Source organism: Enterococcus sp. C53, from assembly GCF_040887425.1.
GTDB classification, from domain to species: domain Bacteria; phylum Bacillota; class Bacilli; order Lactobacillales; family Enterococcaceae; genus Enterococcus_B; species Enterococcus_B hirae.
In genome coordinates this window covers 1-115,343 of sequence record NZ_JBFOFT010000001.1, presented here as the reverse complement: position 1 = coordinate 115,343, position 115,343 = coordinate 1, and the positions used below count along the sequence as shown (strand labels likewise).

Here is a 115,343-nt window from a genome sequence, read left to right as displayed (position 1 = left end):
GTCTTGATCTGTATTTTCTAAATTTCCTGCTAAAACAACAAGTGGTCGGCAAAACGAAACGGATAATAAATGAATGATCAAAAATATGCGTACAATTAACTGGTATTTTTTCATCGAAATTCTCCTGTTTTTTGATAATAAACCTGCTTATCTACAAAAGTTCTCTCATAAACATAGAATTACTACTGACACTAAAAATCAAAATATTCGCTACTGAATCAAGCGAATCACATATTCATTTTTAGTGCGGTCATACCTTAAAACGCCACTTTTTTGTATCTGATTGATCAATTTTGCTTTGTCTCCATTTGTCCATCCATCTTGATGAACAAGTTGTTCATATTCACGCAAAGTAATCTGTTTTCTTTTACTACTACGCATAAAAGTTAATAATCGCTGGAGTTCTGTCATCAAGTTGTCACTCCTTAAAAATTTTAAGGCCACACCATTTTTAGGATAAATGGAAACCTGACTTTTTTAGGAAAAAGCCAACCCATATCCTCACGGTCCTCGGAAAAAACATTACGTAAGAAATTTTTCTTCAAACCATTAATCACAGTTATCGGTTCCGTCCTCCGTGAGAGATTCTAGTCATACTTTTGCTGTTAGCATGCCAACACTAACAGGACTGTCATTTAGTTGAGCATCGATAAAGATTGACAGCAAATCATCGTTATCAGTTAGATTGCTAACCAGTAATGATGCTCACATATAACGTTTTCAACGAACAAATATGTTTTTTTGCAACGACTAAACTTGCCAAGCTTTTACTTTCATTGGTCGTTCCACGTACTGTAAGTTTTGTTTTGTGTTCCTTCGTTTAGCAAAGATAAGACCGCCAGAAGAAACGGCTGTTTTTATTTGTGGATAAATCTTGTAGTCAGGTAATTCTTTTTTTGTCTCTTGATTGATAAACTGTCCATTCCCTAAATTAGCCCACGTAGAACCATCAAATAATCGAATCGTTAGTGCTTTACTTCGAATTGCTTTTTTTGAACAGATTCGTAACACGTAAACCCCTCCTCACTCTATAATTACGATTTATTTGCGATTCTTCCAAAAAAAATAAAAGACATTGATCAACTTAAGTCAATCAATGTCTTTCAGTTCAGCTTATTTTGTTTTGGGGAAGAGTTAGATCATTACAGTGATCGTAGCAGCAGCTAAAATCAAGACTAGTCCAATAACTGTAACAGTCATTTCTTTCTTGGTTTTCTTTTGTCCTAGGAACCAAATACCAGTCAGTGTCGCTAATACTACGGATGTTTGAGAAAGAATAAACCCTGTTGCTAACCCATTCATATCTGGTTGAGCTGAAATTAAATAAGTTAAAGCAGCGAAGGCAAAGAAAAATCCTGAAAAAATATGTTTATAAGAGACCACTTCGACAAACGCTGATTTTTCTTTAAAACTTAAAACAGCTGAATAAACAACAGCAACGATTACCATACCAATTGCTTGAGGTAAAAAGGCATGCATTCCATCAATTGAAGTTGCTTGAGGAGCTGCGGAATAAGCCCAGTAGCCGATTTCACCTACTGCTAACAAAAGGACCGCTTTTTTCAATAAGTTACTGCCTTCTGTATTTTTCTTTTCAGTCCAAACAGTCATCCAAGCACCTAAAATAATCAAAACTAAAGCAAAGGCACCCAAGACTTTCGCAGTAGCGCCTGGCCAATTTCCTAAAGCAAACACGCCCCACAATGAAGCCCCTAATAATTGAAAAGCAGTAGTAATAGGCATTGCACGAGAAGAACCAATCAAGGTAAAGGATTGGAATGTAATGATTTGGGCGATTGCCCAACCAACACCAGATAAGATTGAAAAAGTCAGGTCAGATCCTGTTGGTAACTCCATTCCTTTATATAAAGCAAAAACAATTGCAAAAATCAATGTTCCTAATGTTGAACCTAAAATTTGATTGACCGGACGTCCCCCGATCTTAGATGCGATCGTAGGATATAACCCCCAACCAAGTAGTGGGCCTAAGCCAATTAAAAGCGCGGTAGTATTCATGGTAGACTATTCCTCCTTCTTTTTTAAAAAACGACGCCGCTTTCTAAAATAATATTAGCATAAGGTGTCATTTCCCCTGTGCGAATAAACGCATGACACTGATTCAAATCAGCTTTCATTTTACTATGAGGGATAAAAGTAATAGGTGTTTCAGGTAGCCGTTGTTGAATTTCCGATAATACTTTAGGGTTTTCTGACTTGATTTCTTCAGCTAAATAAATACGTTGAACTTCTAACTCTTCAAGCACATTGTTCAAGACTTCCATAAAGCTTGGAATACCATTATCCACAGCCAAATCGATTTTTTCAGTTGTCATCGGCACGGGCATACCTGCATCACCGATACTTAATGTGTCAAAATGTCCCATTTGTGCGATTACACGAGAGATATCTGAATTGATTACTTTTGATTTTTTCATAATAAAAACGTCCTTTCTTAATTCAATTCTTGTTTATATGGAATAGAAGGTTGTGCGCCAAAACGTTGAACAGTCAAAGAAGAAGCTTTATTTCCATAGGTAATTGCTTCCTCTAAATTACTAAAATCAGTTGCTAACATGCTACTCATCGCACCAATGAATGTATCACCTGCAGCTGTCGTATCGACTGCATTCACTTTGAACGCTGGCACGATCCCATTTTTGCTGTTTTTAATCGAGTAAAATGCGCCTTTACTTCCGATCGTGATGATTACAACTTCGATTCCTAATTGATGTAAGTGAGCTGCAGCCTGTTTTAAGCTTTCTTCGTCCGTAATCGAAATCCCTGTTAAAATTTCTGTTTCTGTTTCATTAGGAATAATCATATCTGTTACTTTCAATAACTCTTCAGGCACATTTTCTAATGCTGGGGCAGGATTCAAAATTGTTTTTACTCCAACCTCTTTTGCTAGGTTAAAAGCTTCAATCGTACTTTCTACAGCGCTTTCAAACTGTGCAATGATAAAATCACTTTTTTCGATGATCGCTTTGTTTTGTCTAACTTGTTCTGGTGTAAACGCATTGTTCGCTCCGGCATGGATCATAATACTATTTTCCCCAGCATCATCAACAATGATGTAAGCTTGACCAGTCGCTTGGTTTTCAAGAGTTGCTACACCTTGTAAATTGATTTCTTCTTGTTCTAAAAGCTCAGCCATTGTTTTGCCAGCTTCATCGGTACCAATCGCTCCAATAAAATGAGTAGTAGCTTCTGAACGTCTTGCAGCAACTGCTTGGTTTGCTCCTTTTCCTCCGCCAGCTGAAAATGTTTCTTTCGTGTGGATCGTTTCTCCTGGCTTAGGCATATGTTTGACTCGGATGGTCCGATCTAAATTAATGCTACCGATAACTGTTACAGTGTTCATTCCTTCATCACTCCATATTACATATTAATTGAATCAAACGCCATTCATCAATAATTAAAACGTTTTAACTCTACACCGAAAATATACCACAGATTGAAAGCTATTTCAAGAACCTATTTTTCCTAATTTTTTATTAGCAATCAGCAGCTTCATTTTTACCAGCATTCTAAAACAAAAAAGCTGAACACTTGTGCTGACTTGCTTCAGTTAGATCTTGGTCTAACTTAAGACATTCACAACACAAGGCTCAGTTTTTTTTATTTCACAACACTAATCAGAAAAAATAACCATCTGCAAAGTTAACTAATAAATCACTGATTCTTTATTTCGATGCTTTACCTGGTTCAGAGGCAATGATTGATAACTCTCCTTGAACCGTCCATTCTGTCACATCATTTGGTAAAATAAAACTTGCCCCTTTAGTTAATGGGTAAATTTTTTCATTAACAACTAACTCTCCTGCTCCATCGATTACTGTCGCTAATGTATAAGGTGCTTGTTTTTTAAATGATGTGATTCCTTTGATATCCCATTCATAAACATTAAAAAACTCGGTCTCTAAATACGTAACGATCGAAGAATTCCCTTTACGTACTTCTTTCATTTGAATCTGTGGCGTAATAGCTGGAACAGTTGTCACATCAATTGATTGTTGGATATGCAATTCACGCGTATTGCCATTTGCATCTTTACGGTCATAATCATATACACGATAAGTCGTGTCCGAGCTTTGTTGCGTTTCTAAAATCATGATCCCTTTACCAATTGCATGGATCGTTCCACTAGGGACATAGAAAAAGTCGCCTTTTTTAACTGGGACTTTTTTCAATAAGTCATCCCAACGACCCTCTTGGATCATCTCAGCAAGTTCTTCTCTTGTTTTTGCATGATGGCCATAAATGATTTCTGCTCCAGGTTCAGCATCAATGATATACCAACATTCTGTTTTTCCTAACTCACCTTCGTGCTTCATTCCATAAGCATCATCTGGATGGACTTGTACTGATAATTCATCTTCTGCATCTAAGATTTTAATTAATAATGGAAAGACAGGCTCAGTTGGGTTGCCAAACAATTCCTTGTGGTTTTGCCATAACTCGTCTAATTTTTGTCCTTGGTATTCACCGTTTTCAACGACACTTACACCATGTGGATGTGCGCTGATCGCCCAATCTTCACCGATTTTATCATTAGGTATATCAAATCCAAATACTGATCTTAAACGGCTGCCTCCCCAAATCTTTTCTTGAAAAACTGGTTTTAAAAACATAGGTTCTTGCATAGTTCAAACTCCTCTCAATGTTCATAGTTATTATAGCATCATTTTTTTAATAACGCTTTCTCTTTCAAAAATTTTTCAACAATTTCATCACGACAACGAATATAAGCTTCACGATGATCCGTTGGATGGATACGGTTTGATAAGAAAATAAATGCTTCTTGTTCAATAATGTCAATTAGTAAGAACGTGCCCGTATAACCAGTATGAAAAAGAATTGGTTGCTGTTGTTCTAATCCTTTTTTTAAATCCCATCCTAAGGAACGATTGCCTTTTTTCGTTGGCGTATGATCTTGTAAAAGCGAGCGAATCGTTTGTTCTTCTAAAAAACGCCCATTTTCAGCTTTCCCTAAATTCAAATACATTTTTACAAAGGTAATACTGTCCTCTAAATCAAGAAACAACCCAGCATTTCCTGCATGCTCAGCGAGTACTCTCGCTTTAGGATCATGTGTAACTCCCCGCAAAACCTCACCTGAAGCGAGTTGTTGTGTGGGAACAATTCTTTTAGAAGGATAAGGTAAAAACGTACTGTGCATCATCCCTAAAGGCGCTAATACTTGTTCTTCAAATAATTCTGTGGCTGGCTCTTGGAAAATCTCTTCAAGCATCAATCCTAATAAAATCGTGCCTGCATCTGTATATTTCACTAATTTCCCTAACTGATCACCAGGTTGAAGCTTTAAATAGGCTTCGATCAGCTGTTCTTGAGAGAGTTGATCTCGATTAGGAATCCAAGTTTCAATATTTGATGTATGAGTCAGTAAATGTCGTATCGTGATTGTTTCATTTTCAAAAGCCGGTAAATAATGGTGTAACGGTTTGTCTAAGTCGACTTTACCATCTTCCCACAAGCGTAACACTAGACTGGTGGTAGCGATCACTTTTGTTAAAGAAGCCACATCAAATAATAGATCTGCTGTCATTGGTTGGGTTTCAGGTACGATCTGTGCATGACCTGCTGAAAAAGTTTCAACATGCTTATGCTTAATAAACGCACCAACAACACCAGGATAATGACCTTCTTCAAGTTTATTTAAAATCAACTGTTTCGTTTCTGGGTACATTTTATTCTCCTTCTCTGTCGAAGAAATCAATTTTTGTTCATCATGCTAAGTCAAATCATATAGCTTTCTCCAAGAGGATGCAAGTAGATAAAGGTCGTGAAAACATCGGGTAGCTCCGATGACAATAAAAAAATTTTTTAAATCAACTTTTCTTCCATCATCTTATATCTTAGAGAAACTTCTTTAGTTGAAGAGTTGTTTCTGGTATCTCTTTATATATTGAACAAAAAATCAGCTTTCGATTTCCGTTGTTGCTTGTGATGCGCTTTGCCAACAATGAACAAAAGCAAAAGCCCCTAAACATCAAATCGTTAGGAGCTATTTCTACCTATTCAATTATTTGTCTTCGCTTTATTTTTTGGCTTTTTTTGTATCGATCACAAACCACCATTCGATACCAATCGCATCATAAATTGCTAACACAGTATGTCTTTGATCGATAAAGAAGTCAACTGCAGTTTCATTTAAATGCTGAATCAACTGTTCCATGCTTTCTTGATCAATCACGAATTTCAAGAAATCTAAACCTAATACTTCATGAGTCGGCAATGCTAATGCCTCACTATTTGCTTCTGAGATTCCTACATGGAAGTTCCCTTCATTTAAAACATGTAATCCGTTCTTTTCTTCCCGAACTTTTAGTCCCAGTAAATCACTTAAAAAACGGCGTTCTTCTTCGCTATCAAAAACGTTTAAATGGATTTTTTCAAAGTAAGAATTAGCGGATAATTTTTTGTAACGCTCTTCTGACTTACGTAATAATGACTCTTGATCCATTGCTTCTGGTTGACTTCGTTCTTGAACATTGTCCTCTTCGTGATAAATTTCTAATTCGTTACCTTCTGGATCCTTAAGTAAGATCCCCATGCGCCCTTGATCTTCTAACGCATCTTCAATTGGATAGTTTGTTTTACGGATACGGGAAAGGATATCAGCCATTTCTGCTACCGTTGGAATAATCAATGAAAAACGTTTCAGTTTTTTGATTTCCCCAATGTAATCATGCGCTCTAGGACTTTCTTCTAGCAATAGCATCTCACTATTTTGCTCTTGTGTCCCTAAAATAGCTAATTCATTTTCTTCCCGTTTCAAATCAAAACCGATCGTATTTTTGTAAAAATCAATCATTTTATCTCTATCTTTAACCCGGATTGCTACACTTTTTAGGTAAGTAGTAGACCCCAATTTAAATTCTTTCATTTTTCTTGCTCCCCTCTACGTCCAGCTTTATTTTAACGATGCTTCACATTTCTTTCAAGCAATAAATGGGTTTTTATTAAAAAAAATGTGAGAATTTTCGCATTTTCCACGCAATACTGCAATTATTTTTAAATAACATTCATTATAATAAATAAAACGCATGGAACGCTTCAGATGCTCTTTCCATGCGTTTTACTATTAATGAATTGTTAAGAAACAGCTTCTTCGGAAAACTGGCTATTATATAAATCAGCATAAAATCCATCTTTTTCCATCAATTGATCATGATTTCCCGTTTCAACAATTGAACCATGGTTCATGACAATAATGTTATCAGCATCTCGAATGGTTGACAGACGGTGAGCTACTACAAAGCTTGTTCGATTTTCTAATAAACGATTCATCGCTTTTTGGATCAAAATCTCTGTCCGAGTATCCACACTAGAAGTTGCTTCATCAAGTATCAATACATCCGGATTAGCTAAAAATGCCCGAGCAATCGTGATTAACTGTCGTTGCCCTTGGGAGATGTTGCTGGCATCTTCATTTAATACCGTTTGATAACCTTCAGGCAGTTTGCGAACAAAGTCATCAACATGGGCAGCTTTGGCTGCTTCAATCACTTGTTCGTCAGTTGCATCATCGTTTCCGTATTTGATATTGTCGTAGATGCTACCTGTAAATAGCCATGTATCTTGCAGAACCATTGAAAATTGAGCACGTAAGTTATCTCGAGATAAATCTCTCGTATCTACCCCGTCATAACGGATACTTCCGCCAGAAACATCATAGAAACGTTCTAACAAGTTGATCAAGGTCGTTTTACCAGCACCAGTTGGACCAACAATTGCCACCATTTCTCCAGGTTTCACATCCAGATTAAAATCTGTCATCAATAGTTGATCTTTGGTATAACCGAATTGAACATTTTCAAAACGAACTTTATATGGTGTGTTCTCTTCAACAGGTAACCCAGATTTTTTATCAGACATTTCCTCTTCATCCAGCACTTCAAAAACCCGTTCCGCAGATGCAACAGTTGACTGGATCGTATTCATTAAACTTGCAAGTTGAGTAATCGGCTGTGAGAATTGTGTCGTATATTGTAAGAACGCTTGAACGTCCCCAAGTGTCATATTCCCATTTGCAACTTTGACCCCACCTAATACAGCAACAAATACATAGCCAAGATTTTTAACGAAGTTCATCAAAGGCATAATGATGGCAGAGATAAACTGCGCTTTCCACCCAGCAGCATATAACTTGTCGTTTTCTTCTTCAAAAACTTCTTGGTCTTTGGCTGTATGATTGAAAGTTTTGACGATCGTATGACCACCATAGGTTTCTTCTACTTGGTTGTTTAAGAGACCTAAACTTTTTTGTTGATCTGCAAAAAAGACTTGGGATTTTGGTGCAATGATCATCACGACGATCAAACTCAATGGAATCATCAGTAAAGCCACTAACGTCAATTGCCAACTAATAGAAAGCATCATAACGATGACACCGATCAAAGTAACTGCACTTGTTACAAACTGTGTTAAGTTTTGTTGAAGGGTACTGGCAATATTATCCATATCATTGATTGCACGAGACATGATGTCTCCATTTGTATGTGTATCATAATAAGAAATCGGTACTCGATTCATTTTTGCTTCTAGATCATGACGTAACTCATAAACTGTTCGTTGTGATACTCGTGTCATAATAAATTGTTGCAAGAAATTGAATACTGCAGAAATCAAATACATCACAATAACCGTGGCGATGATTTGAGCAATTTTATCAAAATCAATTGGGAATTTAGAAATTTGTTGCCCCGCTTGCATTTGTTTTGCACCAGCCATCACCCCATTAAAAATCTCAGTAGTTGCTCTCCCTAATACTTTTGGTGTTTGGATCTGGAAAATGACTGCTGCGATCGCTAATACAAATACAGCAATGATCGCAACCGAGCGTTTTGACATATAGCCAAATAAACGTTTCACTGTGCCCCAAAAATTCTTTGGTTTTTCTCCTTTTGCCCCAATGTTTCGACCGGGTCCGTGACCGCCGCCAGGCATTGGTCGTTGAGAAGGTTTGGTCGTTCCTTTACTCATGCTAGATCCTCCTCTCTTAATTGTGAATGAACGATTTCCTGATAGGTTTCATTCGTTTTAAGAAGTTCATCGTGTGTGCCTTTGCCAACTAGTTTTCCTTTATCAAGGACTAAGATCATATCCGCATCCATTACTGTACTTACCCGTTGTGCAACTAAAACCGTAATACTTTCTTTCATATTTTGTTTTAAAGCTTGACGTAATTTTGCATCTGTTTTAAAGTCCAAAGCCGAGAAAGAATCATCAAATACATAAATGTCAGCTGGTTTGACTAATGCTCGAGCAATCGCCAAACGTTGTCTTTGCCCACCAGAAAAATTTCCTCCGCTTTGTTCAACATGACTGTCTAAGCCCTCTTCCATTTCTGAAACGAAGTCTTTGGCTTGGGCGATTTCTAACGCTTTCCAAATCATTTCATCAGTAGCATCTGCTTTGCCGTACTGCATGTTTTCTCTGATCGTGCCAGAGAACAACATGGCTTTTTGTGGAACAAAGCCCATCAATTCACGCAAATTATACTGAGTCATATCGGTAATACTTACACCATCAATCTTGATTGTTCCTGATTCGACATCGTATAGTCGTGGGATAAGATTGACTAAAGTAGATTTACCCGAACCAGTTCCACCAATAATCGCAACAGTTTCGCCTGATTTTGCTGAAAAGTCAATATCTTCTAACGCCAGTTTCTCAGCTCCATGGTACCGGTAGTTGACATGTTCAAATGAGATTGTGGCAGCTTTACCTGCAGGAGTCACCTCAGTTGGGTTCTCAGGATCTGAGATACCTACTTTTTCATCTAATACTTCATTGATCCGATCAGCAGAAGCTTGCGCTCGAGGGACCATGATAAAAATAGCTGAAAGCATCATAAAGCTAATTAAAATTTGCATAGCATACGTCATAAATGCAATTAGGTTTCCGACTTCTAACGTCATATCTGCTATGTAGTGTCCACCAAACCAAGTAATTGCTACGTTTGTTCCACTCATAATCAAAGTCATCATCGGCATCATCAATGCAACGATCGTGTTGACTTTAATTGCTGTATTTGTATAATCTTTGTTTGCTAAATCAAATCGATTTTCTTCAAAACGTGTCTTATCAAACGCTCGGATTACCCTTACCCCTGTTAATCCTTCACGAAACACTAGGTTCAAACGGTCTGTCTTCTTTTGCATGCTCTTGAATAGTGGTACCGCAAAAAACATGATTCCGCCGATCACCACTAGCATGATTGGAATAACTACTAAAAAAATTTTGGTTAATTGATGATCTTTTTGATAAGCAAGAAAACTTGCGCCAACCAATGTGATCGGTGCATTGATCATCATTCTTAAAAACATTTGCGTAACCATCTGGATTTGTGTCACGTCATTAGTTGTGCGGGTAATCAAGGATGCTGTACCATATTTGTCAAATGCATCTTTTGTTAAACTTTCAGATTTTTTATAAACATCGGTACGTAATTGCTTTCCTAATTTTTGTGACTCACGTGTAGCAAAAAAGGTATTTGCGATCGCTGCGATGATACTAATCAAAGAAAAACCAATCATAACAAAACCTGTTTGCCAAATATAATCAACATCACCTCGTGCTACACCTTTATCAATGATATTTGATGTGAGCGTCGGCAAATAAAGATCTGATAAAACTTGGATAACCATGAACAACGTGGCTGCAATAGCTGAAGTCAGTGAAATCCGTTTGACGATTTTTAGCATGTAATTCCCCTCTTTCTATTGATATACGCCGTCTTTCAACCATGATAGTTTTAATTTAAATTCTTTAATGGCATGATCCACGGAGTAATTTTCGTTTTTTGAAAATGATTTATAGGCATGAGCAATCGTAGTAAAGACGATATTCATGATCAATTGGATCAGTAGTTCCAGTTCATGATCATCGTTTACTTTCAGTGTCGTTCGATCAATCAATCCAATTAATTCTTTCGCCTCTTTTTGATGCTTTTCATGTGAATGACGCTGATCATCTTTTGTATGTGGCACGACTTTACGAGAAGCACGATAGTCCAAGTTCATGAAAAGATTACGATAAAAAGAAGCATTTTCCCCGACTAAAATCTCCCGAATGATTTTAGTAAAATAAAGCTCGAATCCTTCGAATAAATCCCCATCGACATCTTTTATCAGTTGGAACATATCTTTTGAACTATCACGTCGAACAGTTTCAAAATAATAATAGTAAAGATCCTCTTTGTCTTCAAAATACTGATAAAAACTACCTCTAGGGATTTCTGCGATTTTCACGATATTTGCGATGGAAGCATCTTTTAATGGTACTCTGGAAAATTCAATCCTAGCTGCTTCTAATAAACGTTTCTGCTTTTCCTCTGGTAGATGAAAAAAAGTTTTCGTAGGCATCTTTTTCCTCCTTCCTAAAATGACACACTGTCACATGACACTGTGTCATTATAACACCAAGAAGATGTTTTGCAATGCTTTTCCATATTTTTTTCATGAAAAGACTAAAAAAATTCATAATTAAAAATCGAACCTTAAAAAAACTTGATAGCCTTTTCGCTTTCAAGTAAACTAGCTATGTTAGTCAGATAACAAGTCAGCTTAAAGGAGAGAATATTATGGCATCAGTTTTAGTAGTAAAAGGGCACCCATTAACTGCACAGGAATCACGTTCAGTTAAAGCATTAACAACTTTTTTAACTAGTTACAAAGAAAATCATCCGGAAGATGAAGTGACTGTTTTAGAGCTTTATCGTGATGATATCCCAGAAATCGATGAAGAATTACTTTCAGGATGGGAAGCACTTCGGGCAGGTGCTGAGTTCTCTACTTTGTCTGAAAGTCAACAACAAAAAATTGCTCGTTTCAATGAATTGACCGACCAATTTCTTGCTGCAGACAAGATCGTTATTGCAAATGCTTTATGGAACTTGAATATCCCAACAAAATTAAAAGCTTGGTTTGACACCGTCAATGTCGCTGGCAAGACATTCCGTTATACTGAAAACGGACCAGAAGGATTAGTTTCTGGTAAAAAAGCTTTGCACATCCAATCCAACGGAGGCATTTATAACGGTCAAGACTTCGCTTCTCAATATGTCAAAGGCATCTTGAACTTTGTCGGTATCGATCAAGTGGATCAATTATTTATTGAAGGTATCGACTATACCCCTGACCGTGCAGAAGAATTGATGCAATCAGCTTTAGATAAAGCTGCAGCATTTGGTCAAACGTTCTAATAAAAGCTACTTGCAGGTTTACTATAAAGTTAGTCCCTTACTAACTTTGATTGTTGCATAGCGAGTACCTAAAAATTTATTAAAAAAAATTAAAAAAAACGAAGAATCTCGAAAATATTTAAACTATTTTCGCTTTCTTCGTTTTTTAGTCATGTGTTTTTAGTGCACAGTTGATTAGTCACTTTGTTTTTCTTCATATAAACTAGAGATAGTTGTATACCATTCAAAAACATGTGAGATAACCACTTTTGCTGCAGCATATACTGGAATACCTAAAATCACACCGACGATTCCAAACAGCTTCCCAGAAGTTAATAAAACTAATAAGATCGTGACCGGATGGATCGCCAATTGATTCCCTAAGACTAATGGAGAAATCAATCGTCCTTCAATCGTTTGTTCTAAAGCAAATACGATCAATACTTTGATCAACATGATCGGTCCCGCCACGATTCCTAAGAATACGGCCGGAATCATTGCTAAAAATGAGCCTAGATAGGGAATCAAATTTAAAAAACCGGCAATGATCCCTAAGGTGACTGCATAATCGAGTCCAATGATCGCAAATCCAATCATAAACATGATCGCTACTGCAAAAGCCACCGTCAATTGTCCACGGATATAAGAAGAAACTTGATCGTTCATTTCACTTAATACTTTCAAAGTTGGTTTTCGCATACGTGTTGGTAGGAAATTCACAAAATAAGGGGCAAGTTGCTTGCCATCTTTCAATAAATAGAAAAGGATAAAAGGCATAGTTAGCAAAGCAACAATAATCGTAGCAACTGCTCCCACAAAACTTCCTAAACTTTGAACCGTACTTTTTGAAATATCTTGGAGCATATCACCTGCTGAACTCATGAACTTATTGCCAGTAGCTTCCAATTGTTCCCTAAATTGGTTGAATAGAGGATCTCTTAGTATTTCTGTCAATTTATTATCGATCGTATCCACATATTGAGGAAAATGATTGATAAAACTCACGGTTTGCTCTTGGATTTTAGGAATGATTACCACTGTTCCCCAAGCAATCAGTGCCACGACTAATACAAATAACCCGATGATGCTATAGAGCCTTGGAACTTGGCGCTTTTCCAAATAGTCAACAACTGGATTCATCAAATAATACAAAATTGCCGCTAAAATAATGGGTAAGCCAACGATCGCCAGGAATTGCCAGATCGGGGCAAATAGATAGGACACCTTAGTAAATAAAAAAACGATCAATAAGATCAAAAGTACTACTAATAACGCAGTAACGACTTGATTATTTAAAAACCATCGCCAAAACCAAGAGACTGGTTTTGATCGCTTGTTTTTTCCTTCCATAATCTCACCTACTTGTATTTGATTTGTGTACCGACATGAATCTCAGGTAACTGATGTGGTGTTAAGTAAAGACCGTTCACAATACTATTTTCCTCAGAATAATAATCAAAAATCAGCGTAACATGTCCTACTGTGTTTAAATTTTCATTTGCCAATCTTCCCACATGTTCAATCTGATATTCTTGTTGATCAAAAAAAAGTGAATCCCCTTTTTTTAATGAAAATTTTTCGGTAGAAGTAATCTTTTGGATCACTGAATAGTTACGTAGTGTAGTTGTTGCTGTTCGATCAAATAAAATCAAGATCGGTTCTTGTTCACTTACTGCATTTTCTCCGATTTCTTTGATGGTTGCATGAATCATTTTATTCTCTCCTTTGTTACAAATTCTGTCGCTCACTCTATATTCAGTATAACATATTCTCATTGTTTAACTCTCCTGTTTGAAATGTGCTAAAATAAACAAGGAACCTATTTCATACATTCTAGGAGGGATAAAATGAAAGAAAAAATCATTTTAGGGACGTACACAAGACGTGTGAGTGAAGGAATTTATACCATTGAATTAGATACAGAAAAAGCAGAAGTCTCAGGATTGAAGCTAGCTGTAAAAGAAAATAGTCCAACTTACTTAGCAAAAAGTGAAGCTGGTAATCTTTATAACGTCACAAGTCTGGACGGTTTAGGTGGGATCGGGGCTTACGATCAAGAATTCCATTTTTTGAATGCGGTAACAGAATCAGGCGCTCCTTTATGTTACGTTGCAGTTGATGAATCTCGTCAATTAGTATATGGTGCTAATTATCATAAAGGTGAAGTCAATGTTTATCGTATTCTAGACGATGGAGGTCTCGAAGCAACTGATGCCGTTTTTCATCAAGAAGCAACTGGTCCTCATAAAAATCAAGACCATGCACATGTCCATTATACTGATTTAACTCCAGACAACCGCTTAGTGGTTTGTGACCTAGGAACGGATCGGGTCTATACGTACGATGTATCTGATCAAGGAAAATTAACTATAGTTTCTGAATTTGTGGCAGAACCTGGAACTGGTCCCCGCCACCTTGTCTTCCATCCTGCAAATGAAACCATTGCTTACCTATTTGGTGAACTTGATAGTACTGTTCGTGTGCTTTCGTATAATAAATCCCAAGGCAGCTTTGAAGAAAAACAAAAAATTAGTACACTACCAGATGATTTTCAAGGAGAAAATGGTGGTGCTGCAATTCGTATTTCAGATGATGGTCGATTTGTATATGCTTCCAATCGTGGCCATAACTCAATTGCAGTCTTTGCAGTTTCTGAAAAGGATCAACTGTTGGAATGTATCCAAATTATTTCTACTGAAGGCGATTTCCCTAGAGATTTCGCTTTAGATCCTACGAACGACTATGTCTTATCTGCCAATCAAAATACCGATAATCTTACGCTTTTCGCGCGAAATAAAGAGACTGGTTTACTAGAATTACGCCAAAAAGACATCTATGCACCAGAATGTGTCTGTGTTTATTTTGAAAAGGAGCAGTAACATGAACAAAGATGAAGTATTGGATCGATTACGGGAAGAGTTAGAAATCCCTTTTTTCCAAGGAAAGTTAGAAGAAAAAGAATATAGTGAAGCAGATTATCAAAAATTAAAACAAGATTTACTTCAATATTTTGATGATTATGTCAGAAATGTTGAAAATTAAATAAATGATCGGAAAAGTACTACTTGATTTGATCATGAAGAAAAAACTCGAAACAACTTTTTCACGTTTCGAGTTTTTTGGCTTAGTGTTGAAACTCCGCTGGGTATATTATTTGTTCATCTGAACTACATTGTTTTCGGTGAACGATTTGTTGAGAGCATCCTCTATAAGTTGAATTTGAATATGGAGGGATTGAGTTGAACTGAGACAAACGATCGGTAAATAGCAAAAACCGTCAAGTTGGTTAGGCTTGACGGTAAAAGTGAATTATTCGATCGAGTAATTCAAAATTGTTGTTGGTATAGGTTACTTTCATATAATAAGTGATTGACTAATTTTTATCATAAAAAACATATGATAATTAAATTAAAACACTCTATTTTTCAACGAAACTTTATACTGTTTTATTTTTTCAACAATAAATTTGTCATTTTTTGGATGGCTGAAGAAATATTTTCTGTCGCTTGATCCTGTTTTTCTTCAGAAGCATCAAATAAATCATGGTCAACTCCAGACTCTGGTTGGATACTTTGAGTCATTTCTTCACAACCAGCCACGTAGGAAGTATAGGCTTTTTCAAAACTTTTATGGATACCCATTACTTTTGCTGGTGGTCGCAACTGACTGATTTTTTTCAATATCACACGATATTTTTTTGTTCCTTCTTCAAACAAATGAACGATTTCAGCTAACTCTTCTGGAGACAAGTCTTCTGTTTTTTTCTGATCAATCGCTTCTCTGATCACTTGATATTTTGGATGCATCTGTTCACCGATCTCTTCCGTCTCTTTGACCATTCGATCGACTGATTGTACATAATAACCAATATTTGGTAACATTCTTTCTCCTACTTTCGATTTTATTTCTCTTTTATTTTACCTTTTTTTAGCACAATTGAATAGGCTTTCTACCCAGAGTAATAAAGTCATATGTTATTTTTCAAAAAAATTTGTTTGTAAACTGTATTTTTCTCCAGAAACAATATCATATTGAATCATCTCATAAGCTTGATAAAGTTCTGCTTGTTTTTTGTTTAATTGTGCTTCTCGCTGCCATTGCCCCTCTTGGTAGTATAGTTCTCGCTCAAACGCTGGTAATTCATTTTGAAGTGCCAACAATAATTGATAAAAACCAGTTGTCTGTTGATTAGTCTGATTCATCAAGTCAGCAGCAAAATAAAAGGGACTTGTAACAGGAGCTTCGGTTTTTTCTAATTCTCCTTGACTATCAAACATCAAAAACTGTGTTTCGTGTAAGGTGTGTTTCTCATTACTATTTTGAATGGTGTCAGAATAGATCCCTGGTAAATGATCTCCCCAGAAAACAACTAGAGTTCTTCTTGATAACTTCTTCAGTTCTTCCGTGAACGCTTTTAAGGATTGGCTACTATACGAAATATCTTGAAGATAATTTTCTAAACTACTTATCCCACTATTATCCTCGGTTTTGGCTGTATATTCGAGCTGCTGATATTTTCCATCATAAGGCATATGGGTTTGCATCGTCACAAGATGGATAAATTGGGGTGTATCGTCCTCTTTTAAAAGATCCATCACTTCTTGATAAGCAGAAGCATCAGAAATGTAGGGATTATCTTCAATGGTGTCTGTATACGTCATCGTATTTTCACTAATAAATTCATCAAAACCTAAAACCTCATAAACATCTTTTCTTTTGTACATCGAGGTGTTATAAGGATGGATCGCAGTCGTATGGTAATTTTGATCTTTCAATGTTGAAACGATCGAAGGTAATTGATTCATTTTGGGTACTAACATTGTGTAGGGTGTTGTTAATTGGGCATTGAATAGTCCCATTGAAAAACCAGTTAATGCTTCAAATTCGATATTGGCTGTTCCCCCACCATAATTTTGAGAAAGCATCTGACCACTATAAGTCTGATCAGCCACCGCATAATAATCTGCCAAAGGATCACCGGTAATTTCCACCCCATTCAAACGACTAGGATCTGAAAAACTTTCGCTCATCACATAAATGATATTCGGTTGTTCTTCTGAGGCAGTTTTATTTTTTTCATCTGCCAGCTTTTGATAGTGTGATGTAATTTCCTTGATTTTTTCTTCAGAGTACCCTTTTGGCTTTTCCATTGGATCGATTTTTAAATTGTATAAGAAACCACCAATAAAACCAGTATTATAATAATTCATCTTTTGACTATAAGGAATCCACAAAGCCGTTTTGTTATATGCTTTACGTAATAAATTATTTGGGTTATTGAAATGACTAATATAAATAAGCGCAAAGATCGTAGTAAATAATGTGATCACTCGGATGGCTTGAAATTTCTTGTCTTTCTTAAAACTCCGATAGATAGCCCAGCAACCACCTGCTACCACCAATAGGATCATTCCTGCTAATAGATAAAACGAGGTTGTGCCTGTCATATCTTTTAATAAACCAAACTCTTTGATCATCTTTAGGTCGTCGGGATAAATCGGTTCTTGTCGATAGGTCATTTTTAAATAGTTTGCGTAACCTAATATTCCAATGCCAACAAGATAAAAGAATGTTCCAAAGAGAAAAGAACCTAATACTGCCACTAAAAAAAGGAAGATCATTAATAACACTAAACAAGCTAATAAAAATTTTTCCGTATGCCACGAGAAAGCAAATTTTACAGCTAGATCAAAAGAAAGATCGTTTTGACACCATTGTAAATACAAATTGCTTAGTCCAACGACAAAAACGATACTTATCGCCACTAATGTATATTTTAACCAATTTTTCTGTTTGACAGACAATTGATTGAGACTATCTTTTATATGTCTTTTCAAATGGATACTCCTTTAATTCATTTATTATTCGATACCGCTTTCCTTATTTTAATGATTTCCAGATAACAAGTAAAGAACTGTCTGCAAACCCTTATCTTTTTTTATTCGTTGTCCGATTTGATTGCTCACAAATTGTCGACTGCTCAATATCGTATTGTAAAAGCATAACAATAGTATGCAAGTAGCGACTTATAAAAAAGGCGTTAAAAAATCCTCCATGCGTTTATAATCTTAATTAATAGTACTTCATTGACGTACTACTACAGAATAGAACTGAAACCCAATGAATAGCTATTTTTAATCTTTTGTCTTAAATCTTGAAAAAGAACATGCGGTTCATATTCTCTTGATAATAGAAATAACCCGCTATATCCAGAAAATGCGAGAAGCTGTTTTCGGATATAGCAGGTTATTTTTCCATCTGAACTTTACTATGACAACCTTATTTTTTACTAAATGACGAGTTCATTAAAAACAAGCAATGCTACTTCATTCATTGGTGTGATCTTCAACAAAGTTTTTAGGCTTATTTCCAAAAATCATCTAACACTGAGATAGGTAAGTGTCGTTTATGCTGCGTTTTGTTCCACCAAGCTTCAATTTTTTGTTTGGCATCTGTTGGAACTTCTTTACCTTCTAAATAATCATCAATCTCAGTGTAAGTAACACCTAAAGCAACCTCATCGGCGATCAACGGCTTGCCATCTTCCAAATCAGCTGTTGGGATTTTGGTATAAAGTTTCTCAGGTGCCCCTAGTTCTTGTAATAATTGTTTTCCTTGACGTTTGTCCAAGCGGAATAATGGTAATAAATCGGCGCCACCGTCGCCATACTTTGTAAAGAAACCAGTAATGTTTTCAGCTGCATGATCCGTTCCCAGGACTGCTCCTGCATGCCCACCTGCAATTGCATACTGTGTAATCATCCGTTGACGAGCTTTGATATTTCCTTTATTGAAGTCACTGACTTCGATCCCTGCAGCGACTAATTCAGCAACTTGCGCATCGACAGCAGGTTTGATATTCACTCGTAGGCGAACGTCAGGCTGGATAAATTCAACTGCAGCTTTCGCATCCTCTTCGTCTACTTGTTCGCCATAAGGTAAGCGTACAGCGATAAATTGATAACGATCGTCTTGTGTTTCTTCACGCATTTCTTCCATTGCTAATTGAGCCAAACGTCCCGCTAACGTAGAATCTTGTCCCCCACTGATTCCTAAAACAAAAGTTTTTAAGAAAGGATATTTCTTCAAATAAGCTTTCATGAAATCAATACTAGTTCGAATCTCACCTTGTGGATCAATGGTTGGTTTGACACCTAATTCTTGGATAATCTCTTCTTGTAAGCTCATTCTTTTTCCTCCTTAATATTCATTGTATAAAGTAGCTACGTTTTTCTTCATCCGTTCCATCGTAGCCATTTTATGATTCCAACAATCTGTTGATAAATCAACTGGGTATTTTTGTGGATTAAGGTCACGTTTGTACTCTTCCCACAGTGAATCAAGGTTATCACGTGTATATGCTTTGATTTCATCTAAAGTTGGTAATTCATAGACCCGTTCGCCCTTCACGAAAATATCTTGTAAGATAGGTCGAGCTGTAAAGTCACGCACCGTTTTATTGATAAAGGTATGCACAGGATGAAACATAAAAATCTCTGCTTCCTCTCTAGGATCTTCATCCCAAAGCGTAACGTAGTCTCCTTCTGATTTGCCATCAAAATTGCGAGTGATTCGCCACACTTGTTTCTTGCCAGGAGTTGTTACTTTTTCTGCATTGCTGGAAAGCTTGATTGTATCGATCATTTTGCCCTCTTTATCTTCAATTGAAACTAATTTGAAGACTGCACCAAGCGCAGGTTGGTCATAGGCTGTAATCAATTTCGTTCCTACACCCCAAACGTCGATTTTAGCTTTTTGCATTTTTAAATTTAAAATCGTTGCTTCATCTAAATCATTTGAAGCATAAATTTTAGCCTCAGTGAAACCAGCAGCATCTAATTGTTCACGAACACGCTTCGAAATATACGCCATGTCGCCACTATCGATACGAACCCCAAGGAAATTGATTTTATTGCCTAATTCTTTTGCTACACGGATCGCACTAGGCACACCAGATTTCAAGGTATCGTAAGTATCAACTAAGAACACGCAGTCTTTATGAGTTTTCGCATAAGCCATAAACGCTTCATAATCATTTCCATAAGATTGAACAAGTGCATGCGCATGCGTCCCACTTGCAGGAATCCCAAAGATTTTCCCAGCTCTGACATTACTGGTAGCATCTGCTCCACCGATGTAAGCAGCTCGAGTCCCCCAAACAGCAGCATCCAATTCTTGCGCTCTTCTAGTACCAAATTCTAACAATGGATCATCGCCGATCACTGATTTGATTCTTGCTGCCTTCGTAGCGATCAACGTTTGAAAGTTCACCATATTCAGTAGGGCTGTTTCAATCAATTGACAATGTGCTAACGGACCTTCCACTTGGATCAATGGTTCATTGGCAAACACTAATTCACCTTCACGCGCCGAGCGGACAGTAGCTTTAAATTTAAATTCTTTTAAATATGTTAAAAAACCTTCTGGGTAGATGTCCATTTTGCGTAAGTATTCGATGTCTGACTCACTAAACGTCAAATTTTCTAAGTATTCAACAAGACGTTCTAATCCTGCAAACACGGCATACCCATGGTTAAATGGCATATCACGGAAATAGCATTCAAAAACAGCGTGGAGATCCGCACGACCTAATTCCCAGTACGTTTGCATCATGTTGATTTGGTATAAATCAGTATGCAACGTCAAACTGTCATCTGGGTAAATTTTATTCATCTTTATATTACTCCTCTTGGCAAGTTTTCATTTCTTATCCATTATAACAAAAAAACGCTGGAGTAGAAGAAATCTTGATTATTTTCTGAAAAAGGACAAATGAAAATAAATTTATAACCCAGAACAATAATGAACCTACCTCAAAAAATTTAGACTAAAAAGTGACCTTTTTTGGGGTCGACTTTTTTATGGTTACAGACAATTTTGAAGTGAAATTAAAAGTTGTCCAATCTTCCATGATTTTTCCGAAAAAACTGAATTTAATCACCGCTTCTCTCATAAAAGACTACAGACATTAGGCTGTTCGCCCTCCGTACAGTGCAGAGGACAAACAGCCTATGTCAATTTTTTTACTTCCCACTTTTAGGTGTCGTGCCTATAGGAATATTTAAAGAAGTGAAAGGTTATAAATTTTCTATTTTTTATAAATGAACAGATAGTGCTAATAAACTTTCCGCCTTCTTGCATAAATTACTTAAATGAACGATGTCGCATTTTCCTACAGCCTTAAGAATCAGCGTTCTAGCTTCTTTGATTGTTTCAGTTGTTGTGTTTGGAGATAATGTGGTATATGTATTGTCGGTAAATAAATTGTTTACAGCCTCTACAGCATTTTGGACAGCTGAATCTACTGAATTGGTACTTTCTAATAACAAGCTTTCCGCCTTCTTGCATAAATTACTTAAATGAACGATGTCACATTTTCCTGCGGCCTTAAGAATCAGCGTTCTAGCTTCTTTGATCGTTTCAGTTGTTGTGTTTGGAGATAATGTGGTATATGTATTGTCGGTAAATAAATTGTTTACAGCCTCCACAGCATTTCGGACAGTTGAATCTGAGACAGTTACTTGTTGAGCTGCGTTAACGGTCATGGTATTTATTGTCCCAGCACTAATGCACAAAAACGAGGTAAATAATAATAGTTTACTATATTTCATCAAATCAATCCTTTTATATTTTATTTTTTATCATGACATCCTAAAGTTCATATTCTCTAACCATTAATAAATGTCGGTATTGATTTTTCTCCAAGTAATCGGATGATTATGTTTATTCTATAATAGATGTCTGAATGGGTTTAAATTTGATTATCATCTAAATAAATCATCCTTGGATTCAATAGAGATCTAATAATACATAGTTACATAAACTTAATTTTCTTTTCCTAAATAAAAATATTACACTTTGCGCTTTCTTATATATTTAACTACCTCCCTTTATCTATAGTAATAAGATTTATGTAACGTATCTCCCGACACTTAGCATTATATACTGATAAAGAGGTACCATCATAAATTTTTTTTTATATTTTAATAAGTATTAGGAAAGAGTTATAGTTTGATGTTGGAATTGTTGTAATAAACTAGATAAAAAGTGAAGGAAAATCGAGGATTTCTATTATGCCAAGAGATTCAGTTGATAAAGTAAGTAAAATTGTTGCCGTCAACCTAATGATCGAAGAATAATTTTTTGTGAAAGAAGTTAGCCTGTAGCTAAAAAAACAGGCTCACCGCTTGTATCGTTGGATTCAAGAAGTTAAAAAATATAAAGCAAGTGCGTTTCTTAGAAAAGGGAACGCACTTTTTGATGCTCATGATGACATGAAGAAGTTAGAACAAGAAAAGCATTACTTAAGAGAGGAACGAGGCTTATAAAAAAGTTCCTAGTTTTTTTGAAGTCAAACAAGCGTCCGATTTCCAGTTCAAAAAAACAGAAAGAAGTTTTCTTCTTTCTGTTGAATTTATCCTAAGATTTCTCGTTACCAACCTCGTGGGACAAAGAGACTCAATTCAGAGACATCACCTCAAACTCAGATGGAAATATTTAAATGTATTAAAACTTACTACAATACTAAAGGGATGCATTTTGCCCTTAGTCATCCATCCCTAGAGACCTGGAAAAAAATTTTTCTCTTATTCTCTGAACCAAGTATCTAGTTTTTCTTAACAGCTCCAATTTTGAGACCGGTACACAACTTACTCATTTGCAGAAGACTGTTTTATTTTTCCTCCAGTGAACAACCTACTTTCTGTTCAACAATCACGATATCTTTATTTGGTCGTTTGAATTGGACACCTGCTCGTTCTAAGTCTTGTTTTACACCAATATGGACCTTGACGTCTTCACGTTCTGCTTTCAAAATACGACGGATTGCAAAATCAATTTCTTGCTTGGTGATTTTTTTCTTCGTATTAATCATCAATAATTGGGATTTTTCATACGTATCAATGTATAAAATCTGTGTTCGATCAAGCGAATAAAGTTTATAGTATTTGATGGCTTTACTACTAAAGAAAAAATCTACTACTTTAGGATAAAACGTCTTAATATTTAAATTACTTGTAACTGGCGTTTCGATTAATTTCATCTTATTCCTCTTTTCTATTATTATTTATAACAAGCGCTCAACAAAGGAATCGCTTTCAACATGACATATTTAAAGCAGAAAAATTCGTTTTTTTACTTTACTTATTATAACATAAAAATAAACACAAAAAAATATTCAAAATTTCTTGACCTTCTAGTTACGTCAAGGAATAAGATCATTCTATAAGGAAGTTAAGCATGGAATATACTATAAAAAAAATGGCAGAAATTTCTGGTGTTAGTCCTCGTACCCTGCGTTTTTACGATCAGATTCACTTACTGAAACCATCACGGGTGACTGAGTCTGGCTATCGGATCTACACTAGCCAAGAAGTTGACCGACTACAACAGATTTTGTTTTATCGCTCCCTTGATTTTAAGTTAGAACAAATTGCAGAAATTTTAGATAATCCAGCTTTCGATCATCGACAAGCGTTGATCCAACATCAAGAAATGTTACAAGAAAAAAGAAAACAGCTCGACACACTATTAATGACTATTCAACATACATTGGAGAGTTACGAAGGAGGAAAACCGATGAAAGATCATGAGAAATTTGAAGGATTTAAAAAACAAAAAATAATGGAAAATGAAACAAACTATGGACAAGAAATACGAGAAAAATATGGAGACGACACCGTTGAGAAAGCAAATAAAAAATGGCAAAATATGTCTGAAGAAAAATTTGAAGAAATGCAGTCTTTAGAAAAACAACTCTTAGCTGATTTGACAGCTTATTTACAATCAGACTCTGATCAAAAACTAGCATTGAAACTATTTGAAGAACACAAAAAATGGCTTACTTTTAGCTGGCCTTCTTATAGTTCCGAAGCTCATCGTGGCTTAGGCTTATTGTATATCTCTGATGAACGATTCACCGCTTACTATGATGAGCGTTGTGGAAACGGAGCTGCCCAAGCATTGAATACGATCATTCAAACATACGCGGTTGAATAAGTTGTCTTTGAGTGGACGTTCATTTTAGGAAATAAGTAGCGAAGATCTCACTTTATGATCCATCCTGTCAGAATGCAGATACTACATTCTTTCATAATCCATTGGCGTCAAAAAGAAACCGAAGCAATCACAAAAATAGGAGAAACTATTTTTGGCTATTCGGTTTCTTTTTTAGGTTTTTGCGTTACTTCGATCTACTTTTGATTCCGCATTAAAACCATTTCGACTATCGCACAATAAATCGATAAGGAATTTTGATTTGATCTTTTTTTTCTTCGATAAAAAGTAGAAAGGCCGTTTCTCCACACTCTCTTAAGCCATGGTCAATCGTAGAAAAAGACATTAGCTCACTGATCAACAGATTATCACGACCAACAAGACGGTTTTTACTTTCTAAGATGGAGCTTTGCAATATACCGGCAGCAACTGTATCTGAATTAGTGAAGACACCATCTACCTTTTTTTCTTTAAAATACGTCGCTGCATTCACCCCTTGTTCATAGTCAATACAGTTCCAAAAAACATTTTCCTCTTTGAAATCGGGAAATATTTTTTTACAAAGTTCCAACGTCACTTTTGTATTAAAACTAAGACGACCACTTCTTCCTAAAGTAACGCCAAGCTTTTCCACGCCTTGTTTTTTTAAATACAATAATGCTTCAGTAATAGATTGTTCACGATCGATAAACACGCAACCAGCTTCTGTTTCTTTTATTTCTTCACAAAAAATGATTGGCCCATACTTTTGATAAGAGAGCAATACATCTAAATTGTTGGCACGAGAAGTAACGATCAAACCATCAAATCGTTTACCTGCAAATTCTTCTAAATACATTCTCTCTCTTTCTGCCTGATAATTTGTTGGTAACAAGGTCACCTGATAATCTTCGTTGAAGGCGACTTCAATGATCCCACTAAGCAATTGATCGAAATAAGGATGATCCGTATAAGGCAGAATAACACCAATATTTTTTGTTTTTCCATAACTGAGCTGTCTGGCACTTGCATTAGGAACATACGATAACTCATTAATGACGGATAGAATCTTGGCACGTTTTGTTTCGTCAACATAAGGATGATTATTGATCACCCGTGAAACGGTAGAGACAGAATAGCCCGTCAGTTTTGCAATATCTCTGATGTTTGTCATGCTTTACTAAAACCACCTATACAAAAAGATTTTCCTGTAAATAGTCTACCACAGCATGCCCACATTCAAAAAATTGATAGAACGTTCCATCATATTCAAAGCTAATACGTTGCCCACCCAGATACGTATCTTTTGCCAATCCACTAATTTCATCTAAAGGAATTTTTTTCATTACCGTTTTATTTAACCCTTGAGGACTAGACAATTCAAGCATTGTTTCTTTAAATTCAACAAAAGCATAAAAATAGTCATTCGTAGCGCCATTGGTCGTTTTGATATAAGTATTCATCAGTAATTCCTCCTTTTTGATGAATTGAGTATAGCTTATGAAACGCGTCTCATAGCAAGATCTTTGCTTCACCTTCTAAAAAAACGAGCAATACGATACATACTTTTGTCTTCGAATCTTTAAACTTGTCTTTGAATTTTTAAAAAGTAGAACTTTATTTTTATTATCTAGAAAAATAAGTTCAAGTACCTCATTCAAACTCTGCTACTATGCATTTAAAACAGTAACTGAGAGGAGTTTTTCAATTGTATAAAAAGACGAAAAAAGCAGGTATACTGAAAAGAATACTGAGACTAATAAAGTATAAAATAAAGACCATACTACAACGCAGAAGATTATTAAAAATAATGAGAAGAAAACATCGAATAAACGAACGAATGTCTAACCTAGTAAACATTAACGAATACTGCCTAGTAGAGAAACCTATGCCATTAAAAAGTACAAAGGAAAATAATCACTCCTTGTTGTCTAAGAATGAGAATCTGAAAAATATGAAGAATATAAAGAAGAAAAAGAAAAAAAAAGACAAAAATAGTAGCACATCAAGATCCTCTAGCTTCACGTATATAGGTCGTTCTAGACCATAAGCAACTATCCGCATCGAATGATTGATTAACTAAATATCTCTTAATTTTTTGCCCTTTTACTTAAAACAAAAAAAAGAAGAAAGAACCCTTTTATATCAGGGTTCTTTCTTAATGACTACATCATGCCGCCCATCATTGATGGATCCATTGCTGGCGCTGCAGGTGCTGCTGGTTCTGGTTTGTCAGCAACTACTGCTTCAGTTGTTAATAATAGAGCTGAAACAGATGCAGCATTTTGTAATGCTGAACGAGTAACTTTGGTTGGATCAACAATCCCTGCTTCAACCATATTTACCCATTCGCCTGTTGCAGCATTGAAACCTGTTCCTAATTCAACATTTTTCAATTTGTCAACGATGACTGAACCTTCATATCCCGCATTTTCTGCGATTTGACGAATTGGTTCTTCTAAGGCACGAACAACGATTTTCACACCTGTTGCAACGTCCCCTTGAGCTTCAACTGCTGAAACTTTGTTGATGACATTCACTAATGCTGTACCACCACCTGAAACCATACCTTCTTCAACGGCTGCACGAGTTGCATTCAATGCATCTTCAATTCGTAATTTCAATTCTTTTAATTCTGTTTCAGTTGCTGCACCAACTTTGACCACTGCAACCCCACCAGCAAGTTTTGCTAAGCGTTCTTGTAATTTTTCACGGTCAAAATCTGATGTTGTTTCAGCAATTTGGTTTTTGATCAATTGAACACGTGCTTCAATGGCTGTTTTATCGCCAGTGCCTTCAACGATTGTTGTGTTATCTTTGTCTACCACAACTTTTGAAGCATTTCCTAGGTTTTCGATTGTTGCATCTTTCAATTCTAATCCTAAGTCGTCCGTAATCACTGTTCCGCCTGTTAGGATAGCGATATCTTCAAGCATTGCTTTACGACGATCACCGAAACCAGGTGCTTTCACTGCAACAACGTTAAATGTCCCACGGATTTTGTTCAAGACTAATGTTGGTAAAGCTTCTCCATCCACATCGTCAGCGATGATCAATAGCGGACGAGATTGTTGTAAGATTTGTTCTAATAAAGGCAAGATGTCTTGGATATTAGAAATTTTCTTATCTGTGATCAAAATGTATGGATTTTCTAAAACAGCTTCCATTTTGTCATTGTCAGTTACCATGTATTGTGACAAGTAACCACGATCAAATTGCATACCTTCTACAACATCTAATTCGGTTTCGATTCCTTTTGATTCTTCAATAGTAATAACACCATCATTACCGACTTTTTCCATTGCATCAGCAATCAAATGTCCCACTTTTTCTGAACCAGAAGAAACAGCTGCAACTTGAGCAATTGCTTCTTTAGAATCTACGACTGTTGAAATGTTGTGTAATTCTTCAACTGCTGCTTTTGTTGCCAATTCGATCCCACGACGAATACCTAAAGGATTTGCTCCAGCTGTTACGTTTTTTAATCCTTCACGAACAATTGCTTGGGTTAACACAGTAGCGGTTGTTGTTCCGTCACCTGCGATATCATTGGTTTTTGAAGCCACTTCAGAAACTAGTTTTGCACCCATGTTTTCAAAGTGATCTTCCAATTCGATTTCCTTTGCAATCGTTACGCCATCATTAGTAATCAATGGTGAACCGTATGATTTTTCTAATACAACATTACGACCTTTTGGACCTAACGTTACTTTTACTGTATCAGCTAATTTATCAACTCCACGTAGCATTGCTGCGCGTGCATCTTCTGCAAATTTCAATTCTTTTGCCATGTCTATTCACCTCATCAAATTTTTTTCGTACTTTTTTATTTATTCAACGATCGCCATGATATCTTTTCCTGCAACGATCAAATATTCTTTTCCTTCAAATTTTACTTCTGTACCGGCATATTTTTCAAACATCACTTGGTCGCCCGCTTTTACAGCAGCAGGAACTTTTTCTCCGTTTTCCAATAAACGGCCTTCACCGACTGCAACAACTGTTCCTGTTTGTGGTTTTTCTTTAGCGGATGAAGCTAAAACAATTCCTCCAACAGTTGTTTCTTCTTCTTTTGCGACTTCGATAATGACGCGATCACCTAATGGTTTTAACACGATAAATCCCTCCGATAACTCTTTTTTTGGATTCGTTAGCACTCTTGCACATCGAGTGCTAACCTACATTTTTAATAATACTCATACTTTGATTTTTTTGCAAGCTTTTTAAATGAAAGTACACTAATTTTATCCGTAACCGTTAGAAGTCCCTTAGTAATAGCCTCTAAATTGATCTATGTTATAATTAATTTCTATTCTTGCAGTCTACTTCTGCCTATCTTTAAGGAGGTATTTTATGTCATTAAAAAAATATAGTTTCGCTAGTATCTTTTGCTATGGACTCATTTTTCTTTCCCCATTGATCCTTTCATCTATCGGAATCGTCCATACTGTTACTGACGTGATTACAGCAACGACGATTGCCTATATCCTAGGAGCAATTGTTTTAGCTTTCTTTTATTTCAAGCAAAATGAACCACTACCACTAGAAGCAGCCATTCCTAGTGCTTCGACACCAAAAATCATCTTATATGGGTGTGTTGGGATTTTCATTGCTTTGATCTTACAGGCACTTGCAGTGACGTTGGAAACTCTTTTATTTGGTAACAGCGCTCCTTCTGAGAATACACAAAATATTATTCAAATGATTCTTGAAGCTCCAGCCTTTTTAATAGCTACCACAGTTGCTGGTCCAGTCATGGAAGAATTCGTCTTTCGTCGCAGCATCTTAGGTATCGTTGGCAAATATACAAACTTTTGGATCGGGGCAATCGTTAGTTCCTTATTGTTTGCTTTTGCCCATAACGATGGCCACTTACTGATCTACTTTTTCTTAGGTTTTTTCTTTAGTCTACAATACAAAGCAACGGGAAGAATCTGGACCTCGATGATCACACATGTGGGAATGAATACATTGGTGGTAGTGGTGCAGATCGCCGTACAAAAGGGCTGGATCGCTGCTTCATGAGCTGCCAACTAACACCAATCTAAAGACTCGCCTTATCCTATCTACTGACCAGCAAATCTTAGTCGCTGGTCTTTTTTTGCGTTCTTTCCGATCCTAGCTCATTCTCTTAACAAATTTTTCCTTCGTAGTTATGAAAAAGATCGATTTATTTAGAGCTATTCATTATGTTTTATCCGCTAGCTACTAGCAGTTTCCATTTATCGTGACACTCACCATTTCCTTTTTAACCTTCTCAAAACACTTTGATGTTCTTCTCTAATAGCACACTTATTTTAAATACGACAGAAAACAGCAGTCATTGCCATTTGGATTATTTTCAGATCCTATTAAAATCATGTTCATCTAGGAGGTTGAGACAAAAGTGTTCAGCATCAAGAAATAAGAAGGAATTTCCGAAAATTGCTTCTCAAATTTTTGGTAAATTTCGGCTTATTTCCGAAGATGCTACTTTTGTCTCACCGTTTATTCGTTTTTAGAGATACTAGAAGAGACTGAGACAACTTTTGTCCCAGTCCCTAGTTCATAGAAAAAATTTAACCACATCGACATCGTCTTATGGGCGCCCACAAGAGTTATCAACTTTGCACTAAACCAACTCGTTCCCCTTCTCATCCAACTAAAGTGTCTTTGCTTTCGTTTTACAAAAATACGCAGTATGAGAGAAAAACAGCCTAACAAAAATGCGATTAAAAAACACTTTATTTATAAAAAGATAAATACAAAAGTGATTTTAAAACAATTAATATTGTTTTATTTTTGTTATTAAATGAGGAACTTGCTAATTCATTACATACTTTAATTAATTTTATCAATCATTACTACTTACGAATGCACCATCTCTTAGAAAAATCATTTAAAAAAAGACATCTCCTTTATATCGGACTGACTGCTGTCATTCACGATTTTATAAAGAATAAAACAAAAATAAAATTTTTTATTAAAAAACCGCTGTTTTTATTATATATCTATCAGACTATCATTTATTTAACTTTTACAAAAAAAGTTATTTTATATGTCACAAAATAACATTTTTAGGGACGTATCTTTCAAAAAATAAAGGTAGTGTGTTGCGAAATGAATATCTGGCAAATGATTGATGACTTATTGAAGAAATATTATCTGACGAATGATAAAGATATCTTAGATTTAATCATTTTAGATTTAGACCCTTATATAAAATCTTGTGCGCATCGTTTTGTATTTAAAGCACAATCTAACGGAGTATTTATTCCTTTTGAAGACTTCTACAGTAACCTTTGTTTAGCAATTTGGGAAGGCATTGAAGATTTCAAGAGTATCTCAGGCTCCACGTTTAAAAATGTTACGTTGCGAAGGATTTATATTGCTGAAAAGAAGACTTGGAAACAATATAAAAAATCCGGAAGCAAGGTCTTCAATAAAGATGGGATTACTTATGACGTGACAAGATGGGAAAACATCGAATCGCTACATCATTCTAAAAATTGCACAGTTAAAAGTGCAGAACGTTCGATCGAGGAAAAACTTCTAATAGAAAATTTTAAAAAACAGGACTTTTTTAGAGGTACCTTCATTGAACTGCTTTATCACGGTTATTCTTGTAAAGAAATTTGTCTCCTTTTAGGAATCAGTAAGACTTACGATGCAAAAACCAGAAAAAAATGTCAACGAATCAAAGAATCATTCTGGAAATATATTGCCTAATCACTATGTTTTTCTTTCCCTATTCATCTACTTTGAAAAATAGCAAAGCATTTCAATGGTATGTCTATCGTCAATGTGGATCACATCTGATTATGTTTCCAACTTTGAGTGTTATCGGTATCTCGCATGGAGAGTGCAAAACAGCGAAACATTTGATATGTTCTAATCATTTTTCTAAAAATTTTTAGCTGGTTTCAACTTTTTGATTATGTAAAAGTAATTGATACACCTATTAGGCGTAATAAAAATTTTCATCCTTTTCACTAATACAATAATAATAGGAAGCTAGTTTCACTTTGTATCTGTCTGTTTTGAGCAATGTCCCTCTTGCCTAGTCTTCTCTATTATATTTTTCATTTACGGTCTAACTATACTTGATCTTTGAATAGCTGTTTCAGCATTTGTCAAAAAATGCCGAAGGGACTGGGACAAAACTTGTCTCAACCTCCTTCGGCTAATTTTTTCGGAAAGGATCCTGTTAATCACAACTATTTTTCCTTATTTATTATTGACCATTCAGCACTTGTTTTAAACTAGTTTGGATCAACTGAGTATCTGCTGGATTGTCCAATTCCAATTGGCTAGCTTTGACGTTTGCGGCAGCAGACGGTGTTTGAACAGATTGTTTCACCTTAGGATCTGTTAACGAGTTGATATATTCAGATTGTTCTTGCCACGCCTGCTTGATTAAACGATAGTATTCATCTGTTTTCTCGCTTTCATTAGCAATCGTTTCAGTAGTAGTTGAAGAATCCTTTATTTCTTGCACATTTGAATCCTCTGCAGGATTATTTCCCGTCGATTCTACATTACTAATAGGTTGATTCTCTTTTTCCTTGGTGGTACTATTTTGTGAATTTTCTGTAGAAGTCTTGGTGATCTGCGTGGAAGTCTGATCCGTGCTGGAAGAGGTACGATCAACTCCTGAGTTTGAACATCCCGCCAACAATAACAACCCTAAAATAATAAAATAACTATTTTTCATAAGCACGACTCTATTAAACAAACATTTATATTTAATTAAATATAATAAAAAATCACTATCGATAACCAATGAACAATATATCTTATCTAAAATTTAAACTATTATAGGCTTATTGAAAGTACACCCCGTTGTTAATAAAACGTAACTGAATGAGACAAAAATCCTCTCTGCTTTAAATGAACAAAAAAAACACTCAAAACAAGTTGTTTGAGCGTTTTTTGGGTTATATAGTTGACTACGGCTAAATCGAAAATAACTCCGTTGCTTCTGAGGGATCGGTATCATAAATATCAAATTCATAACCGACACCTAGATCTTTTTCTTTTAGGACATTCTCCATCGTCAAGTGAGCTAGTTCTTTTAGATTATTTTCTTTACTCAAGTGACCAAGGTAGATACGTTTGGTACGATCACCAATAACATCTGTCATGACTAAGGCGCCATCTTCATTGGATAAGTGCCCCCGATCACCTAAGATCCGTTGCTTTAAATTCCAAGGATAAGGTCCCATCCGCAACATCTCTAAATCATGGTTACTTTCCATCAAATAGCCATCTGCATTTTTGATGATTCCTCGCATATGATCACTGCAATAACCTGTATCAGTTAACATCACAAATGAACGGTTTTCTTTATGGAAACGATAAAATTGCGGAGCTGCAGCATCGTGAGAAACGCCAAAGCTTTCAATATCTAGATCCCCAAATGTTTGCACCTTCCCCATTTCAAACAAATGCTTTTGTTCAATAGGAACATTCCCAATTAATGGAGACATTGCTTCCCATGTTTTTTCATTGGCAAACACATCTAAATGATATTTCCTTGCAAGTACCCCTACCCCATGAATATGATCTCGATGTTCGTGAGTGACTAAAATCCCGTCTAATTGGTCAGGTGTCCGATCAATTTGAGCCAACAAAGAAGTAATTTTTTTCCCGCTGAGACCAGCATCTACCAAGAGCCTTTTTTTATCACTTTCGATATAAAGTGAATTTCCAGAGCTTCCACTGGCTAGGATACTGATTTTAAAAGCTGGTTTTTCTTCAGCCATTTGACTACTTCCCTTCTTACTTTGTAAACTTTTTTCATTATACTACTTTTTTAATGATCTTCCACCTTTGGAATCGTATTATTTGTTACAATCGTATTACTAAATGCATTGACCGACTCTACTTGGATCGATTTATCAGGTGTTTCTATCGCCACATACCAGACTGGAACATACACATTCTTTTCTCGCACTTTCAAAATACAAGAGTAAGCAAGCTGCCTCCAAAGGATTTTTGAACCTCGAGAAATCTTATTATTTACATACAATGTTTTGATTGCATCTTCTTCTGTGTGTAATTCTGTTTTTTCCCGTAATTGTTCAATATCGGATAAATGTGTCTGCGTGTACTTCGTGACAGCATAACTTTTATCTTGTTTATTCAGTGAAAACACAATTTTAGCTGTGTCATCATAAAAAGGTAGACCATCATATTTCTGACTCGCTTGTACTTCCGGCGTTGCACTGTCTAGATCAGAAAAATTCTTCATATAAACATAATCGCTACCAAAGAGTACATTGTTTTTTTTGTTTAAAAAGCTATTCACTGAACTTCCCATTTTATCAGGATCAAAAATACTATTTTCTGATTCTGTCTCAGATAAAGTTTTTGTTAAAACATTGTCATTGAAAACAATCCCACTACTCAACAGTCCTTTTTTACTTGTCCCATGACGTTGACTGTCCAGTTCCTTACTAAGGTCCGTTTCCTCCGCACTTAAATAATACCCTTGTCTACTTTCTGAAGAGATTTTACCAGTATAAGAAATGTCATCACTAGAAAGTCGTTGTTGAATGGATTCGGTTTGTCCTGATCGGATCACATTATTTTCTTGACTGATCGTTTCTTGATAACTTCTAAATAAAAAAACATTTAACCCTAAAAAAGCAACGAAAAAAATCCATTCAATTTTTTTGAAATCCATTTAATTCGCCTCCGTTTCAGGTAATCGTCCAAGCAAATCATTGACAGCGTACCATTGACCTTGGTATTTTACATACCACTCAGGTAATAAATCGACGACTCGATTCGTTTCCTTGATATTTTGCCACGTGTAGCCAACAATCAACGACTCGATTTTTTCTTTGTCTGCCCCTTTATCCAAAAGACTCTGGATGACTTTTTCTGTTTGTGGCAATTCAACTTCTTCATCAGATGGAATCGGTACTTGGATCGTATTCAAGCTGGTTTGGATCTTCACTTGTGAATCTACTTGATCCGCTCCAATTTCAATCTCAACTTTCCCTTTACTGTCTGAACCAAATACAGGAAATCCTTCTACAAATATTCGATAATCGATCTGATTGTTCTCTCGATCAAAATAACGCATATTTCCTAATGAATTGCCTAATTTACTAATATATGGAAAACTTTGTGAGAAAATATTCGCTGTGACGTTGTCTTGTCCGATTTCTCCCCGAAAATCAACGATTTGTGTTTCTGATTGGATCCTCATCGTCTCATTTCCATCATAAAAAAGCAGTTCATTGCTCTCATTATTTGTTTTGACCTCATCTGGTTTTTGGAAAAAGGCATTTCTAAACAAAGTATATGGTTGTTGTGACAGGATATAACTATATTTTTTTAATTTGATTTTATCTTTCGTTTCATATTGTGTCTCAACAATCGAAGGCGTTTTTTCCATCTCTGTCCACGTACTATCGGTTGCCTTTAATTCTTTTTCCAACTCTTTCCAATCAACTGAAAGATTCGATTCGTAAATGGAATCCGTCTCAAAATCAAGGAATCGCACTTTGTTCTCATTTTTATCAAACTGGATACGCATAAAGTAAATAGAATCTGTCCGATTAGGAAGCGCTGAAAAATCCAAACTTAGATGAAAGGCTTCTTTATACTCACTAAGTAGCAGCGGCGCATTATAAGTAAGCTCAATGCCTTCTTGAATAGTTTTTAACTTGTCAAATTTCTCTTTATCGCCATTGACGATTTCTGTTACTCTGCCAAATCGAGCGCCCTCGATGACTGTTTGGAGGCGAGAAACAAGATTTTCACTATTTGTTTCCTTTATTTGTCCTGAATGCAACCAAGTCACATGTAATGGAAGAAAAACTTCAGATGCTTTTCGGTAGTTTTGTGAATCGATCATCTGTGAATTGGATTCGTCAAAATTAACCGAGGTTTTACCTGCTGGACTTAGCCAAATGGCATATGAGAGGTAGATACTTAAAGCAATCATTAGGAGTAATCCTATTCGAATAACTTTTTCAGAAATTTTCATTCCCACCATTCCTCCTCATATGGTTCATATGGCAACGAGATATAGAAGGTTGATCCTTTTCCTTCTTTACTCTCTGCCCAGATTGCGCCACGGTGGGCTTTGACTACTTCTCTAGAGATAGCCAATCCTAACCCCGTTCCACCTTGGGCTCTCGCACGCGCTTTATCCACGCGGTAAAATCGTTCAAATACCCGATTCAAATCTTTTTTAGGAATCCCAAGTCCTTGGTCAGTAATACTTAAAATCACATTATTGTGTGTTTCCAACAAACGACATGTGATCATTCCACCGTCTGGAGAATATTTGATCGCATTATTCATAATATTATCAATCACTTGGATTACTTTATCGGTATCAATCTCTACCCAAAGATCTCTTTGGGTAAATTCCCGTTTAATCGTATAGTTCTTTTCTTGGTTACCCACCATCATATCAAAGCGGTCAAGAACAAAATTGACTAATTCATTAAAATTGACGTACTCTAACTGTAATTGTGTATTTCCTGTATCCATTCGCGAAAGATTCAACAGGTCATTGATCATGCGGATCATTCGATCTGTTTCATCTAACGTTACTTTTAGGAAATTAGGAGCAACTTCTTCATCTTTCCAAGCTCCCTCACTTAAAGCTTCAATATAACTACGCATACTTGTCAACGGTGTGCGAAGTTCATGAGACACGTTCGAGACAAATTCACGACGTTCTCTTTCTGTTTTTTCTTGTTCTGTTACATCATGCAATACGGCTACCAATCCACTAATAAAACCTGATTCTCTGCGGATCATGGAGAAATCTACTCGTAAAATCATTTGGTCGCTTTCCATTAATCCAGTTGAACGATCAAGTACCATTTCATTTGGGTCTTCTAGCAGTTTACGTAATGTATATTCTTCTTCAATATCTAACAAAGTCAAAATCGACTGACCGATTGCATCTTCATTTTTGACATCCAATAAAGAAACAGCCATATCGTTGATCGTAATGACTTTACCTCTTCGATCGGTCGCAATGACACCATCTGTCATATGTGACAGGACGCTATCTAACCGATTCCTTTCCGCTTCCATCGTGTCTTGAGCTTCTTCGATTCTTTCAGCCAGCTGGTTGAATGTATCCGCCAGTTGCCCTAATTCATCTTGTCCATGGACTTTAACTTTACGACTATAATCTCCCCGAGCAATCCTAATCGCTTGCTCTCGCATCTCGCCAATTGGCTGAGTGATCGACCGTGCGACTAAGACTGATACGACCATGGAGATCAGGGCTGCGATCAACGAAGCTGTGAAGAATATAATCGCAGTATTATTGATTTCAGAATATTTTTGCTCAATATTACTTTTGACGTAAAGAGCCCCGATAACGGCATCGCCGGTCGGGGACAGGATCGGTTGAATATTGATATTCACTCGCTTATCGTCACTATCTAATGCGACATACCTTTTTGTTGTGAAATCATTGATATCTACATAATCGTTTTTCTTACCGATTGAGCTTTGATCACTAACATCCGTTGTCCCACGTATAATCCCTTTTTCATCAATAACTCGAATCTCTAAAATGTCACTCGAGGCATTGTTTTCAATGAATCGTTTGATATTGGCATTGACTTCTTCAATGTCTGCGTTGTCTTTACGATTTAATTCGGGACTGATCGTGGTCGCTAAAGATTCAACTGTTTGATTCATATCTTTGATAAATGTATTGATTGTTGAACGCTCTAACCCTCGGATAAAGTAGGCACCAATAATCTCAATCGAAATCAATAAGATCAAAATAAACGTGATCGCAATTTTGAAATTGACTGATCGAAAAAATCGCACTTTTCCTTTCATCAATTACTCCTGTTCCTGGTTACGTAAATAGTAACCAACACCTCGCCGTGTCACTAAATAATTAGGATGACTTGGATTATCTTCAATTTTTTCGCGTAGACGTCTCACGGTTACATCTACAGTTCGCACATCACCAAAGTAATCATAGCCCCACACGGTTTGCAGCAAATGCTCTCGTGTCATCACTTGTCCGATGTGTTTTGCTAAGTAAAAAAGCAATTCAAATTCACGATGCGTTAATTCAATTGTTTCGCCTCGTTTCGTTACCATATAAGCATCCGGATGAATCGTCAGGTCACCAATCACGAGTTCAGAAGGGGCAATTTCTTCTACTTCTTTGGTAGCAGTTGCGCCACGACGAAGATTGGCTTTCACTCGAGCCACTAGTTCACGATTAGAAAAAGGCTTCGTCACGTAATCATCAGCACCTAATTCCAGTCCTAATACCTTATCGATTTCAGAATCTTTTGCAGTCACCATAATGATCGGCATGTCGTAGGTTTTCCGTACTTCACGCGCGACTTCTAAGCCATCCATTTTTGGTAACATCAAATCTAGCAAGATCAAATCAGGTTCCACCTCAGTGACTTTTTCTAAGGCTTCTTCCCCGTCATATGCAGTATAAACATCATAGCCTTCCTTGGCTAAATTGAATTTGACGATATCCGAAATCGGCTTTTCGTCATCGACAACTAAAATCTTTTTCATTAAAGAGCCACCTCTTTTTTATTATTGTCATACTCTCCCATTATAACGTATTTTCCAAGATGTTTCATCTTTGTAAAAAAAGCCTTACAGAAAACATACACTTCTCACTTGAATCCTCATTTTGTTTATCCTTTATTTGTTTTTGGTGACAAAAAATAAACGAATCAAAAAATAGCAATTTTTCGATTCGTTTTACTGATTGATAGGGCTATTTTATTTTTTATAGAAAACGACGGTATTCATCAGTTATCTACAACTTGTACCGTAATTAATTCTTTGACATCTTCAGGATTGCCAGTCGGGATCGAAACAATCGTTGCTTGATCAAGGATTTCTTGTTCCTGCTTTTTCACTGCTGCTTGATCTCTTGGATCACCTTGAAAATGACTCGGAACAGGATAACAAGTGATCGTACCGTTATGATTGCTTGAATAAACAACTAAACTTTGATAACCATATTCTCCTGAAAGAGTGACCGTTTCAGTTGGAAAAGTCAAACTCGTGCTATCATAAGGATTGACTGCTGCTCCAGCAGCTGAATGTGACACATGAAGTTTAAAATTCCCACTGGCTAAATCGGTTTTGTAATGTGTACCCATAACCGCTAACCAGACACGGGCATATTCAATTTGGTCGTTTGTATAGCCACTTAGCGGATTGGGAGTGACCATTGTTTCGGTGGTGCTGCTGATTGTCGTTGATGCGCTCGTTGTTTCATTTTGCGTAGTATTCGTATTTTTCGCGACAGACTGGGAGTTAGTCGTAGTAGATTGGGTTTGTGATGATGCTTGTTTGGCTGAACTTGAAGAGTTAGTCATTGTTTGAGTTTCACTGGATGAAGCAGCCTTTGATTCTTCTGCTTTATTTCCTTTTGTGCCACAACCAACAAGAAGAAAAGCTGAAATAACCATTACAAATCCTACTTTTTTCATTTATACCACCTCTTTTTATTAATAGTTCGTATTATAACATTTTACGCTGCCAAATACATCGCTACTTAAGCTATATAATATTTATCTTTTTTTGTTTAAGTTGTAAGATGTTGATTTTTATCTTTCCTATCGCTCAGAGTAATTCTTAGCTAAACGATCAAAAACGATCAAAAAGAGACTAAGGCAAAACTTGCCTCAGTCTCTTCTAGTATCTCTAAAAACGAATAAACGGTGAGACAAAAGCAGCATCTTCGGAAATAAGCCGAAATTAACCAATAATTTGGGAAGTGCCAAGTAGATAACAATTAACAGCAACACTAGTATTTATACTTCTTTTCAATTTCCGAAAATCCCTTCTTATTTCTCGATGCTAAACACTTTTATTTCAACCTCTTCTTTGCTATTTTAAGCTGTTTGACTTTGTTGAATAGCTATTTTTCTGATTACTTTTCTAATACTTGAACCCCGACGCCTAACAAACCAGGACCTGTATGAACAACAAGTGCAGGGGATATTTGACCAAAATAGATTTGTTGCGCTTGTGGAAATTCTTCTTTCAATCTAGCCATCATCTCAGTTGCTTCTTCTTTGGCGTCTCCATGCGCAACGGCTAAGTTAAAGACTTTAGCTGTTCCAACTCGTTCTTTCACATAGGAAACAGTTCGATCTAGACTTTTTTTACGACCTCTTGCTTTGCCCACTGTATAGTAAATGCCTTCATCATTACAAGAAATGATTGGATTTAATTTTAAAGCCGTTCCTAATATAGAAGCAACTAACCCAATCCTTCCCCCTTTTTGTAAATATTCAAGGGTTGCCACGTTAAAGAATACTTTGGTCTGTTTGACTAATTCATTGAGTCTTTCAATCAATAATGACCATTCCATTCCTTCTTCTAACCATTTAGCTGCTTGAATTGCTGAAAAGCCTGCTCCGATCCCAATGTTCTTAGTATCTAGTACATACGCTTCCAATTCTTCTTGTTGTTGGGCAATCAACCGAACGATGTTATACGTACCACTTAATCCACTTGAGATTGTTACTGCTAAGATTTTTTCATAGCCGTCCTGTTTGATCTGTTCAAAAATTTTGGTAATTGTTTCGCCATCAGGTAAAGATGTTCCTGGAATCTCTTGAGGTAATCTTTGATAGATTTCTTCCGGAGTAATATCAACTTTATCAGTATATACTCGATCTTTATAAATAATCTTTAATGGAATCACATACATTTGATATTTTTCAATTAGCTCTTGTGGAACGTCTGTCCCAGAGTCTACTAAAATCGCCACTTTATTTTTCATTTTTTTTCTCCTCAATTAAATACTCAGTTTCTAGACTAATCGTTTTTTCTGCCAACAATTTCATCGCAAATGACAAGGTCGCCGATCGAACTGCGATATATTCTACGGGTATCTCTTGCTCCAATATCTGTGGATAGACTTCTCCTTGAGCCAATTGGCTAACCATTTTGATGGCTTTTTCTTGTTCGTGACAAAATAGATTGTAGGCTTCACGGATACCAACCGTTTTCCCTTGAAAGAGGATTCCTTCTTTAATTTCCGGAATCGTTAGAACTTGCTTCAATGATGTAATTGCAATTAAAAATGCAACATGCTCTTTGTTGTATCGTTTTTTGATGGGCGCTGGAACTAGCCCTAATTTCACATAGTTATTTACCATTGAAGAGGTCAACAATGGATGTTTCTCACCTCGGATAACAGGAGAAAGATAGCGATCAACTAACGTTCTGACCTGATCCATATAAAGTTCTAAATCAGGAAGTTCATCCCACTGAGGTAAATGATAATTTTCCAGTTCTTTTCCCCATTCAATTAATTGTTGTCGCATTTTTTCCATTGCTTGTTCTCCTTTGTTGTTTTCACAAACATCTTATTAGAGTTATTAAAAACATCCAATCTAGTTTTTTTAACTAGGTAATTCAATTATAATAAATTTCTCGAGAAAATAAAACAATTTTACTTGCGAATACCTAAAATAAAACAATCTTTCCCTCCTTAAATAGATATCTTGGTTCTTTGTTTGCTATTTTTTCTTACTTTTCTGATTCCTTAAGACCTACGGATAGTAACTTGCTTACTTCTAAGCTTATTTGAAACCTTCAGTCCATTCGGCATGGTACACTGAATAAGAGTGAATGGAGGGAAATAAAGATGATTCCAACAGATAAATTTTTTCAAGGAGAAAACAAAACCCACCCTTTTTTTGAAGGATGGTATTTTAAACATCAAATCGGAAATAACGTTTATGCTTTCATTCCTGGCTATTCGATTGCGGAAAATGGCGAAAAGTCTCCCTTTATACAAGTAATCAGTCATGAACATTCCGAGATTTTTTATTTTGATAGTGCGCAACTCTTTATCGAAAAAGAACATTTATTCATAAAAATTGGTGAAAATATCTTTAGTGAAAAGGGTATTTCTCTTTCGTTAACCAATGGCAATCTGTCGATTCATGGAACGATTGATTATGGCGATTTTACACCTATCCATCGGACCTACTATGCTCCTAGTATCATGGGCCCTTTTTCTTATTTCGCTTTTATGGAATGTTACCATGGGATATTAAGCATGAAACATTCACTACAGGGAGAATTAGTCTGGAATGATCAACCCATTGATTTTGATCAGGGGATTGGTTATATAGAAAAAGATTGGGGCTCTTCTTTTCCTGCAACTTATGTATGGGCCCAGTGTAATCAATTTGAGACGTCCGATGCACGTTTTTTCTTTTCTGCAGCAGAAATTCCATTTCTTGGTGGACGTTTTTTGGGAATCATCACAGTTTTGCAGATCCAGAGCGAAGAATATCGCTTTGCTACTTACTACGGAGCTAAAATTTTATCGATCGTCCAAGAAAAAGACTATTTAGTTATCACGATCAAACAACAACAGCTTAAATTAACACTGGCAGTCCTGCAAAAAGACGGACATCTATTAATGGCGCCTCACAAAGGATTGATGAATCGAGTGATTCGTGAAAAAGCCAGTACAGAAATCTATGTAACGTTACAAAAAAATAATGAAACGCTTTTGGAACAAAAAGGGATCGCAGCAGGATTTGAGGAAGTGGATCATTTGCATGGTTTTACCTACTAAAATAGGAGACCCGCCATTAAAAATGGCGGGAAGGAGTAAAAATGAAAAAGTGTTAGGGTTCGTTCTTTTGCAAGAACTTTTGTTGGTTGGTATGGTTATATCATACTGAGCATTTGTGAATAAACTATGAATGAATTTCTATAAAGACGTAAAGTTTTTTATGATTTTTTTTAAGCTAGTCTTGCATTTTAAAATCTACAGTGCTACTATTATTAAGTAATATTCAGTAAATATTTCATAAATTTATTGGGCCGTTAGCTCAGTTGGTAGAGCAGCTGACTCTTAATCAGCGGGTCGCGGGTTCGAGCCCCTCACGGCCCATTGGGTGCCAAACCCACGTCATCAGTACATTCTTGGCTACTTCGGTAGTTTCGAAAAGAGTGTACGTGATGACATTTTTTGTTTTTCGGATATATTTTTTTGATTGATCACTTAGTATTGTCCGGGGGAAAACTACGAATGAATGAACTCCGCCAAACCGTCAATTAATTAAACCACATTGCTTCCTCTAACAGATCTCTTCATCGCAACTAAATGATAGCGTTCACTTTACTAATAAAGCATTTATCGTTACAATCTAATTAAAGTTTCAATGAAACAAAGTAAGTCTAGCCCTTTTGACGTATTACCAAAGAAGTTCGTACACCTTGGGATCCTATTTAGTTGATGAGACAGCCTTTTGCCAACCATTAACTAACTATTGGATCGTTTTATCAACTAGTAATTGGAGGAAAAAATTATGTGTGGACGTTATTTTTTTGATTTAGCATCCGATGAGCTGAAAAAATATTATGAACAAGTAAAGCCACAGGCGGAAAGTCGGCAAATCCACATTGGAAAAAATGAAATTTTTCCATCGAACCATGTAGTAACATTAGGTCTTAATCAAGAATCCGTTGTTGTGCCAGGTATCACTCGTTGGGGCTTTACCGGTTTTAAAAAAGGACAGCTAATGATCAATGCTCGAGCAGAAACTGTGGAAGAAAAAAAGACATTCTCTCACCCTTTCAAAGAGACTCGTTGTGTTTTCCCAATGTCGGGTTTTTATGAATGGGATTCTGATAAACACAAAGTAATGTTCACTGACAGTCAAACGTCCGTCCTTTATGTCGGTGGTTTTTATCGAATCCATAAAAATGAAGCTGGATTTGAAACCGAATCAATCATTTTGACCACTCAACCAAGTCAATCAGTGCTTCCCGTTCATGATCGCATGCCCTTAATCCTAGCAAAAGAACAGATTAAAGACTGGCTTAATGATTTAGATTTTGCAAGGAGTCAACTGACAGCGAAGATGCCTGAGTTAAGTCGACGAAATGTAGACGAAAACCATATATAACCAAAAACAAACATGTACTGAAAAATACAATGAGCAAAATGCTTCTCAGATACTTCGGTTTGTTTTGAAGTGTTGAAGCATCATAACATTATTCAAATATTTACAAAAAATTGAACGAACACCTCAATACTAGCTGTCTTGCACAAAAACTTCTAATATATTGGTACAAAAAATGAAGCGTTCCAAAAATAGTAAAGACTATTTTCAGAACGCTTCATTATGATTTACTAGAGTTTGATCGAACTTTTCGTGATCAGTTACCTAAACATTATTCTTTCCAGCTATCGACTGTTTTTTGATTTTCTTTGATCCAGTCTTGCGCTGCTTGTTGTGGATCTTTTCCGTTATTGATTTCTAACATGACTTTTTCCATATCTTTTTCTGACCAGTGGAAATTATCTAAGACCTTATATGCTTCTGGTTGGTCTTCTTTTAATCCTTTGCGGACGATCGTATGGATTTCTTCAGCACTTCCCATAGCTTTTTTAGGATCTTCAAGATACTTCAAGTCATATTTAGCAAACATCCAATGTGGAGTCCAACCAGTAATAACGATTGGTTCTTTCTTTTTGATGGCTTGACCTAATGCCACTGTCATCGCACCTGAAGAAGAAGTTTCTACGGTCCAATCTTTTAAGTTGTCATATTGCTTGATTGTATTTTCAGCAGCATTGACGACTCCGGCACCAGGTTCAATACCGGTGATTTTCTTACCTGCTTGATTGGTTAATTCTTCAATTGAGTTGACATCCATATAGCTTGGAACAGCTAAGCCAACTTTAGCACCAGTTAAATTAGCACCTAGATCATTTATTTGGTCTTTGTACTGTGCATATTGAGAACCATGGGTTTTTGGTAACCAAGCAGCTACCATCCCATCTGATTCTCCTTTAGAAACAGATTCCCACATGATGGAATTATCTAATGGTGTGATCGACACATCATAGCCCATTCCTTTAAGTACTTCAGCAACTACATTCGTTGAAGCTACTTCAGTATCCCATTCTACATATGAAAGATTGATTTTTTTTGTTTCTTTGTTATTAGCTAAACTACCTAAGCCAATGGCACCTAAAATCACAACCACTACAGCTCCAATAATGATTCCTTGGCGTTTTTTACTTTTTTGTTTGTTCGCACCTGTCGCTTTTTTATTATTTGGTTGATTCAAATGTTGCGTAAAACGGTCAATGATGATCGCCAAGATAACTAAAGCTACCCCGTTAACAAATCCATTTCCGACTTGTGCACGTTGTAATGCTGACAAGACGCCACGACCTAATCCTGGCGCTCCAATCATTGAAGCAATCACGACCATTGAAAGTGACAACATGGTGGTTTGGTTGATCCCCGCCATGATCGTACTTTTAGCCAATGGTAATTCTAACTTGAACAGTTTTTGCCAACTGGTACTACCAAATGAATCAGATGCTTCCACCAATTCTTTTGGTACTTGGCGAATACCTAGATTTGTGAAACGAACAGTTGGTGGTAACGCAAAGATAACTGAGGCGAATACCCCTGGAACCATCCCAATCCCAAAGAATGCAACTGCTGGGATCAAGTAAACAAATCCTGGCATAGTTTGCATAAAGTCAAGGATCGGTTTGATGATACTTTGCGCTTTGCTGCTTTTTGCCATTAAGATTCCTAATGGTACACCAATAATGATGGAGATCATACTAGACAATAAGACAAGTGTCACAGTATTCATCAAATCAGACCATAACCCTTGATTGTAAATAAACCATAGACCGATCAACGTAAACAAGGTCAGTCCTGGACGTTTCTTAGAGATAAAGAATGCAACGACTGTTAATAAAAGGATGAACACTGGTGCTGGAATAACTAATAATAAATTAGTGATCCCAGACATCACTGCTTGCCCGATCGTTTGTAGAAAAGCAAATAATCCTGCAAACGTAGTCGTAAACCATTCTGTCAATTTTTCAACCCAATCTGCTACGGGTAATTGATAGTTTAATAAATTATTCATGTTCATTCACCTCACCTGATTCTGCTAATGCTTCAATCACACTTCCTCGAATGACAACCCCTTTAAGTTTACCGTTGTCAACGACTGCTAGTGGCGTAGGTGAATCATAAATAATATTGAAGATATCACTGACAATCATGTCTTTCCCAATGACAGTGACATTTTCATCTAAGAAATCAATTAACGGCCGTTTTTGGCGTCTGGCTTCTAGCGCTTGATCAGCTGTAATGATTCCTTTTAAGTTTCGTTTTCTATCGACTGCCATCAACATACTTACTTCTTCGTTGCGCATTCGAGTCAATGCAACATTCGGACCATCTGATTCAATATTGGTAGTCAACGCTGGAACCATGATATTTTGAGCTGTTAAGACTTTGGAGCGATCCACTTCCTCCACAAATTCTCGAACATAATCGTTAGCAGGATTCGTTAAGATTTCTTCCCCTGTGCCGATTTGCATGATTTCACCATCTTTCATCAATGCAATACGGTCACCGATTCGCAACGCTTCGTTTAGATCATGGGTGATGAAAATGATTGTTTTTTGGACATTTGATTGTAATTCGAGTAGTTCATCTTGCATTTCACGGCGAATCAACGGATCAAGAGCAGAAAAAGCTTCATCCATCAATAAAATCTCTGGATCGTTGGCTAATGCTCGAGCTAGCCCCACACGTTGTTGCATCCCACCAGATAATTGATTTGGATATTGATCTTTAAATGAAAGCAAACTTGAGTTTTCAAGTGCTTGTTCTGCTTTTTGTTGGCGTTCTTCTTTCGGAACTCCTCGAACTTCTAAACCATATTCCGTATTTTCTAAGATCGTACGATGTGGAAATAACCCAAAGTTTTGGAAAACCATATTGATCTTGTGACGACGAACTTCACGAAGTTCTTCTTTACTCAATTTTGAGATGTCTTCTCCATCGATATAGATGTTTCCTGCTGTTGGTTCGATCAAACGATTCAATAATCGAATCAAGGTTGATTTCCCACTACCGGAAAGACCCATGATAACGAATATTTCGCCTTCTTGAACATCAAAGCTAGCATCGTAAACACCGACCGTTGCGCCGGTTTTTTTCAATATATCTGTCTTCGGTTGATGATTCTTCATCATTTCTAAAGCTACTTGTGTCTTTTTACCAAATATTTTTGTTAAATTTTTTACTTCTACCTTTACCAAACAAATTTCTCCTTTTTTATGTTTATGTAAATTCATTTTACTTTCTGAAAAAAAGTGACCACACTATACTAACATCGTGTAGTCACTTTGTCAAAAAGGAGACTTTTTTGTTTGCTTCCAAAATAAAAAAAACTTGAATAAAGCCCTAGCGGTTAGGCTTATTCAAGATTAAAATTTGATGATAAAAAATAATTGAAGGACTAGTTTTCTGGATAGAAGAAATTAGTCATTCTTTGTAAGGTAAATTCGTTTCCAATGAAATGTACAGTGTCACCCGCTGTGAATTTAGCATACGGTCCAGGTGAAACGAGCAACTCTTCTTTATGGGAAATCGCAATCACTGTCGCTCCTGTTGCTTGCCAAATATTCAACTCGCTGATGGAGCGGTCAAGATGGGTCGCTTCTTTCGTCAACGTTAATTCAAATGGCAATAAAGGATTCATCTTATGTATCCGTTTCGTTTGACTGACTAATTGATCTAATAATTGTGAAAAATGATCCAATTCTTCTTGTTGCTTTTCTACACTTGCCATAATTTCAGCTTTTGTTTCTTGGATCGATTGAACATCTTGGTATTGCAATAAAAAATCTTTGGCTTTCTCTTTTGAGGCAACGAATGCCCCACTGCCATGGCGAACCTCCATGATCCCTAGATCAACTAGCACATTGATTGCTTTTCTTGTAGTTTCAGGAGAAGCATTATATGTACTTGCTAAAGTGGATCTCGCATGGATCTTCTCCCCTACCTGATAACGGTTTTCCACGATTCGTTCAGCCAGATCAACTGCGATTTGTTGGTATCTTGGACGAACAATTTTTTTCTTTCCTGCCATTTATTCTCCTCTTCCTTCTCTTTTTCAGTTACATCTTACTATGGGAAATCAAAATAAGCAAAAAATCTTAAAAAGGTTTTAAGTCTGTTCCTTGGAGAAAAATCAAAAGAAGCAGAATCAACCACTCAAAAAAACAACGAACGATGAACTGTTTTTCGATCATCACTCGTTGTTTTTATCATCACACATCCGTTAGATTTTCTTTACTGGGCAAGCACTTTTACAGTCATCACACGTTTTTCCTGATTTGATACGTGAAAATATAATATAACCAGCACTGCCAAAGATCAATACACTTAATAAAAAAGTCGCCATTTAATTTCCACCTTCTAATGATAACGTCAAAATTTCTTGTTTCTTCTGCTGCTTTTTCAATAAAGCGTAACCTAATCCAATCAGGACCATACCTGCTAAATAAGTCGAAAATACGATAGAGCCGCCTTCTAATAAATGAGCGAACTGATAAATCATGAAGCTTACCAAGTAAGCAAACCCACATTGATAACCAACTGCGATCAGTGTCCATTTCCTTGAATTCATTTCACGATGGATCGCACCGATTGCTGCAAAACAAGGGGCACAAAGCAGATTGAACGACAACAAGGAATAAGCAGCAGCGGAAGTATACGTACCTTGTAATGCTTGCCAAATCTCTCGACCATTTTCCGCTACTTCTTTGTGCCCAAACAAAATACCAAAAGTCCCAATGACATTTTCTTTGGCCACTAATCCAGTGATCGTAGCTACTGTTCCTTGCCAATTCCCCCATCCTAGTGGTTGGAAAAGAGGAGCCACAATCCGTCCAACACTTGCTAGAATACTTTGATCTTCTGTAACAGGTTGACCAAAAAAGTTATACGAAGAAGTAAACCAAATCAAAATACTTGAAACAAAGATGATCGTTCCTGCTTTTTTGACGAATGATTTACTGCGGTCATAGGTTTGGCGTAAAATCGTTGTTCCTTGTGGAAAATGATACGCTGGTAGTTCCATAATAAATGGTGCGGTATCGCCAGCAAATAACTTCGTCTTCTTCAACATGATCCCTGATAAAACGATGGAAGACATACCTAGAAAATAAGCAGAGGGTGCTACCCAAGAAGTATGGGGGAAAAAAGCTCCTGCAATCAAAGCAATGATTGGTAATTTAGCAGAACATGGCATAAACGTCGTGACCATAATCGTCAAGCGCCGATCTTGCTCATTTTCAATGGTTCGGCTAGCCATCACCCCTGGAACGCCACAACCTGTAGCAATCAACATAGGAATAAACGATTTTCCTGACAAACCAAATTTCCGAAATAAACGATCCATCACAAAAGCGATCCGTGACATGTAGCCACAATCTTCCAAGAAACTTAAACACAAGAACAAGACGATCAGCTGAGGTAGAAAGCCCAACACTGCGCCTACCCCTGCTATGATTCCATTGAGGATCAATTGTTGCATCCACTGTGCCACTTGCCAGTTGACCAGTACCTGTTCGACGTGTTGTGGCAACCAGCTGCCAAATAACGTGTCATTGATCCAATCAGTTCCCATTGTTCCGATTGTTTGAATCGCTAAATAATAGATCAGCCACATGACAAAAGCAAAAATTGGTAAAGCGAACCAGCGATTAGTAACGATTCGATCGATTTTATCACTGATGGACAAGCGAAATGAATCCGTAGACACGACACAAAGTTCAGTAAGTTGCGTTAGCCATTCATATCGTTCATTAATAACTATTGTTTCGCTATCTTCATCAAATAGTCTCTCTGTCAGACGAATCAGCTGCTCAATTTCTTTTTCTTGTTTTGTCGTTATTGTTTGTTTTTCCCATAACTGTGGATCACGCTCAAAATATTTGATGGCAGACCAGCGTTGAAAAGGCTGATCTTTTCCTAATATCTCTTCGATTTCATGGATTGCAGCTTCTAGTCGATCGTCATAATTAGTTAGTAAGGATACCTTCTGTTCTTTTGGCTGCTTGGAGGCATCAATGATTTTCTTCGTGAGTTTATCCAATCCTTCTTTTTTCAATACACTGATAGGAATCACAGGTATGCCTAAACCATAACTTAATTTTTCGACATTGATTTTTTTGCCATTTTTTTTAATGATATCCATCATATTCAGTCCGATAATGATGGGGATTCCTAGATCTAATAATTGTGAAGTCAGATAAAGATTTCTTTCTAAATTTGTGGCATCGACAATATTGATGATCAGATCAGGACATTCGTTGGTCAAATAATCTCTCGCAATTACTTCTTCAGGTGTATAAGGTGACAGGGAATAGATTCCAGGTAAATCTTGAATCTTGATTATCGGATTCTTCTTCATTTTTCCTTCTTTTTTTTCCACCGTTACCCCTGGCCAATTCCCTACGTATTGTTTAGCACCAGTTAAGGCATTGAATAAACTACTCTTTCCACTATTAGGGTTACCGACTAAAGCTACCTTCATTTTTTACACCTCTTTTTGCACAAGGATCAACATTGCTTCTTCTTTACGAAGCGTTAACTCATACCCTCGCAAGGTAATTTCTAACGGGTCTCCTAGTGGTGCTAATTTTCTTACGGTCAAAGGAACATTTTTCGTTACACCCATATCCATCAAACGCCGTTTAACAGCGCCTTTTCCATGTATCCCTACAACGATTCCTCGTTCTCCAACAGTCAGTTGATCTAATGAAGTCCAGTTATCCTTAGAAAGTTCGTTCTTTTTCACTAAAATTTGTTTAAACAACTCTCGATCGATCGCGATCCGATTATTTTTTAGCAGGACGATTCCATTACTTCCTGATCGATTGATAACAACGAGTTTACTTCCAACGATTATACCGAGATTTTGCAAATGTTTTTTGACTGCTTCACTCGTTTGCAATTTTTCAATTTGGTAAACAAGATTTAGCTTCGCTTCTTCTAAAGGGACAGTGGCATCTAAAGATAAAGTAGCATTCAAATTCATAAATCGATTTTCATCTCCTTCTTGTGAAAAACATCATGATAGTTCTTTCTATTTATTTTCCCTATTATTTACTTCATTTATCAACATACATTGAGAATCATTCTCAATAAGAATACTCTCGTTACTTGATAAAGTCAACGAACGTTGTGATTTTATGAGCGAACTTTCATTTAACCATTTAATAAGGAGATAAAAAAATCTTTTCGGGGATTTTTCCACAACCTTCACTGTACTAAAACAAGTATTTTTTCCCCTGTTACTTGTTTTCAGCTGTTTTTCAAAAACCACAAAACATAGTATTCCACAGTTTCCACAACACAAGATGTAGTGTTTGTTGTTTGACTTTTTTACCAATAGTTTTATACTATTCATTATAGATAAACAAGAGCTGTGGAGGAGGCAATACACATGAATGTCAAAATATTTTCTAAAAATAATTGTATGCAATGCAAGATGGTCAAACGCTTTTTAACTGACAACCAAATCGATTTTGAAGAAGTTAATATCGACGAACAACCAGATGCAATTGAATGGTTAAAAGCTCAAGGATTCCAAAGTGTTCCTGTCATTACGTCAGATGCACAAACGGTGATCGGGTTTCGACCAGATCAACTTCGCAAACTTGCTAGTTAGTCACCAGTCAATCGAAATGGAAAAGAACGTAGAATTGGATTTGATGGAATTGAGGCACTTGTTTTTGCCGTAAACTCCCCAAATCCTTTTTTACAGCACGAAACAATATTCACTATCAAAATATGGAATGAAGGTTGGGCGTACTTATGAGTCTTAAGCAGTTAAAAGATGTTAGTTACTTTAAATTAAACAATGAAATCAATCGACCAGTAAATGGTCAGATCCCGCTAAATAAAGATAAAGAAGCGCTAACCGCTTTTTTTGAAGAAAATGTCAAACCAAACACGATGACGTTTGCAACAGCAATGGATAAAATCAATTATTTGATTGAAAACGACTATTTAGAGTCAGAATTTATCCAACTGTACTCTGCTGAATTTATTGAATCACTTTATCAATTTTTAGCAGAACAACACTTTACCTTTAAATCATTTATGGCTGCCTACAAATTTTATTCACAATATGCGTTAAAAACGAATGATGGTACTGCTTATCTTGAATCTTATGAAGATCGAGTAGCTTTCAACGCACTTTATTTTGCTAATGGTGATGAACAATTAGCGTTGTCTTTAGCAGATGAAATGATCCACCAACGTTACCAACCTGCTACCCCTTCTTTCTTGAATGCCGGTCGGAAACGTCGTGGGGAACTCGTTTCTTGTTTCTTGACACAAGTAACTGATGATATGAACTCTATCGGTCGTTCGATCAACTCTGCTTTACAACTATCACGTATCGGTGGTGGTGTTGGGATCACTCTTTCAAACCTACGTGAAGCGGGGGCACCGATCAAAGGTTATGAAGGAGCAGCAAGTGGTGTTGTCCCTGTTATGAAATTATTTGAAGATAGTTTTAGCTATTCAAACCAATTAGGTCAACGTCAAGGTGCTGGTGTCGTTTATTTGAACGTCTTCCACCCAGATATCATTGCTTTTCTTTCTGCCAAGAAAGAAAATGCAGATGAAAAGATCCGAGTAAAGACACTTTCACTTGGTGTAATCGTTCCTGATAAATTTTACGAGTTAGCTCGTAAAAATGAAGAAATGTATCTTTTCAGTCCTTATAGTGTGGAAAAAGAATATGGCGTGCCATTTTCTTATGTCGACATCACTGCTGAGTATGATCATTTAGTAGCGAATCCTAATATTCGGAAACAAAAAATCAAAGCACGTGAACTTGAAAATGAAATTTCGAAATTACAACAAGAATCCGGTTATCCTTATATCATCAATATTGATACAGCTAATCGTGAAAATCCAGTTGACGGAAAGATCATCATGAGTAACTTGTGTTCGGAAATCCTACAAGTTCAAACACCTTCTGTTATCAATGGAAAACAAGAATATGAAGTATTAGGAACGGACATCTCATGTAATCTCGGTTCGACTAACATCGTTAACTTGATGGACAGCCCTGATTTTGGTCAGTCTGTGCGTACGATGACACGGGCATTGACTTACATCACAGATGCTTCCGATATCGATGTTGTCCCTCCAATCCAAAATGGAAACAAATTGAATCATACGATCGGACTAGGAGCAATGGGCTTACACACTTTCTTTGCGAAGGAACAAATGGCGTATGGCTCTGAAGAATCCTTAGATTTCACAAATATTTACTTTATGCTTTTAAATTACTGGACATTAGTTGAAAGTAATACGATTGCTCGTGAAAGAAAACAAGTCTTCCATAACTTTGAAAAATCTGCTTATGCAGATGGAAGCTATTTTGATAAATATGTTACTGGAGAATTCCAACCAAAATCTGATAAAGTAAAAGCTTTATTTGAAGGAATCTTTATTCCAACTGCTGAAGATTGGGAAAACTTAAAACAAGCGATCATGACCGATGGTTTATACCATCAAAATCGTCTAGCTGTAGCACCGAATGGTTCGATTTCTTATATCAATGACACTAGTGCAAGTATTCATCCGATTACACGCATGATCGAAGAGCGTCAAGAAAAGAAAATCGGGAAAATCTATTACCCAGCGCCTTATCTGTCAAATGAAACAATTCCTTACTATACTTCAGCTTATGACATGGACATGCGAAAAGTCATTGACATTTACGCAACTGCTCAACAACATGTAGATCAAGGAATGAGTTTAACCCTATTTATGCGTTCTGAAATCCCAGAAGGTCTATATGAATGGAAAACAACGACTAAACAAACAACACGTGATTTGAATATCTTACGTCACTACGCTTTCCATAAAGGAATCAAATCAATTTATTACGTTCGGACGTTTACTGATGACGCAGAAGAAATCGGCAGCAATCAATGTGAAAGTTGTGTCATCTAAAACAAGTAAGCAAAAAAAATGAACAGACAGGTAATTTAAATAAAGGAGCATTTCTCATGTCAGAAACTTACTATGAAGCAATAAACTGGAATGAAATTGAAGATATCATTGATAAATCTACGTGGGAGAAACTAACTGAACAATTTTGGTTAGATACCCGTATTCCTTTGTCTAATGATTTAGATGACTGGCGGACACTGTCACAGTTAGAAAAAGATACGGTTGGCCATGTCTTCGGTGGACTGACTTTACTCGATACTGTCCAATCAGAAAGCGGAATGGATCAGCTGCGTAAGGATGTTCGTACGCCGCATGAAGAGGCTGTATTGAACAATATCCAATTTATGGAATCGGTCCATGCAAAAAGTTATTCTTCCATTTTTAGTACATTGAATACAAAAAAAGAAATCGAAGAAATCTTTGAATGGACGAATACAAATCCTTATTTACAAAAAAAAGCGGAACGTATCAATGAAATCTACAAAAATGGCACAGCTTTAGAAAAGAAAATCGCTAGTGTGTTCTTAGAAACATTCTTATTTTATTCCGGCTTTTATACTCCTCTTTATTATTTAGGAAATAATAAGTTAGCGAATGTAGCAGAAATCATCAAATTGATTATTCGAGATGAATCTGTTCATGGGACTTACATTGGCTACAAATTCCAATTAGGTTACAATGAACTATCAGAAGAAGCACAAGAACAGCTAAAAGACTGGATGTATAATTTATTATATGAATTGTACGAAAATGAAGAACGTTATACCGAGGAACTGTATGATCCAATCGGTTGGACGGAAGAAGTAAAAACATTCTTGCGCTACAATGCCAATAAAGCATTGATGAACCTGGGAATGGATCCACTTTTTCCAGATACAGCGAATGATGTCAATCCAATCGTGATGAACGGTATCTCTACCGGTACCAGCAACCATGATTTCTTCTCACAAGTGGGAAATGGCTACCTCTTAGGGCATGTGGAAGCAATGCAAGATGACGATTATTTGATTGGTTTAGATGACTAAATAGGAAAAGAACGTTTAAGCGTTGGGTTGTCCCCACCTTAAACGTTCTTTTTTATGTGCTTTTTCTCAGTCAATCATTTGATATGTTCATGAAACTAAATATGGAAAATTCTCTCTGCATACTGGTCTTCGATTTTTAGGTTTCGTTCGTGTCCCCCATCGATATTCGCACTTAAATAAACTGGCGGTTCAAAACCTTGAGCAACCATTCGCTCAATGGCTTCTAACATCGTTTGTTGGAGTAACAATGTAGCCGCATATGTCGAAGTCCCGCAGACTTTGGTCTCTAATCCATCAACAGGTAATACCGCATCACCATAAACAGAGTGGTCATCTAAAACAACATCCGCAAATTCATACAATAACTTTCCACTTTCATTTCGTGAAGTGGATGCTTTAGAGGCAGCCAATGCCGTGACCACGATCAATTTATTTCCACGCTTTTTGATTTCCTCAGCCATTTCAATTGCCATGGGTTTTTCCCAGAATTAGAAATCAGGAAAAAGACATCATTGGGATGGATGGATACTTTGTGCATGAGCGTTCGTCCGACACCAGCATGTTGTTCGTACATGCCCCCCGCAGGATCTAAAATCAGTTTTGACGGTATCAATCCACCTGCACGCCCACTGATTTCTAGCGCTGCTGCATGGGAATGTCCGCTACCAAAAGCCTGCGTAATCCCACCGTTCATAATTCCATCGGCTACGATTTGGGCTGCTTTCGTTATATTTTCTGTTTCATACTTCTCTAATGTTTCAGTTAATTTTTTACATTCTTCAAAAAATGCGAGTGTCATAAGGCTCTCTCCTTTTTATGATTATTCCTCATTTAGTTAGAAAATCACATGATTCCGAATACTCTTAATAAGATCGATAACACCATGATCGCTAAAATCGCTCTTGTTGAATTAAAGTATTTTTTGCCTAACAACCAATAAATGACACCCACTAAAAGGGCTGGAATCATCATCGGCATGATCTGATCTAGTGTTTCTTGAAGGTTAAGTTCGACATCTCCCGTTTTAAAGGTCCAAGTAATTTGGGCATTGATCACCGATGGAATCATGGCACCAATCACCGTGACCCCTAATAAAGTAGCAGCATTGGTCAACGCATTCAAATGTCCGGACATACTAGTCACTAATTTCACGCCTTGAGTATAACCTATTCTTACAGAGAAAAATCGAAAGACTAAAATCGCCAGATTTACTAATACCCAAACAGCAACTCCGATCGCGTTTCCTTGTAGAGCTAAATAGGAAGCCACTGAACCAAAAACAGTTGGGAACAATACTCCAAAAATCGTATCCCCGACACCAGCAAATGAACCCATTAATCCAGTTTTCAAACTAGACACCGTATCTTTTGATTGTTTGCCTTCCGCTTCTTCAGTAGCGATATCGATTCCCAAAATAAAACCGCCCATATGTGGTGTTGTATTAAAAAATTGACTTTGCATGTTCATCATGGCAATCTTGGTTTCTTCATCGTCGCCGTAGAGTTTTTCGATGATCGGTAACATGGAGTACAAATAGCCCCCACCCATCATTCGCTCATAGTTCCAAGACAATTGGCTACCATACAACCAATTGATACTTACTTTATCTAGGTCTTTTTGATTAATCTTCGTACTCATCAGCACTTAATCCTCCTTTTCCATTTGCATCAGCTTGAGCCACTTGTGTCAGATTGTTTTGCTTTCCAATCAAATTCTTAAATTGTAAAATGGCTAAAGCCAATCCTAATAAAGCCACGCCAAACATAGGCATCTTTAAGTAAGCAACTGCCAAAAACCCAATCATCAAGTACGTAATGAAATTTTTAACTGGTAAAAATCTTAATAAAATGGCGATACCGACTGCTGGTAACATGCCTCCTGCAACTGCCAACCCGCCAGTCAACCATTCTGGAATTACATCTGAAACAATTTGAATCACTCGGTCACCAAAACTAAAGACGATAAAAATAGGAACGCCTCGTGATAATCCCCAACTCATTGCTCCCAACAAGTGATAAATTCTTATTTTTTTAGTATCAGCTAAACGAATATTTTTATCGATTCTCTTTTGAAAGAACACATTGCAAAAACGAGCAAAAATATCTAACTGGATCATCAACAATGCTACTGGTACAGCTAATCCGATACCAAATTCCACACCTCTTCCACTCGTAATCGCAAAAACAGTTCCCACGATCGAAGCGGTCATATAATCTGGGACACTTGCTCCTCCATAAGCTTGAATACCCAATCCCATTAATTGCAATGTCGCACCTACTGCCAATCCAGTGGTCAGATCCCCCATTACTAAACCTGTAATGGTACCTACGATCAGTGCTTGGTTAGCAATCACATTGATCCCTAGATTTTCGATGATGACATAAAATCCTAACAGTGATAATACGATGATTTGCCAAATTTCTATATTCATTCGTTCCCCCTACTTTCCGTAAAATTGTGAAAATCGTTTTTCTTCTTCCATTGGTACCATTTGTGCCGTCACAACTATTCCTGCTTTTTCCAACTCTAAAATCTTCGCAATTTCTGCTTCGGTTAAAAAGACGGATTTTTTGATTTGAAGGGTTCCTTCTCTCGAACTGGCATTGCCTAAATTAAATGATTCAATTGGTACACCCGCATCGATCAAATCAAAGATCGTTTGAATCTTTTTGGTAAGCAACATGATTTTTTGATCTTGATAAGTCCCTTCTTTTAACCGTTTCGCAGCGGTAACCGTTTTCAATATACTCAATTTGATACCACCTGGAACAGCAGCTTTTAAAGAGGCCTTAGCAATTGGATCATTGACCACTCCATCATCAACGATCATAACTCTTGTCGTTCCCATTTTCCCTAACCAAAGTGTCGCTACTTGACCATGGATCAACCGTTCATCCAATCGGACATGGCTGATCCCCAATTCACTCATTTTGTTGGAAACGGAAGCCACAACTGATGGCTCAGTCTCTGCTGTGTTCGATGGTAAATCCGCTGCGGTGCTTCCAAGGGACGTTTTAATCCCTTGAACACCGACGGTCGAAATGGTCTGAACGATTTCATTCAGCGAAGCCTTAGGATTAAAGCGTTCGCTATAAGCTTGAAGCAGCATCGGAATATTCAAACCAGAAACAATTTCGATTTTTCTGCTTCCTTCTTCTTTCAGCTGGTTCAGCTGATTAAAAGGTGTCCCACTCCATAGATCAACTAAACACAACAGTTCATCATCAACGGAATACTTCGCTAACACCTGTTCCACTTGGTGGCGAAACTCTTCTGGACTATTTTCAGGCATCAATACACACACATCTACCTGTTCTTGTTCTCCAAAGATCATGTCTCCCGTTTGCTTTACGCCTAAAGCGAACTCGCCATGGCTTGCAAGAATAATGCCGATACTCATTTTTCTTCCTCCTTTAGTGTTAATTCAATCACTGGGATCAATTCATTTGGTTCTTTAATCGGAATGTTTAGCATCAACATGCTCGGGTCAAGCGCCTCCTTCACATGAACTTCAGTAATCTCTTTGTATAAATTAGTTGTCGCTTTTCTTTCTCCTCCTAAATGCTTCGTATCGACAAAACGAATCTCGGAACCATCATTGAGTAGTTTTGCAAACTTCACTTTCCCACCTAATTCTGGTAATAAAATCGTTCGATAAGGCCAACTAAAAATGTGAAGATATAATTTATTTCCTTTTTGAGTGTATCGACAATCTTGAGGTGGTGTAAAACTAGATAACCCCGCACCGTAAATCGCTTTTCCATATTTTCGTAGCCATTGACCAACAGAACTTAAAATGCTATCGCTGTTGTCATCCCACTCTCCTCGTGCGTTTGGTCCAATATTCATCGTGAAATTCCCACCTTTGGAAACAGTATCCACTAGTTGTTTCGCTACCATTTCACTCGTTTTGAAATTAAGGTTATCCCGATCGTAACCCCAACTATTATTTAAGGTTTGAACGGTTTCCCATACCTCTTCTTCGTTGTCCATTGCCTTACTTCTAGCAAATTGTTCTGGGGTAAGTACACCACGATGTAAGTCTAACCGGTCATTAATCAAAATATTGGGTTGAATCTCATGGATCATTTTTTCTAATTCAACACTACCCCAATCTTGCGCCCCTTTACCGACCGAAGTCCCCCAATCTCTGCTTTTATAAGAAAAATCAAACCATAGATAGTCAATCGTACCGTAACTTGTCAATAATTCTCTGACTTGATTCGCCATAAATTGGCGATAATTTTCCATGTTGCCAGGATGTTGTTCGATATAGGTTGGATTATTTCTCATTGGATGATAGCCATCTACTAAGAAATCTGGATGATGCCAGTCTAATAGAGAATAATAAAGACCGATCTTGATTCCAACTTGACGAAATGCTTCAATCAATTCTCCTAACAAATCTCTCTGATATGGTGTTTTTCCTATATGATATTCTGTTTCTTTCGTATGCCATAAACAAAAGCCATCATGATGTTTTGCTGTAATAATGACATACTTAAAACCTGCTTCTTTGGCTTTTTGAGCCCATTCATGTGGATCTAATAAATCAGGATCGAATTGATCCAGATATTTTTGGTAATCTGCTACACTGATTTCTTCTAAAGTCTGGACCCATTCATGTCTTCCTGCCACTGAATACAATCCGAAATGAATAAATAAACCATATCGACTCTCAGAAAACCATTTTCGTTCACTATTTACACTCATTTTTTTCCTCCGTTAACATTTCTATTTGATTTAACCAAAGTATAACGAGCAATTTAAAACGTTTCCATAATTGAATAATTTGTTGACATTTATTCAAAAAATGATTCACGCGAAAATATGTAAGCGTTCTATTGTATGATTATAACCGAAGCAGATTTGCTATCCACTTAGAAAAGGAGGAAAAATCTATGAGTACGATCTTAGCCTTTGATTTAGGTGCTACCAGTGCGCGAGGTATCGTTTTTTCCTTAATGAATGGTCAAATCAAGGAAGAAAAAGTTTATCGTTTCACTGATTACCAAGTGATTGACCCCAACAAAGATGAAATCCATTGGAATATTGAGAAAATCATGACGAATATCAAGGAAATCATTACTTTAGCAACTACAGAATATGTCATTGAAAGTATCGGCATCGATACATGGGGCTGTGATTTTGGTTTGATAGATAAAAAAGGACAGCTAGTGCTACCACCACTTTGCTATCAAACTATGCTGAAAGAACCTAATTTACATTATGGTGGGGATTTACCAACTCACTTTCACGAACGTACAGGGATTCCAAATGCATCGATCAATACCAGTTCCCAACTACTCTACTTGAAAGAACATTATCCTGAGCAGCTAAATAAAGCAAGTACTCTTTTGATGATGCCTGATCTGATCCATTTTTTATTAACAGGTACGATCTTAACAGAATCTTCGATCGCCTCAACGAGTCAATTATTCGATATCGATAAACATCAATGGGCATCCGACCTTATTGAACAATTAGGGATTTCCCCTTCCTTGTTCTCAACGATCGTTCTTCCATATACAAAAATCGGTTTGATAAATCTAGCCGAAAAACAACTTCCGATTCATTCGGTGATGTCCCATGATACTGCTAGTGCGATCTTTGCTTTACCAACCAACGATCACTCTTGTTTCTTTTTATCCTCTGGCACCTGGTCTGTTCTAGGAGAAAAATCAGAAAGAGGAATTTTGGTCAATCACCCATTAGATACGAACTATTCTTATGAACAAGCCGGTGATGGAAAAATATTAAAACTCAAAAACATGTTAGGAATGTGGTTCATTGAGGAAGCTTTAGCGTTCAGCAATCAAACCCAGTCAATCACGATCCAACAGATCCAAGACATGCTACTTACTGCTGAGCCGATTCATTTTTTCTTTGATAACGAACATCCTGAATTTTTGAGTAAAGGTCAATTTGTAAAAAAATTGCAGCAATACGGAAACCAACATCATTTTTCATCAATTGAAGAGCCACAACAATTGTTTTTAGCCATCTATCAAAATCTAGCATTTAAATACGCTGAAACGTTCGATAAATTAGCAGGTTCCGCTCCTTTCACTAAGCTATATTTATTTGGTGGTGGGAGTAAATCACACTTTTTGACTCAACTAACAGCCAATTTAACGCAAACGACGATAGAGGTCTGCTATTCTGAAAATTCAGCTTTAGGTAATGCGTTAGCCCAATTTTTAGCGATCAAAGCAATCAAAAATAGAGAGGAATTGGTGACACTCGTCACAGAAAATTATCAACCAATTTCTTTTTTCCCAGAAGTTTCGACACCCTTTGAACAAACGTACATCAACTATAAACAATTTATGAGGAGGAATATCAATGAATTATCCTAAAATCGGCATTAGACCTACGATCGATGGCAGACAAGGAGGCGTCCGTGAATCATTAGAACAACAAACGCTGGACATGGCGCGTCGAGCAAAAGAATTGATCGAATCATCCCTTTATTACATGGACGGCACTCCAGTACAGTGCGTTTTACCAGAACAAACGATTGGCGGTTACGCCGATGCCAGCTTTGTTGACGATGATTTTGCCCGTCAAGATGTGGTCGCTACCTTAACGGTGACACCTTGCTGGTGCTATGGCACAGAAACGATCGATTTACGACCAGATACCTTTAAGGCGATTTGGGGATTTAATGGTACAGAACGACCAGGAGCTGTTTACTTAGCTGCCGCTATGAGTGGCTATGCGCAAAAAGGAATCCCTGCCTATAAGATCTATGGTGAACAAGTCCAAGATAGTGACGACAAGTCGATTCCAGCTGACGTCCAAGAAAAAATCTTACTCTTTGCACGTGCGAGTGTGGCGGCTGGGGAAATGAAAAACAAATCTTATGTGAACATTGGTACTTCTTCGATGGGAATTGCCGGTAGTCAAATCAATCAAACCTTTTTTGAAAAATATCTAGGAATGCAAGTTGAATATGTGGATATGACTGAAGTCTTACGTCGAATCGAACTAAATATCTTTGATCCGAAAGAATATGACACCATTAGAACTTGGATCAAACAATATTGTCAGGAAGGAATCGATATCAATGCAGGCAAGTCATTCCCTGAAGTCATTACAAAATCACGCTATATCGCTGAAGAAGATCAGTGGGACTTTATTGCCAAACAAACCCTAATCGTTCGTGATCTTTTATTTGGCAACCCTGAACTAGCAAAATTGGGTTGGCTGGAAGAAGCAAAAGGCAGAAATGCCATTGCTGGAGGGTTCCAAGGACAACGACAATAGACCGACTGGCTACCCAATGGTGATTTTATGGAATCTATTTTAACCAGTACTTTTGACTGGAACGGCCCTAAACAACCCGTCTCATTCGCTACTGAAAATGATACCTGTAACGCTGCTGCTATGTTATTTGGCTCTTTATTGACTAATAAAGCACCGATTTTTTCCGATGTCAGAACCTATTGGAGTGCGGAGTCAGTAGAAAGAATCACTGGGCACAAATTAACGGGTAAAGCACAACACGGCTTGATCCATCTACTGAATTCAGGTGCGAGTGCTTTAGATGGCAGTGGTGGAAGTATCGATCACGAAGGTAATCCAACGATGAAAGAATTTTGGAATATGACAAAAACCGATATCCAAGCCTGCTTAGAAAAAACAAAATGGTGTCGTGCTAATTATGAATACTTTAGAGGTGGTGGTTTCCCCAGTCAATACCATCTACAAGCAGAATTACCTTTAACGCTCATTCGTTTGAATATCGTTGAGGGTGTGGGACCAACTTTACAAGTAGCAGAGGGTTATTCCTGTGCATTACCTGATGAAGTCCATGACATCTTAAACGAACGAACCGATCAAACATGGCCAACACTCTGGTTTGCACCAAACTTAGGTGAAAAAGGCTTTGAAGATGTGTATACGATGATGAACCACTGGGGAAGCAACCATGGCGCTAGTGTCCACGGTCACGTAGGCGCAGAACTACTGACATTAGCCAGTATGCTTCGCATTCCCGTTTCACTTCACAACGTACCTAGTGAAAAAATCTTTAGACCCCACGCCTTTTCTGGTTTCGGAACAAAAGATTTAGAAGCAGCTGATTTCAATGCTTGCCAATCATTTGGCCCCTTTTATAAATAAGATGATGGAAGAAGGATTATGATGTATTCAATACAAAAACAAGAATTGATCGATTATGGAAATAAATTAATAGCAGATGGCTATACCTTAGGAACAGGCGGAAATTTAAGTACGTATATCCGACAAGATGAAGTGATGCTCATCACGCCTTCTGGAATCCCATTTGATAAAATCGAATTACCTGACATCGTGACTATGCGATTAGATGGAACGATCGTTCAAGGTCATCGTCGCCCTTCCAGTGAATGGCGAATGCACGGGATCATGTATGAAAAGCGGGAAGATCTAGACTATATCATCCATGGTCACACGATTTATTCCACTGCGCTAGCGGTCCTCAGACAACCATTGCCTGCATCACATTATATGATTGCTGTTGCCGGTAAGGATGTTCGTTGTGCAGACTATGCTTCATTTGGCACGGAAGAATTATCTCTAAATGCCTATGAAGCCATGAAAGATCGAAAAGCCGTTTTATTAGCAAATCATGGCGTTTTGACTGGTGGAAAGACAATGACTGAAGCCTTTGCCGTTTTAGAAGAATTAGAATATTGTTTAAAAGTCCATATCATAGCTTCAAGTGTTGGCAAACCAACCTTGATGTCCGAAGAAGAAATGGCAAATATGGCGATTCGTTTTAAAACATACGGACAAAAATAAGTTTCTTGTGGTACACTTTAGTCATGTTAGACCAGTGGTTAAGGAGGGATAGCCATGACTGAGTCACGAAAAGAACAAATCTTAACTTTGCTAAAAAAATATAAAAAATTAGATAACTCAGAACTGCAAAAACAGTTGTTTTGCTCTCCTTCGACTTTAAGGCGTGAATTAGTCGCACTTGAAAAAGATGGGATCATCCGTCGTTACCGTGGTGGTGTCGTTTTAGAAGTCGAACGAAATCACGTCATCTCAACAAATTATCGTGAAAATGTCATGGTTCAAGAAAAAGAAAAAATTGCGGAGATCGCTAGCACATTTATCGGACCAGGAATGAGTCTTTTTATTGACTCAAGTTCAACTGTGAAACAGCTGCTTCCCTATTTAGTTAAACTGTCAAATCTCGTTGTCATAACAAATGGCTTGAAAATCGCCTATGAGCTTTCCCAAGCTTGTACGGAAGATTCCAAAGTTTTTATGCTGGCGGGTGAAGTAATCAAGGATGCCGAGAGCGTTGTTGGGGACTATGGGAATTCTTTCTTAGACCTTTTTCAAATCGATTTATGTATTTTTAGTTCGACAGGAATTGATTTATCAGGGATCTATGAAGCTAATTTTGCTCAAGCCTTAGTGAAAAAGAAGGTAATGTCTAGAGGAGATAAAAGTTTGTTATTAGTCGACTATACAAAATTTGATAAAAAACATGCGTATAAATTTTCTGATTGGACCTCTTTTGAATACATCGTCACGGATCAACAACCAGCAGATGATTACTTACAACTTGCATTGAAACACGATACCGAATTTCTCTATTGATCGATCATTTTTGAGAGATCGTGACAGAGGTACCTAAACCTAAGTACGCAAAATAAACCAAAGAATCCAAAAAATAGATTTCCCTATTTTTGAAGTTCTTTGGTTTATTTTTTGTTTATATTCTCAGCATTCCTTACACGGGTATTGCAAGAAAAGCGTATTTATTCCCTAAAAGTAATTTTTGATTCTTGTATAGCTATAGACTGTACGCATTTATACTATTTGATTCGACTGTTTTTCCAGTCATCTCTTCAAAATCTTTTTTCATGATCTCCCAAGAAGTTTTGATATCCTCATCTAAGCCGAATAATCCGCTACGCCCAATAATATAAATATCTGGATTGGCTTGATCAATTCGCTTAAATGATTGACGGTTAGACGAACCATCCATTTCGATCAAATAATGATATCCTTTTTCTTGCCGTAATTGTCGTAATGCGGTGATTTTATCTAATGTACTTTCGATAAATCGTTGACCAGCAAATCCTGGATCAACTGTCATGATCGTTACTTTATCAACTAATTCGATATAAGGAAAAATCGTTTCAATTGGTGTTTCAGGGTTTAAGACTACTCCAGCTTTTAAGCCAGCATCATGGATTTGATCAATCAAACGAAAAGCTAAACCGTCAAGTAATTCAGCATGCATACAAATCCACTCACATTTTTGTTGGATTAGTTGATTTACCCAAAAACTTTGATCGCTGACCATTAAATGAGCAGACATAGGTAATTGACTGATTTTACGTACTTCATCGATGAACCATGGCGATAATGTAATGTTCGGAACGTAATGGCCGTCCATGATATCGATATGGTAAGAATCAACATGTTCATTCAAAAATTCGATTTGTTCTTTGAATTTATCTAAATCCATCGTCATTAAGGATGGTGAAAAAGCTACTTTGCTCATTGAAAAAACTCCTTTATTCTATAATTTATCTACACTATAGCGACACCTTTTAACTAATTTGCTTTATCGCTTAAAAGATTTGAATGTCATCTAAACGAATGTCTTCCTCTTCTTTTTCTGGGACTGTTGTGACTTCCTCACCAACATCTTTCTTAATGATGGCTAAAACAACCGCTGTCACGATCACATTGACTAAAATGGCGATAACGCCTGCCCAAGGACGTGACATCGTTGGGATCATTAAAACGCCTCCAAAAGGAACCGTTGCATCTGCACCTAAGATCATAGTAGTCGCACCACCAGCAAAGCCCCCGATTGCAGTTGCTACAACCCCACGAACAATATCATTCATCACTAGCGGGATGACCCCTTCAACGATATTGATCACACCCATAGGAACTGCTGACTTTAAGGTTTCCACTTCAACCTTTGTATAAATGTTTTTGCGGAAAAGTTTAGCTATGAAATAAGCCAAGCCAAAACCGATTGGTGTAGCGGTATTCACAAGTTGTAAAGCTGTAATAGGACCGTTCACGCCTTCTGCTTGCATTGTTAACACAAAAGCAAAAACCGTCTTGTTGATTGGTCCACCATAGTCAACACCGCTTAGTAAACCGATCACTCCCCCAAAGATCAACAAGGAAGAGTTTCCTAATCCATCCAAGAAGTTCGTTAGCAAAGAAGTGAATGCTGCGACTGGAGCTCCAATCACATAGACCATCACTAATCCACCAATAAATGAAGCAACAAAAGGAATAATCAATGTTGGCATCAAGCCTTTTGCCCAATTTGGTACTTTGAAATATTTTAAAATTGCTAAAACAAGATAACCAGCTAGATAACCACCTAATATTCCACCAATAAACCCTGCACCGATCGCATTAGCTGTTAAACCAATAATAAAGCCAGGAGCAATACCAGGTTTTCCAGCAATGGAGTAAGAGATCCCCGTAGCAATCACGACTGGTAATAAGCCTAAACCAGCACCACCCATCGTTGCTAAGGCATCAAAAAATGAAAATTCGCCTTGCACCAAAGTTCCTTGGCTCGTTCCACCAAATGCCATCCCAATCGCAATCAGAAATCCCGCACCACACACAATGGGAATTAAATAAGAGATGGCAGTTAACAAATGCCCTTTCAGATTCAGCTTCTTTATCTTTTCCATCAGTCTTCCTCCTTATTTTTATGAAATACTTTGCTGTACTAACACTTCTTGCGCTTTTTCAATCAATTTATTGGGTGATTTCACCGCAATCTCAGTTGGTACTTGGATGATTCTTTTCCCTTCAAAGCGTTCTCGACCACTGATTTTCACGTCAACTGCTAAGATTACCAAATCTGCTTCCTTGATTTGTTCGGGCGTTAATTCATTTTCGATCCCGATGGTTCCTTGAGTTTCTACGTGCATCTCATGTCCTGCTTTTTTTGCCGCATTTTCTAGTTTCTCTTGGGCAATATAGGTGTGGGCAATCCCCACGGTACAAGCTGCTACTCCAACGATTTTCATCTTTTTATCCTCCTTTGATTTTTAGCTGAATGCTGCGACCACTTCATCTGCATCTTTTGCTTGGATCAATTGCTCGATTACTTCATCATTCCCTAGTTTCCTAGCAAATAGCGAAAGTAACTTCAAGTGTTCTTGTGCCCCTTCATTATCATCCCCCACTGCAAATAAAATAATTCCTTTGACTCCCTTACCATCTAATGATTCCCAAGGGATCTCATTTTCTGTAACACCGATTGCCACACCAATTCTATCTACATAAGGACTTTTCCCATGAGGAATGGCAATATAATTGCCGATCCCAGTTTGTCCTTCTTCTTCTCGCGCATAGATATCTGCCATGAAGCCATCTACATCTGTAATATAATGATTTTGCAATAACACCGTTGCCAATTCTTTGAGTACTTCATCTTTCGTTTCCCCCACTAAATTGGTCTTAATATTATTTGGATCAATGATTTTTGCTACTTCTACCATCAAATTTCACTCCTATTCTTTACTGTTTTACGACTTCCATGGCTTTCTCAATCAACTTATTTGGTGATTTGATCGCAATTTCAGTCGGTACTTGGATGATCCGCTTTCCTTCAAACCGTTCTCGACCACTGATTTTTACATCCACTGCTAAGATCACCAAATCTGCTTCTTTGATTTGTGCAGGCGTTAGTTCATTCTCGATCCCGATGGTTCCTTGGGTTTCTACGTGTATCTCATGCCTTGCTTTTTTAGCTGCATTTTCTAATTTTTCTTGAGCAATGTAGGTGTGGGCAATCCCCACGGTACAAGCTGCTACTCCAATGATTTTCATTTGTCATTTCTCCTTTCGTTTCCATCGATTGTTTCCAGTCTTTTTCCTTCTTTTAAAGTTTTGATTACTTGTTCATCTGCTAGTAGGCGCATGAAGTTTGCTATTTGACGCTTGGTTTCGATTTTTTCTTGCGGTGCCAGAAATACCGCAAGAATCAACTCGACTTGTTGGATTGCTGGGTTCCAGTTCGCAATTCTTTGTTCTAATGGCAAAATAATGACTTTTGTTGCTTTGACTAATTGATTTTCAATATGAGGTAGAAGTACCCCTTCATCAATTTGAATATCTCCAGTTTCCTCGCGTTCCAACAACGCTTGTACGATTTGTTCTTTTTTTATTCCCATTTCTGAATCGACTTGCTGTGCTAGCCATTCATAGACTTCATTTCGTGAATGGAATACTGTGGGAGGAACATATTCGAGCCAATCATCTTTCATTGTATATTTCCTCAATCTTTCGTTGGATTCTTAACTGATCATCTGCTGTTAACATGCCGCTAACAAGTAATGTACGTGCAGGCAGCGGATCTTTGATTCCAATGGTGGTTAAAATCAATTCAATTCCGGGATTTTTTTCTAATGCTGATTGGTAATTCTTGGTGGCAATCACATCAACGACCGCCAGTTCAGGAAACTTCTTATTGATTTTTGCTCTTAATAATTCTGAAGTACCGATCCCTGTAGTACACATGATCAGTGTTTGAATCGGTAGTTGCTGTGTTTCCAACATCCGTGCAAAATATAATGTGATAAAACCGATTTCATCTTGATTGATCAAAGGCAGCTGATACTTTTTGCTAACATCTTTAGAAACAACTGATACATTTTTATAAATCTCTTCATAGGTCAATTGAATTTGTTCTAACAATCCGTTTTTGACATGGATATGATTTTTTAACCGATTGAGCATTGGTTTGATGTGATTTGCTAGATCAACAAAAATCGCTTCATTCGCCACCTTCAGATTGATTTTATCGCCCACCTCTTTCAGGTAATAAGAGGTAATTTCTGATACTTTATCTGGAAAAACCTGTTTCTTTTGCGTTGTTTTTTCCATCCGTGAGGATACCAGATATTGATACAAATAATAGACTTCGTTCATCGGTAAGCGAGTAACGAGATAACGTTCCACGTTTTGGATCACGATCATCGCCATCTCATAAATTGGACTTTCGTGGTCTAACGATTGAAGTTGCTCGGTAGATAACTCGATTTCTTTGATTTGGTAATTCGCCTTTCTGAAACGGCTGATCATGATGTACAGATGTGAAAAAATATTGACGTTATAAGGATAAGGGATTCCACCGCCTAATGTTTTTTCAATCAATTTCAATTGTTCTGATACAAACAACACATCGTAACGATTAAAATTCAACTCTTTTGTTCGATTGATTTCATCAATATCAAGAATATTCATCCGCCAGATGACTTCGGCGATCCCTCGCCGAATATTTGTTTCTGATCCTTGGATCGCAAGCGTGCGATTTTTACGGATCAGTTCAAGATCAAACTTTTTTATTTTCTTAGCTATCTGCTTTTCATCATTGGCAATAGCAGAATCACCAACATAATAATCTCTGAACAGCTCAGTGATTTTAAGTGCTTTAGGTGAAACCATCAGTAATTCTTCCATTACTCTATCTTGACGTTCAGCAGGCGATAGCTCTACAGAGGGTTTATTCAGTTCATTGGTTTGTTCGATAAACTTCCCATAATCTAATTTGTACCCCCGACCTTTTTCGGCTAGGATCAAGTGACCGTTAGGAAATTCAAGATTGATTTTCTTTATCAAACGGTAAATTGTTTTGGTCGAAGTTTCTAATAGAATGGCTAGTTCTTCTGAAGTCATATAATCTTTTTGTTTTGATAACAAAAGGATCAACTTATTTTCTCGATTCATCTGACTAGTCATGTTTCATCCCCCCTGTGTATCTTTATCATAAGACACATTATTTATTTTGTTTCACTGGACTTTGTCCATTGCAACAGACAATTTTGTATGCGTTTTCTTTAACTTCGTTATCCGTTACTTACTTTTTACGAAAGCGTAAGAAAGATTTTGTTTATTATAGTCTTTTTTAACTTATTATGGGAAAAAATTACTCATTTTCAAACAATCTCAGGATCCCATAAGAATTTTAACAAAAAAAGAGGAGGTTGAGACAAAAGTGTTTAGCATCAAGAAATAAGAAGGAATTTCCGAAGATGCTGCTTTTGTCTCACCGTTTATTCGTTTTAGAGATACTAAAAGAGCCTGAGACAAGTTTTGTCCCAGGCTCTCTCTAATAAATAATAAATGGTGTACAAAATTACTTAGTGACTACTGTTGTGCTACCTTCTACTTCTTTATAGTACCTTTAATTTTCACGTCCATTCGTTTTTATCTCTTGGATCGTTGGTTCCACACCAGAATCAAACTTTCGCAATAAGTAAATTTTTCTGATATTCAAGACTAATGTTTTAATGACAGCATACACCGGAATACAAATCAACATTCCTAGAATCCCTGCGACACTGCCAGCACCGATCAACACTAAGATAATCGTTAATGGATGCATATTCATGTTTTTTCCAAATAACAACGGTTTGATTACATTTCCATCTAATTGTTGGATAACAAGGATCGAAAGCGCCATGTATAATGCTTGGAATGGCGAAACAAATAGACCAACGATCACTGCCGGGACAGCGCCAATAAACGGTCCCACATATGGAATAATATTGGTGATACCACAAAATACAGCTAACAATAAACTATATGGTTGTTTAAAGATGGTCATAGCAATAAAACTCATGATACCAATGATAACCGCATCAACGATCGTACTACTGATATATGCCGATAACGTCTCATTTAGTTCTTTGACCGTTTGACGTACTTCACCTCGAATCCCTTGTGGAAAGAATTTTGCTAAAGCATCGATAAATTTGTGTCCGTCTTTAAACATGAATAATAGAATAAAAGGCACGGTAAACAGTAAAACAAAAAACTGCATCATAAATGAAAAAACTTTAGAGACACTGCTGGATAAGCTTAACAATACAATATTGAACAAATTACTCAACGAAAGATTAGCCGAAGCTAATTGTTCTTCAATATTGAAATTTTTGATTTCCTCACGCTGTGCCAATTCATTGAGCCATTTACTTGTCTCTTCCGCATACATCGGCAAACTTTTAGTCAACTGGATCGTCTGTTCTGCCAATTGAGGAATCACATTCATTATCGCTAAAACCGCTAGTACGACTAGAACAACTAGCGTTAATATGTATCCATAAACCCTTGGGATTTTTCGTTTTTCCAAAAAAACAACGACCGGATCAAACATATAATAGAAAAATCCAGCAACCAGCAATGGCAATAAAATCGCTGATAACATTTTTAACACTGGACTAAAGACATTTGGCATCTGTAAAATAAAATATACCCCAATGATCGTTAGTACCAACTCGACAGTCCAAAATAATAATTTTGAATTTTTAAACTTTGCTTGCATACATCTCCTCCAACACTTGATACTTTCATTTTATCATTTTATTAGAATTAAAGCGCTCTTTTCTGATAAACAGCTACAAAAATATTCTTTCTTTTTCTAATTACTAGTAGCTAATTTTCAAATTTAAAAAACTTCTAAGCTTAATGACTGAAATCATTATCTAAACAAATGCAAATAAATCAAAAAAAGACACCAAAAACGCTCATTGGCTAAAATAGGAAATACTCTCTTAGCGAATGAGCGTTTTTTCTTTTGTAACCGACTCTTCATAAAACCAATGTGTGAAAAGCCTTATATTACCAACTGAAAGGAATTGTTTCATTGTGCCACACTAACTAAATGAAGCTTCATGATATTTTTATGGACAGATAACTCTTCAATGACATCTGCATAAGTCATGTCCTTTGGTAAGTCAATTGTATAAATATTTTTATATACCCGATAATCATCCACAAAATCCACATCAAAATTCACGTCTTCAATGAAGATTCCCCGTTGCTCAAAATACTCTGTCAAAAAATCTTTGGTTTCTTTCCTATGGATATATTGGATTTCTAATTTTTTAGTCGTTGGTACATGGATGATTTGTTTCACCACTGTTAATGCAATGACGATGCCAATAAAACTAATGATCGCAATCCAATAAAATCCCATACCAATGGCGATTCCTAGTCCAGCAATTGCCCACAGGGAAGCAGCTGTGGTTAGCCCGGTGACTGATTGTTTCGTGACAATGATCGTGCCAGCTCCTAAAAACCCAACGCCACTAACGACTTGTGCAATCAAACGTGCTTCATCTGAGCGAATCGTACCAACTAGTTCTGGGTATTCTAACGCATCACGTAACGCTTTACTTGCAATTTCCACTTGGATCAACGCAATGATACAAGCACCCATACATACTAAAATATGCGTCCGCATCCCTGCTGGACGATTTTTATATTGCCGTTCAAATCCAATCGCCCCGCCAAAGATCAATGCAATCCCTAGTCGTAAGATGATTTCTGGGACCGATAAGATCATCTCATCCATATAAATCCCCTCCAAACCAATATAGCATGTTTCGCAACTTCAAACAAAGCAAATCACCCCATTGCTTTGTGCGACAGATTAAAAATCTTATTCGATCAAAAAAGGGAGCTGAAAACGAGCAGCCCCCCAAAATTTTTATTTATTCTTATAGTTTGCTTCCTGCTGCATCATCAATAATCACGATCACGTTGTCGTGTTCTTGTAAAGCACTTGCTGGCAAATCTGTGGTCATTGGTCCTTGAATCATTCCTTTGATTGCATCTGCTTTGTTTTCACCATAAGCAAGTAAGACAATCTCTTTTCCTTTTAAGATCGAACCAATCCCCATTGAGACAGCTTTTGTTGGAACATCTTCTGCCTTTTCAAAGAATCGTTTATTCGCATTGATCGTTGATTCTGTTAAGTCCACTACTGAAGTTGTGCCATCAAATGGTGCACCAGGTTCATTGAATCCGATATGTCCATTTTGACCAATTCCTAGAATTTGGATATCGATTGGATGTTGTTCAAGGATTTCATCGTATTCTTGACAAGCCGCTTCAAGATCAGCAGCTTTTCCATCTGGTACATATGATTCTTTAAATGGTTTTTTATCAAACAATTGGCTATTCATAAAATGACGGTAACTTTGATCATCTGAACCGCCTAGTCCAACGTACTCGTCTAAGTTTACAGAAGTCATGTCACTGAAATCCAGATCGCTTGAAGTCATTTCTTTGTATAAAGTAATTGGCGTACTACCTGTTGCAAGACCTAATACTTTTGCCCCATTTTCCATGCCTTTTTTAATAATTTCAAAAGCTTTTTTTCCGCCCTCTTCAGCATTTTTCACTCGAATGATTTCCATAACGACTACTCCTTTGTTTTTGGTATAGCCCAATTATAGCACGACTCGTCTTTTTTTACAATATTAGTATAGACCAAAACCGACGATTTTCGTTTTCTTGACAATCTTGTCCCTTGCATGTTAGGTTGCATAAGATAACCTATCGCATGTCCTTTAAACTGATACTTTTAGTATACGTTTTTTATAATTAAAACATTAAAGACCAAGAAATTTAGAAAACAATCGCTACTTCTCATTAACTGAGAAACGATTTTCTAAAAGACGAGCAACTTATTTAAAAATTTTAACTGACATGTTCTCCTAGATTCGTTCGATCATGTCGAATGATCCCATAGTATGTTGAACAACTTCAGATCAGCTTTTTTATTTGTTTTGCTTTCTTCTATTAGTCTTCTTAACATGCATAACATTATTAGAAAGGAACAGAACATGAGTCTTTTAACATTAACAAATATCACGCAACAATTTGGAGATAAAATCTTATATGAAAATGTACAACTCCAAGTCAATGCTGGAGAACATCTAGGATTGATCGGACAAAATGGAGCTGGCAAAAGTACGTTGATCAAGATCATCACAGGAGAAATTCTACCAGATGATGGACAAGTCCATTGGCAAAAAAATATCCATAGAGGCTATTTAGATCAATATGTAGCGGTGGATGAAACATTGACCATCGTAGAATTTTTAAAAACAGCCTACTCTGATGAATTTAAAAAAGAAGCATTGATTACCCAACTTTATCAAGAATACAGCGAAACAATGGAAGAGGAGTTACTCGAAAAAGCGGGAAAACTTCAAACAGAATTAGACCAAGGAGTATTCTATCAAATTGATACCTTAGTCGCTGAGATGAGTAGTGGTCTAGGCATTGATGTTTTAGGATTGTCCACTCCTCTAAAAAAACTGAGTGGTGGTCAACGTTCCAAAGTGATTTTGGCAAAATTACTCTTAGAAAATCCCGATGTTCTGATCTTAGATGAACCAACCAATCACTTAGATGACCAACATATCCAATGGCTTACTCAATTTTTACAATCATTCGAGGGCGCTTATATCGTGATTTCTCATGACCAGGAATTTTTAGATAAAATCACAACCCATATCGCTGACATAGAATTTGGTAAAATCACCAAATATACGGGTCATTTAAAACAAGCATTACGACAAAAAGAACAAAACCGTGAAAGTTATCTACGCCAATTTCATGCCCAACAAAAGCACATCGAAAAAACCGAAGCTTATATCCGAAAATATAAAGCTGGTTCTCGCTCTACCATGGCAAAAAGTCGCCAAAAACAATTAGATAAAATTGAGCGATTGACTCCGCCTGCCTCAACAGCTAAGCCAATCTTTGATTTTCCTTATTCTCCGATCGTAACGACATTGGCTGTTGAAACGACCGATTTAGTTATTGGGTATGACCGACCTGTGCTTTCGCCGATCAACCTAACCATCCGCTTTGGTGAAAAAGTGGCGATTCGTGGATTTAACGGTATTGGTAAATCCACACTTTTGAAAACCTTGATTGGCGAAATCGAACAACTAGCCGGCGAATATCACTTTCCCGACAACACAGCGATCAATTATTTTTCACAAGATCTCATTTGGGAAAAACCTTTAGAAACACCCTTACAATATCTAGGCGCACAGTTTCCTAAAGCAACCGTTAAAGAATTAAGAAGACAACTAGCCAAATCTGGTTTAGTCAATCAACTAGCTAGTGAACCACTTTCTACTCTTAGCGGTGGTGAACAAACCAAAGTAAAATTGGCACAACTCACGATGAACCAAGGAAACTTATTAATTCTTGATGAACCAACGAATCATATCGATCATGAAACAAAAGATAGCTTACAAACCGGTATCAAGCATTTTCCTGGGACGGTAATCATCGTCTCTCATGAACAAGAATTTTACCAGGATTTAGTCGATCGAGTCATTGAAATCGAGGGATAAAATTGACTAAATTCTCTAAAAATAGATTCTGTACAGCCTTTAACACCAGCCTGTCTCCTCTACACAAGAACCCTTGTGTGGATGGGGGCTATTGCTGTTTAGATCATCGTTTTTTACAATCTTCTCTCTTTTCTTAATTGTCTAGGTAAACATCGCCCCAATTTAGAATCATTAAAAAAACGGTAGACTCATTAAGTGTCTATTGTATCTTCATTCGCCAAAGTTCGAAGATGGTTACTTTTTTCTACATGGTCAATTATTAGCAAAACCAACGTCGTAAAAGCGGTTAGTAATCTAACTTTTTCTAAAATGGAAATTACTACTTTACCCGTTATCTCCTACTAAATAAACATCCTTATCACTTCCACCACTTCAATCCACGTCAACAAATCACATTGTTCAATTTTTTCAATATTTCTTGTGGTATAATCAACCGATCTTAATTGGTGTATAGCTACTTCACCCACTATTTTCTGCGGGTCTTTTATTTCAATATATGTTGCAAAGTTCCTCTTTGTAGAAGTGATAGGACAAACTAAGCAAAAACCTGTACGCTCATTAAACTCGTCTCTACTAACTACTAACGCAGGTCTACGCTTTCTTATCTCTTTACCTTTAGAAGGGTCAAAGTCGATCCAAATAATATCCTTTTGTTTTGGATATTTCCTCTAGTATTCCTCGCCTTCAAGTTTCATGCTATCCCATTCGGATTCTTCGGCTGTAATCGATTCTCTAAAACCTTCCCAAGCCTTTTCGTTTTTAAAAATATCTTCTTTCTTAGGTTTCAATATATACGCTTCTCCTACTTTCAAAATAGTAAATATTTCTCCCACTTTTGGAGATATATCCTTCGGGAAAATTGTTCCCACAGAATTACCTATTTTTCTTGCTACTGTTTCCATATCTTTCATCTCCAATCCTTTTGCTAAATTAAGTTAAACTCAGTTTAACGAAATTATCAAAACATATCTTTTAAGTGAATAGATTTTTATGGAAACAACTCATTTTCATATGAAAATGTTATACAAATTAAATATAAATATTTCTAAGTAGTCTACTGAATATTTTTTTGGATCTTTCATAATATAACTGGTACTAAACAAAGTGATTTTATACTATTGAACGTATCCATATTATTTTTTCGTTGGAAGTTGCACGAAATTTTCTAATAACTGCGGTTGATCACGAAATCAGTTATAGAAACTCCCAAATAAAATAGGATAGAAGTATATTAAAAAAGTAAGCGAAAGAATCGAAAAACGACTTTCGAATCCTTCAGCTTACTTTTCAAGTTGGACACTTCTGTCGCAACCGCTTTTGAAAAATGATGTATTGACAAATATAGGCACATAATTGAAAGGCTAAACCAGTAAGTGTCACACCGAGCCAACCAAATTGTTGCCACATCGTTGTGCCTAGTAATGAACCAGTAGCACCACCAATAAAATACATAAACATAAATACTGTATTATTCCGATTACTTGCTGCTTCGCCTAGTCCTTGTACTCGTGTCTGATTTGCCACTTGACCAAATTGATTCCCGACATCTAACAGAATAATTGCCACTAACAAAACGACTAAATGACTCCCTGCAACTAATAAAGCAACAAAACTGAGCGTTTGCATCGCAAGTCCCATTCCGACAATCTTTCTCTCGGAATAAGAATCAGACAACCGACCAACAATCGGTGCAGCTACTGCTCCTGATAGTCCAAAAATCGCCAAAATTCCTGCTTCAAATGTTCCCCAATGGTACACCGGACTACTGATATAAAAAATCAATGTTGACCAAAAAATCGAAAAAGTTCCAAACATAAAAAAGCCACTAATAGACGCTTCTCTCAATAAGCGTTGTGTTTTCACTAAATAAGGTAAACTTTTTAAGGAATCAAGATACGATACAGATGAAGTTGTTTTTATTTGCGTTCTTGGCATTTTCCAATACAATAATCCGGTCAAGATAGCCACTAACACTAAAGCAAAAAGATAAATCATCCGCCAAGAAAAGAGGCTTGCTACAATGCCCGAAACCGTCCGTGAAAGTAAGATCCCCACTAATAAACCGCTTAACAAGGTCCCCATCACTTTCCCTCTAGCCTTGGGTCCTGCCAATACTGCTCCATAGGGAATAATGATTTGAGGCACGATCGATAATAAGCCGATCAAAAAAGAAGCACACGCAAATAATGTAAATGACGGTGCAAAAAAGGCCGCTAATAATGAAATCGCAGAGAGTGCAGCCATTCGGATAATCAGCTTCGGACGATCGACTACATCCCCTAATGGCACCAAAAACAACAAACCTAACGCATAACCAAGTTGAGTCAACATCGTCAAAATACCAATCGCACTTGTGCTAACCGATAAACTGGTTGCCACTTTCGTACCGATCGGTTGGATATAATACATATTCGCTACTACCACACCACAAGTAATTGATAAGAGCAAAATCAGTGAAGATGTTAACGTCGTTTTTTCATTTTTATCCATTTATCTCCCTCATTTCCTTTATTAGTTTACAACTTCTTAGAAAAATTGGGAATAGGAAAGTTCAGTGTTTTACTACTTTATGAAACATAAGTTATCGTGAAATTAAAATAAAAATGAATCTTAAAAGTATAGAACGAAATCAAAGGGATATTTCTTTTAATCATTGATAATATCAATTATTTTACATGTCGTTTTCTACGATCCTTGTAAATAATTACCACTAGAAGTGTCAAAATAAGGACACTAGCTACTAACAACAAAGCCGTCTTACTATAGCCATGAAATAACGCTTCGCCTCCACAAGCATAAAGAATCGAGGAAGGAATCACGCCAATCACGATTGATAAAATGATGTCACGAATTTGTAGATTTAACGTCATCGCTGCAAAGTTGATAACGGAAGAAGGGATCACAGGAACCATGTACCCCACCATTACGCCAATTTTGGGATGTTTCATATTGCGGATCGCTGTTACCCAGCGATTGGATTTTTTTGAATGATCAAACAGCTTTAAATGTTGCATTAAAAAAATCGATAACATATTCCCAAAAGCATTACCAGAGACATTGATTAAAGTTCCTAGCAACGGACCATAGCTTAAACCTACCAATACACCGATGACAGAAGTAGGGATACCTGGAACAGCACACATCACGCTGATCAGTAATATCAAAAAGAGCGCTGTCCGAAAGCCATGTGATCGAATCTGATCCAGTAATGCTTGTCGACTGGTCTTGGGATCCAAAAACATTTGGATATCCGTCTGATACTCCAAATATAAACGATAACCAATAAATAGAATCAAAAGGAGTCCAATAATGATTAAGAAAACACGTAGTTTTTTTGTTTTCATTTTTCCACCTGCCTAAAATAATCCATCTTCTATTAGAGTATCACAAAAATAACTATGAGTCTTTTTTATTCATTTTACGCTTTTTATCACATTGGTAATTATTCAGAAGTATGAGAAAAAGAGTCTGAGGAATCACTTTAAAAACGGGTAAACGGTATTCAAAGAGCTGACCTTAGGCGATAAGTCAAAAAATCTCAAAACATGGGCAGCTGTTTCAAAAAATTCTTTCTTATTGTCATTGGAGCTACCCGATACTCTCACAACCTCATTTCCACGGTATTCCAAATTCTATCAGAAAATAAGCCGTAGAACACCAAAAATAGGGGATGCTATTTTTGGATTCTCCGGCTTATTTCTCAGAGCTAGACACTTCTGTCACAGCCTCTTCTGTTCATTTATTTTCCTTTTTTATGTGTTCAAAAAAGTCTTTTTTTATCGTTAATCTGGCAAAAAAAATAACCAAAAGGATTCCTAAGATAATTAGATAGGGTATAAATGTAAGTGTTATTTCTTCTAATCCAAAATGATCGAATATTTTTTTTAATAAATAATCACTCAAAAAAACGAGAAAAAGCACACGAAACGTTCCCCAACCTTTATCATTTGGCAGCATCTCAACCATACCGACAACAACAATAGGTACTCTAAAATAAATTTCATTGAGAGTAAATGAGTGATGCCCTTTCAAAATGAATTCTACACTTCCTATTAAAATAAACAATACAAGAAATACACCTATTATATATCTGGAATCGAACTTTTTCATCATTACACCTTACTTACATTGTTTTATATTCTGTTCCAATAAAAACAGTCTGCGAATCATTCCACATTTCCCGAACGTATAATCCAAACCAACCGTTCCCATTTGTATGTAATGCTGCTCTCCAGTTCTTAATCTATCATGATATCTGGCGGGCTATGAGTTGGCAATATGCTTAAAAATAAACGATAATGGTCTTTCTCGGCTTCAATTACAATGATAACATACGCAAAAAGAACGAAATAATAGCTATTTAAGACTTCGAGTCCGTTAAAACAACCTCTCATCCCTACCTCACTATCATCCCACTCCTAAAACGAGCTTTTTCTTTCAGAAAATCTTTAATGTTGGAATAAAAAATAACACCTAATCATTAGCTGATTAAGTACTATTACCAAATATCTAAGTACAAAATATCTAATGCGTGTCTACCGTCTTCTGAAAGATTATAGTTCTCATCAAAGGATTGAAGGATATGAAAATCTTCAATTTTATCGTAAATCTGCACAACTTCATCATCCGTATAATTACGATCTTGAATAATGACGTTCAATTTAGTTTTCAAAAACTGGATAACTGCAGGGCTTAGCATTTTATAAAGTTCCATCTTTTACTCCTTATTTCTTTTTTAGAGACATTGGATAGACTGTCATCCTTCAAATATTATCAATCACATAAATTATAGAGCCATAATAAAAAAGCATTGAAACCCTATCGTATCAAGGGTCTCAATGCCAACTAATTTCGAAAAATTATTTAACAGTTACAGATGCGCCAACTTCTTCAAGTTTAGCTTTTAATTCTTCAGCTTCTTCTTTAGATACCCCTTCTTTAACTGGTGCAGGAGCTCCGTCAACTACAGCTTTAGCTTCTTTCAAGCCTAAGCCAGTTGCTTCACGAACTGCTTTGATAACTTTAACTTTTTGGTCTCCAGCTGCAGTTAATTCTACAGTGAATTCTGTTTGTTCTTCAGCAGCAGCAGCGCCACCAGCAGCAACTGCAGCTACAGGAGCAGCAGCAGATACGCCAAATTCTTCTTCAATAGCTTTAACTAAGTCGTTAAGTTCTAGGATAGTTGCTTCTTTTAACTCAGCAACAATGTTTTCAATGTTCATTGCCATTATAATTTCCTCCGTTTTAGATGTTCGTATTTTTATTTATGCTATGCGGCTATTAAGCTGCATCTCCATCTTCTTTGTCTGCCACTGCTTTGACAGCGTAAGCCACGTTGCGGACTGGCGCTTGTAGTACAGATAGCAACATAGATAGAAGTCCTTCGCGGTTTGGCAATTTTGCCAATGCTGTGATTTCTTCCAATGAAGATACTTTACCTTCGATGATACCGCCTTTGATTTCTAATGCTTTTGCTTCTTTAGCAAATTCGTCCATGATTTTCGCTGGTGCTACAACGTCTTCGTTACTAAATGCAACGGCTGTAGGTCCAGTGAATACTTCGTCTAAGCCTTCTAATCCAGCTTTTTTAGCGGCACGTGAAAGGATTGAGTTTTTGATAACTTTCATTTCTACGTTTGCATCACGAAGTTGTTTACGTAAACGAGTCACTTCATCAACAGTTAAACCACGGTAGTCAACTACGACTACAGAAGCTGCTGCTGTAAATTTTTCGCTCACTTCATCAACGATTGCTGCTTTTTTTGCGATAATTGCTTCACTCATTTTTGAGTTTCACCTCCTGAATTTTGATGGAAGAGTTTTTACACTTGATCATTGACCAAGTATTGTTCATCATCTACTCACTTCGTTCTTAGTGATTCACTTCGCTTGAGAGGGAACTTCGCTCACTCTGTTCGCCAAGTATTGTTCATCATCTATTCACTTTGTTCTTAGTGATTCACAATAAAAAAACTCTATGCCACCGTAGACATAGAGGGACTATTGAAAGTATTCAATAAACGTCCTCGGTAGGAAATTAAGGCTACGCCACCTACTGTCTTCGGTACAAGTTAATTATTAACCTCAACTAGCTTAGCATGCTAAACTAGTTGAGTCAAGAATTATTTTTCAGTTGGATCAATCAACGTTCTAATTCAAGAATTAGAAAGAAGCTTGGTCTACATGGATACCAGGTCCAAATGTTGTTGTAACTGTGATATTTTTCATGTATTGACCTTTAGCTGCTGATGGTTTAGCTTTCACTAATACATCATGGATTGTTGCAAAGTTTTCAACTAATTTTTCATTGTCGAATGATACTTTACCGATTGGTACATGGATATTTCCAGCTTTGTCTACGCGGTAAGTAACTTTACCAGCTTTTACTTCGTTAACAGCTTTTGTTACGTCCATTGTTACAGTACCTGTTTTAGGGTTTGGCATTAAGCCTTTAGGTCCTAAAACACGTCCTAGACGACCAACAGTTGCCATCATATCAGGTGTAGCAACAACTACGTCAAAGTCAAACCATCCGTTTTGGATTTTTTGAACCATGTCGTCGTCACCAACGAAATCTGCACCAGCTGCTTCAGCTTCTTTTGCTTTGTCTCCTTTAGCAAAAACTAAAACAGTTTGTGTTTTACCAGTTCCGTTTGGTAATACTACAGCACCACGAATTTGTTGGTCTGCTTTTTTAGGGTCTACGTTCAAACGGTATGCAACTTCAACAGTCGCGTCAAATTTTGCAATGTTTGTTTCTTTTGCTAAAGCTACAGCCTCGGCAACAGGATAAACTTTACTTGAATCAACTTTTTTTAATGCGTCTTGCATTTTTTTGCTCTTTTTAGCCATTTTGGTTCCTCCTTGATTGTGGTTATAACGGTTGTACCTCCCACGTGTTCTATATCTTTCAATACAGAGCCAACTGAGAAGCTACTTTCTTAGGGTGTAGCGATTATTCTACAGTGATCCCCATGCTTCGTGCAGTTCCTTCAACCATGCGCATAGCTGCTTCGATGTCAGCTGCGTTTAGGTCTTCCATTTTTAATTCAGCGATTTCTTTTACTTGATCGCTAGAAACTTTAGCAACTTTAGTTTTGTTTGGTTCGCCTGAACCTTTATCGATTTTTGCAGCTTTTTTCAATAATACTGCAGCTGGTGGTGTTTTTGTAACGAATGTGAATGAACGGTCTTCGTATACAGAAATAACAACCGGAATGATTAAACCTGCTTGATCAGCTGTACGAGCGTTGAATTCTTTAGTGAATCCCATGATATTGATACCCGCTTGACCTAGTGCAGGACCTACTGGTGGAGCTGGAGTTGCTTTACCTGCAGGAATTTGCAATTTAACGATTTTTTCTACTTTCTTTGCCACGAGACATACCTCCTTAAGTCCGTGATGTGGTTAATTGGAGATGCATATTTCTCCTCCCACGTTTTCACTCATAATCCTTCGATTATCAGTCAAAATAATGCATATGACAATGCACACTGATACAGTATAGCAAATATATTCTATTTTTCAAGATTTTTTTCTGATAAATGTTTAATTTATTGCTTGAACCTCTAAAAAAAAACTAAAAATCAACAGGAAGTCCACCTCATCTTCCTTCTTTTGTGATACACTTACGCTGAAAAGAAAACAAGCGAAAATACATAAGGTATCACTACCGCTCACTCATTAGTAATTTAGAAATTTCTGCTTTCTTCTATTTAAAAATATAAAAATATTATTCGATATATTTTCATAGCTATCATTGATGCATTTCCTAGATTAATGCACGCTTGTGAAATATTTATTTAATTTAACTAATGTAGTTTATGGTTCAAAAATGATGAGGAAACGAGTAAGTGAGCTATACACCGTTCACTTACTTTTGCTGGGGTGTTTATCTATTTTAAAGAGGTGGAAAAATGAAAGAATTAAGATATCGTAGTGTTTTTGACATTATTGGTCCAGTCATGATCGGTCCAAGCAGCTCTCACACTGCTGGAGCTGCTCGAATCGGCAAAATCGTCCGTAGTATTTTTGGGGAACAACCAGATTCTGTGGATATCTATCTTTATGAATCATTTGCAAAAACCTATCGGGGACACGGAACAGACATCGCCTTAGTTGGTGGTTTGTTAGGCATGGAACCAGATGATGAGCGTCTGGCAGATTCACTGCAGTTAGCTTATGAAGCAGGAATGGAAGTTCTCTTTGTGCCTAAGGGTGAAAAAGCAGAGCATCCTAACTCCGTTAAACTATTGTTGAAAAAAGGAAAACGGAAACTTTCAGTCACTGGTATCTCGATTGGTGGCGGAAATATCCAAATCTCGGAATTAAACGGCTTCAAAATCTCATTAAGCATGGGAACACCGACCTTTATCATCGTTCATCAAGATGTACCTGGGATGATTGCTAAAGTAACGAATATCCTTTCAGAAACAAATACAAATATCGGTACAATGACTGTTACACGAGAATCAAAGGGTGAAAATGCCATTATGATTATCGAAGTAGATGATCCACAAGTAGATGACACTATAAGTAAACTAACGCAATTACCGAAGATCGACAGCGTTAATTATTTTGATTAAAGGAGGAAGAAAGATGTTTTTCTCTATTGAAGAGTTAGTTCGCCAAGCAGAAAATTATCCTAGTGTCGCAGAATTAATGATTGCTGTTGAAATGGATATGAGTGGTCGTCCACGAGAACAAATCATTGCAATCATGGAAAAAAACCTCAGTGTCATGGAACAATCCATCGCTGAAGGAAACGAAGGTGTAACGTCTGTGACTGGAATCACTGGCGGCGATGCCCAAAAACTAGCTCGTTACTTAAAAGAAGCCGACTTTTTAAGTGGTGAAACCATTTTGTCAGCAGTCCGCAACGCTATCGCTGTCAACGAAGTAAATGCAAAAATGGGGTTGATTTGTGCCACCCCTACAGCAGGAAGCGCTGGTGTTGTACCTGGTGTCCTCATGGCTGTCCGTGACCGATTGTCTTTGACCCACGAACAACAGATTGAGTTTCTTTTTACCGCTGGTGCCTTTGGATTAGTCATTGCCAATAACGCCTCCATCAGTGGTGCAGAAGGCGGATGCCAGGCAGAAGTTGGTTCAGCAAGTGCAATGGCCGCTGCCGCCCTTGTCTGTGCAAAAAATGGTACGCCCCATCAAGCCGCCCAAGCTATCGCAATTACGCTGAAAAACATGATGGGTCTGATTTGTGATCCTGTCGCAGGCCTCGTTGAAGTCCCTTGTGTTAAAAGAAACGCCCTTGGCTCTTCTCAGGCGTTCATTTCGGCAGATATGGCATTAGCAGGAATCGAAAGTGTCATCCCACCAGATGAAGTTGTCGCAGCGATGTATCAAGTAGGTCGTCAGATGCCAGCCATCTTTAAAGAAACGGCTGAAGGTGGCTTGGCGGTTACACCAACAGCAAAGCGTTTGACTGAAGATATATTGAATCGATAACCATTACTTGGGTTTATGATCCTTTACTCCCCATGAATACAACTATATTTTAGAGGTTGAGACAAAAGTGTTTATTCGCTTTTAGAGATATGTAGAAGAGACTGAGACAATTTTTGTCCCAGTCTCTATTTTCATCTTAGCTGCACCTTTACGTCGTATCTCACACTGATTGATGCTCTGAATCGTTCATCTTCGATTTTCGTCCTTCTTTTTCTTAATCTCTTCTCAGAATGAAACACTTTTTAATGCCCTCTACTTCATGTTCCAAAGAAACTGGCGCGTGAGGGCATCAACTTCTTTATTCTCATGAAGCATACTATGCGTTACGTTCTCCCCTGTGATCACTTTTTCTTCCACTTGATTTCCATGTTGCTTCAATAACGCATACACTGCTAAAGCGCTGCTTAATGGCACCGTCCCATCACTTAAATCCGTCTCACTCACTTGTCCTGCAATCAGCAGGATTTGTGTAGTGGTTGGCACATTGCCAATAAGTCGTTGGTAGTCTTGATAACGACTAGAAGCTATCGCTGGACCATTAGCTAATTCATCGCTGATACTTTGCCCATTATTTTCTTCAAAGTCATTGAATGGTGCGGCAATTGCCACGAATTTATCCACTTTAGGCAACGTTTGATCTTGTCCATAAGTAGCTAAATACCGAAGACCACTGACGCCCCCCATCGAATGTCCTACCAGATTCACTTGATTGATTCCATACGTCTGTTGCAAATAACTTAAGCAGTCTTTGATCCATTCTGTTTGGTTCCATTCATTATTTTTATTATCTACAAATAGAACTTGGATCATTGGATTATCTGCTTCTTTTGAAAGTTCTCCTTCTGCCTGTACATTGCCATTGACATCAACCGTCAATGTTAATTCTTTTTTCCCACTCTCTGATGATTCCAGGCGCTGGATCATTCCTTTGAATGAATTAACTGTCCCACTATATCCATGGAAAAACAAAGTAGGGGTAGTCGATTGCGTTTCCTTTTCTTTCGTTGCTTGCGTTGTTTCAACTGTCTTAGCAGCTTCAGACGACTGACTTGTTTCTTTTGTCTGACAGCCACTTATAAAAAGAACACTGATCATCAATAAAAAGCCGACGATTCCAGACTTTCTCCAATTTTTCATTGTTTCTCCTTTCTAATTTGATCGATCCTCTGACTAGCATTCTCAATTTTCCACTGACAAATCGGCTCAAATTCCCAACCTATATTAGTGATTATTCGTGAACGACTTGAAAAAATAAACCGAAATATTGCAAAAATAGGTTAAACAATTTTTGCAAATCTCGGTTTCAATCTTTTAGTCGTGATGCTATCTGATTGTCGCATGGATTTCTATTTAAAAATCCATCCTCAGATAGTTGAATACTTAGTCGATTTTATCTACTTGTTCAAAATCAAGTTCAGTACTTGTTTCACGACCAAACATATCAATATTAACTTTTAGTTTTTCTTTTTCTTCATCTACTTCAGTTACTTGACCTTCTAAGCCTGCAAAAGCACCTTCGATGATCTTGATTACTTCGCCAACTTCGATCTCTAGATCTGTTTGACGAAGACTCATACCGATTGAACGTAAGATGTGACTTACTTCTTCTGGCAATAATGGAGCTGGCTTACTACCTGCACCATGTGACCCTACAAATCCTGTTACACCAGGTGTATTACGTACAACATACCAAGAAGCATCTGTCATAATCATTTCTACTAAGACATAACCAGGAAATGTTTTATGAACGATTTCTTTTTCTTTTCCGTTTTTTACTTCTTTCTCAGTTTCTTCAGGAACAACTACACGAAAAATAAAGTCAGCCATTTTCATACTTTGCGCACGTGATTCGATATTTGCTTTTACTTTGTTTTCATAACCAGAGTATGTATGTAGTACATACCAATTTTTTTCAAAAGATTCCATTAAAGGCTCCTCATTTCGTTGTAAAATAAAAAAACCCCAGTTTCCCGAAGTTTTTCTTCACGTTGATTATAGCACGATATCCTTGCTTTTACTAGCGACTTATTTTAGTAAGTAAGCAAATAAGCTTTGGATCGCTGTGTCCATTACGAAAAACATCACACCAAAGATAATTGATGTTTCAATGACAACTAGTGTGTCTTTGCGTAATTGTTTGCCACTAGGCCAAGTCACTTGTTTCATTTCATCTTTTACACTTTTAATGAATTTCATTGCGGGCCCTCCTGTCCTCTATTTTGTTTCTTTATGTAATGTGTATTGATTACAATATTTACAAAATTTATTGATTTCCAAACGTTCGCCACTTTTTCCTTCACTAACCGATTTGGTATAGTTTCTAGAACCACAAACGGAACAAGCTAATGCTGCTTTCTTCTTTGCCATCCGCTCCTACCTCCTCACTGAAAATCAAAATTATACTCATTTACAGTATCATGGAAAAGATTTTCTGTCAATTCGAGATTGAATAACCTATTGTTTTATAATTAATTATGATATGATTAATTTGAAATTAAGTAAAAATGAGATACATGGAGGTAACTTTATGCTACTAAAAACACTCGTATATAAGAAAAAAGATTTAACAACTGTCACAGAAACTAGTACCTTGGAAGAAGCCTTAGCGATTCTAGAATCCTCTGGTTATCGTTGTGTGCCAATTTTAGATGCTTCAGGAAATATTTTCCGTGGAAATATTTACAAAATGCACATTTATCGTCACAAAGCGAATGGTGGAGATATGACTTTACCCGTCACCCACCTCTTGAAAAATGCAACAAAATTCATTTATTTAGATACTTCATTCTTTAAAATATTTTTTACGATCAAAGAGTTGCCTTATATTGCTGTTCTTGACAATGACAATCATTTCTACGGTATTTTGACCCACAGTACATTGCTAAACATGCTTTCACAATCTTGGAGCGTAGAACAAGGCAGCTATGTTTTAACGATTGCTTCTACTGGAAAACAAGGAGATTTAGCTACGATCGCTAAAATCATCGCAAAACATAGTAGTATCGCAAGTTGCATCACTTTAGATATTGAAAAAGAAGAATACATCCGTCGTACACTGATCACGTTACCTGCACATACAGATCAAAAAGTTTGCGACACGATCGTGAACCATCTTGAAAAGAAAAATTACAAAGTGATCGAAATCGAAAATTTACAAAACCCTGAATAAATGTGTAAAGGATCAGTCAACTTTACGACTTTACGATAGAAAAAAACATACTAAGATTAGCGGATAGAATCAATAACGGTTGGTTCAATCCGCTAATTTTTCAGAAATAAAAACAGTAGCTAAAGATGAATTTCTTTTAACTACTGTTATCCCTTTTTATAAATATATTTTAACTGATTAACAGGTTTTCCTATATCTACCTATTGATCGCTATACTCTTTTTTCAAAGTCTAGGGAACGATCCAAGTAATACATCAATGGTGCAGAAATAGCCATAATGATGAACTCACTCAAAGCTAGCGTACCGTAAGTTGTCCAAAATGCTTGTCCACCAGTTGGTACCAACATGTACGCAATCAATCCCATACTAATTGTAAAGAAAAGCGTATTTAATGCTAATCTTATTTTGACATTCTTTACTTTATTTTGTAGCAAAGCAGTCAACCCCAATGAAATCAAGGTTTGTCCCCCACCATAGACCACATCTAATATACCAAAACCAAAAAATGCGTTATAGACAATGACGCCACCTAACACGCCCCAAAGTAATTTCCGGTTGAAGACTACTAAGTGATTCAAGCTTTCAGAAATACGAAATTGAATAGGTCCAGAAGAGACTGGTGCCACTAAAATCGTAAGTGCCAAATACAAAGCCATAATGATTCCATTTACTACAACGACCATCAATCGTTGGCGTTCCATCGTTTTTTGCATAAAATATTCCTCATTTCTCCTAGTTTTTTTAATGCGGGATGGTTGATGAACCGCAGCTGTCATAAGCAAGGATTCATTATAGCAGATATCCCCGCGATTTGAAACTGCTCCTACAAAAAACGTTCTCTAAATATAAGTCTTTTGCTTCCATGCTATTTATTCAAATCAGGGTGAACTTTACTTCTTATTTATGCACGGTGCTTTTTCAAAATTCCTCTTCTCTGCTATAATAGCCAAGGATAAAAAATAATGTTTGTTTTCTTAGTTTCGCTAAGACACAAACCATGTAAAATTAACGATAGAAGTTTCAGTTGCTTGTTCACTAAATGACTAAGCAAAAAATAGTTTGATCATTTTTTCTATTTTAATGAATGAGTGGAATGAGTGAGATTTACTCATCTTCTGAATCAGATGCAGGAGGTAAAAATGAATTTCCATTATTACTTATTGATCAATCCAGCTGCTGGAAGTGGTGCTGGTAAAAAAGTAGCAGAAAAAATGATTCCGCTATTTGCCGAAAAAAAGCTTCACTATTCGATCCAATACAGTGAGTATCCAGGGCATGATGCTAAAATTGCCGAAGAGTTAGCGAAAGAAACATTAGTTGAATGGACAGACGAACCACAAGAAAGCGAGTCTGAATTTCCCCTACTCGTGATCATCGGTGGTGATGGTACACTGCATCAAGTGTTAAATACCTTTTATCAACTAGATGTGGCATTTCCAGTAGCCTATATTCCCGCAGGCTCTGGCAATGATTTCGCTCGAGGGATTGGGTTACCTAGAAATGCCGAGAAAGCATTAGAAAATATCCTAAAGACGAACAAACCTCAAGAAATCAACCTCTTAACTTACGAGGAAAAAGTGAGTGACAAACAAGGTGTAGTAGTAAACAATTTTGGTATTGGCTTAGATGCGACAATCGTTCATGCTACAAACCACTCTACTTCAAAAACAAAATTAAATAAATATAATTTAGGTTCTTTTGCTTACCTATTTTCTATCCTACGTGTCTTTTTTTGGCAAAAAGGGTTTCCAATCTTAGTGGACATTGGCGGAAAACAAATCAGTTTTGACAAAGCCTTTTTATGTACTGCAACGAACCATCCTTATTTTGGCGGCGGTGTAGCGATTGCGCCGACAGCAGAAATTGCCAAACCAACGATCGATCTAGTTGTTGTCGAACGAGTGAATTTATTCAAAATCTTGGGAATCATCTTCTTATTACTACAGAAAAAGCAAATGAAATCAAAAAATTTCCATCATTTTACTACTAGCAGATTGCGCATACTATCAACTGTTCCTCAGTATGGTCAAGAAGATGGTGAAGATAGCCAAAAACAACCTTTTGATTTGCAATTAGCTACCAAAAAGCAACTGTTTTGGTGTAACGTGTCACATTGATTTTGCCTATTTTATATACATTTTCTTCCATGGGGAAGATAACCCCATAAAAAGAGCTGTAGATATTAAAAAGACCGCAAAAGTCAGACTTGTTGGGCTAACTTTTGCGGTCTTTATCTATCTCTTGGCTCTTAAAAAATAAGTAACATTCTCATTAGGAGCGATTCAAGTGAGCCTGAGCCAAAACTTGCCTCAGGCTCTTCTGCCTATCTCTAAAAACGGATAAACGGTGTTCAAACATCAGCTCCTTGAAATAAGCCTGAATTTTTCAAAACATGAGAAGCTGTTTCAAAAAATTCTTTCTTATTGTCATCAGAGCTACCCGATGTTTTCACGACCTCTTGCTAAACGGCGTTCAAGAAGCAACTCCTCAACAATAAGCGATGATTTTCTAAAATATGAGGAGCTATTTAATAAAATCCTCTCTTATTCGGAGCTAAACGCTTCTTTCACAGCCTCTTGCTCCATCCCAATCATTGGATCAATCCACTGTTTTTCAATCGCTTCGGTTGTTAAAATATATGTTTTTGGCAGTTGCTCTGTTGGTGCTTCTTCCATCACTTTTGATTCGACAGCCGTTTCGGTTGTGTCTTGTTCTACTGATAAAGTAAAGAGATCATCGCCAACATTTCCCTCCGTTGAATCTACGACATTTTCTTGAGTGGCTTGTTGACTTGTCTCTGTTTTTACGGAATGAGCAGTTTCTCCCGCCTTGGTATAATTTCCTTCTTCAAAAGGATCATTACCTACAAGGGAATCTTCATAAGCGACAAGCTTCGTCCGTGTAACAAGACTCATACTGTCATTTTCTTCGATCCGCTTCTTCAATGTCGTCATTCGACTAGCCGATTCATTCGCAACGCAGGTAACGTAAGCTTGTTCTTCCCCTAGTAGAATCAATAGTTCTTTACTTCTTGTGACAGCCGTGTAGAGAAGATTCCGTTGCAACATCCGTTGGTACTGATGAACCATCGGTAAAATGACCATCTTAAATTCGCTTCCTTGAGATTTATGGATCGAACAACAATAAGAAAGGGTGATTTTATTCCATTCATTGCGTTTGTAAGTCACTTCATTCGCATCAAATTGAATCACTAATTCATCCACTTTATCTTCTGAATCTTTCGCTAACACGATCCCCGTGATCTCACCCATATCACCATTAAACACATTGAGTTCAGGTGTGTTCACTAATTGTAATACTTTATCACCGATTCGATAAACAGTCTCATTCCAGTGGACTTCTTTCCGCCCTGCACCTCCAGGGTTAAAAATCGACTGCATCATTTTGTTTAACGCATCGATTCCAGCTGGACCACGGTACATTGGCGCCAAGACTTGGATATCTTGTGCAGTGAAGCCTTTATTTTTGGCTTTTTCAACAATCTTTGCGATTAAAGGTTCGATACTGTAGGCATCGCTTCGAAAGAAAGAACGATCTTTTTGATTTTGCAAAAAATCACTTGGTAAATGACCTTCTTTGATTTCATGAGCAAGGGGGATAATACTTGATCCGTCTCCCTGCCGATAAATTTGATTCAATTCCACTTTCGGGATTTGGTCAATTCCTAATAAATCATGCAAGACTTGTCCCGGTCCGACAGATGGTAATTGATCTTTATCTCCTACTAAAATCACTTGCATGTTGGTAGGGATGGCTTTAAATAGCGTATTAGCTAGCCATGTATCGACCATCGACATTTCATCGATGATCAACAACCCACCTTCTAATTCTTTCGTACTTACTGAAGGAGATTTTTCTCGACCATTCAAACCTAGTAGTCGATGGATCGTACTGGCAGGTAATCCTGTCGTCTCGTTCATCCGTTTGGCTGCTCGACCAGTTGGTGCAGCCAGTAGAATCGGAAAAATTTCTTGGGTATATTTGTTTGGATCTAATTCTAAGCCATTTAATTCTGCAAACAAGTTGACGATCCCATTGATAACTGTTGTTTTCCCTGTGCCGGGACCCCCAGTTAAAATAAATAAAGGTGACCGGATTGCTTCCGAAATTGCTTTTTCTTGCGATTCTCCATATTGGATACCAAATATTTTTTCAATTCGCCGAATGTTTTTCTGCACTTCTTTTTCGTCATAGTTGATTTCTTTTTTCCGACTAAGTAACCGTTGGATCGAGTTACCGATCCCCCATTCTGAGAAATACAGACTATTTTCATAGAGATTGGTTTCTTCTTGTTGGATCTTACCTTCTTCCACAAGTTGAATAATGACCGTCGCCACTTGATCAGGTTGGATCTCGATTGGTCGACTGGTTTCCAAAATTTTGATTGTTTGTTGAAGAAGCGTTTCAGCTGGTACATATGTATCGCCAGTTTGAACAGCATGTTGAAAAATCTGATGTAAAACTGCAGCTCGAATCCGTCTTGGTGAATCAGCCGCGATCCCTAATTGTTCTGCAAGATTATCTGCTCTTTTAAAGCCGATCCCTTCCACATCTTCGACTAACTGATAGGGATTTTCCTGGATGATATCTAAAGCTTCATTTTTATATGCTTGATAGATACTAAAAGCTAACTGACTACCAAAGCCATAACGATTCAAGCCCATGATCACTTGATCCATCCCATGGTTCAAACGAATCGTCTCAACGATCATATCTCTTTTGGCCTGATTCAAGCCTGCGATTTGTTCTAATACGGACGGCTCTTCGATGATTTTTTCAATCGCTTCTTCACCTAGTTGCTCCACGATCTTCTCAGCTGTTTTCTTGCCAATCCCAGGAAATTTTTCACTGGATAGATAACCCACGATCCCGTTGACTGTTGTTGGTTTCTCCTGCTCATAGCGTTCAACCTTTAACTGTCGCCCATATTTAGGATGATCGACTAATTCGCCGTAAAAACGATAAAGCTCATTTTCTTGGATCTCACCAAAGCTTCCAGTGACCACAATTTCTTTTTCACGATAGTCAGCTGTTGTTTCAGTGAGCCGAACCAACAGTACTTTGTAAAAATTACTTGGATTTTGAAAAAAGATTGCGGCAACTGTACCAACAAAATAAGGCATTTCTTCTGGCTGCATCTTGCCGCCTCCTTTCCAATTAGAGTAATGGTTCTGGTTTTGTCTCTTTTCCTAAAAAGTCAATTTCGTTCCAAACTTTTAATTCATAAGACAACAAATTGTTGGGTTCTCCTGTTTCTAAAATCGTCAAACTACTATTATATAAGCCACCCATTTCTCTTAGTTGACTCAGTTTTTTTCCTGTCAACCATTGGATCGCCGCAGTTAATGATGCCCCATGCCCAACAAACAAGATCGGTCCATCATGTAAAGCAACGGCATCAGCCACAACTGTTTCAATACGAGTAATGGCACATTCGATCGCTTCTCCTTTAAAAGGTGTCGGATCATAACGATCTAAGTGGTTACGTAGATTGGGAAGGTTTTCCGGATATCGTTCGTACATTTCATCAATTGATTGACCTTCTAATTCTCCTAAACCCAATTCTCTTAATTTATCAGTATAAATAATTTCGACTGGATGCGCTAATTCCTGATTGATCCCTTCGGCTGTGTCACGGGCACGCTTAGCGGTACTTGAATAGATTGCTTTAAATGGTACATACTTCACTTTTTTACCAAATGCTTTGATTTCCTCATAGCTTTCAGGTAAAAGTGGTGAGTCGCCTTGGCTTCCTTGAAAACGGCGTTCGAGATTCCACTGTGTTTTTCCATGTCGGGTAAAATATAATTCCATTTATATCGGACTCCTTATAGGCTCATTTAGACAAAGATGATGCTACTATTTTATAAAATTTGTTCCTTAAAAACAAAGAACTCCTTCAATAAAAAGTCCTTGTGATTATTCGTATTGAATCAGAGCACTTGGAAAATGACCTCTTGATAAACGGTATTTTCCAAGTTGATTCTGTGCATTAAGTCTAAACCAAGTAAAACATGAAAAGCTGTTTTTCTTTGTTTCTCCTTAATGCTTGAATCAGAGCACTTGAAAAATGACCTCTAGTCTAGTTTATCATTTTCATAATGGTGCGTTAACTCTAAATTAGGAAATCCTTGTTGGCGCAATGCTTCATAGACGATCATTGCAGCCGTATTTGAGAGATTCAATGAACGGACATGTTCGTCATTCATTGGGATTCTTAAACATTTTTCTTCATTTTCACGCATAAATTCTTCAGGTAATCCTGTTGTTTCCTTGCCGAATAAAAAGAAATGGTCTTCTCCATCAGCAAAATTTTCGTCACTATATACTTTATGGGCAAACTTCGATACCAAATGAAGTTTACGTTCCCCTAAATAAGCCATAAAAGCATCTAAATTTTGATGATAGGTAATATTGACATCGTTCCAATAATCCAATCCTGCACGTTTTAGATGTTTATCATCTGTTGAAAATCCTAACGGTTCAATCAAGTGCAAGGGCGTGTTGGTTGCTGCACAAGTTCGGGCAATATTTCCAGTATTTGCTGGAATCAATGGTTCAAATAAAACGATATGGTTCATTAAGATCCATCCTCTCATCTATATGTTAACTAACTAGTAGTGATTTTGGCATAAAAAAAAACGTATCAACTCGGTGTCAGTCACTGCGAGTCGTTACGTTAGTGAAGCTCTTCTCACTAACTTTTATCAGAACAGGAACCTGATAAAAACCAATGAAAAAACAACTTGTCGTTACTATATCATCAACAAACTCTTTTTGCAACCTTTAGAAATGAATAATTTCATTGCAATCGTTTTCTCTTATTTCCTTTTAATAATTCTACGTCAATTGTAATCTTTTTCAAAGGATTCTGGTACACACGCTCTTTGACGTCTTGACTGACTTGCCATTCGAGCGGAGACATCGCTAACAAATCTTGCCGATTTTTTTCTGGGATATCAAATTCGTAAGTAACACGCCGACGTTCAGTCAATTCTAGGGACTCCGCAAACTTAGCCACCACTCGTTCATTTGAATACTGTTGTTTCTCAGGCTGGTCTGGATAAAACGCTTGGCGTAATTCTTTTAAATAATCTTGTTGCGGAACGATTTTCAAGACTTCCCCATCATCGGTTAGCACACGTTGAAATTCTTTATAGTGAGAAGGCGAAAAAATATTTAGAATCGTAGTAAATGTTTGGTCTTCAAAAGGAAGATTGGTTAAATCTGCTACACACCAAAACGCCTCGACCGGCTGAGCAGTAGCCGCATAAACACCTTCTTTAGAAAGATCAAAACCTACGGCCTTTTTCAACGGTTGCAGTCGTGCTAATTCATTTAAAAAGCTTCCTTCGCCACAGCCAACATCTAAGACCTCTGATCCCTGCGATACTTGTTGTGCTAACAAGTCGATCACAGGCTGATACATCCCTGCTTGGATCATTCTACGTCTGGGATCAAACATACTCTGATCATATTCCGTTTTTACCCCATGAGATAAAAAGTAAAGCGTGCCTTTTTTGGATAAGTCGAAGCGATGGTTCTGATGACAAACCAAACCGTTCTCAGTGACTGCTACTCCAGCATGGCAAAGTGGGCATCGGAACAACTGTTGATTTCCCTTTAAAAATTGGCGACCTTGATCAATTTTTTTTAACATTTTTTTTGCTCATTTCTTGTTTTAATCGTTGAATATTGCTTTATTCCCTTTTCATCTTACCGTTAGAAGAAAACTTTAGCAACTACAAAAAATATGGTACAATTTTAGAAGAAGAAGGCGAATGATAAAGGAGCAGGCAAATGATCAAAGAATTTTGTGCAGAAAATTATACTTCCATTCCTCTAGCAATTGCTAAGGGAGCGAACCGGATCGAATTATGCGATAACTTAGCTGCTGGCGGAACCACACCTAGCACCGGAGTGATCGAAGAAGTTTTAAGCTATGCCAATGAAAAAGAAGTACCTGTAATGACAATTATCCGACCACGAGGTGGCGATTTTGTCTACAATGATATTGAATTAAAGATCATGCATACTGATTTAATCGAAGCAAAGAAATTAGGTACAGATGGCGTAGTTATAGGCTGTTTGACTCCTTCAAATTGGATTGATGAAGAGGCAATGGAATTATTGATCGAAACCTCAGAAGGTCTACAAATCACGTTCCACATGGCTTTTGATTGTATCCCGCAAGAACGGCAATTTGAAGCAATTGATTGGCTGGTTGAACACGGTGTAGACCGTATTTTAACTCATGGTGGAGATGCGAACGCACCAATTGAAGCCAATTTTGACCATTTAAAAAAATTGATTGCTTATGCTGACGGACGTCTGATCATCTTACCTGGTGGCAAGATCGATTACAAAAATGCAGAACATGTTGCCAAAGAACTAGGCGTGAATGAAGTTCATGGAACAAAGATCGTTTCATTCGACTAAATTTTTTCTAGTAATAATAAAAACGTAAGAAGCAAGTTGATTACTTTGCTCCTTACGTTTTTTATTTTTATCACAGACTTGTTGCACCATCTCAAAAGGAATGGCTACATAAAATACCCCATAAACAATGAAGCGATGTTGAAATAGATCAAGACACTAGTCAAATCACTCAAGGTGGTAATAAAAGGACCACTAGCCACGGCAGGATCAAACCCTAAGCGATCCATCAACATCGGAATCAAGCTTCCTGCCAAGTTGGCTACAGTAATCGCAAATAACATGGCAATCCCAATTACAAAGCCTAAAATAAAGTTATGCTTCCAAATTCCTACAATCAAAAAGATCGTCAAGCCAGTGATTGCCCCTGTCACAAGTCCTGTGAGTACTTCAGCTAGAATCAAACGGACAAAACCAGCATCTTTGTCGTCAGAAACAGCCAAACGGCGAACTGCAACCGCCAATGATTGGGTGCCAGCATTCCCCGCAGTTCCGGTGATCAACGAAATGAAGACGGCTAAAATACTTGCTTCACTCACCAGTTCTTCGTAATGGCTGATCAACGAAGCCGTAGACATCCCTAAAAATAATAAGGTGATCAACCAAGGAAGACGTCTAGCAGCTGACTTCACGGGATTTTCATTGATTTCCTCAACATTGACCCCTGCCAAACCAGAGTAATCACTTGCAGCCTCATCATCAATAACATCAATAATATCATCAACTGTTACGATCCCCAGTAGATGGTCATCGTAATCTGTTACGGGTAATGCTAGAAAGTCATAATCACGAAAGGTTTGCGCGACATCTTCTTGGTCATCCCCCACATGGACGGATAACACACGTTCGCTCATCAAGTCAGAGATCATTGCATCATCATCATTAACGATCAAATCCCGCAATGAAATAACTCCAACCAATTGTTCTTCTTGATTGACGACATAGATATAGTAAATGGTTTCAGCTACATCTGCTTCGTTTTTTAAGACATACATCGCAGAACGAACCGTTTGATTCGCCACGATCGAAACAAATTCTGTTGTCATGATCGCGCCAGCTGTTTCATCTTCATAGTGTAACAACTCTTTGATTTCACTAGCATCGTCAGTAGTCATTAAACTTAAATATTTAGCGACTTGTTTTTTATCTAAGGTATTTAGCAAATCTACCGCATTATCGGTATACATCTCTGAAAGCATTTCTGCAGCATAACTCGGACGCATCTCAGCTAAATACTCTTTCATATATTCATTGTCTTCTTCAATCACATCAAACATATCTGCCAATTCTTTAGGAGATAAGTAGGAATAGATCAGTTGACGATCCTCTTCGTTCAGAGATTGATAGAATTGCCCCTGCTCGTAAATATGCATTTCCAGGAAACTATTTCTAAATTCCTGTAGGTTATTTTCTCTTAAATCCTGTAGTAACTGGGCAAATCGTTCCTCTAGTTCTTGATTTTCATCCAACTCTATCTCACCTCACCCTAACTTTCAAAATGCTGGAGAACAGTCGCCATATCTTTAGCCAAAGGCTGTTTAAATTCCAATCGTTCCTGTGTAAAAGGATGATCAAAACGCAGGTCGTAACAATGTAAAGCTTGTCTTGCTATTCCAAGATCCATACGCCCACCATACATTTCATCTCCTAATAGCGCACAGCCAATTTCTGAAAAATGAACTCTGATTTGATGGGTTCTCCCCGTATGCAGTTGGATATCTACCAAAGCAACCTCTGCGGTGTTTTTCGTTAACCAATATTCGGTTTGTGCGCTTCGCCCAGCTGTCGAAACCATCCGTTTCAGTAAAGAAGATTGGTCTCTCGCAATTGGAAGGTCAATCCAGCCGTGGGGTGCCAATTTAGTTATTTCGCCACTCACAAGTGCTTGGTATTTCTTCACAAATCGTTTTTCTCGAAGCTGTACATCTAACTTTGCATGAGCAAAGCCATGTTTGGCAAACAACATCAACCCAGAAGTATCCCGATCTAGTCTTGTCACCACATGAATGACTTGATTTTCGTAACCTTGTCGTTTGTAATAAGCTTTTACTCGATTAGCCATCGTATAGTTTGGATGATATTGTGCTGGAATCGAAGAGACGCCAGCTGGTTTATTCACAACTAAAAGATGTTCATCTTCGTAAACGATCTCGATCGGTGTTTCATCTAAAAGCACCGTTTCATGTTCGCCTTCTGCTGGAATGACAATCGTTACCTTATCATTGTACGATAGAGAAAACAAGACATTTTCAGTTTGACCATTTACTTTGATCTCGCCACCTTGAAATTTGATTTTCGCTAACAAACCTTTAGAAATTCCTTTTTCTTTTAAAAAATATTTTATCTGCTGCGGATGATTTTTTTCATACGTCCACACAAATTCCATGTTATCCCTCACCAATAAAGGAATCTTTTACACGATGCCAAAAATGCATATGGCGATAAGAAGCAAAATGAATTCGCTCTTTTGCAATGCGATAATAGATGGAACGAATATTCGATTCCTTAATATCCAATTGGTCGACTGTAACAAGATAATCCTCTGTATTTTCTAATTTGATTTCCAGCCATTCGTCTTGTGCGATGACCATAGGCGAACCGAGTGTACGAAAGACTCGATTATTTAATGAAGCAATTTCAGTTAACTGAAAGGCATTGATACTCGGATGAATAACTGCCCCGCCGATACTTTTATTATAAGCGGTTGAACCTGTTGGCGTAGACACAGCCAATCCGTCCCCTCTGAAACTTTCAAACAATTCATTTTTGATATATACATCGGCAACCATCGTCCGATTTGATCGTTTAATCGTGGATTCATTCAAAGCCAAGAAATGTTTTGCCGGCTTATCATCTAAATAACTGATCTTTATATCGAGCAAAGGATAACTTACACTTTGTTCTTGATTGGTCTGTAAGCTATTGACTAATTCTTCCAATTCATAGTCACGCCAATCCGTATAAAAACCTAAGTGCCCTGTATGGACCCCTAAAAAACGAACTTCATTTAATAGATGGCTATACTTGTGAAAAGCGGACAATAACGTCCCATCACCACCTACGGAAATCACTAAATCGGGGCGTTGTCCGTCGATTTGAATAGCCGATTGTGTCAAAAGAGCTTTCAATCGTTCGGTAACTTCAATTGTTTTCGCTTCTTGGTTATGAACGATCGCTACTTTCATCCGTGGCCTCCTCTTTTTTCTCTCGATTTAATACGGTACGATAGTAAACGTCATCTCGTTTTCCTCTACCATGGGAAAACAGACGTTGAGCTTCTTGGATTTCTTCCCGAATATTGGACATTTCTTCGTCCAATTGATAAGCCGCTTCTGCCGCACGTTGGAGTCTTTCACTCATTTCTTCAGGAAACACGCCTTGATATTTATAGTTCAATGAGTGTTCGATTGTCGCCCAAAAGTTCATAGCTAACGTCCGGATTTGAATTTCAGCTAAAATTTTCTTTTCGCCACTGATCAACTGAACAGGATACTCAATCACTAAATGATACGAACGATACCCACTGGCTTTTTTATTTGTAATATAATCTCTTTCTTGAATCACTTTCATATCTTTTCTTTTACGAATGATATCTACTACTTGGTGGATATCTTCTACAAACTGACACATGATTCGTAATCCAGCAATATCAGACATTTCTTCTTCTAAACGGCTCATCGGAATATGACGCAGCTGTGATTTTGTCACAATGCTATCGACTGGTTTGACTCGTCCAGTAACAAACTCAATCGGAACATGTCGGTTTTGTTCTCTGAATTGCTTACGGATCCCGCGTAACTTTACTTTTAATTCTGATACTGTTTGTTCATACGGTGCTAAAAACTCTTCCCAATCTCGTTCCATCGCTGATCCCTCTACTTCGTTAACATTCTTTTCTATTTTAACATATAAATGAAGTTTTTTTGTACCCCTCGGCTTTTTGTATTGACCAAAAAGGAAAAATTAGGCAGAATGAATGAAAGGGGCGATCATTATGTCTGAAATGTTAGAAATTGAATACAAGTCCATGCTGACGCAACAAGAATATAGTCAATTGATCCAGTATTATCAACTAAAACCAGAAGATTTTACGGTTCAAACGAATATCTATTTTGATACACCAGATGGACAGCTAGCACAAAAAAATTGTGGATTACGCATCCGATTACTTGAAGATCGGGCAGAATATACACTAAAAACACCTGCAAAAGAAGGAAAACTTGAAACCACTGATACTTTAAGCAAAGAGGAAGCACTCTCTTTCATTGAGCAACGTCAATTACCACGTCAGGGTGCTGTTTTTCAAAAATTGTTAGAATTGGCTGTTCCTTCGGATGAATTGGGCAAAATTGGAGACATTACTACCAAACGTGCGGAATTTCACATTGAGGAAGGTCTTTTAGCGATTGATGAAAGTTTTGGAGAACAATTACATGATTTTGAACTGGAGTTAGAAGTATCTGATGCTACTCTTGGTAAATCTGCCTTTTTAGCGTTTTTGGAAAGACATTCTTTCCCTTATCGACCAGCTAAAAATAAAATTCAACGGATGCTAGCAGCGAAAAATTAAAGTTCTATCATTTTCACAAGGCACTTGAGTTCATTTTTTATCATTTTTCTGTTAAGTTATACGTTGTGAATAAAAGAATTCACGAGTTGTATAGAATCTATTTTGGGGGAGATTCATATGATCGAAATCTATTTATTTGTTAATCCTTTGGGGAAACATTGTTTTACACTAGAACAACAGTTATTACAATTTATTGAAGAAGAGTACGGAAAAACATCCAAAGAAAAGATGCAATTTCGTTTTCTGCCTTTAGTTAATTTGCAGACAATTGGGGATGTCATGCAACGTAACGGAATTTCTCAAAACGACCTCGTTACGCGTAACCACTTATTTTCAACTACCTATTCTGCTGCGTTAGACTGTAAAGCGGCACAGTTCCAAGGTAAGAAAAAAGGACGTCAATTTTTGATCAAAATGCAAGAAGCTGTAGGTTGTAATAAAGTACCGTATTCTCCAGAACTTGCTGAATCACTTTTTGCAGAAGTCGGCGGCGATATCGAGATGTTCAAAGAAGATCGTCAATCCGAGTTTGTTAAAGAAGTTTTTTTCTCTGATCAAAAAATTGCTCGAGAAATGGGCATCACCAAACATCCTTCTGCTGTAGTGTATAACTACTCCTGTGAACAAGACTTCGGTGTCTTAATTGAAGGCACAAATACAGTCCGAAAAATAAAAGAACTTTGTAAGACTAAAAATGATTCTTATCAAATTTTTGATGGTGAACATTTACATACAAATGATTCTCGCTTACAACCAGGAAGTAGCCATTTATATTTACTCTCTAACTAATCACGTCAAGAACCATTCGTTTCACTAACTAACCGTTTTTCAAGTACTTAGATCGCTAAGTATTCGAAAAACGGTTATTTGGTGCTTGTAGAAAAACATGGGAATCTTTACCAACATGGACTAATAGCATCGTCTGAGGTTGAGATAAAAGTGTGTAGCATCAAGAAATAAGAAAGAGTTTTTCGAAAAACGACAAAAAGCAATCGCATCCTTCAGAAAATAGCTGATGCCATTTTCGACCGATACGACTGCTTTTTTAATGTTTAGAACTAAACTTTTCAAATTAGTTTGCTAGTGCTTCAACGATTGCTTCGTTAAATGCTGGAATATCATCAGGATTTCGGCTAGTAATCAAGCCTCGATCAATTACCACTGGCTCATCCTTCACGACGGCACCAGCATATTCGATATCTGGACGTACCGTATCATAAGCTGTCATTGTCCGTCCTTCAGTTAAACCTGTTTGAATAAATAGTTGTGGACCGTGACAAATTGCAAATAACGGTTGATCATTTTTTAAAAAGTAAGAAACAAAATCAACGAATCGTTGATCTGCTCGTAATTGATCCGGTGAAAATCCCCCTGGTATCAATAGCGCATCGAAGTCTTCAGGAGAAACATCTGCAATACTTTGTTCGACTGTGAATTCTGCGCCTTTTTTTCCTTTGATTGTTTGATTTCCTTCAAACCCAATCAAAGTCACTGTATGTCCAGCCTTTTCTAGTGCTTCTTTCGGTGACGTTAGTTCCACATCTTCAACTAAATCTGTAACGATTGCTGCAACTTTTTTTGCCATTTGTTCTCTTCCTTTCTTATCGCTTAATTCAAGCCTAAAGGAATTTATTCAAGTGTGCAAATCATCTGTTTGGACTAAAGAGCGGTTTTTGTCTCCGTCCATCTTGTTGCTTTTAGTCATTCATCGATGTGATAAACCGGATAACAACCAACCAAATGCGTAGGATAGCCTTGCTCTTTTAGCACTTCCATCAGCTCATTCACCTTGTCGATCTTGTCATCGATAGCAACATCGATAACAAAAAAGTATTCGCCTAACCGCGTTTTTTGTGGGCGTGATTCGATTTTTGTTAAATTCACTTGATTATTAGCAAAGACCGAAAGAACTTGATAAAGCGCCCCAGGTTTATTTTCTGGCAAATCCACAAAGAATGTCGCTTTATGACTGTTTTTTTGTAATTTTGCATCAACAGGCGCGGCACTTAGAACCCAAAAACGGGTCTCATTAGTTGCAATGGACTGGATATCTGATTGCACGATGGTCAACCCAAATTCGTTTGCAGCTTCTTTGGAGCCGATCGCACCTAGACATTCTTCTGGATGGGTTGCTACTTGCCGGGCTCCTTGGGCAGTGGAACCTACTTGTTCAATCTCGACCTTTGGAAAATTTGCCCGTAGAAAAAGTTGTGATTGGGCTAATGCTTGCGGATGACTACAAATCTTTGTGATATTTCGCCAGTTGGCTTGTTGGGTCGGATGGACCATCAATTGTTGTCGGATCGGCAGAACGATTTCTCCTTGAATAGAAGGTAATGTCTCATACACATGATCAAGTGTTGGCAAAACAGAACCTTCAATCGTATTTTCGATCGGCACCATTGCATAAGTAATCTCTTTTTCTAATTGTGCCTCGATCAAATCAATCAAGGAATCATAAGAAAGAAAAGTACCTTGTTTGAAATAACGTGTGGCTGCACTATAAGTAAAGGAACCTTTAGGACCTAGATACCCAATTTTCATCATTATTTTCTACCCACTTTATGATTTCTGTGATAATTTCGTCTGGCGATTTCTTAGACGTATCTATCGTGATTTTTGCTAAACTTTTGTATATTTTTTCCCGTTCCCACATGATCTCACGTAGTTTTGTGTCACTATTCTTTAACGCTAACGGTCGAATATTTGTTTGATCTTGTCGTATCCGTTCGATCAAGATATCGGCTTCTCCTTTTAAATAAATGACTTGTTGCTGTTTTAATAGTTCCTGATTTTCTTTCTGTAAGACAACCCCGCCACCAGTAGCGATCACTGCCTTTTTTTGTAAAATTGTTTTTAAAAGAGCGGTTTCGTGGTCGCGAAACGCGGCTTCTCCGAAGGTAGCAAAGTATTGCTCAATGGAACAGCCTAATTGTTGAACTAAATAGTCATCCATATCGATGACTGGTTGATCCAATCGAGCCGCTAATTTTTTACTGATCGTCGTCTTACCAGCGCCCATAAAACCGATCAATACAAGTGACGTCATGATGGGTCCTCCTGAACCAATTTGGCTAGATCCGTAAAAAATTCAGGATATGAAATATTGACTGCTTCAGGATTGAGTAGTTCGACAGGTTCTGCGGTTAGTAAAGCGGCGATTTGTAACATCATCCCAATTCGATGGTCCCCATGGCTATCCACTGTCGCTCCATGTAAAGATGTTGGTCCGTGAATAATCAAACCATCTTCTGTCGGTTCAATGTTCGCACCCATTTTCGTTAATTCTTCCGCAGTTGCATCAATCCGATTCGTTTCTTTGACTTTTAATTCCTGAGCATCACGAATGATGGTTGTGCCTGTTGCTTGAGTAGCAGCTAATGCAATGATTGGTAACTCATCAATCAAGCGTGGGATGATTTCTCCCTGGATCTCACAAGCATGGAGTTGCGCAGAACGGACAATCAAATCTGCTGCTTGATTTTGCTCATCCAGCTGTCTTTCTTCAATATTAGCACCCATTTGCATCAACACATCGAGAATCCCTGTCCGTGTCGGATTGATTCCTACTTGTTTTAAGAGGACTTCACTGTTTGCTAAAATACTTGCTGCGACGAGATAAAACGCAGCCGAAGAAATATCCCCTGGGACAGTGACTTCTTGTCCGATCAACTGCTGTGGTCCAGTGACTATAATTTCTTTTCCTTCCACTTGGATCTTCCCACCGAATTGTTTGATCATCTCTTCGGTATGGTTCCTTGACTGTTCTTTCTCGATGATTTTAGTGGTCCCTTCGGCTTGTAAAGCTGCAAAAAGGATAGCAGACTTCACTTGCGCACTAGCAATGGGCATGTGATACTCGATCCCGTGCAATGTATTTCCAGTTACTTTTAGTGGAGGAAATTCAGCTTCGGCCGTTCCTTGTAAATCAGCACCCATCTCACGCAATGGCTTCATCACACGTTCCATCGGACGGCGATTCAAAGAAGCATCCCCTGCAATCTCAGAAGTAAATGGACAGCCTGCTAAAATTCCTAATACTAAGCGCATCGTTGTGCCAGAATTTCCTGCATCTAGCCTAGAAGATGGTGCTGTTAATCCTTCAAATCCTTTTCCTTCAATCATGATTTGTTCATTTTTTTCGGTAATACGTACCCCTAATTGCTTAAAAACTGCAATCGTACTTAAACAATCTTCAGCTTTTAAAAAATTGTTGACGATCGTAGTTCCTTTGCTGATCGCACCAAACATGATGCTGCGATGGGAAATCGATTTATCAGCAGGAATCACTAATTCTCCATTGATCCCATTTTTAGCTGTCAATAGTTTCATGACTTCAACTCCTTATCCAACAATGAAATTTTTCGGCTTCGATCAGCTTCTGTCCTTTAAGTAAATCCGCTTGATTTTTAAAAGACAACTCTAACACACCAAAAATATCTTCTCTTGTTTCTTGGATGCTCAAATTAATAATGGAAAGATTTGCCTGACTTAGTACGTTAGTAACTTTTGCGACAGCACCAGCGATATCGGGAATATCGACATATAAATCATAAAAAGCTGGAATCGCTCCTTGTTTTTTCCGGGGCAACTGATCCCGTGTTTGTTTTGCCTGCACAAAGAACTCTTGAATTGCCGATTGGTTTTGATCAATCAGTTCCTGTTTTAACGTTTCCATTGCGCCTTGCCAGTCTTCCATCAACTGAATCATCATTTCTTGGTTCGTCATTAAAATATCCGTCCACATTTGGGGATCTGATGAAGCAATCCGTGTAATATCCCGGAATCCGCCAGCGGCTAATTGTGAGGCACGTGGATATTTTTGATTCAGCTGCTCACTGATTTGTACTAATCCTGAAGCGACAATATGTGGCAAATGACTTAGCACCCCAACGATCTCATCGTGATCTTTGGCAGTTAAGCGAACAAACTTTGCTCGAGTAGGACGTAGTAAAGCGATCAGTTCTTCTGTATGTTCACTTTGACAGTCATCCGTTACGATATAATACGCTTCTTCAAATAAATACGGATTGCCTGCTTTTACTCCTGATTTATGTGAACCAGCCATCGGATGCCCACCAATAAAATCAAATGGGAGTTGCTTCGCTAGCGCCATTATCGTCGCTTTCGTACTTCCGGTATCACTTACTAATACTGTTTCTTTCAAGGGAAGTGTCGCCAAACAGTTGAGATACTCCAAGCTAACTTGAACTGGAACGGCAAGGATAATCACATCCATTTGACTAGCTGCCTCGATCCCTGTGACAACCTGATCGACTAACTGTGTTTTTTCCGCTATTTCTCTTGTTTCTTCTGAATGATCCCAGCCATAAAGGGTAATTGCTGACCCTTTGATCGCTCGGCATAAGGAAGCGCCAATCAGACCCAATCCTATGACAAACACCTTTTTTTTCATCGCTACCTCCGATTAGAATTCTTTGGTCATTTGGCGGTGATTTGCAACGGCTTTTTTTAATTCTTGCATATTATCTGCTGGAAAATGCTCAAGTATCTCGCGAACAAGAGTGGTCGCAATCACATGCTCTGCGACGACTGAAGCTGCTGGAACTGCCGTACTATCGGAACGTTCCACACTAGCTTTATAAGGTTCTTTAGTATCGATGTTCACGCTCATGAGAGGTTTATATAAAGTAGGAATTGGTTTCATCACGCCCCGAACAATAATCTGTTCTCCGTTGGTCATTCCACCTTCAAAGCCACCTAAATGATTACTTGCTCGGTGATAGCCGCTTTCGTCCCAAGTGATTTCATCCATCACCTGTGATCCTGGTAACGAAGCAGCTTCAAACCCAATTCCAAATTCGACTCCCTTAAAAGCATTGATGCTTAACATCGCTTGAGCTAACTTACCGTCTAATTTTTTATCCCACTGTACATAGCTCCCTAACCCTGCTGGCACATTTTCGACCCGAACTTCCACTACACCTCCCAAAGTGTCTCCTGCTTTTTTAGTAGCATCGATCAAGGCTTTTACTTCCTCTTCAATCATTAGATCTACCATGTTCACTTCGGAGATAGTCGTCTTTTCTTTGATTTCTGTCACGGTCAAATTCTCTGGCACATTCGCTTTGATTCCTCCAAGAATCGCTACATGACTAGCAATCTCTATATCTAAAGCAGCTAAAATCTGTTTTGCTAGTGCCCCGATTGCTACTCGCATCGTCGTTTCTCTTGCGGAAGAACGCTCTAATACATTTCTAAGATCATGGTGTTGATACTTAATACCACCAACTAAATCGGCATGACCTGGTCTTGGTTTAGCCACTCGTCGTAGATTTTCTTCTTTTTCAGAAACTGGAGTAACTGACATCACCGTTTGCCAGTTCTTCCAATCTTTGTTCGTGACAGTCATTGTGATCGGTGAGCCTAATGTTTTGCCGTGACGAATACCCGATGTGATTGTCACTTGATCTTTTTCAATCTTCATGCGCCCACCTCGACCATAACCACCTTGTCGTCTAGCTAATTCTTGATTGATTGCCTCAATCGATAAGGTTAAGCCTGCTGGAACTCCTTCAATAATCGCTGTCAAATTAGGCCCATGTGATTCTCCTGCTGTTAAGTAACGCATTTACTCACCTTCTTCTAAATAATTTTTGATTGCTTCGATTGTGATCGATTGGATTTTTGCCTGACCGATTTTTTCTAATAAAATAATTTTCAACTGTTTTCCCCGGGCTTTTTTATCATGAGTGATCGCCTGGAACAACGCCTGTTCATCCCATGGTTCGTAAGAAATGGGCAACTGATACTTTTGGATCATCTTGATAAGTTGTTGCGTCGTTCCTTCAGGTATTTCTTTCCTTTTTTCAGCATTCCGACTGATTTGTACCATGCCGATCGCCACTGCTTCTCCATGACTAATCTGTCCATATCCTGCTGTTTGCTCGATAGCGTGTCCGATCGTGTGACCAAAGTTGAGGAACAAACGACTGCCTTGATCAAATTGATCTTCTTCTACCACTTCTTTTTTTACACGTAAAGCTTTTTCGATCACTAGCTCGCTATGTGCTACTAAATCAGCTACATCAATAAAACGAGCTAACTCTCTCCAAAGACTTTCATCCTTGATCGCACCACACTTGATGATTTCTGCAATTCCTTCTTGGATCCTTTTTACTGGTAATGTCGTCAGCGTTTCTGGATCAATCAACACACCGTCTGGCTGTGCAAATGTGCCAATCATATTTTTAGCGTTTGGTGCATTGACTGCTGTTTTGCCACCTATGCTTGAGTCTACTTGTGCCAATAAGGAGGTAGGAATCTGTACAAAAGAAATTCCTCTCATGTAAGTTGATGCCACAAAACCAGCTAAATCGCCTACAACACCGCCACCTAGAGCAATAATGCCATCACTTCTCGTCAATTGTTCAGTGGCTAGAAAATCATATAATTTAGCAGCCATCGACAGTGATTTACTTTCTTCGCCAGCCGGAATAACATAATTCACAACCTCATACCGATCGGCTAATTGTTGTTGTATCTTTTGACCATAAAGCGGAAAGACATTTTCATCACTAATGATCGCAATTTTCTTTTCTTGCCATAAACCGGAAAGCCAATCTGCGACTTGATCTAGTGCGTTTCGCTGGATGATGATCTCATAGCTTTTTTCGGGTAAGACAACTTCTAACATCCGTGTTTCTCCTCTCTATAAAGCGTTTATTTTCTTCATCGCTTCTACTAAGATGTCCACTTCATTCATCATTTTCAGGTAGTTTTTCTCATTCAATGACTGCTGTCCATCAGACCAAGCATGAATCGGATCAGGATGGATCTCTACAATCATTCCATCTGCCCCACTAGCAACACCTGCTCGTGCCATTGGTGTCACTAAGTCCCAGACACCCGTTCCATGACTTGGGTCAACGATGATCGGGAAATGACTTAATTTTTTGATCAGTGGTACGGCACTTAGATCGAATGTATTTCTAGTAGCTGTTTCGTAAGTGCGGATTCCGCGTTCAATGAAGATGATGTTTGAATTGTTTTGAACTGCAATGTATTCAGCGGCATTTAACCACTCTTCGATCGTACCTGAGATGCCACGTTTTAAGCCAATTGGTTTTCCTGTTCGTCCTACAGCTTCTAATAAACGGAAATTTTGCATATTTCGTGCGCCGATTTGAATGATATCTGCGTATTCACTGACCACATCGATATGCGCTTCATCCATCACTTCGGTAATCACTTTCAAGTCATAATGATCCGCAGCTTTACGCATCATTTTCAACCCTTCTTCACCTAATCCTTGGAAAGCGTATGGTGACGTTCTTGGTTTGTAGGCACCACCACGTAAGATTTTAGCACCACCAGCCTTAGCCATTCGTGCTGTCTCCATGATTTGCTCTTCCCCTTCGACAGAACAAGGACCAGCCATTGTCACAAAACTCCCATCACCGATTTTCACTCCAGCTACATCAACGATCGTATCTTGAGGATGAAATTCTCGTGACGTCAATTTGTACGTATTGGTAATCGGTACGGCACGTTCTACGATATCGTAGCGTTCAAACGGAACATCCCGAATTACCTTTGGATCTCCTAAAATCCCTAAGACAAAACGATCTTTACCATGGTTGATCTGTACATCTAGCCCTTCTTCTTTAATACGTTCAATCACTTGTGTTAACTCACTTTCTTGGATACCTGGTTTAATGATTAGAATCATACAATAACTCCCTTTGTTTTTTATTTTGTGTTTCGCTTCATCGATTTCCTCGCTGTTTGATTGGATTACATAAATTCTTGCAAATCAATCGTTACTTTGCTTATACCTTGTTTGAATGCGTTTAGTTCCCCCTTTATGTAACAAAAAAAGCCCACCGTAGAAAATCCATCTACAGTGAGCCCCTGAATCAATCAAATAAAAAAGCCACTATAGATTTTTCATCTATGCGGCGAGCAAGTCATCTCAAACATCCTTAGCCATCATAGATACAAACAAACGCTGATGTTTGCACCCATAATCGTATGAATACAAACTTATCTAAAATAGCTAAAGTAATAATTATTCAGTTGTGAACTATGTGTGATTTTCATAATAATCGCTCCAAACTGATATAAGATTGAGTTTAAGTATAGAGATGTTTTTGAAAGAAGTCAAACAATTTCTTGAATAAAATGATCAAAGGGTATGAAAAAAGGGCTTTTACCTGATAAAAACTCCAATTTACCCACTAAATAGTCGCAGGAGAATGCTGAAAATACCATAGAAAAGTATCAACAGCATGTCCGGCTTCTACTTCTATAATCAAACGAGCCCAAAAGTGAGCTGAAATTGTTCTTTATTTTGAAATTTGCCCGCTCTTACAATCGTTTTTGTCCGTCTAACTTTTGGATCTCAGTAATATCTTGCGTGACTTCTAAGCACCCAAGATAATCACCTGTCTCATTTTTTAAAGCAAAGTAGCGAATATAAATTTTCCGTCCTCTCATATCAATCCAAAATTCTGCTGAATCCCTTGTTCCTGTACGGAAATCGTCAAGTATTTGTTGGACAAGATGCATGCTTTTTGGTGGATGACAGTTGACGACTTCACGACCAATGACAGAAGTAGTTCTTGGAAAGACCCGTTTCTTTCCTTCTGAGAAGAAACGAACCCGATCCTCATGATCAACAAATGTCAAATCCACAGGCAACACTTGAAACAAGGCAACTAATTGCTCCAACTGTAACGCTCCTGTCGGAAATTGCACAACTAAATCAGTCATAGGTGCTGTTTCGTCTTGAACTGCCTCTGACGTAAACTCTTCGATCCCAAGACCAGCAGCAATACCATCGGTCGTTTCTTTAGCTTTTTTAATGGCTAATTGACGAGCTGGTTCCCGTTCGCTTTCTTTTTCGAGTGATTCTTGGCTTGGCTTCCATGGAAGTGGTTCAGGGATAAACGCAAAACCGATATCAAAGCTGTCATGAGCGATTTGTGCCCAATCTTTAAGGCTAAACACATCTAAGGTCATGGGTACCATGATCTCCTCTTCCTTAAAAATCATCTCTTCAACTTCTGTTTTTACTGCTTCCCATTTTTCGGATAGCGGATTATAAGCCGCTTTGTCTGTAGCTAAATAAGCATTCAGCGCTTTGATCATTTCACGGATATCATCATCTACACCCCACATCACTTTAGGTGGGGCTGAGATTCCGTATTTTTCCATATAAGAAAAGATCAACGTTTCTTTTCGTGCATAATGCTTGTCGATCTGCAATAAATCAGTCAAAGCGTGTTGCAATCGTTCCTTTTGTGACCAATCTCCTTTAGCCATTTTTGCCAATAACCCGTCAATTTCATCCGTCAGTAACGACTGCAACACTTGGTTTTCTAACTTTAAGGTATGGATCGGGTGTCCTGGTTGTGCGTGTTCATAATTGGAATGATGGATCTCATTGATCGCTCCTTTAAAAACAGCTGCATGGATATTACATAACTTTTGGATTTCTGACGGATCAAGACCGCTTTGAATCAATGCTTTTTCCGCAGCAGTGATTTCTGTAACATCGACTCCCTCAAATTCTTCATTGAACAATCGTTTTGCTTCTTCAAAAGAACCACCTTTATGTAAAAGTGACAGGATTTCAACAATCCGTTCTTGTCGTTGATTCGTGGGTTTCATTTTACCAATCCTTTCACAATAAATCCTGATGTTTCAAAAGCAGTAACAATTTGTTCTAAAGGAATTTTTTTCATTTGAGACCCTTTAGGAATCGTCATATAGCGACCAGCAGTTTGCAACATCCCAGGTTGGTTGATGGCATTAAATCCTAGCTCTGACAGGATTTGTTTGACTTCTGGATATTCAGTAACTAATTCAAATAATGTTTTGGAAAAATCGATTTCTCTCATTTTACTTCCTCCTTCATTGAGAATCGTTCTCATTCGATCGGATTCATTATAAACGATTTTGTGCACTTTTACACGATAATTTCAAAGCAAATCTTTTTTACCATTCTAACGATGAGTATACCTAGGCTCATTCTTTTTTTGAGAGTAAAACTTATTAATGACTTTCTGATCAGCAAAAAATAAAATAACATTTTTTATTAAACGAGGAGGTCATCTAGCAATTTTTTCTTTCAATTTAATTTTGCTCCAGATACTACCTATTTCTCTAAACGATAAAAAGACAAATGTCTTCTTTTCTATTATTTTTTTACCCATTCCATCACGTTTTTTCGTTGACACAAAACGCGAACATGTGTTCTAATCAATAGGAAGAGGTGGCGAATATGATTCGAAATCAAAATCCAGTCTTTGATTACACAAAAGAACCTTCGAGAGATATTCTTTGCATCGATTGTAAGTCGTTTTATGCTTCTGTTGAGTGTGCCGAACGTCATTTAGATCCTCTAACAACCAAACTCGTCGTCATGTCCTATCCGTCAGGGAAAACCGATGAACGAGGTAGTGGCTTGATCTTAGCTGCTAGTCCAGCTGCAAAAAAAGCCTATCATATTACAAATATCAGTCGAGCAAGGGATTTACCCTTTCCCTATCCCGACGATCTTTATATGGTCCCTCCACGAATGGCTTACTACATGAAAAAAAATACCGAAATAAATGCTATTTATAAAAAGTACGTGGATGAAGAGAATCACCATGTCTATTCTGTTGATGAAAGCTTTCTTGATGTCACCAACAGCTTGAAACTTTTTAAAGTCAAAAGTGCTTGGGAATTAGCTGAAATCATCTACCGGGATGTCTACCAACAAACAGGAATCCATACAACTATTGGGATTGGTGATAACCCACTACTAGCTAAGTTAGCGTTGGATAACGGTTCTAAAGGAAAAGAGCGAATGGCCGAATGGCGCTATGCAGATGTAGCAGACAATGTTTGGCGTATTCCTTCTCTCACCGATTTTTGGGGAATTGGTCATCAGACAGCGAAACGGCTCAAACGACTGGGGATTCATTCTGTTTATGATTTAGCTCATGCGGATTATTACCAATTAAAAGAAAAATTCGGAGTGATTGGCACCCAGCTTTTTGCCCATGCTTGGGGAATTGATCGAAGTTTTTTAGGAGAAGACTATACCCCCAAATCAAAAAGTATTGGGAATAGTCAAATTTTGAATCGTGATTATACAAGGCGTGAAGAACTTGAAATCGTTCTTAAAGAAATGGCTGATCAAGTCGGAACTCGTCTGCGGCGTGAACATGCGAAAGCGCAAGTTGTTAGCTTGTGGATGGGCTACTCTTTAGGTTATCGAGATCGTCTAGGGAAAACTGGATTTCATCAACAACTAAAAGTGGAGCCGACAAATTCTAGTCATGAACTCAGTCTCATTTTATTGAATCTTTTTCGTAAACATTACCAGCATCAAGACATTCGCAGTGTCGGTGTCAACTGCTCCAAACTAATTTACACAGACAGTCTGCAATTGAATCTATTTGCAGATCCCGATGAACAAGTCAACGATGCCAAAATCGATTTTGTCGTTGATCGTATTCGCCAAAAATATGGGTTCAGTGCAATTGTCCATGCCCATAGCTTATTAGAAGGTGGCCGTGCGATCGCAAGGAGTTCACTCGTTGGCGGACACGCTGGTGGTCATGCCGGTATTGAAGGTGAGGGCTATGCGTCGAACAAAAAAAGAATTTCTCGACTACAATGAATACCGAGATCGCCCATTCGGATTAAAATGGGGCACCGCATTCGCTATGGAAGAGCTAGTCACTGGGATCAAAAAAAATGAAGCGTGGGCAGTGAAAGAGATTCGTCCGTTGGAACAAATGTCTCGAGAAGAAATGGATAGTGTTTTATTAGAGGCTTTTCTTTACCATAAAAAAGTAAGTCTGCAATTAAATACCAAAGATGAATTTGGCCGCTACTTAGATAGCATCGAGGGTTTCTTTACTGGTGAAGCTTATCACGACTATTTTATCCTTGAAGAACAGACCGTTCACTGGTGTGACGTCCGACATGTTCAAATAAAACAGGAAGATAAGTGGTTTGATGTTTCCTATTTTCCCCAGTCAGTCACACAACATGAAACGTTAAGTAACCGAAGTCTTAACGAAGAGATCGTTCCGATCAAAGATGAATTTTACCAAAGTTTTCCTGAAGAAGAGTAGCGTTTTGTCATTGATCAGCATAAAATGCCTATTTCATTAAACCAGAAAGAAGTGATTTTTTGAAAACAGTCCATCAACATTTTGAAACGATCGCTATCACTGCGTTTATTGCCAAACAAGAAATCATTGTCCGCTGTAAGGATAACAACACTTATCGAGGATTTGTCCAACGAGACATGACAGAAAAAGGATTTTCCTTAGATGAGCAATTGATTCATTGGGTGGACATCGTTGAAATCCAATTGACCGATCAATACTTTCACTTTTGGGAAGATATTTTACATCTAAAGGAACCGACATCCTAACAAAGCCATATAATTGGAACACCTAATCCTATTATATGGAACGCATGGACTCCCCCCAAAAAACGTACAAGTCTTCTCGTAAGCGATAAACCTTTGATTATACGGATAAACTGCTCGTCCGTTTCATACTACAGCAAAAAATCTCAAAACCGCAAAAATGGTTTTGAGATTTTTTGCTTATGTCTAGGATGAATCAGTGAATCATTACTTAACGATCCAACTGTCTTTTTTTCAGTTGACAATGTAAAGTAACTGACTGCTTTTTCAATTTAGATATTTTTCGATCAAGTACGCTGGCGTACAGCTCCACGCATGGCAATAACTACTGATGATCGGGCTGCCATAAGGAGAAAAATCTGGTTCTTCTGGTTTAAAAGCTTCCCAAAAAGTGTCTGCTCCCAGCTGAATCATTTTGCCCCAATAGTTTTTCATTAACTGGATAGCTTCTTCTTGAAGTCCAGCTACAAATAACGCTTCGACTACATGATGATACATATAAGGTGTAGCAATCCCTGTGATCGGAAAATGATGAGCAATCATCGTCTCCAAAATTTCTCGATTCATTGGTTGATCAAAGACCTCTGCTAAAACCATCCAAACTTGACTCGCCACATTGATTTCTCCGGTTGTTTCAATAATAAACTGCTTTTGTTCTTCATCAAATAATTGTTGCTTCGCAAACGCAATCAGTTTCTCTGTTGTTTCTTGGTAATGACTCAGTTGTGGATCTTTCATTTGTTCTGCCAACTGGTTGAATCGTTTCATCGCATAGATCAACACTGCTTGCCCTGCTGTACTCTTTTCAAACTCATTCGACCAGTCAATAAATACTGGCCACTCTTCTAACAAATTCAGGCGTCCCTCTTCATCGACACATGTCAGTGCTAGTTCCATCTGCTTTTTCGCTACTGGATATAAATCCTGCAAGACAACTGAATCTTTCGTCTGATGGTAAAAATCAGCTAAGATCACTGCAAAAAACAAACTATAGTCGAATAAAAACGTATCATCTGGCGTCAATTGCGGGGCTGTGAAAACATTGGCTGGAATCTTCCCTTCACTGGTCGTCATCCCACCAAATAAATAAAGACAACGTTTCGTTAAAGCTAAATCACCGAAAGTCACATAATTCGCTAACGCTTGTAAACGTAAATCACCAATCCATAATCGGCGATCTCGTTTGGGCCCATCTTCAAAGACTTCTTGCATGCAATCAAATAATGTTTTAACAGAAACTTGGTAGATGGAAGTAAGTTCTTCATCAGCGATCACAGGCTTTGGTAATTGGTCGAGTGACACACAACTTTCTGCGATAAAAAGCGGATCAGAAAAACTAGCTTGCCACTTGGGTGAAGTATCTAACACCTTTAGCTCAATATAACGACAGCTATATCTTCTTGGTAATTCTAAACGTGCCGGTAAAACATCTAGATGGATAAATTCTTCTTGAATCCAAGACTTTGACAACCAACCATCATATGCGCTAGAATCTGCCGCAAGTTCAGCGGGTACTTCTGCAAATTTCAGTTGTAAATATAAGGGCGCATCCATTGGCGAACCAACCGAGTCAATGGACAGACTAAAATGCCCAACATAATGATCCCCTAAATCTAAGATAATCGCTTCATCCCTTTTTAAAGTATAATCAGCTAGTTGTGTGATTTCTTTGTCACTGTTAATTGCTGAATACCCATTCAAACCATGTGGGTCTTCAACGACTTCAGTGATTGCTACTGGTTCGATCTTCGTTTTCAGGAGATTTGGTACATGTTGTTGTGCTTTGGTTAACAGTGCCTCGTCCTTTTCCCAACGCACATCTTGATTGATTTGAAAAGTAAATGCCATTTTGCTTTCTCCTCTTCTTTACTTGGTGAACGATGCAGTCATTTTTCCTTCAGCCAACTCTTTATCCACCGGATCAATCACTGGGTATTTTTTCTGTAGACGCATCATGATTACTCCAGCAATTGTTGCTACTAAAACGATTCCCGCAAAGCCAAACATAGACGTCTGGATACGATCAGGAGCAACTAAGTAAGGGGTAACAAAAGCAAATAATCCACAACACATTCTTGAAAAACCATTGATGAACC

The 115,343-nt window shown here is 37.5% G+C and carries 114 protein-coding genes, 1 tRNA gene, 2 pseudogenes, 1 riboswitch and 1 other annotated feature (1 of these 119 running past the window's edge); of the genes and pseudogenes, 27 read left to right on the top strand and 90 right to left on the bottom strand.

The window, feature by feature from the left end:
• From AB3I42_RS00585 to AB3I42_RS00530, 12 genes are all read right to left on the bottom strand, one after another.
• On the bottom strand, positions 1 to 114 hold the 5' end (the start) of the coding sequence (locus AB3I42_RS00585) for a SpaA isopeptide-forming pilin-related protein (protein ID WP_181914637.1). 2,919 nt of this gene lie to the left of the window's left edge; the window shows 114 of its 3,033 coding nt (coding positions 1-114); its start codon is at positions 112 to 114; its stop codon lies beyond the left edge, outside the window.
• Between the two features lie 96 nt (positions 115 to 210).
• The gene (locus tag AB3I42_RS00580) at positions 211 to 411 is read right to left on the bottom strand and encodes a hypothetical protein (protein WP_010720019.1); all 201 of its coding nucleotides are present in this window, start codon (positions 409 to 411) and stop codon (positions 211 to 213) included.
• Positions 412 to 750: 339 nt separating this feature from the next.
• Positions 751 to 1,011 carry a hypothetical protein gene (locus tag AB3I42_RS00575; RefSeq protein ID WP_010738415.1) on the bottom strand — a complete coding sequence of 87 codons (261 nt, stop codon included), beginning with the start codon at positions 1,009 to 1,011 and terminating at the stop codon, positions 751 to 753.
• A 123-nt stretch (positions 1,012 to 1,134) separates the two neighbouring features.
• Positions 1,135 to 2,016 (bottom strand): ribose/proton symporter RbsU, encoded by an 882-nt coding sequence (locus AB3I42_RS00570; RefSeq protein ID WP_010720021.1) that lies wholly within the window; start codon positions 2,014 to 2,016, stop codon positions 1,135 to 1,137.
• 23 nt (positions 2,017 to 2,039) lie between these two features.
• Complete coding sequence (gene rbsD / locus AB3I42_RS00565) at positions 2,040 to 2,435, bottom strand: D-ribose pyranase (protein WP_010720022.1); 396 nt, start codon at positions 2,433 to 2,435, stop codon at positions 2,040 to 2,042.
• 17 nt (positions 2,436 to 2,452) lie between these two features.
• A complete protein-coding gene (gene rbsK, locus AB3I42_RS00560) occupies positions 2,453 to 3,361 on the bottom strand; it encodes a ribokinase (RefSeq protein WP_010738416.1) in 909 nt (302 codons plus the stop codon).
• A gap of 322 nt (positions 3,362 to 3,683) precedes the next feature.
• The gene (gene manA, locus AB3I42_RS00555; RefSeq protein ID WP_010720024.1) at positions 3,684 to 4,643 is read right to left on the bottom strand and encodes a mannose-6-phosphate isomerase, class I; all 960 of its coding nucleotides are present in this window, start codon (positions 4,641 to 4,643) and stop codon (positions 3,684 to 3,686) included.
• Positions 4,644 to 4,681: 38 nt separating this feature from the next.
• Complete coding sequence (locus AB3I42_RS00550; RefSeq protein ID WP_010738418.1) at positions 4,682 to 5,707, bottom strand: serine hydrolase; 1,026 nt, start codon at positions 5,705 to 5,707, stop codon at positions 4,682 to 4,684.
• 351 nt (positions 5,708 to 6,058) lie between these two features.
• The gene (locus tag AB3I42_RS00545; RefSeq protein ID WP_368022190.1) at positions 6,059 to 6,907 is read right to left on the bottom strand and encodes a VOC family protein; all 849 of its coding nucleotides are present in this window, start codon (positions 6,905 to 6,907) and stop codon (positions 6,059 to 6,061) included.
• Positions 6,908 to 7,116: 209 nt separating this feature from the next.
• A complete protein-coding gene (locus tag AB3I42_RS00540; protein ID WP_010738420.1) occupies positions 7,117 to 9,006 on the bottom strand; it encodes an ABC transporter ATP-binding protein in 1,890 nt (629 codons plus the stop codon).
• Entirely contained in the window at positions 9,003 to 10,730 is a 1,728-nt protein-coding gene (locus tag AB3I42_RS00535; RefSeq protein ID WP_081125300.1) for an ABC transporter ATP-binding protein, read from the bottom strand. The genes AB3I42_RS00540 and AB3I42_RS00535 overlap by 4 nt, the downstream gene beginning before the upstream one ends.
• A gap of 15 nt (positions 10,731 to 10,745) precedes the next feature.
• A complete protein-coding gene (locus tag AB3I42_RS00530; RefSeq protein ID WP_034866202.1) occupies positions 10,746 to 11,390 on the bottom strand; it encodes a TetR/AcrR family transcriptional regulator in 645 nt (214 codons plus the stop codon).
• Positions 11,391 to 11,608: 218 nt separating this feature from the next.
• On the opposite strand from AB3I42_RS00530, the gene AB3I42_RS00525 reads away from it, so the two are divergent.
• Positions 11,609 to 12,229 carry an NAD(P)H-dependent oxidoreductase gene (locus tag AB3I42_RS00525; protein WP_010720030.1) on the top strand — a complete coding sequence of 207 codons (621 nt, stop codon included), beginning with the start codon at positions 11,609 to 11,611 and terminating at the stop codon, positions 12,227 to 12,229.
• A 174-nt stretch (positions 12,230 to 12,403) separates the two neighbouring features.
• Here the strand turns inward: AB3I42_RS00525 and AB3I42_RS00520 are convergent, their stop codons facing one another.
• Complete coding sequence (locus AB3I42_RS00520; protein ID WP_368022189.1) at positions 12,404 to 13,558, bottom strand: AI-2E family transporter; 1,155 nt, start codon at positions 13,556 to 13,558, stop codon at positions 12,404 to 12,406.
• Positions 13,559 to 13,566: 8 nt separating this feature from the next.
• Complete coding sequence (locus AB3I42_RS00515; protein ID WP_010738423.1) at positions 13,567 to 13,920, bottom strand: PTS glucitol/sorbitol transporter subunit IIA; 354 nt, start codon at positions 13,918 to 13,920, stop codon at positions 13,567 to 13,569.
• A 135-nt stretch (positions 13,921 to 14,055) separates the two neighbouring features.
• Here AB3I42_RS00515 and AB3I42_RS00510 point away from each other — a divergent pair, with 135 nt between their 5' ends.
• On the top strand, positions 14,056 to 15,087 hold the full coding sequence (locus AB3I42_RS00510; protein ID WP_010738424.1) for a lactonase family protein: 1,032 nt from the start codon (positions 14,056 to 14,058) through the stop codon (positions 15,085 to 15,087).
• Position 15,088: 1 nt separating this feature from the next.
• Positions 15,089 to 15,250: a hypothetical protein gene (locus AB3I42_RS00505; protein ID WP_010720034.1), complete on the top strand. Its 162-nt coding sequence runs from the start codon at positions 15,089 to 15,091 to the stop codon at positions 15,248 to 15,250.
• A 404-nt stretch (positions 15,251 to 15,654) separates the two neighbouring features.
• Here AB3I42_RS00505 and AB3I42_RS00500 read toward each other — a convergent pair whose 3' ends face one another.
• The 6 genes from AB3I42_RS00500 to AB3I42_RS00475 all read right to left on the bottom strand — a co-directional run bounded on the left by AB3I42_RS00500 (position 15,655) and on the right by AB3I42_RS00475 (position 23,249).
• Positions 15,655 to 16,089, bottom strand: coding sequence for a hypothetical protein (locus AB3I42_RS00500; protein ID WP_010738426.1), 435 nt, complete (start codon positions 16,087 to 16,089; stop codon positions 15,655 to 15,657).
• Positions 16,090 to 16,182: 93 nt separating this feature from the next.
• Positions 16,183 to 18,033, bottom strand: a complete 1,851-nt coding sequence (locus tag AB3I42_RS00495) for an LTA synthase family protein (protein WP_025480550.1) — start codon at positions 18,031 to 18,033, stop codon at positions 16,183 to 16,185.
• A gap of 538 nt (positions 18,034 to 18,571) precedes the next feature.
• Positions 18,572 to 19,396 (bottom strand): ammonia-dependent NAD(+) synthetase, encoded by an 825-nt coding sequence (gene nadE / locus AB3I42_RS00490; RefSeq protein WP_010720037.1) that lies wholly within the window; start codon positions 19,394 to 19,396, stop codon positions 18,572 to 18,574.
• A 12-nt stretch (positions 19,397 to 19,408) separates the two neighbouring features.
• A complete protein-coding gene (locus AB3I42_RS00485) occupies positions 19,409 to 20,881 on the bottom strand; it encodes a nicotinate phosphoribosyltransferase (protein WP_010738428.1) in 1,473 nt (490 codons plus the stop codon).
• Positions 20,882 to 21,303: 422 nt separating this feature from the next.
• Positions 21,304 to 21,819 carry a hypothetical protein gene (locus AB3I42_RS00480; protein WP_240144267.1) on the bottom strand — a complete coding sequence of 172 codons (516 nt, stop codon included), beginning with the start codon at positions 21,817 to 21,819 and terminating at the stop codon, positions 21,304 to 21,306.
• Positions 21,820 to 22,880: 1,061 nt separating this feature from the next.
• A complete protein-coding gene (locus AB3I42_RS00475; RefSeq protein ID WP_010738431.1) occupies positions 22,881 to 23,249 on the bottom strand; it encodes a DUF1827 family protein in 369 nt (122 codons plus the stop codon).
• A 197-nt stretch (positions 23,250 to 23,446) separates the two neighbouring features.
• On the opposite strand from AB3I42_RS00475, the gene AB3I42_RS00470 reads away from it, so the two are divergent.
• On the top strand, positions 23,447 to 24,205 hold the full coding sequence (locus tag AB3I42_RS00470; protein WP_034699548.1) for a MerR family transcriptional regulator: 759 nt from the start codon (positions 23,447 to 23,449) through the stop codon (positions 24,203 to 24,205).
• Positions 24,206 to 24,431: 226 nt separating this feature from the next.
• Here the strand turns inward: AB3I42_RS00470 and AB3I42_RS00465 are convergent, their stop codons facing one another.
• The 4 genes from AB3I42_RS00465 to groES all read right to left on the bottom strand — a co-directional run bounded on the left by AB3I42_RS00465 (position 24,432) and on the right by groES (position 28,296).
• Positions 24,432 to 25,355, bottom strand: a complete 924-nt coding sequence (locus tag AB3I42_RS00465) for a LacI family DNA-binding transcriptional regulator (RefSeq protein ID WP_010738433.1) — start codon at positions 25,353 to 25,355, stop codon at positions 24,432 to 24,434.
• A gap of 16 nt (positions 25,356 to 25,371) precedes the next feature.
• Complete coding sequence (locus AB3I42_RS00460) at positions 25,372 to 25,644, bottom strand: hypothetical protein (RefSeq protein WP_010738434.1); 273 nt, start codon at positions 25,642 to 25,644, stop codon at positions 25,372 to 25,374.
• Positions 25,645 to 26,346: 702 nt separating this feature from the next.
• The gene (groL, locus tag AB3I42_RS00455) at positions 26,347 to 27,972 is read right to left on the bottom strand and encodes a chaperonin GroEL (RefSeq protein WP_081122944.1); all 1,626 of its coding nucleotides are present in this window, start codon (positions 27,970 to 27,972) and stop codon (positions 26,347 to 26,349) included.
• 39 nt (positions 27,973 to 28,011) lie between these two features.
• On the bottom strand, positions 28,012 to 28,296 hold the full coding sequence (gene groES / locus AB3I42_RS00450) for a co-chaperone GroES (protein ID WP_010738436.1): 285 nt from the start codon (positions 28,294 to 28,296) through the stop codon (positions 28,012 to 28,014).
• 238 nt (positions 28,297 to 28,534) lie between these two features.
• Here groES and AB3I42_RS00445 point away from each other — a divergent pair, with 238 nt between their 5' ends.
• Together AB3I42_RS00445 and bacL2 are read left to right on the top strand one after the other, a co-directional pair.
• Entirely contained in the window at positions 28,535 to 29,206 is a 672-nt protein-coding gene (locus tag AB3I42_RS00445; protein ID WP_306690222.1) for a CPBP family intramembrane glutamic endopeptidase, read from the top strand.
• A 1,074-nt stretch (positions 29,207 to 30,280) separates the two neighbouring features.
• On the top strand, positions 30,281 to 30,889 hold the full coding sequence (gene bacL2, locus AB3I42_RS00440; protein ID WP_034866194.1) for a BacL2 family protein: 609 nt from the start codon (positions 30,281 to 30,283) through the stop codon (positions 30,887 to 30,889).
• Between the two features lie 505 nt (positions 30,890 to 31,394).
• Here bacL2 and AB3I42_RS00435 read toward each other — a convergent pair.
• The 9 genes from AB3I42_RS00435 to AB3I42_RS00395 form a co-directional block, all read right to left on the bottom strand.
• Positions 31,395 to 31,874: a hypothetical protein gene (locus tag AB3I42_RS00435; RefSeq protein WP_306690221.1), complete on the bottom strand. Its 480-nt coding sequence runs from the start codon at positions 31,872 to 31,874 to the stop codon at positions 31,395 to 31,397.
• A 241-nt stretch (positions 31,875 to 32,115) separates the two neighbouring features.
• Entirely contained in the window at positions 32,116 to 32,925 is an 810-nt protein-coding gene (locus AB3I42_RS00430; protein ID WP_010720049.1) for an MBL fold metallo-hydrolase, read from the bottom strand.
• Positions 32,926 to 32,975: 50 nt separating this feature from the next.
• A complete protein-coding gene (locus tag AB3I42_RS00425; protein WP_010720050.1) occupies positions 32,976 to 33,848 on the bottom strand; it encodes a two-component system regulatory protein YycI in 873 nt (290 codons plus the stop codon).
• Positions 33,849 to 35,162, bottom strand: a complete 1,314-nt coding sequence (locus tag AB3I42_RS00420; protein WP_368022188.1) for a YycH family regulatory protein — start codon at positions 35,160 to 35,162, stop codon at positions 33,849 to 33,851. It abuts the gene before it with no gap.
• Complete coding sequence (gene walK / locus AB3I42_RS00415) at positions 35,159 to 36,994, bottom strand: cell wall metabolism sensor histidine kinase WalK (RefSeq protein ID WP_010738440.1); 1,836 nt, start codon at positions 36,992 to 36,994, stop codon at positions 35,159 to 35,161. Before walK ends, AB3I42_RS00420 begins: the two co-directional genes overlap by 4 nt.
• Before the next feature lie 3 nt (positions 36,995 to 36,997).
• The gene (yycF, locus tag AB3I42_RS00410) at positions 36,998 to 37,702 is read right to left on the bottom strand and encodes a response regulator YycF (RefSeq protein ID WP_010720053.1); all 705 of its coding nucleotides are present in this window, start codon (positions 37,700 to 37,702) and stop codon (positions 36,998 to 37,000) included.
• 242 nt (positions 37,703 to 37,944) lie between these two features.
• Positions 37,945 to 38,634, bottom strand: a complete 690-nt coding sequence (locus AB3I42_RS00405; protein WP_010738441.1) for a hypothetical protein — start codon at positions 38,632 to 38,634, stop codon at positions 37,945 to 37,947.
• Positions 38,635 to 39,077: 443 nt separating this feature from the next.
• Positions 39,078 to 39,935, bottom strand: a complete 858-nt coding sequence (locus tag AB3I42_RS00400; protein WP_010738442.1) for a DegV family protein — start codon at positions 39,933 to 39,935, stop codon at positions 39,078 to 39,080.
• The gene (locus tag AB3I42_RS00395) at positions 39,925 to 40,491 is read right to left on the bottom strand and encodes a DUF1836 domain-containing protein (RefSeq protein ID WP_010720056.1); all 567 of its coding nucleotides are present in this window, start codon (positions 40,489 to 40,491) and stop codon (positions 39,925 to 39,927) included. The genes AB3I42_RS00400 and AB3I42_RS00395 overlap by 11 nt, the downstream gene beginning before the upstream one ends.
• A gap of 314 nt (positions 40,492 to 40,805) precedes the next feature.
• On the opposite strand from AB3I42_RS00395, the gene AB3I42_RS00390 reads away from it, so the two are divergent.
• From AB3I42_RS00390 to AB3I42_RS00380, 3 genes are all read left to right on the top strand, one after another.
• Complete coding sequence (locus tag AB3I42_RS00390) at positions 40,806 to 41,750, top strand: tocopherol cyclase family protein (protein WP_181914644.1); 945 nt, start codon at positions 40,806 to 40,808, stop codon at positions 41,748 to 41,750.
• Positions 41,751 to 41,998: 248 nt separating this feature from the next.
• A tRNA-Lys gene (locus tag AB3I42_RS00385) sits at positions 41,999 to 42,071 on the top strand.
• 418 nt (positions 42,072 to 42,489) lie between these two features.
• A complete protein-coding gene (locus AB3I42_RS00380; RefSeq protein WP_010738444.1) occupies positions 42,490 to 43,089 on the top strand; it encodes an SOS response-associated peptidase in 600 nt (199 codons plus the stop codon).
• A gap of 268 nt (positions 43,090 to 43,357) precedes the next feature.
• Here the strand turns inward: AB3I42_RS00380 and AB3I42_RS00375 are convergent, their stop codons facing one another.
• The 6 genes from AB3I42_RS00375 to AB3I42_RS00350 form a co-directional block, all read right to left on the bottom strand.
• The gene (locus AB3I42_RS00375) at positions 43,358 to 45,085 is read right to left on the bottom strand and encodes an ABC transporter permease/substrate binding protein (protein ID WP_010720060.1); all 1,728 of its coding nucleotides are present in this window, start codon (positions 45,083 to 45,085) and stop codon (positions 43,358 to 43,360) included.
• Positions 45,078 to 46,271 carry a glycine betaine/L-proline ABC transporter ATP-binding protein gene (locus tag AB3I42_RS00370; protein ID WP_010720061.1) on the bottom strand — a complete coding sequence of 398 codons (1,194 nt, stop codon included), beginning with the start codon at positions 46,269 to 46,271 and terminating at the stop codon, positions 45,078 to 45,080. Before AB3I42_RS00370 ends, AB3I42_RS00375 begins: the two co-directional genes overlap by 8 nt.
• Before the next feature lie 200 nt (positions 46,272 to 46,471).
• A complete protein-coding gene (locus tag AB3I42_RS00365) occupies positions 46,472 to 47,104 on the bottom strand; it encodes a GntR family transcriptional regulator (protein WP_010720062.1) in 633 nt (210 codons plus the stop codon).
• A gap of 192 nt (positions 47,105 to 47,296) precedes the next feature.
• The gene (locus AB3I42_RS00360) at positions 47,297 to 47,419 is read right to left on the bottom strand and encodes a hypothetical protein (protein WP_010738445.1); all 123 of its coding nucleotides are present in this window, start codon (positions 47,417 to 47,419) and stop codon (positions 47,297 to 47,299) included.
• Positions 47,420 to 49,555 (bottom strand): ferrous iron transport protein B, encoded by a 2,136-nt coding sequence (feoB, locus tag AB3I42_RS00355; protein ID WP_034866187.1) that lies wholly within the window; start codon positions 49,553 to 49,555, stop codon positions 47,420 to 47,422.
• A 3-nt stretch (positions 49,556 to 49,558) separates the two neighbouring features.
• The gene (locus tag AB3I42_RS00350) at positions 49,559 to 50,059 is read right to left on the bottom strand and encodes a ferrous iron transport protein A (protein WP_010720065.1); all 501 of its coding nucleotides are present in this window, start codon (positions 50,057 to 50,059) and stop codon (positions 49,559 to 49,561) included.
• Positions 50,060 to 50,467: 408 nt separating this feature from the next.
• On the opposite strand from AB3I42_RS00350, the gene nrdH reads away from it, so the two are divergent.
• The 3 genes from nrdH (at position 50,468) to nrdF (ending at position 54,023) form a co-directional block, all read left to right on the top strand.
• A complete protein-coding gene (gene nrdH, locus AB3I42_RS00345) occupies positions 50,468 to 50,692 on the top strand; it encodes a glutaredoxin-like protein NrdH (RefSeq protein ID WP_010738447.1) in 225 nt (74 codons plus the stop codon).
• 146 nt (positions 50,693 to 50,838) lie between these two features.
• The gene (gene nrdE, locus AB3I42_RS00340) at positions 50,839 to 52,998 is read left to right on the top strand and encodes a class 1b ribonucleoside-diphosphate reductase subunit alpha (RefSeq protein WP_010720067.1); all 2,160 of its coding nucleotides are present in this window, start codon (positions 50,839 to 50,841) and stop codon (positions 52,996 to 52,998) included.
• A gap of 56 nt (positions 52,999 to 53,054) precedes the next feature.
• On the top strand, positions 53,055 to 54,023 hold the full coding sequence (nrdF, locus tag AB3I42_RS00335; RefSeq protein WP_010738448.1) for a class 1b ribonucleoside-diphosphate reductase subunit beta: 969 nt from the start codon (positions 53,055 to 53,057) through the stop codon (positions 54,021 to 54,023).
• A gap of 95 nt (positions 54,024 to 54,118) precedes the next feature.
• On the opposite strand, the gene AB3I42_RS00330 is transcribed toward nrdF, so the two are convergent.
• Genes AB3I42_RS00330 through AB3I42_RS00305 form a run of 6 tightly spaced genes read right to left on the bottom strand, consistent with a single transcriptional unit; the run spans position 54,119 to position 58,736 of the window.
• A complete protein-coding gene (locus AB3I42_RS00330; RefSeq protein ID WP_368022187.1) occupies positions 54,119 to 54,496 on the bottom strand; it encodes a sugar isomerase domain-containing protein in 378 nt (125 codons plus the stop codon).
• Entirely contained in the window at positions 54,448 to 54,822 is a 375-nt protein-coding gene (locus AB3I42_RS00325; protein ID WP_228012198.1) for an SIS domain-containing protein, read from the bottom strand. Before AB3I42_RS00325 ends, AB3I42_RS00330 begins: the two co-directional genes overlap by 49 nt.
• A gap of 44 nt (positions 54,823 to 54,866) precedes the next feature.
• Positions 54,867 to 55,661: a PTS system mannose/fructose/sorbose family transporter subunit IID gene (locus AB3I42_RS00320; RefSeq protein ID WP_010720070.1), complete on the bottom strand. Its 795-nt coding sequence runs from the start codon at positions 55,659 to 55,661 to the stop codon at positions 54,867 to 54,869.
• Positions 55,645 to 56,454, bottom strand: a complete 810-nt coding sequence (locus AB3I42_RS00315) for a PTS sugar transporter subunit IIC (RefSeq protein ID WP_010720071.1) — start codon at positions 56,452 to 56,454, stop codon at positions 55,645 to 55,647. The genes AB3I42_RS00320 and AB3I42_RS00315 overlap by 17 nt, the downstream gene beginning before the upstream one ends.
• Positions 56,455 to 56,463: 9 nt before the next feature.
• On the bottom strand, positions 56,464 to 57,423 hold the full coding sequence (locus tag AB3I42_RS00310) for a PTS mannose/fructose/sorbose transporter subunit IIAB (protein WP_368022186.1): 960 nt from the start codon (positions 57,421 to 57,423) through the stop codon (positions 56,464 to 56,466).
• Positions 57,420 to 58,736, bottom strand: a complete 1,317-nt coding sequence (locus AB3I42_RS00305) for an alpha-L-fucosidase (protein WP_010738450.1) — start codon at positions 58,734 to 58,736, stop codon at positions 57,420 to 57,422. The genes AB3I42_RS00310 and AB3I42_RS00305 overlap by 4 nt, the downstream gene beginning before the upstream one ends.
• A 188-nt stretch (positions 58,737 to 58,924) precedes the next feature.
• Here AB3I42_RS00305 and AB3I42_RS00300 point away from each other — a divergent pair, with 188 nt between their 5' ends.
• The 4 genes and pseudogenes from AB3I42_RS00300 (at position 58,925) to AB3I42_RS00285 (ending at position 63,623) form a co-directional block, all read left to right on the top strand.
• Positions 58,925 to 60,382 carry a rhamnulokinase family protein gene (locus AB3I42_RS00300; protein ID WP_080292457.1) on the top strand — a complete coding sequence of 486 codons (1,458 nt, stop codon included), beginning with the start codon at positions 58,925 to 58,927 and terminating at the stop codon, positions 60,380 to 60,382.
• Positions 60,369 to 62,150 (top strand): annotated as a pseudogene (locus AB3I42_RS00295) (L-fucose isomerase). Before AB3I42_RS00300 ends, AB3I42_RS00295 begins: the two are co-directional and overlap by 14 nt.
• Positions 62,151 to 62,171: 21 nt before the next feature.
• Positions 62,172 to 62,810, top strand: coding sequence for an L-fuculose-phosphate aldolase (locus AB3I42_RS00290; protein WP_368022185.1), 639 nt, complete (start codon positions 62,172 to 62,174; stop codon positions 62,808 to 62,810).
• A gap of 54 nt (positions 62,811 to 62,864) precedes the next feature.
• Positions 62,865 to 63,623 (top strand): DeoR/GlpR family DNA-binding transcription regulator, encoded by a 759-nt coding sequence (locus AB3I42_RS00285; protein WP_010720077.1) that lies wholly within the window; start codon positions 62,865 to 62,867, stop codon positions 63,621 to 63,623.
• A 196-nt stretch (positions 63,624 to 63,819) separates the two neighbouring features.
• On the opposite strand, the gene alsE is transcribed toward AB3I42_RS00285, so the two are convergent.
• From alsE to AB3I42_RS00235, 10 genes are all read right to left on the bottom strand, one after another.
• Complete coding sequence (gene alsE / locus AB3I42_RS00280; protein WP_010720078.1) at positions 63,820 to 64,536, bottom strand: D-allulose 6-phosphate 3-epimerase; 717 nt, start codon at positions 64,534 to 64,536, stop codon at positions 63,820 to 63,822.
• A 70-nt stretch (positions 64,537 to 64,606) separates the two neighbouring features.
• Positions 64,607 to 65,704 carry a PTS fructose transporter subunit IIC gene (locus tag AB3I42_RS00275; protein WP_010720079.1) on the bottom strand — a complete coding sequence of 366 codons (1,098 nt, stop codon included), beginning with the start codon at positions 65,702 to 65,704 and terminating at the stop codon, positions 64,607 to 64,609.
• Between the two features lie 18 nt (positions 65,705 to 65,722).
• Positions 65,723 to 66,046 (bottom strand): PTS fructose transporter subunit IIB, encoded by a 324-nt coding sequence (locus AB3I42_RS00270; protein ID WP_010720080.1) that lies wholly within the window; start codon positions 66,044 to 66,046, stop codon positions 65,723 to 65,725.
• Between the two features lie 21 nt (positions 66,047 to 66,067).
• Positions 66,068 to 66,520 carry a PTS sugar transporter subunit IIA gene (locus tag AB3I42_RS00265; protein ID WP_010720081.1) on the bottom strand — a complete coding sequence of 151 codons (453 nt, stop codon included), beginning with the start codon at positions 66,518 to 66,520 and terminating at the stop codon, positions 66,068 to 66,070.
• A 19-nt stretch (positions 66,521 to 66,539) separates the two neighbouring features.
• The gene (locus AB3I42_RS00260; protein WP_081122936.1) at positions 66,540 to 66,851 is read right to left on the bottom strand and encodes a PTS fructose transporter subunit IIB; all 312 of its coding nucleotides are present in this window, start codon (positions 66,849 to 66,851) and stop codon (positions 66,540 to 66,542) included.
• Positions 66,848 to 67,288, bottom strand: coding sequence for a PTS sugar transporter subunit IIA (locus AB3I42_RS00255; protein ID WP_010738455.1), 441 nt, complete (start codon positions 67,286 to 67,288; stop codon positions 66,848 to 66,850). The genes AB3I42_RS00260 and AB3I42_RS00255 overlap by 4 nt, the downstream gene beginning before the upstream one ends.
• Positions 67,278 to 68,762, bottom strand: a complete 1,485-nt coding sequence (locus tag AB3I42_RS00250; protein ID WP_368022184.1) for a transcription antiterminator — start codon at positions 68,760 to 68,762, stop codon at positions 67,278 to 67,280. Before AB3I42_RS00250 ends, AB3I42_RS00255 begins: the two co-directional genes overlap by 11 nt.
• Positions 68,763 to 69,207: 445 nt before the next feature.
• A complete protein-coding gene (locus AB3I42_RS00245; protein ID WP_368022183.1) occupies positions 69,208 to 70,347 on the bottom strand; it encodes an AI-2E family transporter in 1,140 nt (379 codons plus the stop codon).
• A 318-nt stretch (positions 70,348 to 70,665) separates the two neighbouring features.
• Positions 70,666 to 71,379, bottom strand: a complete 714-nt coding sequence (locus tag AB3I42_RS00240; protein WP_010738457.1) for an MgtC/SapB family protein — start codon at positions 71,377 to 71,379, stop codon at positions 70,666 to 70,668.
• A gap of 145 nt (positions 71,380 to 71,524) precedes the next feature.
• Positions 71,525 to 72,226: a glucosamine-6-phosphate deaminase gene (locus tag AB3I42_RS00235; RefSeq protein ID WP_010720087.1), complete on the bottom strand. Its 702-nt coding sequence runs from the start codon at positions 72,224 to 72,226 to the stop codon at positions 71,525 to 71,527.
• Between the two features lie 429 nt (positions 72,227 to 72,655).
• On the opposite strand from AB3I42_RS00235, the gene AB3I42_RS00230 reads away from it, so the two are divergent.
• Positions 72,656 to 74,185, top strand: a complete 1,530-nt coding sequence (locus AB3I42_RS00230; protein WP_081130431.1) for an ABC-F family ATP-binding cassette domain-containing protein — start codon at positions 72,656 to 72,658, stop codon at positions 74,183 to 74,185.
• A gap of 341 nt (positions 74,186 to 74,526) precedes the next feature.
• Here the strand turns inward: AB3I42_RS00230 and AB3I42_RS00225 are convergent, their stop codons facing one another.
• The 10 genes from AB3I42_RS00225 to rplK all read right to left on the bottom strand — a co-directional run bounded on the left by AB3I42_RS00225 (position 74,527) and on the right by rplK (position 81,563).
• Positions 74,527 to 74,829: a type II toxin-antitoxin system PemK/MazF family toxin gene (locus AB3I42_RS00225; protein ID WP_071859326.1), complete on the bottom strand. Its 303-nt coding sequence runs from the start codon at positions 74,827 to 74,829 to the stop codon at positions 74,527 to 74,529.
• 24 nt (positions 74,830 to 74,853) lie between these two features.
• Complete coding sequence (locus AB3I42_RS00220; protein ID WP_010738460.1) at positions 74,854 to 75,087, bottom strand: hypothetical protein; 234 nt, start codon at positions 75,085 to 75,087, stop codon at positions 74,854 to 74,856.
• A 385-nt stretch (positions 75,088 to 75,472) separates the two neighbouring features.
• On the bottom strand, positions 75,473 to 76,675 hold the full coding sequence (locus AB3I42_RS00215; protein ID WP_181914648.1) for an MFS transporter: 1,203 nt from the start codon (positions 76,673 to 76,675) through the stop codon (positions 75,473 to 75,475).
• Between the two features lie 176 nt (positions 76,676 to 76,851).
• Positions 76,852 to 77,529, bottom strand: a complete 678-nt coding sequence (locus tag AB3I42_RS00210) for a TVP38/TMEM64 family protein (protein ID WP_010720092.1) — start codon at positions 77,527 to 77,529, stop codon at positions 76,852 to 76,854.
• Between the two features lie 391 nt (positions 77,530 to 77,920).
• Entirely contained in the window at positions 77,921 to 78,295 is a 375-nt protein-coding gene (locus tag AB3I42_RS00205) for a hypothetical protein (protein WP_010738462.1), read from the bottom strand.
• A 388-nt stretch (positions 78,296 to 78,683) separates the two neighbouring features.
• On the bottom strand, positions 78,684 to 78,899 hold the full coding sequence (locus AB3I42_RS00200) for a hypothetical protein (RefSeq protein ID WP_010738464.1): 216 nt from the start codon (positions 78,897 to 78,899) through the stop codon (positions 78,684 to 78,686).
• 145 nt (positions 78,900 to 79,044) lie between these two features.
• Positions 79,045 to 79,413, bottom strand: a complete 369-nt coding sequence (gene rplL, locus AB3I42_RS00195) for a 50S ribosomal protein L7/L12 (RefSeq protein ID WP_010720148.1) — start codon at positions 79,411 to 79,413, stop codon at positions 79,045 to 79,047.
• A 52-nt stretch (positions 79,414 to 79,465) separates the two neighbouring features.
• Positions 79,466 to 79,969 (bottom strand): 50S ribosomal protein L10, encoded by a 504-nt coding sequence (gene rplJ, locus AB3I42_RS00190; protein WP_010720149.1) that lies wholly within the window; start codon positions 79,967 to 79,969, stop codon positions 79,466 to 79,468.
• A 173-nt stretch (positions 79,970 to 80,142) separates the two neighbouring features.
• Positions 80,143 to 80,268: a sequence feature (ribosomal protein L10 leader region), on the bottom strand.
• A 79-nt stretch (positions 80,269 to 80,347) separates the two neighbouring features.
• The gene (gene rplA, locus AB3I42_RS00185; RefSeq protein WP_010720150.1) at positions 80,348 to 81,037 is read right to left on the bottom strand and encodes a 50S ribosomal protein L1; all 690 of its coding nucleotides are present in this window, start codon (positions 81,035 to 81,037) and stop codon (positions 80,348 to 80,350) included.
• Positions 81,038 to 81,140: 103 nt separating this feature from the next.
• On the bottom strand, positions 81,141 to 81,563 hold the full coding sequence (rplK, locus tag AB3I42_RS00180; RefSeq protein WP_010720151.1) for a 50S ribosomal protein L11: 423 nt from the start codon (positions 81,561 to 81,563) through the stop codon (positions 81,141 to 81,143).
• 539 nt (positions 81,564 to 82,102) lie between these two features.
• Between rplK and sdaAB the strand changes: the two genes are divergently transcribed.
• Complete coding sequence (gene sdaAB / locus AB3I42_RS00175) at positions 82,103 to 82,771, top strand: L-serine ammonia-lyase, iron-sulfur-dependent subunit beta (protein WP_010720152.1); 669 nt, start codon at positions 82,103 to 82,105, stop codon at positions 82,769 to 82,771.
• Between the two features lie 13 nt (positions 82,772 to 82,784).
• Positions 82,785 to 83,651, top strand: coding sequence for an L-serine ammonia-lyase, iron-sulfur-dependent, subunit alpha (gene sdaAA, locus AB3I42_RS00170; RefSeq protein WP_010738508.1), 867 nt, complete (start codon positions 82,785 to 82,787; stop codon positions 83,649 to 83,651).
• Positions 83,652 to 83,903: 252 nt separating this feature from the next.
• Here the strand turns inward: sdaAA and AB3I42_RS00165 are convergent, their stop codons facing one another.
• The 4 genes from AB3I42_RS00165 to rpmG all read right to left on the bottom strand — a co-directional run bounded on the left by AB3I42_RS00165 (position 83,904) and on the right by rpmG (position 86,018).
• A complete protein-coding gene (locus tag AB3I42_RS00165; protein WP_010738509.1) occupies positions 83,904 to 84,788 on the bottom strand; it encodes an alpha/beta fold hydrolase in 885 nt (294 codons plus the stop codon).
• Between the two features lie 243 nt (positions 84,789 to 85,031).
• A complete protein-coding gene (gene nusG / locus AB3I42_RS00160) occupies positions 85,032 to 85,577 on the bottom strand; it encodes a transcription termination/antitermination protein NusG (RefSeq protein ID WP_010720157.1) in 546 nt (181 codons plus the stop codon).
• Positions 85,578 to 85,676: 99 nt separating this feature from the next.
• The gene (secE, locus tag AB3I42_RS00155) at positions 85,677 to 85,847 is read right to left on the bottom strand and encodes a preprotein translocase subunit SecE (protein ID WP_010720158.1); all 171 of its coding nucleotides are present in this window, start codon (positions 85,845 to 85,847) and stop codon (positions 85,677 to 85,679) included.
• Positions 85,848 to 85,865: 18 nt separating this feature from the next.
• The gene (gene rpmG, locus AB3I42_RS00150) at positions 85,866 to 86,018 is read right to left on the bottom strand and encodes a 50S ribosomal protein L33 (RefSeq protein ID WP_002294578.1); all 153 of its coding nucleotides are present in this window, start codon (positions 86,016 to 86,018) and stop codon (positions 85,866 to 85,868) included.
• Positions 86,019 to 86,178: 160 nt separating this feature from the next.
• Here rpmG and cbpA point away from each other — a divergent pair, with 160 nt between their 5' ends.
• Positions 86,179 to 86,820 (top strand): cyclic di-AMP binding protein CbpA, encoded by a 642-nt coding sequence (gene cbpA, locus AB3I42_RS00145; RefSeq protein ID WP_010738510.1) that lies wholly within the window; start codon positions 86,179 to 86,181, stop codon positions 86,818 to 86,820.
• A 210-nt stretch (positions 86,821 to 87,030) separates the two neighbouring features.
• Here the strand turns inward: cbpA and AB3I42_RS00140 are convergent, their stop codons facing one another.
• Positions 87,031 to 87,534, bottom strand: a complete 504-nt coding sequence (locus tag AB3I42_RS00140; protein WP_010738511.1) for a QueT transporter family protein — start codon at positions 87,532 to 87,534, stop codon at positions 87,031 to 87,033.
• 13 nt (positions 87,535 to 87,547) lie between these two features.
• Positions 87,548 to 87,594, bottom strand: a riboswitch (PreQ1 riboswitch).
• A 366-nt stretch (positions 87,595 to 87,960) separates the two neighbouring features.
• On the opposite strand from AB3I42_RS00140, the gene AB3I42_RS00135 reads away from it, so the two are divergent.
• Positions 87,961 to 88,938 carry a diacylglycerol kinase family protein gene (locus AB3I42_RS00135; RefSeq protein ID WP_010738512.1) on the top strand — a complete coding sequence of 326 codons (978 nt, stop codon included), beginning with the start codon at positions 87,961 to 87,963 and terminating at the stop codon, positions 88,936 to 88,938.
• Positions 88,939 to 89,364: 426 nt separating this feature from the next.
• Here the strand turns inward: AB3I42_RS00135 and AB3I42_RS00130 are convergent, their stop codons facing one another.
• The 4 genes from AB3I42_RS00130 to AB3I42_RS00115 all read right to left on the bottom strand — a co-directional run bounded on the left by AB3I42_RS00130 (position 89,365) and on the right by AB3I42_RS00115 (position 94,502).
• Complete coding sequence (locus tag AB3I42_RS00130) at positions 89,365 to 91,980, bottom strand: ATP-dependent RecD-like DNA helicase (protein ID WP_306690204.1); 2,616 nt, start codon at positions 91,978 to 91,980, stop codon at positions 89,365 to 89,367.
• A 19-nt stretch (positions 91,981 to 91,999) separates the two neighbouring features.
• On the bottom strand, positions 92,000 to 92,656 hold the full coding sequence (locus tag AB3I42_RS00125) for a histidine phosphatase family protein (RefSeq protein WP_081123489.1): 657 nt from the start codon (positions 92,654 to 92,656) through the stop codon (positions 92,000 to 92,002).
• A 263-nt stretch (positions 92,657 to 92,919) separates the two neighbouring features.
• Positions 92,920 to 93,423 (bottom strand): tRNA (uridine(34)/cytosine(34)/5-carboxymethylaminomethyluridine(34)-2'-O)-methyltransferase TrmL, encoded by a 504-nt coding sequence (gene trmL, locus AB3I42_RS00120; RefSeq protein WP_010720164.1) that lies wholly within the window; start codon positions 93,421 to 93,423, stop codon positions 92,920 to 92,922.
• 221 nt (positions 93,424 to 93,644) lie between these two features.
• Positions 93,645 to 94,502 (bottom strand): methyltransferase domain-containing protein, encoded by an 858-nt coding sequence (locus tag AB3I42_RS00115; RefSeq protein WP_010720165.1) that lies wholly within the window; start codon positions 94,500 to 94,502, stop codon positions 93,645 to 93,647.
• 140 nt (positions 94,503 to 94,642) lie between these two features.
• On the opposite strand from AB3I42_RS00115, the gene AB3I42_RS00110 reads away from it, so the two are divergent.
• Positions 94,643 to 95,281, top strand: coding sequence for a copper homeostasis protein CutC (locus AB3I42_RS00110; protein ID WP_010720166.1), 639 nt, complete (start codon positions 94,643 to 94,645; stop codon positions 95,279 to 95,281).
• A 104-nt stretch (positions 95,282 to 95,385) separates the two neighbouring features.
• Here AB3I42_RS00110 and mgtE read toward each other — a convergent pair whose 3' ends face one another.
• Genes mgtE through AB3I42_RS00090 form a run of 4 tightly spaced genes read right to left on the bottom strand, consistent with a single transcriptional unit; the run spans position 95,386 to position 99,142 of the window.
• Positions 95,386 to 96,747: a magnesium transporter gene (mgtE, locus tag AB3I42_RS00105; protein WP_010720167.1), complete on the bottom strand. Its 1,362-nt coding sequence runs from the start codon at positions 96,745 to 96,747 to the stop codon at positions 95,386 to 95,388.
• Between the two features lie 17 nt (positions 96,748 to 96,764).
• A complete protein-coding gene (locus AB3I42_RS00100; protein ID WP_010720168.1) occupies positions 96,765 to 97,664 on the bottom strand; it encodes an RluA family pseudouridine synthase in 900 nt (299 codons plus the stop codon).
• Position 97,665: 1 nt separating this feature from the next.
• Complete coding sequence (locus AB3I42_RS00095; RefSeq protein ID WP_010720169.1) at positions 97,666 to 98,463, bottom strand: NAD kinase; 798 nt, start codon at positions 98,461 to 98,463, stop codon at positions 97,666 to 97,668.
• Entirely contained in the window at positions 98,441 to 99,142 is a 702-nt protein-coding gene (locus tag AB3I42_RS00090; RefSeq protein ID WP_034866094.1) for a GTP pyrophosphokinase family protein, read from the bottom strand. The genes AB3I42_RS00095 and AB3I42_RS00090 overlap by 23 nt, the downstream gene beginning before the upstream one ends.
• A 130-nt stretch (positions 99,143 to 99,272) precedes the next feature.
• On the opposite strand from AB3I42_RS00090, the gene AB3I42_RS00085 reads away from it, so the two are divergent.
• Both AB3I42_RS00085 and AB3I42_RS00080 read left to right on the top strand, forming a co-directional pair.
• Positions 99,273 to 99,848, top strand: coding sequence for a CYTH domain-containing protein (locus tag AB3I42_RS00085; RefSeq protein WP_025480558.1), 576 nt, complete (start codon positions 99,273 to 99,275; stop codon positions 99,846 to 99,848).
• Positions 99,849 to 99,965: 117 nt separating this feature from the next.
• Entirely contained in the window at positions 99,966 to 100,637 is a 672-nt protein-coding gene (locus AB3I42_RS00080; RefSeq protein WP_034699468.1) for a ClpXP adapter SpxH family protein, read from the top strand.
• Between the two features lie 283 nt (positions 100,638 to 100,920).
• Here AB3I42_RS00080 and AB3I42_RS00075 read toward each other — a convergent pair whose 3' ends face one another.
• The 10 genes from AB3I42_RS00075 to AB3I42_RS00030 form a co-directional block, all read right to left on the bottom strand.
• On the bottom strand, positions 100,921 to 101,433 hold the full coding sequence (locus AB3I42_RS00075; protein WP_010738518.1) for a type 1 glutamine amidotransferase domain-containing protein: 513 nt from the start codon (positions 101,431 to 101,433) through the stop codon (positions 100,921 to 100,923).
• Between the two features lie 116 nt (positions 101,434 to 101,549).
• Complete coding sequence (gene pheA / locus AB3I42_RS00070; protein WP_081123486.1) at positions 101,550 to 102,395, bottom strand: prephenate dehydratase; 846 nt, start codon at positions 102,393 to 102,395, stop codon at positions 101,550 to 101,552.
• Positions 102,367 to 102,897 carry a shikimate kinase gene (locus AB3I42_RS00065; protein WP_010720175.1) on the bottom strand — a complete coding sequence of 177 codons (531 nt, stop codon included), beginning with the start codon at positions 102,895 to 102,897 and terminating at the stop codon, positions 102,367 to 102,369. Before AB3I42_RS00065 ends, pheA begins: the two co-directional genes overlap by 29 nt.
• Positions 102,894 to 104,180: a 3-phosphoshikimate 1-carboxyvinyltransferase gene (gene aroA, locus AB3I42_RS00060; RefSeq protein ID WP_010738521.1), complete on the bottom strand. Its 1,287-nt coding sequence runs from the start codon at positions 104,178 to 104,180 to the stop codon at positions 102,894 to 102,896. The genes AB3I42_RS00065 and aroA overlap by 4 nt, the downstream gene beginning before the upstream one ends.
• 4 nt (positions 104,181 to 104,184) lie before the next feature.
• The gene (locus tag AB3I42_RS00055) at positions 104,185 to 105,264 is read right to left on the bottom strand and encodes a prephenate dehydrogenase (protein ID WP_181914653.1); all 1,080 of its coding nucleotides are present in this window, start codon (positions 105,262 to 105,264) and stop codon (positions 104,185 to 104,187) included.
• A 12-nt stretch (positions 105,265 to 105,276) separates the two neighbouring features.
• Complete coding sequence (gene aroC / locus AB3I42_RS00050) at positions 105,277 to 106,440, bottom strand: chorismate synthase (protein ID WP_088745419.1); 1,164 nt, start codon at positions 106,438 to 106,440, stop codon at positions 105,277 to 105,279.
• Positions 106,441 to 107,505 (bottom strand): 3-dehydroquinate synthase, encoded by a 1,065-nt coding sequence (aroB, locus tag AB3I42_RS00045; protein ID WP_181914654.1) that lies wholly within the window; start codon positions 107,503 to 107,505, stop codon positions 106,441 to 106,443.
• A gap of 15 nt (positions 107,506 to 107,520) precedes the next feature.
• On the bottom strand, positions 107,521 to 108,540 hold the full coding sequence (gene aroF, locus AB3I42_RS00040) for a 3-deoxy-7-phosphoheptulonate synthase (RefSeq protein ID WP_368022182.1): 1,020 nt from the start codon (positions 108,538 to 108,540) through the stop codon (positions 107,521 to 107,523).
• A 638-nt stretch (positions 108,541 to 109,178) separates the two neighbouring features.
• On the bottom strand, positions 109,179 to 110,483 hold the full coding sequence (locus AB3I42_RS00035) for a DUF438 domain-containing protein (protein ID WP_081123483.1): 1,305 nt from the start codon (positions 110,481 to 110,483) through the stop codon (positions 109,179 to 109,181).
• Positions 110,480 to 110,713 carry a DUF1858 domain-containing protein gene (locus AB3I42_RS00030; protein WP_368022181.1) on the bottom strand — a complete coding sequence of 78 codons (234 nt, stop codon included), beginning with the start codon at positions 110,711 to 110,713 and terminating at the stop codon, positions 110,480 to 110,482. The genes AB3I42_RS00035 and AB3I42_RS00030 overlap by 4 nt, the downstream gene beginning before the upstream one ends.
• Positions 110,714 to 111,096: 383 nt before the next feature.
• On the opposite strand from AB3I42_RS00030, the gene AB3I42_RS00025 reads away from it, so the two are divergent.
• The 3 genes from AB3I42_RS00025 to AB3I42_RS00015 are packed head-to-tail and all read left to right on the top strand — an operon-like array spanning position 111,097 to position 113,250.
• Entirely contained in the window at positions 111,097 to 112,485 is a 1,389-nt protein-coding gene (locus tag AB3I42_RS00025) for a Y-family DNA polymerase (RefSeq protein WP_010738528.1), read from the top strand.
• Positions 112,448 to 112,945: a hypothetical protein gene (locus AB3I42_RS00020; protein WP_010738529.1), complete on the top strand. Its 498-nt coding sequence runs from the start codon at positions 112,448 to 112,450 to the stop codon at positions 112,943 to 112,945. Before AB3I42_RS00025 ends, AB3I42_RS00020 begins: the two co-directional genes overlap by 38 nt.
• 59 nt (positions 112,946 to 113,004) lie before the next feature.
• On the top strand, positions 113,005 to 113,250 hold the full coding sequence (locus AB3I42_RS00015) for a hypothetical protein (RefSeq protein ID WP_010720185.1): 246 nt from the start codon (positions 113,005 to 113,007) through the stop codon (positions 113,248 to 113,250).
• A 264-nt stretch (positions 113,251 to 113,514) separates the two neighbouring features.
• Here AB3I42_RS00015 and AB3I42_RS00010 read toward each other — a convergent pair whose 3' ends face one another.
• Together AB3I42_RS00010 and AB3I42_RS00005 are read right to left on the bottom strand one after the other, a co-directional pair.
• A complete protein-coding gene (locus tag AB3I42_RS00010) occupies positions 113,515 to 115,095 on the bottom strand; it encodes a family 78 glycoside hydrolase catalytic domain (protein WP_131773264.1) in 1,581 nt (526 codons plus the stop codon).
• An 18-nt stretch (positions 115,096 to 115,113) separates the two neighbouring features.
• A pseudogene (locus AB3I42_RS00005) lies at positions 115,114 to 115,343 on the bottom strand (MFS transporter); the annotation flags it as partial.

Coding starts and splice junctions, on each gene's coding strand:
- rbsK (WP_010738416.1), bottom strand. CDS start 3,361: ATGAACACTGTAACAGTTATCGGTAGCATTAATTTAGATCGGACCATC.
- AB3I42_RS00215 (WP_181914648.1), bottom strand. CDS start 76,675: ATGGATAAAAATGAAAAAACGACGTTAACATCTTCACTGATTTTGCTC.
- AB3I42_RS00545 (WP_368022190.1), bottom strand. CDS start 6,907: ATGAAAGAATTTAAATTGGGGTCTACTACTTACCTAAAAAGTGTAGCA.
- nusG (WP_010720157.1), bottom strand. CDS start 85,577: ATGGAATCTTTTGAAAAAAATTGGTATGTACTACATACATACTCTGGT.
- AB3I42_RS00485 (WP_010738428.1), bottom strand. CDS start 20,881: ATGAATAAAATTTACCCAGATGACAGTTTGACGTTGCATACTGATTTA.
- aroF (WP_368022182.1), bottom strand. CDS start 108,540: ATGATTCTAATCATTAAACCAGGTATCCAAGAAAGTGAGTTAACACAA.
- AB3I42_RS00115 (WP_010720165.1), bottom strand. CDS start 94,502: ATGTTAAAAAAAATTGATCAAGGTCGCCAATTTTTAAAGGGAAATCAA.
- cbpA (WP_010738510.1), top strand. CDS start 86,179: ATGCTACTAAAAACACTCGTATATAAGAAAAAAGATTTAACAACTGTC.
- AB3I42_RS00550 (WP_010738418.1), bottom strand. CDS start 5,707: ATGTACCCAGAAACGAAACAGTTGATTTTAAATAAACTTGAAGAAGGT.
- AB3I42_RS00035 (WP_081123483.1), bottom strand. CDS start 110,483: ATGAAACCCACGAATCAACGACAAGAACGGATTGTTGAAATCCTGTCA.
- AB3I42_RS00460 (WP_010738434.1), bottom strand. CDS start 25,644: ATGAATACTTATATCAAAACGACCAATGGCGCTACGAATGACTATTTT.
- AB3I42_RS00090 (WP_034866094.1), bottom strand. CDS start 99,142: ATGGAACGAGATTGGGAAGAGTTTTTAGCACCGTATGAACAAACAGTA.
- AB3I42_RS00220 (WP_010738460.1), bottom strand. CDS start 75,087: ATGGAAACAGTAGCAAGAAAAATAGGTAATTCTGTGGGAACAATTTTC.
- sdaAB (WP_010720152.1), top strand. CDS start 82,103: ATGAAAGAATTAAGATATCGTAGTGTTTTTGACATTATTGGTCCAGTC.
- AB3I42_RS00395 (WP_010720056.1), bottom strand. CDS start 40,491: ATGGAAAAAATGCGACAACAATTAATTGAATGGGGAAAAGAACTGGAA.
- AB3I42_RS00300 (WP_080292457.1), top strand. CDS start 58,925: ATGAGTACGATCTTAGCCTTTGATTTAGGTGCTACCAGTGCGCGAGGT.
- AB3I42_RS00165 (WP_010738509.1), bottom strand. CDS start 84,788: ATGAAAAATTGGAGAAAGTCTGGAATCGTCGGCTTTTTATTGATGATC.
- AB3I42_RS00325 (WP_228012198.1), bottom strand. CDS start 54,822: ATGACACTCGCATTTTTTGAAGAATGTAAAAAATTAACTGAAACATTA.
- AB3I42_RS00365 (WP_010720062.1), bottom strand. CDS start 47,104: ATGGCAGGAAAGAAAAAAATTGTTCGTCCAAGATACCAACAAATCGCA.
- AB3I42_RS00470 (WP_034699548.1), top strand. CDS start 23,447: ATGGAATATACTATAAAAAAAATGGCAGAAATTTCTGGTGTTAGTCCT.
- AB3I42_RS00520 (WP_368022189.1), bottom strand. CDS start 13,558: ATGGAAGGAAAAAACAAGCGATCAAAACCAGTCTCTTGGTTTTGGCGA.
- groL (WP_081122944.1), bottom strand. CDS start 27,972: ATGGCAAAAGAATTGAAATTTGCAGAAGATGCACGCGCAGCAATGCTA.
- AB3I42_RS00275 (WP_010720079.1), bottom strand. CDS start 65,704: ATGGAAAAGATAAAGAAGCTGAATCTGAAAGGGCATTTGTTAACTGCC.
- AB3I42_RS00375 (WP_010720060.1), bottom strand. CDS start 45,085: ATGAATAATTTATTAAACTATCAATTACCCGTAGCAGATTGGGTTGAA.
- rplJ (WP_010720149.1), bottom strand. CDS start 79,969: ATGAGTGAAGCAATTATCGCAAAAAAAGCAGCAATCGTTGATGAAGTG.
- AB3I42_RS00245 (WP_368022183.1), bottom strand. CDS start 70,347: ATGCAAGCAAAGTTTAAAAATTCAAAATTATTATTTTGGACTGTCGAG.
- AB3I42_RS00310 (WP_368022186.1), bottom strand. CDS start 57,423: ATGAGTATCGGCATTATTCTTGCAAGCCATGGCGAGTTCGCTTTAGGC.
- AB3I42_RS00505 (WP_010720034.1), top strand. CDS start 15,089: ATGAACAAAGATGAAGTATTGGATCGATTACGGGAAGAGTTAGAAATC.
- AB3I42_RS00360 (WP_010738445.1), bottom strand. CDS start 47,419: ATGGCGACTTTTTTATTAAGTGTATTGATCTTTGGCAGTGCTGGTTAT.
- AB3I42_RS00095 (WP_010720169.1), bottom strand. CDS start 98,463: ATGAAAGTAGCGATCGTTCATAACCAAGAAGCGAAAACAATTGAAGTT.
- pheA (WP_081123486.1), bottom strand. CDS start 102,395: ATGATGAAAATTGGGTATCTAGGTCCTAAAGGTTCCTTTACTTATAGT.
- aroB (WP_181914654.1), bottom strand. CDS start 107,505: ATGTTAGAAGTTGTCTTACCCGAAAAAAGCTATGAGATCATCATCCAG.
- AB3I42_RS00530 (WP_034866202.1), bottom strand. CDS start 11,390: ATGCCTACGAAAACTTTTTTTCATCTACCAGAGGAAAAGCAGAAACGT.
- AB3I42_RS00420 (WP_368022188.1), bottom strand. CDS start 35,162: ATGAAAATTTCTGAAAAAGTTATTCGAATAGGATTACTCCTAATGATT.
- walK (WP_010738440.1), bottom strand. CDS start 36,994: ATGAAAGGAAAAGTGCGATTTTTTCGATCAGTCAATTTCAAAATTGCG.
- AB3I42_RS00525 (WP_010720030.1), top strand. CDS start 11,609: ATGGCATCAGTTTTAGTAGTAAAAGGGCACCCATTAACTGCACAGGAA.
- AB3I42_RS00255 (WP_010738455.1), bottom strand. CDS start 67,288: ATGAAAGATGATTGGCTCGAATATGTTCCTCCCACAGTATTCCATTCA.
- AB3I42_RS00510 (WP_010738424.1), top strand. CDS start 14,056: ATGAAAGAAAAAATCATTTTAGGGACGTACACAAGACGTGTGAGTGAA.
- secE (WP_010720158.1), bottom strand. CDS start 85,847: ATGAAATTCATTAAAAGTGTAAAAGATGAAATGAAACAAGTGACTTGG.
- AB3I42_RS00330 (WP_368022187.1), bottom strand. CDS start 54,496: ATGGCAATTGAAATGGCTGAGGAAATCAAAAAGCGTGGAAATAAATTG.
- AB3I42_RS00065 (WP_010720175.1), bottom strand. CDS start 102,897: ATGACGTCACTTGTATTGATCGGTTTTATGGGCGCTGGTAAGACGACG.
- AB3I42_RS00140 (WP_010738511.1), bottom strand. CDS start 87,534: ATGCAAAAAACGATGGAACGCCAACGATTGATGGTCGTTGTAGTAAAT.
- AB3I42_RS00570 (WP_010720021.1), bottom strand. CDS start 2,016: ATGAATACTACCGCGCTTTTAATTGGCTTAGGCCCACTACTTGGTTGG.
- AB3I42_RS00055 (WP_181914653.1), bottom strand. CDS start 105,264: ATGAAAAAAAAGGTGTTTGTCATAGGATTGGGTCTGATTGGCGCTTCC.
- AB3I42_RS00350 (WP_010720065.1), bottom strand. CDS start 50,059: ATGAATTTGAATGCTACTTTATCTTTAGATGCCACTGTCCCTTTAGAA.
- nrdH (WP_010738447.1), top strand. CDS start 50,468: ATGAATGTCAAAATATTTTCTAAAAATAATTGTATGCAATGCAAGATG.
- AB3I42_RS00515 (WP_010738423.1), bottom strand. CDS start 13,920: ATGATTCATGCAACCATCAAAGAAATCGGAGAAAATGCAGTAAGTGAA.
- AB3I42_RS00265 (WP_010720081.1), bottom strand. CDS start 66,520: ATGGTAGAAGTAGCAAAAATCATTGATCCAAATAATATTAAGACCAAT.
- trmL (WP_010720164.1), bottom strand. CDS start 93,423: ATGAACCATATCGTTTTATTTGAACCATTGATTCCAGCAAATACTGGA.
- AB3I42_RS00030 (WP_368022181.1), bottom strand. CDS start 110,713: ATGAGAGAAATCGATTTTTCCAAAACATTATTTGAATTAGTTACTGAA.
- AB3I42_RS00080 (WP_034699468.1), top strand. CDS start 99,966: ATGATCGAAATCTATTTATTTGTTAATCCTTTGGGGAAACATTGTTTT.
- bacL2 (WP_034866194.1), top strand. CDS start 30,281: ATGAATATCTGGCAAATGATTGATGACTTATTGAAGAAATATTATCTG.
- AB3I42_RS00425 (WP_010720050.1), bottom strand. CDS start 33,848: ATGGATTTCAAAAAAATTGAATGGATTTTTTTCGTTGCTTTTTTAGGG.
- AB3I42_RS00475 (WP_010738431.1), bottom strand. CDS start 23,249: ATGAAATTAATCGAAACGCCAGTTACAAGTAATTTAAATATTAAGACG.
- AB3I42_RS00435 (WP_306690221.1), bottom strand. CDS start 31,874: ATGAAAAATAGTTATTTTATTATTTTAGGGTTGTTATTGTTGGCGGGA.
- AB3I42_RS00200 (WP_010738464.1), bottom strand. CDS start 78,899: ATGGAACTTTATAAAATGCTAAGCCCTGCAGTTATCCAGTTTTTGAAA.
- aroA (WP_010738521.1), bottom strand. CDS start 104,180: ATGAAACTATTGACAGCTAAAAATGGGATCAATGGAGAATTAGTGATT.
- AB3I42_RS00315 (WP_010720071.1), bottom strand. CDS start 56,454: ATGAATATAGAAATTTGGCAAATCATCGTATTATCACTGTTAGGATTT.
- AB3I42_RS00285 (WP_010720077.1), top strand. CDS start 62,865: ATGACTGAGTCACGAAAAGAACAAATCTTAACTTTGCTAAAAAAATAT.
- AB3I42_RS00100 (WP_010720168.1), bottom strand. CDS start 97,664: ATGGAATTTGTGTGGACGTATGAAAAAAATCATCCGCAGCAGATAAAA.
- AB3I42_RS00430 (WP_010720049.1), bottom strand. CDS start 32,925: ATGGCTGAAGAAAAACCAGCTTTTAAAATCAGTATCCTAGCCAGTGGA.
- AB3I42_RS00400 (WP_010738442.1), bottom strand. CDS start 39,935: ATGAAAAATAAAGTGGCGATTTTAGTAGACTCTGGGACAGACGTTCCA.
- AB3I42_RS00260 (WP_081122936.1), bottom strand. CDS start 66,851: ATGAAAATCATTGGAGTAGCAGCTTGTACCGTGGGGATTGCCCACACC.
- AB3I42_RS00085 (WP_025480558.1), top strand. CDS start 99,273: ATGTCTGAAATGTTAGAAATTGAATACAAGTCCATGCTGACGCAACAA.
- AB3I42_RS00110 (WP_010720166.1), top strand. CDS start 94,643: ATGATCAAAGAATTTTGTGCAGAAAATTATACTTCCATTCCTCTAGCA.
- AB3I42_RS00405 (WP_010738441.1), bottom strand. CDS start 38,634: ATGAAAAAAGTAGGATTTGTAATGGTTATTTCAGCTTTTCTTCTTGTT.
- AB3I42_RS00025 (WP_010738528.1), top strand. CDS start 111,097: ATGATTCGAAATCAAAATCCAGTCTTTGATTACACAAAAGAACCTTCG.
- AB3I42_RS00535 (WP_081125300.1), bottom strand. CDS start 10,730: ATGCTAAAAATCGTCAAACGGATTTCACTGACTTCAGCTATTGCAGCC.
- aroC (WP_088745419.1), bottom strand. CDS start 106,440: ATGCGTTACTTAACAGCAGGAGAATCACATGGGCCTAATTTGACAGCG.
- AB3I42_RS00130 (WP_306690204.1), bottom strand. CDS start 91,980: ATGCAGCCAGAAGAAATGCCTTATTTTGTTGGTACAGTTGCCGCAATC.
- AB3I42_RS00205 (WP_010738462.1), bottom strand. CDS start 78,295: ATGAAAAAGTTCGATTCCAGATATATAATAGGTGTATTTCTTGTATTG.
- manA (WP_010720024.1), bottom strand. CDS start 4,643: ATGCAAGAACCTATGTTTTTAAAACCAGTTTTTCAAGAAAAGATTTGG.
- AB3I42_RS00480 (WP_240144267.1), bottom strand. CDS start 21,819: ATGAAATATAGTAAACTATTATTATTTACCTCGTTTTTGTGCATTAGT.
- AB3I42_RS00075 (WP_010738518.1), bottom strand. CDS start 101,433: ATGGCAAAAAAAGTTGCAGCAATCGTTACAGATTTAGTTGAAGATGTG.
- sdaAA (WP_010738508.1), top strand. CDS start 82,785: ATGTTTTTCTCTATTGAAGAGTTAGTTCGCCAAGCAGAAAATTATCCT.
- AB3I42_RS00240 (WP_010738457.1), bottom strand. CDS start 71,379: ATGGATGAGATGATCTTATCGGTCCCAGAAATCATCTTACGACTAGGG.
- nrdF (WP_010738448.1), top strand. CDS start 53,055: ATGTCAGAAACTTACTATGAAGCAATAAACTGGAATGAAATTGAAGAT.
- AB3I42_RS00320 (WP_010720070.1), bottom strand. CDS start 55,661: ATGAGTACGAAGATTAATCAAAAAGACCTAGATAAAGTAAGTATCAAT.
- AB3I42_RS00290 (WP_368022185.1), top strand. CDS start 62,172: ATGTATTCAATACAAAAACAAGAATTGATCGATTATGGAAATAAATTA.
- AB3I42_RS00210 (WP_010720092.1), bottom strand. CDS start 77,529: ATGAAAACAAAAAAACTACGTGTTTTCTTAATCATTATTGGACTCCTT.
- rbsD (WP_010720022.1), bottom strand. CDS start 2,435: ATGAAAAAATCAAAAGTAATCAATTCAGATATCTCTCGTGTAATCGCA.
- AB3I42_RS00380 (WP_010738444.1), top strand. CDS start 42,490: ATGTGTGGACGTTATTTTTTTGATTTAGCATCCGATGAGCTGAAAAAA.
- rplA (WP_010720150.1), bottom strand. CDS start 81,037: ATGGCTAAAAAGAGCAAAAAAATGCAAGACGCATTAAAAAAAGTTGAT.
- alsE (WP_010720078.1), bottom strand. CDS start 64,536: ATGAGCAAAGTAGCTTTTTCACCATCCTTAATGACGATGGATTTAGAT.
- AB3I42_RS00465 (WP_010738433.1), bottom strand. CDS start 25,355: ATGACAAACATCAGAGATATTGCAAAACTGACGGGCTATTCTGTCTCT.
- AB3I42_RS00390 (WP_181914644.1), top strand. CDS start 40,806: ATGATTCCAACAGATAAATTTTTTCAAGGAGAAAACAAAACCCACCCT.
- nrdE (WP_010720067.1), top strand. CDS start 50,839: ATGAGTCTTAAGCAGTTAAAAGATGTTAGTTACTTTAAATTAAACAAT.
- AB3I42_RS00270 (WP_010720080.1), bottom strand. CDS start 66,046: ATGAAAATCGTTGGAGTAGCAGCTTGTACCGTGGGGATTGCCCACACC.
- AB3I42_RS00250 (WP_368022184.1), bottom strand. CDS start 68,762: ATGACTAGTCAGATGAATCGAGAAAATAAGTTGATCCTTTTGTTATCA.
- feoB (WP_034866187.1), bottom strand. CDS start 49,555: ATGAAGGTAGCTTTAGTCGGTAACCCTAATAGTGGAAAGAGTAGTTTA.
- AB3I42_RS00540 (WP_010738420.1), bottom strand. CDS start 9,006: ATGAGTAAAGGAACGACCAAACCTTCTCAACGACCAATGCCTGGCGGC.
- AB3I42_RS00010 (WP_131773264.1), bottom strand. CDS start 115,095: ATGGCATTTACTTTTCAAATCAATCAAGATGTGCGTTGGGAAAAGGAC.
- rpmG (WP_002294578.1), bottom strand. CDS start 86,018: ATGGCAAAGAAGAAAGCAGCATTAGCTTGTTCCGTTTGTGGTTCTAGA.
- yycF (WP_010720053.1), bottom strand. CDS start 37,702: ATGAAAAAGATTTTAGTTGTCGATGACGAAAAGCCGATTTCGGATATC.
- AB3I42_RS00135 (WP_010738512.1), top strand. CDS start 87,961: ATGAATTTCCATTATTACTTATTGATCAATCCAGCTGCTGGAAGTGGT.
- AB3I42_RS00500 (WP_010738426.1), bottom strand. CDS start 16,089: ATGTTACCAAATATTGGTTATTATGTACAATCAGTCGATCGAATGGTC.
- AB3I42_RS00445 (WP_306690222.1), top strand. CDS start 28,535: ATGTCATTAAAAAAATATAGTTTCGCTAGTATCTTTTGCTATGGACTC.
- AB3I42_RS00020 (WP_010738529.1), top strand. CDS start 112,448: ATGCGTCGAACAAAAAAAGAATTTCTCGACTACAATGAATACCGAGAT.
- rplL (WP_010720148.1), bottom strand. CDS start 79,413: ATGGCAATGAACATTGAAAACATTGTTGCTGAGTTAAAAGAAGCAACT.
- AB3I42_RS00230 (WP_081130431.1), top strand. CDS start 72,656: ATGAGTCTTTTAACATTAACAAATATCACGCAACAATTTGGAGATAAA.
- AB3I42_RS00580 (WP_010720019.1), bottom strand. CDS start 411: ATGACAGAACTCCAGCGATTATTAACTTTTATGCGTAGTAGTAAAAGA.
- AB3I42_RS00305 (WP_010738450.1), bottom strand. CDS start 58,736: ATGAGTGTAAATAGTGAACGAAAATGGTTTTCTGAGAGTCGATATGGT.
- AB3I42_RS00125 (WP_081123489.1), bottom strand. CDS start 92,656: ATGGAATTATATTTTACCCGACATGGAAAAACACAGTGGAATCTCGAA.
- nadE (WP_010720037.1), bottom strand. CDS start 19,396: ATGAGCTTACAAGAAGAGATTATCCAAGAATTAGGTGTCAAACCAACC.
- AB3I42_RS00235 (WP_010720087.1), bottom strand. CDS start 72,226: ATGGAAATCATTCGAGTGAAAAATGCTGAAGAGGGCGGAAAAAAAGCT.